The 115,343-nt window shown below is 33.9% G+C and carries 101 protein-coding genes, 7 tRNA genes, 6 rRNA genes and 1 pseudogene (2 of these 115 cut by a window edge); 79 read left to right on the top strand and 36 right to left on the bottom strand.

The features are described from left to right. From rocD to pdxA, 6 genes are all read right to left on the bottom strand, one after another. Positions 1–328, bottom strand: partial view of an ornithine--oxo-acid transaminase gene (gene rocD / locus KKQ79_RS09620; RefSeq protein WP_213189935.1) — the start only. 911 nt of this gene lie to the left of the window's left edge; only the first 328 of its 1,239 coding nucleotides appear in the window; its start codon is at positions 326–328; the stop codon falls past the left edge of the window. A gap of 103 nt (positions 329–431) precedes the next feature. After that, complete coding sequence (accC, locus tag KKQ79_RS09615; protein WP_213189933.1) at positions 432–1,790, bottom strand: acetyl-CoA carboxylase biotin carboxylase subunit; 1,359 nt, start codon at positions 1,788–1,790, stop codon at positions 432–434. Positions 1,791–1,886: 96 nt separating this feature from the next. Further along, positions 1,887–2,363 carry an acetyl-CoA carboxylase biotin carboxyl carrier protein gene (gene accB, locus KKQ79_RS09610; protein ID WP_213189932.1) on the bottom strand — a complete coding sequence of 159 codons (477 nt, stop codon included), beginning with the start codon at positions 2,361–2,363 and terminating at the stop codon, positions 1,887–1,889. Between the two features lie 116 nt (positions 2,364–2,479). Further along, entirely contained in the window at positions 2,480–2,680 is a 201-nt protein-coding gene (gene rpmF / locus KKQ79_RS09605; RefSeq protein WP_069797844.1) for a 50S ribosomal protein L32, read from the bottom strand. 31 nt (positions 2,681–2,711) lie between these two features. Next, on the bottom strand, positions 2,712–3,236 hold the full coding sequence (locus KKQ79_RS09600) for a YceD family protein (RefSeq protein ID WP_213189931.1): 525 nt from the start codon (positions 3,234–3,236) through the stop codon (positions 2,712–2,714). 48 nt (positions 3,237–3,284) lie between these two features. Continuing rightward, the gene (gene pdxA / locus KKQ79_RS09595; protein ID WP_213189930.1) at positions 3,285–4,373 is read right to left on the bottom strand and encodes a 4-hydroxythreonine-4-phosphate dehydrogenase PdxA; all 1,089 of its coding nucleotides are present in this window, start codon (positions 4,371–4,373) and stop codon (positions 3,285–3,287) included. Positions 4,374–4,480: 107 nt separating this feature from the next. Here pdxA and KKQ79_RS09590 point away from each other — a divergent pair, with 107 nt between their 5' ends. Genes KKQ79_RS09590 through KKQ79_RS09580 form a run of 3 tightly spaced genes read left to right on the top strand, consistent with a single transcriptional unit; the run spans position 4,481 to position 7,252 of the window. Further along, a complete protein-coding gene (locus KKQ79_RS09590) occupies positions 4,481–5,065 on the top strand; it encodes a riboflavin synthase (protein ID WP_213189928.1) in 585 nt (194 codons plus the stop codon). A 3-nt stretch (positions 5,066–5,068) separates the two neighbouring features. Continuing rightward, positions 5,069–6,520, top strand: a complete 1,452-nt coding sequence (locus KKQ79_RS09585; RefSeq protein ID WP_213189926.1) for a sensor histidine kinase — start codon at positions 5,069–5,071, stop codon at positions 6,518–6,520. Between the two features lie 36 nt (positions 6,521–6,556). Next, a complete protein-coding gene (locus KKQ79_RS09580) occupies positions 6,557–7,252 on the top strand; it encodes a tRNA1(Val) (adenine(37)-N6)-methyltransferase (protein WP_213189925.1) in 696 nt (231 codons plus the stop codon). A 3-nt stretch (positions 7,253–7,255) separates the two neighbouring features. Here the strand turns inward: KKQ79_RS09580 and KKQ79_RS09575 are convergent, their stop codons facing one another. Both KKQ79_RS09575 and rpmH read right to left on the bottom strand, forming a co-directional pair. Continuing rightward, complete coding sequence (locus KKQ79_RS09575) at positions 7,256–7,966, bottom strand: cell division ATP-binding protein FtsE (protein ID WP_069797856.1); 711 nt, start codon at positions 7,964–7,966, stop codon at positions 7,256–7,258. Positions 7,967–8,145: 179 nt separating this feature from the next. After that, positions 8,146–8,301, bottom strand: coding sequence for a 50S ribosomal protein L34 (rpmH, locus tag KKQ79_RS09570; protein ID WP_069797858.1), 156 nt, complete (start codon positions 8,299–8,301; stop codon positions 8,146–8,148). 290 nt (positions 8,302–8,591) lie between these two features. Here rpmH and KKQ79_RS09565 point away from each other — a divergent pair, with 290 nt between their 5' ends. Both KKQ79_RS09565 and KKQ79_RS09560 read left to right on the top strand, forming a co-directional pair. Continuing rightward, positions 8,592–9,596 carry a DHH family phosphoesterase gene (locus KKQ79_RS09565; protein WP_213189923.1) on the top strand — a complete coding sequence of 335 codons (1,005 nt, stop codon included), beginning with the start codon at positions 8,592–8,594 and terminating at the stop codon, positions 9,594–9,596. Positions 9,597–9,941: 345 nt separating this feature from the next. Continuing rightward, positions 9,942–10,475, top strand: coding sequence for a hypothetical protein (locus KKQ79_RS09560; protein ID WP_213189922.1), 534 nt, complete (start codon positions 9,942–9,944; stop codon positions 10,473–10,475). A 58-nt stretch (positions 10,476–10,533) separates the two neighbouring features. Here the strand turns inward: KKQ79_RS09560 and hypE are convergent, their stop codons facing one another. From hypE to hypA, 5 genes are all read right to left on the bottom strand, one after another. Then, positions 10,534–11,535 (bottom strand): hydrogenase expression/formation protein HypE, encoded by a 1,002-nt coding sequence (gene hypE / locus KKQ79_RS09555; RefSeq protein ID WP_213189921.1) that lies wholly within the window; start codon positions 11,533–11,535, stop codon positions 10,534–10,536. A 23-nt stretch (positions 11,536–11,558) separates the two neighbouring features. Further along, positions 11,559–12,317 carry a nicotinamide mononucleotide transporter gene (locus KKQ79_RS09550; RefSeq protein ID WP_213189919.1) on the bottom strand — a complete coding sequence of 253 codons (759 nt, stop codon included), beginning with the start codon at positions 12,315–12,317 and terminating at the stop codon, positions 11,559–11,561. A 64-nt stretch (positions 12,318–12,381) separates the two neighbouring features. Beyond that, positions 12,382–12,636, bottom strand: a complete 255-nt coding sequence (locus KKQ79_RS09545) for a HypC/HybG/HupF family hydrogenase formation chaperone (protein WP_104793918.1) — start codon at positions 12,634–12,636, stop codon at positions 12,382–12,384. Between the two features lie 65 nt (positions 12,637–12,701). Continuing rightward, positions 12,702–13,586, bottom strand: a complete 885-nt coding sequence (gene hypB / locus KKQ79_RS09540; RefSeq protein ID WP_213189918.1) for a hydrogenase nickel incorporation protein HypB — start codon at positions 13,584–13,586, stop codon at positions 12,702–12,704. 11 nt (positions 13,587–13,597) lie between these two features. Continuing rightward, positions 13,598–13,939 carry a hydrogenase maturation nickel metallochaperone HypA gene (gene hypA / locus KKQ79_RS09535; protein WP_104793920.1) on the bottom strand — a complete coding sequence of 114 codons (342 nt, stop codon included), beginning with the start codon at positions 13,937–13,939 and terminating at the stop codon, positions 13,598–13,600. A 242-nt stretch (positions 13,940–14,181) separates the two neighbouring features. Between hypA and KKQ79_RS09530 the strand changes: the two genes are divergently transcribed. The 11 genes from KKQ79_RS09530 to KKQ79_RS09480 all read left to right on the top strand — a co-directional run bounded on the left by KKQ79_RS09530 (position 14,182) and on the right by KKQ79_RS09480 (position 27,022). Beyond that, a complete protein-coding gene (locus tag KKQ79_RS09530; RefSeq protein WP_104793977.1) occupies positions 14,182–15,318 on the top strand; it encodes a hydrogenase small subunit in 1,137 nt (378 codons plus the stop codon). A gap of 11 nt (positions 15,319–15,329) precedes the next feature. Next, on the top strand, positions 15,330–17,066 hold the full coding sequence (locus KKQ79_RS09525; RefSeq protein ID WP_213189917.1) for a nickel-dependent hydrogenase large subunit: 1,737 nt from the start codon (positions 15,330–15,332) through the stop codon (positions 17,064–17,066). 17 nt (positions 17,067–17,083) lie between these two features. Then, positions 17,084–17,836, top strand: coding sequence for a Ni/Fe-hydrogenase, b-type cytochrome subunit (gene cybH, locus KKQ79_RS09520; protein ID WP_213189916.1), 753 nt, complete (start codon positions 17,084–17,086; stop codon positions 17,834–17,836). A gap of 72 nt (positions 17,837–17,908) precedes the next feature. Next, complete coding sequence (locus tag KKQ79_RS09515) at positions 17,909–18,424, top strand: HyaD/HybD family hydrogenase maturation endopeptidase (protein WP_250131227.1); 516 nt, start codon at positions 17,909–17,911, stop codon at positions 18,422–18,424. Positions 18,425–18,505: 81 nt separating this feature from the next. Continuing rightward, entirely contained in the window at positions 18,506–20,785 is a 2,280-nt protein-coding gene (gene hypF, locus KKQ79_RS09510) for a carbamoyltransferase HypF (protein WP_213189915.1), read from the top strand. A gap of 121 nt (positions 20,786–20,906) precedes the next feature. Further along, the gene (locus KKQ79_RS09505) at positions 20,907–21,533 is read left to right on the top strand and encodes an FKBP-type peptidyl-prolyl cis-trans isomerase (protein ID WP_213189913.1); all 627 of its coding nucleotides are present in this window, start codon (positions 20,907–20,909) and stop codon (positions 21,531–21,533) included. A 65-nt stretch (positions 21,534–21,598) separates the two neighbouring features. Continuing rightward, positions 21,599–22,000, top strand: coding sequence for a nickel-responsive transcriptional regulator NikR (gene nikR / locus KKQ79_RS09500; RefSeq protein ID WP_213189912.1), 402 nt, complete (start codon positions 21,599–21,601; stop codon positions 21,998–22,000). Between the two features lie 82 nt (positions 22,001–22,082). Further along, complete coding sequence (locus KKQ79_RS09495) at positions 22,083–24,338, top strand: TonB-dependent receptor (RefSeq protein WP_213189910.1); 2,256 nt, start codon at positions 22,083–22,085, stop codon at positions 24,336–24,338. 36 nt (positions 24,339–24,374) lie between these two features. Beyond that, entirely contained in the window at positions 24,375–25,220 is an 846-nt protein-coding gene (locus tag KKQ79_RS09490; RefSeq protein ID WP_213189909.1) for a BRO-N domain-containing protein, read from the top strand. A gap of 13 nt (positions 25,221–25,233) precedes the next feature. After that, positions 25,234–26,310, top strand: coding sequence for a hydrogenase formation protein HypD (gene hypD / locus KKQ79_RS09485; RefSeq protein ID WP_213189908.1), 1,077 nt, complete (start codon positions 25,234–25,236; stop codon positions 26,308–26,310). 106 nt (positions 26,311–26,416) lie between these two features. Continuing rightward, complete coding sequence (locus KKQ79_RS09480) at positions 26,417–27,022, top strand: HoxN/HupN/NixA family nickel/cobalt transporter (protein WP_213189906.1); 606 nt, start codon at positions 26,417–26,419, stop codon at positions 27,020–27,022. A 3-nt stretch (positions 27,023–27,025) separates the two neighbouring features. On the opposite strand, the gene KKQ79_RS09475 is transcribed toward KKQ79_RS09480, so the two are convergent. From KKQ79_RS09475 to KKQ79_RS09465, 3 genes are all read right to left on the bottom strand, one after another. Then, positions 27,026–27,808 carry an alpha/beta fold hydrolase gene (locus tag KKQ79_RS09475; protein WP_213189905.1) on the bottom strand — a complete coding sequence of 261 codons (783 nt, stop codon included), beginning with the start codon at positions 27,806–27,808 and terminating at the stop codon, positions 27,026–27,028. Between the two features lie 114 nt (positions 27,809–27,922). After that, positions 27,923–28,426, bottom strand: a complete 504-nt coding sequence (locus KKQ79_RS09470; protein ID WP_213189904.1) for a hypothetical protein — start codon at positions 28,424–28,426, stop codon at positions 27,923–27,925. A 65-nt stretch (positions 28,427–28,491) separates the two neighbouring features. Next, positions 28,492–29,418, bottom strand: coding sequence for a YeiH family protein (locus tag KKQ79_RS09465; protein WP_213189902.1), 927 nt, complete (start codon positions 29,416–29,418; stop codon positions 28,492–28,494). 112 nt (positions 29,419–29,530) lie between these two features. On the opposite strand from KKQ79_RS09465, the gene KKQ79_RS09460 reads away from it, so the two are divergent. Next, the gene (locus tag KKQ79_RS09460; RefSeq protein ID WP_213189900.1) at positions 29,531–29,917 is read left to right on the top strand and encodes a rhodanese-like domain-containing protein; all 387 of its coding nucleotides are present in this window, start codon (positions 29,531–29,533) and stop codon (positions 29,915–29,917) included. An 85-nt stretch (positions 29,918–30,002) separates the two neighbouring features. On the opposite strand, the gene KKQ79_RS09455 is transcribed toward KKQ79_RS09460, so the two are convergent. Both KKQ79_RS09455 and tilS read right to left on the bottom strand, forming a co-directional pair. After that, the gene (locus tag KKQ79_RS09455; protein WP_213189899.1) at positions 30,003–32,051 is read right to left on the bottom strand and encodes a protein-disulfide reductase DsbD family protein; all 2,049 of its coding nucleotides are present in this window, start codon (positions 32,049–32,051) and stop codon (positions 30,003–30,005) included. A 108-nt stretch (positions 32,052–32,159) separates the two neighbouring features. Then, a complete protein-coding gene (tilS, locus tag KKQ79_RS09450; protein ID WP_213189898.1) occupies positions 32,160–33,110 on the bottom strand; it encodes a tRNA lysidine(34) synthetase TilS in 951 nt (316 codons plus the stop codon). Positions 33,111–33,198: 88 nt separating this feature from the next. Here tilS and KKQ79_RS09445 point away from each other — a divergent pair, with 88 nt between their 5' ends. The 7 genes from KKQ79_RS09445 to KKQ79_RS09415 all read left to right on the top strand — a co-directional run bounded on the left by KKQ79_RS09445 (position 33,199) and on the right by KKQ79_RS09415 (position 38,995). Then, positions 33,199–34,035 carry an OmpA/MotB family protein gene (locus KKQ79_RS09445; RefSeq protein WP_069797888.1) on the top strand — a complete coding sequence of 279 codons (837 nt, stop codon included), beginning with the start codon at positions 33,199–33,201 and terminating at the stop codon, positions 34,033–34,035. Positions 34,036–34,150: 115 nt separating this feature from the next. Continuing rightward, the gene (locus KKQ79_RS09440) at positions 34,151–34,795 is read left to right on the top strand and encodes an O-methyltransferase (RefSeq protein WP_213189895.1); all 645 of its coding nucleotides are present in this window, start codon (positions 34,151–34,153) and stop codon (positions 34,793–34,795) included. Between the two features lie 543 nt (positions 34,796–35,338). Then, complete coding sequence (locus KKQ79_RS09435) at positions 35,339–35,722, top strand: GxxExxY protein (protein WP_213189893.1); 384 nt, start codon at positions 35,339–35,341, stop codon at positions 35,720–35,722. Positions 35,723–35,761: 39 nt separating this feature from the next. Then, positions 35,762–36,466, top strand: coding sequence for a C40 family peptidase (locus KKQ79_RS09430; RefSeq protein ID WP_213189892.1), 705 nt, complete (start codon positions 35,762–35,764; stop codon positions 36,464–36,466). Between the two features lie 56 nt (positions 36,467–36,522). Next, positions 36,523–36,987 carry a DUF1648 domain-containing protein gene (locus KKQ79_RS09425; RefSeq protein WP_069797894.1) on the top strand — a complete coding sequence of 155 codons (465 nt, stop codon included), beginning with the start codon at positions 36,523–36,525 and terminating at the stop codon, positions 36,985–36,987. Positions 36,988–37,002: 15 nt separating this feature from the next. Next, positions 37,003–38,229, top strand: coding sequence for a 3-deoxy-D-manno-octulosonic acid transferase (locus KKQ79_RS09420; RefSeq protein WP_213189891.1), 1,227 nt, complete (start codon positions 37,003–37,005; stop codon positions 38,227–38,229). Positions 38,230–38,305: 76 nt separating this feature from the next. After that, positions 38,306–38,995, top strand: coding sequence for a carbonic anhydrase (locus tag KKQ79_RS09415; RefSeq protein WP_213189889.1), 690 nt, complete (start codon positions 38,306–38,308; stop codon positions 38,993–38,995). Here the strand turns inward: KKQ79_RS09415 and KKQ79_RS09410 are convergent. Further along, positions 38,988–39,194: pseudogene (locus tag KKQ79_RS09410) on the bottom strand (glycosyltransferase family 2 protein); the annotation flags it as partial. The gene KKQ79_RS09415 and the pseudogene KKQ79_RS09410 overlap by 8 nt on opposite strands. Before the next feature lie 246 nt (positions 39,195–39,440). Between KKQ79_RS09410 and leuS the strand changes: the two are divergent. The 9 genes from leuS (at position 39,441) to KKQ79_RS09365 (ending at position 49,293) form a co-directional block, all read left to right on the top strand. After that, entirely contained in the window at positions 39,441–42,254 is a 2,814-nt protein-coding gene (gene leuS, locus KKQ79_RS09405) for a leucine--tRNA ligase (protein WP_213189888.1), read from the top strand. Positions 42,255–42,521: 267 nt separating this feature from the next. Continuing rightward, complete coding sequence (locus tag KKQ79_RS09400) at positions 42,522–43,382, top strand: MotA/TolQ/ExbB proton channel family protein (RefSeq protein WP_213189886.1); 861 nt, start codon at positions 42,522–42,524, stop codon at positions 43,380–43,382. 85 nt (positions 43,383–43,467) lie between these two features. Continuing rightward, complete coding sequence (locus tag KKQ79_RS09395) at positions 43,468–44,067, top strand: ExbD/TolR family protein (protein WP_213189885.1); 600 nt, start codon at positions 43,468–43,470, stop codon at positions 44,065–44,067. Positions 44,068–44,074: 7 nt separating this feature from the next. Next, positions 44,075–44,638, top strand: a complete 564-nt coding sequence (locus tag KKQ79_RS09390) for an ExbD/TolR family protein (RefSeq protein ID WP_213189884.1) — start codon at positions 44,075–44,077, stop codon at positions 44,636–44,638. 25 nt (positions 44,639–44,663) lie between these two features. Next, positions 44,664–45,494 carry an energy transducer TonB gene (locus tag KKQ79_RS09385; RefSeq protein ID WP_213189883.1) on the top strand — a complete coding sequence of 277 codons (831 nt, stop codon included), beginning with the start codon at positions 44,664–44,666 and terminating at the stop codon, positions 45,492–45,494. A gap of 261 nt (positions 45,495–45,755) precedes the next feature. Then, complete coding sequence (locus KKQ79_RS09380) at positions 45,756–46,625, top strand: PstS family phosphate ABC transporter substrate-binding protein (RefSeq protein WP_213189882.1); 870 nt, start codon at positions 45,756–45,758, stop codon at positions 46,623–46,625. A 94-nt stretch (positions 46,626–46,719) separates the two neighbouring features. Beyond that, on the top strand, positions 46,720–48,381 hold the full coding sequence (locus KKQ79_RS09375; RefSeq protein WP_213189881.1) for a tetratricopeptide repeat protein: 1,662 nt from the start codon (positions 46,720–46,722) through the stop codon (positions 48,379–48,381). A 78-nt stretch (positions 48,382–48,459) separates the two neighbouring features. After that, positions 48,460–49,179, top strand: coding sequence for a bacillithiol biosynthesis deacetylase BshB1 (gene bshB1 / locus KKQ79_RS09370; protein WP_069797920.1), 720 nt, complete (start codon positions 48,460–48,462; stop codon positions 49,177–49,179). Positions 49,180–49,217: 38 nt separating this feature from the next. Next, positions 49,218–49,293: transfer RNA gene (locus tag KKQ79_RS09365), tRNA-His, on the top strand. Positions 49,294–49,347: 54 nt separating this feature from the next. On the opposite strand, the gene dtd is transcribed toward KKQ79_RS09365, so the two are convergent. Both dtd and KKQ79_RS09355 read right to left on the bottom strand, forming a co-directional pair. Further along, complete coding sequence (gene dtd, locus KKQ79_RS09360; protein ID WP_213189880.1) at positions 49,348–49,797, bottom strand: D-aminoacyl-tRNA deacylase; 450 nt, start codon at positions 49,795–49,797, stop codon at positions 49,348–49,350. Between the two features lie 9 nt (positions 49,798–49,806). Further along, positions 49,807–50,274, bottom strand: a complete 468-nt coding sequence (locus tag KKQ79_RS09355) for a hypothetical protein (protein ID WP_250131225.1) — start codon at positions 50,272–50,274, stop codon at positions 49,807–49,809. 99 nt (positions 50,275–50,373) lie between these two features. On the opposite strand from KKQ79_RS09355, the gene greA reads away from it, so the two are divergent. The 7 genes from greA to KKQ79_RS09320 all read left to right on the top strand — a co-directional run bounded on the left by greA (position 50,374) and on the right by KKQ79_RS09320 (position 56,308). Then, positions 50,374–50,841 carry a transcription elongation factor GreA gene (greA, locus tag KKQ79_RS09350; protein ID WP_213190719.1) on the top strand — a complete coding sequence of 156 codons (468 nt, stop codon included), beginning with the start codon at positions 50,374–50,376 and terminating at the stop codon, positions 50,839–50,841. Between the two features lie 25 nt (positions 50,842–50,866). Continuing rightward, positions 50,867–51,256 carry an HIT family protein gene (locus KKQ79_RS09345; RefSeq protein WP_213189879.1) on the top strand — a complete coding sequence of 130 codons (390 nt, stop codon included), beginning with the start codon at positions 50,867–50,869 and terminating at the stop codon, positions 51,254–51,256. Positions 51,257–51,311: 55 nt separating this feature from the next. Then, complete coding sequence (clpX, locus tag KKQ79_RS09340) at positions 51,312–52,493, top strand: ATP-dependent Clp protease ATP-binding subunit ClpX (RefSeq protein WP_213189878.1); 1,182 nt, start codon at positions 51,312–51,314, stop codon at positions 52,491–52,493. Between the two features lie 84 nt (positions 52,494–52,577). Then, positions 52,578–54,614, top strand: coding sequence for a hypothetical protein (locus tag KKQ79_RS09335; RefSeq protein ID WP_213189877.1), 2,037 nt, complete (start codon positions 52,578–52,580; stop codon positions 54,612–54,614). A gap of 13 nt (positions 54,615–54,627) precedes the next feature. Further along, complete coding sequence (locus tag KKQ79_RS09330; RefSeq protein WP_213189876.1) at positions 54,628–54,855, top strand: hypothetical protein; 228 nt, start codon at positions 54,628–54,630, stop codon at positions 54,853–54,855. Positions 54,856–54,900: 45 nt separating this feature from the next. Next, complete coding sequence (locus tag KKQ79_RS09325; RefSeq protein WP_213189874.1) at positions 54,901–56,190, top strand: TlpA family protein disulfide reductase; 1,290 nt, start codon at positions 54,901–54,903, stop codon at positions 56,188–56,190. A gap of 44 nt (positions 56,191–56,234) precedes the next feature. Further along, positions 56,235–56,308, top strand: a tRNA-Met gene (locus tag KKQ79_RS09320). Between the two features lie 309 nt (positions 56,309–56,617). Here KKQ79_RS09320 and KKQ79_RS09315 read toward each other — a convergent pair. The 5 genes from KKQ79_RS09315 to KKQ79_RS09295 all read right to left on the bottom strand — a co-directional run bounded on the left by KKQ79_RS09315 (position 56,618) and on the right by KKQ79_RS09295 (position 61,152). After that, the gene (locus tag KKQ79_RS09315; RefSeq protein WP_213189873.1) at positions 56,618–57,655 is read right to left on the bottom strand and encodes a DUF3810 domain-containing protein; all 1,038 of its coding nucleotides are present in this window, start codon (positions 57,653–57,655) and stop codon (positions 56,618–56,620) included. Next, complete coding sequence (locus KKQ79_RS09310; RefSeq protein WP_213189871.1) at positions 57,649–58,602, bottom strand: ROK family protein; 954 nt, start codon at positions 58,600–58,602, stop codon at positions 57,649–57,651. Before KKQ79_RS09310 ends, KKQ79_RS09315 begins: the two co-directional genes overlap by 7 nt. Position 58,603: 1 nt before the next feature. Beyond that, complete coding sequence (locus KKQ79_RS09305; RefSeq protein WP_213189870.1) at positions 58,604–59,875, bottom strand: MFS transporter; 1,272 nt, start codon at positions 59,873–59,875, stop codon at positions 58,604–58,606. A 91-nt stretch (positions 59,876–59,966) separates the two neighbouring features. Next, entirely contained in the window at positions 59,967–60,689 is a 723-nt protein-coding gene (locus KKQ79_RS09300; protein WP_213189869.1) for a lysophospholipid acyltransferase family protein, read from the bottom strand. Positions 60,690–60,693: 4 nt separating this feature from the next. Continuing rightward, a complete protein-coding gene (locus KKQ79_RS09295) occupies positions 60,694–61,152 on the bottom strand; it encodes a GtrA family protein (protein WP_104793958.1) in 459 nt (152 codons plus the stop codon). Positions 61,153–61,369: 217 nt separating this feature from the next. On the opposite strand from KKQ79_RS09295, the gene KKQ79_RS09290 reads away from it, so the two are divergent. The 5 genes from KKQ79_RS09290 (at position 61,370) to KKQ79_RS09270 (ending at position 68,034) form a co-directional block, all read left to right on the top strand. Beyond that, on the top strand, positions 61,370–61,624 hold the full coding sequence (locus KKQ79_RS09290) for a hypothetical protein (RefSeq protein ID WP_213189868.1): 255 nt from the start codon (positions 61,370–61,372) through the stop codon (positions 61,622–61,624). Positions 61,625–61,663: 39 nt separating this feature from the next. After that, on the top strand, positions 61,664–62,527 hold the full coding sequence (locus tag KKQ79_RS09285) for a BadF/BadG/BcrA/BcrD ATPase family protein (RefSeq protein ID WP_213189867.1): 864 nt from the start codon (positions 61,664–61,666) through the stop codon (positions 62,525–62,527). Positions 62,528–62,589: 62 nt separating this feature from the next. After that, positions 62,590–64,875 carry an NADP-dependent malic enzyme gene (locus KKQ79_RS09280; RefSeq protein WP_213189866.1) on the top strand — a complete coding sequence of 762 codons (2,286 nt, stop codon included), beginning with the start codon at positions 62,590–62,592 and terminating at the stop codon, positions 64,873–64,875. 89 nt (positions 64,876–64,964) lie between these two features. Next, entirely contained in the window at positions 64,965–67,301 is a 2,337-nt protein-coding gene (bglX, locus tag KKQ79_RS09275; RefSeq protein WP_213189865.1) for a beta-glucosidase BglX, read from the top strand. Positions 67,302–67,329: 28 nt separating this feature from the next. After that, positions 67,330–68,034, top strand: a complete 705-nt coding sequence (locus tag KKQ79_RS09270; RefSeq protein WP_213189864.1) for a carboxylesterase family protein — start codon at positions 67,330–67,332, stop codon at positions 68,032–68,034. Between the two features lie 61 nt (positions 68,035–68,095). On the opposite strand, the gene KKQ79_RS09265 is transcribed toward KKQ79_RS09270, so the two are convergent. Beyond that, complete coding sequence (locus KKQ79_RS09265) at positions 68,096–68,557, bottom strand: hypothetical protein (RefSeq protein WP_213189862.1); 462 nt, start codon at positions 68,555–68,557, stop codon at positions 68,096–68,098. Positions 68,558–68,608: 51 nt separating this feature from the next. Continuing rightward, complete coding sequence (locus KKQ79_RS09260; RefSeq protein ID WP_213189861.1) at positions 68,609–70,381, bottom strand: AMP-dependent synthetase/ligase; 1,773 nt, start codon at positions 70,379–70,381, stop codon at positions 68,609–68,611. A 119-nt stretch (positions 70,382–70,500) separates the two neighbouring features. On the opposite strand from KKQ79_RS09260, the gene ruvA reads away from it, so the two are divergent. The 14 genes from ruvA (at position 70,501) to rrf (KKQ79_RS09190) (ending at position 90,797) form a co-directional block, all read left to right on the top strand. Next, the gene (ruvA, locus tag KKQ79_RS09255) at positions 70,501–71,085 is read left to right on the top strand and encodes a Holliday junction branch migration protein RuvA (protein ID WP_104793969.1); all 585 of its coding nucleotides are present in this window, start codon (positions 70,501–70,503) and stop codon (positions 71,083–71,085) included. Positions 71,086–71,091: 6 nt separating this feature from the next. Next, a complete protein-coding gene (gene sov, locus KKQ79_RS09250) occupies positions 71,092–78,111 on the top strand; it encodes a T9SS outer membrane translocon Sov/SprA (RefSeq protein WP_213189860.1) in 7,020 nt (2,339 codons plus the stop codon). A gap of 130 nt (positions 78,112–78,241) precedes the next feature. After that, positions 78,242–78,619, top strand: a complete 378-nt coding sequence (gcvH, locus tag KKQ79_RS09245; RefSeq protein ID WP_213189859.1) for a glycine cleavage system protein GcvH — start codon at positions 78,242–78,244, stop codon at positions 78,617–78,619. Positions 78,620–78,677: 58 nt separating this feature from the next. Further along, complete coding sequence (locus KKQ79_RS09240) at positions 78,678–78,974, top strand: VanZ family protein (RefSeq protein ID WP_250131224.1); 297 nt, start codon at positions 78,678–78,680, stop codon at positions 78,972–78,974. Positions 78,975–79,569: 595 nt separating this feature from the next. Further along, a 16S ribosomal RNA gene (locus tag KKQ79_RS09235) occupies positions 79,570–81,086 on the top strand. A 120-nt stretch (positions 81,087–81,206) separates the two neighbouring features. Further along, positions 81,207–81,280: transfer RNA gene (locus KKQ79_RS09230), tRNA-Ile, on the top strand. A 13-nt stretch (positions 81,281–81,293) separates the two neighbouring features. Beyond that, positions 81,294–81,367: transfer RNA gene (locus KKQ79_RS09225), tRNA-Ala, on the top strand. Between the two features lie 170 nt (positions 81,368–81,537). Beyond that, positions 81,538–84,318: ribosomal RNA gene (locus KKQ79_RS09220) — 23S ribosomal RNA — on the top strand. Between the two features lie 140 nt (positions 84,319–84,458). Further along, a 5S ribosomal RNA gene (gene rrf, locus KKQ79_RS09215) occupies positions 84,459–84,566 on the top strand. A 1,234-nt stretch (positions 84,567–85,800) separates the two neighbouring features. Beyond that, positions 85,801–87,317: ribosomal RNA gene (locus KKQ79_RS09210) — 16S ribosomal RNA — on the top strand. A gap of 120 nt (positions 87,318–87,437) precedes the next feature. After that, positions 87,438–87,511: transfer RNA gene (locus KKQ79_RS09205), tRNA-Ile, on the top strand. A gap of 13 nt (positions 87,512–87,524) precedes the next feature. Further along, positions 87,525–87,598, top strand: a tRNA-Ala gene (locus KKQ79_RS09200). Positions 87,599–87,768: 170 nt separating this feature from the next. Continuing rightward, positions 87,769–90,549, top strand: a 23S ribosomal RNA gene (locus tag KKQ79_RS09195). A 140-nt stretch (positions 90,550–90,689) separates the two neighbouring features. After that, positions 90,690–90,797: ribosomal RNA gene (gene rrf / locus KKQ79_RS09190) — 5S ribosomal RNA — on the top strand. Together the 16S, 23S and 5S rRNA genes with 4 tRNA genes alongside form the textbook arrangement of a ribosomal RNA operon. A 509-nt stretch (positions 90,798–91,306) precedes the next feature. Here the strand turns inward: rrf (KKQ79_RS09190) and KKQ79_RS09185 are convergent. The 4 genes from KKQ79_RS09185 to KKQ79_RS09170 all read right to left on the bottom strand — a co-directional run bounded on the left by KKQ79_RS09185 (position 91,307) and on the right by KKQ79_RS09170 (position 95,764). Further along, a protein-coding gene (locus KKQ79_RS09185; RefSeq protein ID WP_095072675.1) for an IS3 family transposase occupies positions 91,307–92,661 on the bottom strand; the annotation gives its coding sequence in 2 pieces (ribosomal slippage) (positions 91,307–92,187 and positions 92,187–92,661; 1,356 coding nt in all). An 84-nt stretch (positions 92,662–92,745) separates the two neighbouring features. Continuing rightward, complete coding sequence (gene sucC / locus KKQ79_RS09180) at positions 92,746–93,936, bottom strand: ADP-forming succinate--CoA ligase subunit beta (RefSeq protein WP_213189856.1); 1,191 nt, start codon at positions 93,934–93,936, stop codon at positions 92,746–92,748. A 113-nt stretch (positions 93,937–94,049) separates the two neighbouring features. Further along, positions 94,050–94,436, bottom strand: a complete 387-nt coding sequence (locus KKQ79_RS09175) for a DUF423 domain-containing protein (protein ID WP_213189855.1) — start codon at positions 94,434–94,436, stop codon at positions 94,050–94,052. Beyond that, complete coding sequence (locus KKQ79_RS09170; protein WP_213189853.1) at positions 94,436–95,764, bottom strand: hydroxymethylglutaryl-CoA reductase, degradative; 1,329 nt, start codon at positions 95,762–95,764, stop codon at positions 94,436–94,438. The genes KKQ79_RS09175 and KKQ79_RS09170 overlap by 1 nt, the downstream gene beginning before the upstream one ends. 199 nt (positions 95,765–95,963) lie before the next feature. On the opposite strand from KKQ79_RS09170, the gene KKQ79_RS09165 reads away from it, so the two are divergent. From KKQ79_RS09165 to KKQ79_RS09100, 14 genes are all read left to right on the top strand, one after another. Beyond that, positions 95,964–96,034: transfer RNA gene (locus KKQ79_RS09165), tRNA-Gln, on the top strand. 137 nt (positions 96,035–96,171) lie between these two features. Next, positions 96,172–96,333, top strand: a complete 162-nt coding sequence (locus KKQ79_RS09160; RefSeq protein ID WP_213189852.1) for a hypothetical protein — start codon at positions 96,172–96,174, stop codon at positions 96,331–96,333. Between the two features lie 16 nt (positions 96,334–96,349). Continuing rightward, entirely contained in the window at positions 96,350–96,610 is a 261-nt protein-coding gene (locus KKQ79_RS09155; RefSeq protein ID WP_213189851.1) for a hypothetical protein, read from the top strand. 14 nt (positions 96,611–96,624) lie between these two features. Continuing rightward, positions 96,625–96,882 carry a hypothetical protein gene (locus tag KKQ79_RS09150; RefSeq protein WP_069797254.1) on the top strand — a complete coding sequence of 86 codons (258 nt, stop codon included), beginning with the start codon at positions 96,625–96,627 and terminating at the stop codon, positions 96,880–96,882. A 114-nt stretch (positions 96,883–96,996) separates the two neighbouring features. Then, positions 96,997–97,560, top strand: a complete 564-nt coding sequence (locus KKQ79_RS09145) for a hypothetical protein (protein WP_213189850.1) — start codon at positions 96,997–96,999, stop codon at positions 97,558–97,560. A 176-nt stretch (positions 97,561–97,736) separates the two neighbouring features. After that, positions 97,737–98,294 (top strand): helix-turn-helix domain-containing protein, encoded by a 558-nt coding sequence (locus KKQ79_RS09140; protein ID WP_213189849.1) that lies wholly within the window; start codon positions 97,737–97,739, stop codon positions 98,292–98,294. Positions 98,295–98,311: 17 nt separating this feature from the next. Further along, positions 98,312–98,758, top strand: coding sequence for a response regulator (locus KKQ79_RS09135; protein ID WP_213189847.1), 447 nt, complete (start codon positions 98,312–98,314; stop codon positions 98,756–98,758). Between the two features lie 6 nt (positions 98,759–98,764). Then, positions 98,765–101,794 (top strand): PAS domain-containing protein, encoded by a 3,030-nt coding sequence (locus KKQ79_RS09130; protein WP_213189846.1) that lies wholly within the window; start codon positions 98,765–98,767, stop codon positions 101,792–101,794. Between the two features lie 433 nt (positions 101,795–102,227). Continuing rightward, a complete protein-coding gene (locus KKQ79_RS13980) occupies positions 102,228–102,389 on the top strand; it encodes a lmo0937 family membrane protein (protein WP_104794433.1) in 162 nt (53 codons plus the stop codon). A 4-nt stretch (positions 102,390–102,393) separates the two neighbouring features. Beyond that, positions 102,394–102,696, top strand: coding sequence for a YtxH domain-containing protein (locus tag KKQ79_RS09120; protein ID WP_213189845.1), 303 nt, complete (start codon positions 102,394–102,396; stop codon positions 102,694–102,696). Between the two features lie 49 nt (positions 102,697–102,745). Next, positions 102,746–103,009, top strand: coding sequence for a GlsB/YeaQ/YmgE family stress response membrane protein (locus KKQ79_RS09115; protein ID WP_246501373.1), 264 nt, complete (start codon positions 102,746–102,748; stop codon positions 103,007–103,009). A 41-nt stretch (positions 103,010–103,050) separates the two neighbouring features. Further along, complete coding sequence (locus KKQ79_RS09110) at positions 103,051–103,566, top strand: hypothetical protein (RefSeq protein WP_069797248.1); 516 nt, start codon at positions 103,051–103,053, stop codon at positions 103,564–103,566. Between the two features lie 37 nt (positions 103,567–103,603). After that, the gene (locus KKQ79_RS09105) at positions 103,604–103,843 is read left to right on the top strand and encodes a hypothetical protein (protein ID WP_213189844.1); all 240 of its coding nucleotides are present in this window, start codon (positions 103,604–103,606) and stop codon (positions 103,841–103,843) included. A gap of 120 nt (positions 103,844–103,963) precedes the next feature. After that, positions 103,964–105,901 (top strand): ABC-F family ATP-binding cassette domain-containing protein, encoded by a 1,938-nt coding sequence (locus KKQ79_RS09100; protein ID WP_213189843.1) that lies wholly within the window; start codon positions 103,964–103,966, stop codon positions 105,899–105,901. Here KKQ79_RS09100 and KKQ79_RS09095 read toward each other — a convergent pair. From KKQ79_RS09095 to KKQ79_RS09085, 3 genes are all read right to left on the bottom strand, one after another. Continuing rightward, positions 105,898–106,443 carry a mechanosensitive ion channel family protein gene (locus tag KKQ79_RS09095; protein ID WP_213189842.1) on the bottom strand — a complete coding sequence of 182 codons (546 nt, stop codon included), beginning with the start codon at positions 106,441–106,443 and terminating at the stop codon, positions 105,898–105,900. The genes KKQ79_RS09100 and KKQ79_RS09095 overlap by 4 nt on opposite strands. A gap of 262 nt (positions 106,444–106,705) precedes the next feature. Continuing rightward, positions 106,706–107,191 carry a hypothetical protein gene (locus KKQ79_RS09090; RefSeq protein ID WP_250131223.1) on the bottom strand — a complete coding sequence of 162 codons (486 nt, stop codon included), beginning with the start codon at positions 107,189–107,191 and terminating at the stop codon, positions 106,706–106,708. 109 nt (positions 107,192–107,300) lie between these two features. Then, on the bottom strand, positions 107,301–109,553 hold the full coding sequence (locus KKQ79_RS09085; RefSeq protein ID WP_213189840.1) for a TonB-dependent siderophore receptor: 2,253 nt from the start codon (positions 109,551–109,553) through the stop codon (positions 107,301–107,303). Between the two features lie 212 nt (positions 109,554–109,765). Here KKQ79_RS09085 and lnt point away from each other — a divergent pair, with 212 nt between their 5' ends. The 5 genes from lnt to ftsY all read left to right on the top strand — a co-directional run bounded on the left by lnt (position 109,766) and on the right by ftsY (position 113,264). Beyond that, a complete protein-coding gene (lnt, locus tag KKQ79_RS09080) occupies positions 109,766–111,391 on the top strand; it encodes an apolipoprotein N-acyltransferase (protein WP_213189839.1) in 1,626 nt (541 codons plus the stop codon). 130 nt (positions 111,392–111,521) lie between these two features. Continuing rightward, positions 111,522–111,758 carry a 50S ribosomal protein L28 gene (rpmB, locus tag KKQ79_RS09075; protein ID WP_069797241.1) on the top strand — a complete coding sequence of 79 codons (237 nt, stop codon included), beginning with the start codon at positions 111,522–111,524 and terminating at the stop codon, positions 111,756–111,758. A 6-nt stretch (positions 111,759–111,764) separates the two neighbouring features. Continuing rightward, positions 111,765–111,947, top strand: coding sequence for a 50S ribosomal protein L33 (gene rpmG / locus KKQ79_RS09070; RefSeq protein WP_039341297.1), 183 nt, complete (start codon positions 111,765–111,767; stop codon positions 111,945–111,947). Between the two features lie 19 nt (positions 111,948–111,966). Next, positions 111,967–112,119 carry a DUF4295 domain-containing protein gene (locus KKQ79_RS09065; protein ID WP_069797240.1) on the top strand — a complete coding sequence of 51 codons (153 nt, stop codon included), beginning with the start codon at positions 111,967–111,969 and terminating at the stop codon, positions 112,117–112,119. Between the two features lie 188 nt (positions 112,120–112,307). Beyond that, positions 112,308–113,264, top strand: coding sequence for a signal recognition particle-docking protein FtsY (gene ftsY / locus KKQ79_RS09060; RefSeq protein WP_213189838.1), 957 nt, complete (start codon positions 112,308–112,310; stop codon positions 113,262–113,264). 83 nt (positions 113,265–113,347) lie between these two features. Here ftsY and sppA read toward each other — a convergent pair whose 3' ends face one another. Continuing rightward, positions 113,348–115,099, bottom strand: a complete 1,752-nt coding sequence (gene sppA, locus KKQ79_RS09055) for a signal peptide peptidase SppA (protein ID WP_213189837.1) — start codon at positions 115,097–115,099, stop codon at positions 113,348–113,350. Between the two features lie 32 nt (positions 115,100–115,131). Here sppA and folK point away from each other — a divergent pair, with 32 nt between their 5' ends. Further along, on the top strand, positions 115,132–115,343 hold the 5' end (the start) of the coding sequence (folK, locus tag KKQ79_RS09050; protein ID WP_213189836.1) for a 2-amino-4-hydroxy-6-hydroxymethyldihydropteridine diphosphokinase. 214 nt of this gene lie beyond the right edge of the window; the window shows 212 of its 426 coding nt (coding positions 1–212); its start codon is at positions 115,132–115,134; its stop codon lies off the right edge, out of view.

Here is a 115,343-nt window from a genome sequence, read left to right as displayed (position 1 = left end):
CTGCACCAGAATTCATCGGGAGAACTTTGTCAAATCCGAAAAGCGAAGTGATTTTTTTCTCGTATTCTCCTAAGTTTGAATTGTAGAACGCTCTAGAAGTAAGAGAAAGTTTCTGAGCTTGGTCTGTAAGTGCTTTTACAATTTTTGGGTGAGAATGTCCTTGATTTACAGCAGAATATGCCGATAGAAAATCAAAATATTGTTTCCCTTCCACATCCCAAACATATACACCTTCTCCTTTATCTAATACAACAGGAAGCGGATGATAGTTGTGAGCACCATGTTTATCTTCTAAATCTATATAATATTGAGCGTTTTTTGTAGACATAAATGTATTATTGAATTTTTACAAATGTACATTTTAATTTTAGAATTTTTCAATAAAAAAAGTTGCCTTTTTCAAGACAACTTTTTCATTTATTTAAAATGTTTTAAATAATGTTTTCGTAAGATTTATCCATTACAAAATCTTCCATAAATTTAGTGGTGTAGTTTCCTGCAAGATAATCAGGATGCTCCATCAATTGTCTATGGAAAGGAATGGTTGTTTTAATTCCTGCAATGTAGAATTCTTCTAAAGCACGTTTCATTTTTGCAATTGCTTCTTCTCTAGTTTGCGCTGTAGTAATAATTTTAGCAATCATAGAGTCATAGTTAGAAGGAATGGTATATCCTTTGTAAACGTGAGTATCTACTCTTACTCCGTGACCTCCAGGAATGTTCAATTCAGTAATTTTTCCTGGACTCGGACGGAAATCATTAAAAGGATCTTCCGCATTAATTCTACATTCTATAGAGTGTAATTTTGGATAGTAATTTTTACCAGAAATTGGTTGACCAGCCGCCAATAAAATTTGCTCTCTAATCAAGTCAAAATCAACTACTTGTTCAGTAATAGGGTGCTCTACTTGAATTCTGGTATTCATTTCCATGAAATAGAAATTTCTATGTTTGTCTACTAAGAATTCTATAGTTCCTACACCTTCATAACCAATATATTCTGCAGCTTTTACAGCAGCTTCTCCCATTTTTTCTCTCAATTCTTCGGTCATGAATGGAGATGGAGTTTCTTCAGTTAGTTTTTGATTTCTTCTCTGAACAGAGCAATCTCTTTCTGAAAGGTGACATGCTTTACCATATTGGTCTCCAGCAATTTGAATTTCAATATGTCTTGGTTCTTCAATAAGTTTTTCCATATACATACCTCCATTTCCGAAAGCTGCAGTAGCTTCTTGTACAGCAGAATCCCATAAATCTCTTAGGTTTTCTGCCTTCCAAACAGCACGCATTCCTTTTCCTCCACCACCAGCTGTAGCTTTAATCATTACAGGATAGCCAATTTCTTCGGCTAATTTAGCAGCGGTTTCATAGTTAGGAACTAAGCCATCAGAACCAGGAACGCAAGGAACACCAGCTTCTTTCATGGTAGATTTAGCCGTAGCTTTGTCTCCCATTTTTTCTATTTGTTCTGGAGTGGCACCAATGAATTTTATTCCATTTTTTTCACAAATTCTTGAGAAATTTGCATTCTCTGATAAGAATCCGTAACCAGGATGGATAGCATCTGCATTGGTAATTTCTGCAGCAGCAATGATATTAGAAATTTTAAGATAAGAATCTTTACTTACAGGAGGTCCTATACAAACAGCTTCGTCTGCGAATCTCACATGCAAGCTGTCTTTGTCTGCAGTAGAATAAACTGCTACTGTTTTGATTCCCATTTCTTTACAAGTACGAAGAATCCTCATAGCAATCTCTCCACGATTGGCAATTAATATTTTTTTGAACATCTTTTTAGAAATTTTAAATTTTAAATTTTTGAATTTTAAATTATTTTAAAATGAAAAAGATTCACTTAAAATCTATAATTTATAATTTAAAATTACTTATGATGGGTCTACTAAGAATAACGGTTGGTCATATTCTACAGGAGAAGCGTCATCTACCAAAATTTTAACAATTTTTCCAGAAACTTCTGCTTCAATCTGGTTGAATAATTTCATTGCTTCGATTACACAAACCACTGTGTCATTTTTTACTTCACTACCTACATTTACGAATACATCTTTGTCTGGAGATGGTTTTCTGTAGAAAGTACCAATCATAGGAGACTTGATAGTGATATATTTGCTGTCGTCAGAAGTTGATTCAGCGTTTGTTTCGGTAGCTGGAGCGGCAGCAGGTGCGGCAACTGGAGCTGCAGGAGCTTGATAAGCTACAGGTTGAGGTACATAACTTACTGCTTCACTACCAGCAAGTGGAGTTTTTATGTTGATTTCGAAATCTTTTGTTTTGTATTTCACTTCAGAAACACCAGCTTTTGCTACGAATCTTATAAGATTTAATAATTCTTTAGAGTCCATATATATAATTTTTTACGGCTTCAAATATAGTAATAAAACAACAAAAAACCATTCAATTTTTCATAAAAAGAGAATGGTTTTTTTATCGAAAAGAAAAAAGCTACGCTTTTTCTTAATTAGTCTTCAGTAGTTTCTACTTGTTTCTCTAATACTACTTTTCCTCTGTAGTATAGTTTTCCTTCATGCCAATGTGCTCTGTGATACAAGTGTAATTCACCTGTAGTTGCATCTTTTGCTAATTGAGGAACCACAGCTTTGTAGTGAGTTCTTCTTTTATCTCTTCTAGTAGATGACTGTCTTCTTTTAGGATGTGCCATTTTGTAATTCTTTAAACTTTATGTAAGATTTCTATTTTTTGTCTTTTAATTTTTTCAAAGCTTCCCAACGAGGGTCTATTTCGAGGGTTTCTTCTTCTTCAATTTCTTTGGGACTGAATTTTTCGATGAGTTCAAAATCTTCTTCTTTTACATTAGGAGAGATTTTTTTCATAGGAATAGATAATATTACTGCTTCGTAAATTGCCTGAGAAATGTTAAAAGCACTATCTCCTTGTGGGATGGTAATTACTTCTTCATTACTATCATCATATTCTTCTCCGAATTTTACCAAGAATTTTATTTCGTTTTCTATAGGATGAGTAAATGTTTCGCTGGTGATGTCACAAACTAAATTTACTATTCCATGGATTTTAATCAGGAAATCTAAAAATGTAGAGTGCTTTTCTAATAGTGCATCTACGTCTATTTTAGCGCCTGAAAACTCTTGTTCAGTCTCGAATAAATCAAAGAACGCTTGTTCTACTTCAAATTTAAATTCGTGCTTTCCAGTCTTAAGCCCTGAAAATGCTACGTCATAATTTCTAAATTTGTCCATAAAAAATGGTGTGCAAAAATAAGTTAATTTTTTTAAATAACAAAAGTTTTATTCATTTTCTTCTGGTAAATCTTCATCTATACCATTGTCGTGAGCTAAAACTCTTGGTTTCAAGCGGTTTTCTATGAGGTCTTGATACTCGTTTCTATTTTTAAAAATTTTAATCGCTGTAAAAATAGCCTCAGAAAAAGATTGCTCATCTGCTAAATTTTTACCTGCAATGTCATACGCTACTCCATGATCTGGCGAAGTTCTTATGAAAGGCAATCCAGCAGTGTAATTTACGCCTTCTTCATAAGCTAATGTTTTAAAAGGAGCTAATCCTTGGTCATGATACATTGCTAGAACAGCATCAAATGAACTGTATTTCTCTGGTTGGAAGAAGCTGTCTGCAGGGAAAGAGCCAAAAGCTAAAATTCCTTCATTAAATAATTCTTTAATAGCAGGTTCTATAATTTCTATTTCTTCTTTGCCAATTGCACCGCCGTCTCCAGCATGAGGATTAAGGCCTAGAATAGCAATTTTGGGTTTTTGAATGCAGAAATCTTCAATCAATGATTGGTTGAGAACTCTTACTTGTTCCTTTATTTTTTGTTTAGAAATATTTTTAGAAATTTCTGAAACAGGAATATGATGGGTAGAAACGGCAACTTTTAATCCTTCTGTAACGAGAAACATAAGTCCTTTTTTGCCAAATTTTTCTTCAAAATAACCAGTGTGACCGGCATGTTTGAAGCCTTGCTTCATCATCTCGTCTTTATTGATAGGAGCGGTTACCAAAACATCTATTTCACCTTTCATTAAAGCATCTGTAGCTGCTTCTAAAGAATCTATAGCCATTTTAGTTGATTCTTCAGTAGGTGTCCCGAAGTCTACATTTACATTGTCTTTCCAGAGATTGACAATGTTGAGTTTTCCATTAGCGGCTTCTTTGGCACTTTGTACATAATTAAAAGTGGTGTTAATCTTAAACACATTTTTTTGGTAAGAAAATAATTTTCCAGAACCGAAAATTACTGGAGTGAAAAAGTCAGTAATATTTTTGTCTTTCAGTGCTTTTAGGATGATTTCTACGCCTATTCCGTTAAAATCTCCCACTGAAATTCCTACCTTAATTTTATGGTGTTTAGAATTCATTTTTAATTATCTTTGAATTTTAAAAAAAGATTGTTACAAATTTAGTGATTTTTAATTTATAAATCTTTAATCTAATATTTTAAAACTTTAACTTATATAAACAAAATATGTTTACAGGAATAATTGAAGCGACAGGAAAGGTAGAAAAATTGGAAAAACAAGGGACTAATGTTGTCTTTACTTTTAGCGGTCCTTTTACACAAGAACTTAAAGTAGACCAGAGTTTAGCGCATAATGGTTGTTGTCTTACTGTGGAATCAATAGATGGTGATTTGTACACGGTTACGGCAATAAATGAAACGCTAGAAAAAACCAATTTGGGCGAATTGAAAGTAGGTAGCATAGTAAACTTAGAGCGTTGTATGAAAATGGATGGCAGGTTAGATGGTCATATTGTACAAGGTCATGTAGATAAAACTGGCTCAATTGTTGCTATCGAAAATATTAACGGAAGTTATTATTTAACATTTACTTACGAAGAAGATGGTTCTTTTACCACAGTTCCGCAAGGTTCTATTACTGTAAATGGAATTAGTTTGACTGTTGCTGATAGCAAAGAAAATCAGTTTTCTGTGGCGATAATTCCGTACACTTGGGAACATACCAATATGAATACTTTAAAAGTGGGAGACCGTGTAAATTTAGAATTCGATATTATTGGAAAATATGTAGCCAAGCTTATGAAGAGATAAAACATGGCATTACATAGCTATAGCTTAAGAACTAAAATTTTTATAGGATTTATGGTAGTCTGTTTTTTCAGTATCATAGGTTCTACAGCTATGTCTTATCTTATCATCAAAAAATCTACAGATGAACAGAGCGTTACAGAAATGCAAAATAAGTTTGAAGCATTAATGAAAACGCTAGATTACGCAGTAAGCCATACTAATATTACTCAAGACAAAGATTTAGTCAATATTCTCCAAAACGAAATTTACGAGATTTCAGATATTAATAAACATGATGTAATTCTTTATGATTTACAAGGTAATTATTTGGTTTCCAATAAGGAACTGAATCTTGTAGCGCAGAAAAAAATTCCTCATGAAACGTTAATGAATGTTTTGGAGTCTGACAAAAGAGTAGATGTACAAGAATACGATCAAAAAGTGGGCAGTAATGTCACCTCTTCTTATATGATTCTTAGGAATAACATGTTAGAGCCTATTGCGATTGTGTATTTTCCTTTTTATCACAATGATAATATTTATGCAGGTGCATTTAATAAATATGTTCAGTACATTATTTTGGTCAATCTTTTCCTCATTTTGTTGAGTATTTGGCTAAGTTGGGTGATTTCTAAAAATTTGACCAAAACGATTACAAGGATTTCTGAGCTCATTACCAGAACTACGCTTTTTGGTAGAGAAATGAAACCGATTAAGTATTTTCAAAATGATGAATTAAGTGGTTTGGTAAAATCTTATAACAAAATGATTTACCAAATTGAAGACCAAAAAATGCTTTTGGCTAATAAAGAAAGAGAAGAAGCGTGGAGAGAAATGGCGAAACAAGTTGCCCACGAAGTGAAAAATCCGCTCACGCCAATGAAGTTGCTCATTCAGAATTTTGAGAGGAAATTTGATAAAAATGACCCAGAAATTGACCAAAAAGTTAGAAATCTAAGTCGAAGTTTGGTTGATCAAATCGATTTAGTAGCTACTGTAGCAAGTGCTTTTTCAGAATTTGCCAAGTTGCCACCAAAAAATGATGAATCTTTTAACTTAAAAGAAGAATTAGAAAATTTGGTAAGAGTTTTCAATGATGATGGTAATATTTATTTCCATGCGAATAAAGATATGATGCCTGTGAGAATGGATAGAATTTATCTTTCTAGGATTTTCACCAATATGATTACCAATGCAAAACAAGCGGTTTCTGAACAAAGAAAATCCATCATCAATATAGATGCAGAACTTTTCAATAAGAAAATCATCATCGTTATAGAAGACAACGGAATTGGTATTCCTAAAGATAAATTAGAGCAAATCTTCGAGCCTAATTTTACGACCAAAAATTCTGGAATGGGACTCGGTTTAACCATGGTCAAAAAAATGATAGAAGAGTATAAAGGCGATATTTCTGTGAAATCCGAAGAAGGAAAAGGAACCAAATTCACCATCATTCTTCCAACAAACGTTTAACCTTTTTACTTTTCTCATTTACTATATTCCTTTACAATGAAACCTTTTCGATTTCAAAAATTTGATATTTTACAGCATAAAAATGTTTTCCGAGTAGGGACAGACGGTGTTTTGCTTGGAGCTTTGTGTCAAGTTGAAAACGCTCAGAAAATCTTGGAAGTAGGAACGGGAACAGGTTTGATTTCTCTAATGCTAGCTCAGCGAAATCCAAATGCTGAGATTACTGCTTTAGACTTAAATGAAGATGCGGTGAAATTGGCACAAGAAAATTTTAAAAATTCTCCGTTTTCAGAAAGATTACAAGTTTTTCATCAAGATTTTAAAACTTTTGCATCACAAAAAGAATATGATTTTGTGGTTTGTAATCCACCTTTTTTTGAGGAAAATAATTCTGTGAAAGATATTTTAGCGAGACAACAAGTAGAACTTACTTTTAGAAGTTTAATAGAAAAAGCTTCGAAAATTTTATCTTCAGAAGGAATTTTTTCGGTAATTATTCCATCGGAATCTGCACAAGAATTTGAAAACTTAGCTGAAGATTTTGATTTATATTTGGTAAGAAAAGTAAATATTTTCGGTATTGAAAACGGTGTTTTAAAACGAAATGTTTTAGAATTTTCTAAGAAAAAATCAGCATTGGAAACTCTTGATTTTACGATAGAAAAAAGTCCGAGAAAATACTCGGACCAATATTTAGAACTCACCAAAGAGTTTCACGTTTTTGGAAAATAAGATTTATTCAAAAAGTTCTACGGTATTCATTACCTTAACTCCGCCATCTTCGCATTTAATCGCTTCTCCAGGGAAATTTTGAATCATGTGATAATCGTGAGTTGCCATCAGAACTGCACAGTTTCTTTCTAAAGATACTTTTTTCAATAAATTCATAATATCGTTAGAAGTTTCTGGGTCTAGGTTTCCAGTAGGTTCGTCTGCAAGAATCAATTCTGGATGATTTAGTAAAGCTCTTGCAATAGCAATACGCTGCTGTTCACCACCAGAAAGTTCGTGAGGCATTTTGTGCTTTTTCGTTTTCATGTCTACACTGTCTAGAACCTCGTTTATTCTGTCGTCCATCAGATTTTTATCCTTCCAACCAGTAGCTTCTAGTACGAAGCGTAGGTTTCTTTCTACACTTCTATCCGTCAATAATTGAAAATCTTGAAAAACAATGCCTAATCTTCTTCTAAGGTTAGGAATATCTGATGCTCTTAATTTCTGTAAATCAAATCCTACTACTTCTCCGTTTCCTTCTTTTAGAGGCAAGTGTCCGTACAAAACTTTTAACAATGAACTCTTTCCAGAGCCTGTTTTACCAATAAGGTAACAGAAAGTACCTCTCTTAATGTGTAAATTCACATGAGATAAAACGGTAAAGTTTTTTTGTACAATTTTCGCGTCTTGCAGAGTAATAATGTCTTCTCCGTAGGTGTTATGATGTGGCATAATGATTATAAATGATGGTTGATTTTTTCTGGTTGATAATAAAGCCTACTTTTTTATCAACTTTCAAAAATAAGGAAAACCTTTTTTTTATCCTAAATTTTAAGGAAATTTTAACAACAAAAAATGCTCGGAAAGTAAATTTCCAAGCATGTCTTTTATAATAAAATCAAAAGAAATTATTATCTCTTAGCTCTTGCGTCGCTAATAGTTAATCTCTTTCTGCCTTTTGCTCTTCTAGCAGCTAATACTCTTCTACCATTTGGAGTAGACATTCTTTCTCTGAAACCGTGTTTGTTTCTTTTCTTTCTTTCTGATGGCTGGAATGTTCTTTTCATTACTTCAATTTATAATGGGTCCGTAATTATTCTTCTTTTTGAGGTTGCAAAGATATGTTTTTTTTTATTTTCTGCAAATTAATTTTAGAAATAATTAAGTTTTTTTTGAATCTATGAGATAAAACTTTTATCAATGACTATTTTCAAGCGATTTTAATGATTGAACTTCTTTAAATTCTGTTTAATATGATTCTGAAAATCATTTTATAAATGTTGAGCGTTCAAACATCATCTTTGAGGTTTCGGGATTTTGGAGTAAAAAAATTATCTTTGCACCATAAATTTTTACAATGTTTACAGAAAACCAACTAACAGAAATCAAAAGCCTTTTGCAACCGAATAAAAATGTAGTGATTATCACGCATTACAATCCAGATGGTGATGCAATTGGGAGTAGTCTTGGTTTAAAACATTTTCTTAAAAATTTAGGAGTAGATGCTACGGTAATTGTTCCAAATGATTTTCCGAAATTTCTAAAATGGATGCCCGAAGCGAAAAAAATAGTCATCGCAGAGTACAAACGTAAAATTGCTGGCGAAGCAATTTATTATGCAGATGTAATTTTTTGTTTAGATTTTAATGCTCCTTCTAGAATTGGAATGTTAGGAGATTGGCTCTCAAAATCTTGGGCGAAAAAAATCTTGATAGACCATCATCAGCAACCTGAGCATTTTGATTATGTGTATTCTAATACCAGTATTCCTGCAACTTGTCAAATGGTGTATCATTTCATTGAAGCTTTGGGAAAAGAAGATTTGGTAAATCAAGACGTGGCAGAATGTCTTTATACGGGAATTATGACCGATACGGGAGGTTTTCGTTTTCGTTCTACTTCTGCAGATACGCACAGAATTGTTGCGAATTTGATAGAAAAAGGCGCTGATCCGTCTATGATTACGTCTAATACTTGGGATACCAATACCGTTTCTAGATTGCATCTTCTGTCATTGATTTTAGGAAGAATAGAATTGGTAAAAGATGGAAAAGTGGCGATTCTTTATTTAAAACGTGACGAGCTGAAAGAATTTGGCTTCGAAAAAGGCGATACAGAAGGGTTTGTAAACTACGGATTGAGTATTGCAGGAACTAAAATGTCTGCTTTTTTCATGGAAGATTTATATGAAGATTTTATCAAAATTTCTTTCCGAAGCAAAGACGATGTAGATACCAATGCATTTGCGAGAGCTCATTTCCACGGAGGTGGACATATCAATGCATCTGGTGGTAAATATTTCAAAAATATCTACGAAACCATCGAAGATTTTAAATCGAAGATTGAGAATGAAGATTTTTAATCAATTTTTCGCAGAGTTAAAAGAATATTTACAACAATGGTTTAGTGCGGAAAGGGAACTTTGGTTAGCTAGAGTTGCTGGATTTGTAAGTTTTATTTTAATTTTTATTTTCTTAATTTTTGTTTGGAAAGATCATCAACCAAGTTTTATTAAAAATTTGCCTAAAACGATCAATAGATTGATACGATATCTTGTTTTAGTTCTAGTCTTTTTATTGAACTTTTATATTGTTTTTTGGATTTTGAATTTTTTTTCTTGAGGAAAAAATGAAAAAAGTTGATTAATTATTTGTTTGTTTGTTTGTTTGTTTGTTATATTTGTAATTAATCAACAAAAACAATAATTATGAAATTCATTAAAATTTCTCTTCTTTTATTTTCCTCTTTTCTATTTTCTCAATCTAAAGATTTAAACCAGAAATTTAAAATTGAAATAGGGTTTCAAGGCTTAAATTTTGGCTATGAGAAACCTGTTTCTAATAAACTTTTGTTAGATTTTAATGCTGGAGTTGGAGGCGTAGTAGAAATTCCTGAAGGTAGTAGTATTAATTATCAAATGGGAGTTACGGCATCAGAAACTTATCTTTCGCCTTTTTTAAGAGCACAACTGCGTTATTATTTTAATAGAGATAAGAGAGAAGAAAGAGGACATTCACTACTGAATAATACAGGTTCTTTTGTAGGGTTTCAATCGAAAATGGTTTTTAACAAAAATGTGGATGATGTTTTAACTAATGACATTTATTTTGGACAACAACTGCCTTTAGGGAAACATTGGATTTACAGATATCATGTTGGTTTGGGATTAGGATTTAATCTGGCACAAGGATTTGGAGTAATTTATCCTACTATCGGTAGTAGTTTTGGATATAGCTTCTAAAAATTTCATCACGAATGCACAAATATTTTTAATTGAATTCGTGCATTCGTGGCATATTTTAGCAAATCCTCGGCAATTGTTCCCCAATCAAAGGATTTACCACGCGTTTTCCACCAAAAGCACTTTCCATAATGACTTTTCCAGCGTGTTCTTCGGTGATGTAACCGATTTTCGAAGCGTGATGGTTTACTCTTTGTAAAATTTCTAAAACTTCATCGGCAATTTCATCGTCGCAAACACAAAGAAATGTTCCTTCATTCGCAACGTACATTGGGTCTAAACCTAGCAATTCGCAAGCGCTTTTTACTTGTCTTTGTACTAGAATTTTTTCTTCAAAAAGATGAATTCCGAGGTTGCTTTCCGAGGTAATTTCATTGAGAACAGAAGCTAAACCGCCTCTTGTTGCGTCTCGTAGGAAATGAATTTTTGCGCCAAAATTTTCGATGAGTTTTTTAATTTCAAAGTTGAGATTTTTAGTATCGCTCAAGATTTCAGAATCAAATTTTAAACCTTCTCTTTCGCTCATAATCGCCATTCCGTGAGAAGCTATATCTCTATTGATGATGATGGATTGGTTAGGTTTTATGTATTCAATTCCGATTTTTGCATTGTCATAAATTACACCAATTCCGGAGGTGTTGATGTAGATTTTGTCGCCTTTTCCGCGTTCTACCACCTTAGTGTCGCCTGTTACAATTTGTACACCTGCTTTTTCGGTGGCTAATTTTATAGAATGAATGATTTTTTCAAAATCTTCCATTGCAAAACCTTCTTCAATAATAAACGAAAGCGATAAATATTTGGGTTCTGCACCACACATCGAAATATCATTTACCGTTCCGAAAACTGCCAATTCGCCAATATTTCCCCCTTTGAAAAAAATAGGAGAAACCACGAAACTGTCGCTAGAAAATGCTAACCTTCCAGATAATTCTAGAAAAGCACCATCATGTTTTTTGTTTAAGATTTCGTTTCCTAAATTTTTAAAAATAAGGTTATTGAGAAGTTCGGTCATTTTTTCGCCACCGCTTCCGTGTTGAAGGTTAATGCTTTCTGGCATGATGCTTAATTTTTAAATTTTAATTAAGATAATGCTGCTTTTTTTCTAACATCTCTGTTCCAAATCCAGTCTCCCAAAGTGATGGCAGCGTTTATCATATAGAAAATATATTTGGCAATATTTGCAATATTCAGTTGTAAAAATGCTTTAATCAGCTGTACAACGTTATAAATGGTCCAACTTAAAAACGTGGTTTCATATTTAAGCGCCGAACTGAAATTGGCTCCTAAAGAAAGTCCGAAAGTGATAGAAACAATGTTGAAAAACAATAAATCGTCTCTTCCTCCGAAGATTTCTGTTCCTATGTAAACCAATAAGTATCCTAAAACTAAGCCTACGCTATTGATGAGGTAATAGTTGAAGTCTATTTTTCTAATTTTTTCACCTTTTTTCCATTTAATCACTGCGAAATAAGTGATGATAAATGTTAAAGGATAGGTAATTGCTGCGGAATGATTTCCTAAAAAGTAATCAATAGTTCCCGAATTTATAGTAGTAAAAACGCTAATAATATTGCCCACATTATTTTGTTTGCCTACAAATCTGGTAGAAAGTAAAGAAAAAACGGCTCCAATTGTGGAGAAAATTCCTAGAGGAAAAGCGCCTTGTTTTATGAGTGCGATTTGCTCTGAAAAAGGAACTTCGAACTTTACATTTCCTTGAAAATAATAAGTGAGATGATATTGATTATAAATGCTGATAACGAGGACTAATGCTGCTCCGAATAGGTCTAAATATTTAGATTGCACAAAGGAACGAACTGCTTTTTTTAGGTGAATCATTTTTAAGTTTTATCACAAAATTCTTATAAAGTTTTAACAAAAATAAGAAAATCATGATGATTACCTAGTTTTCCGGCTCTAATTCTAAATCTTCTCCCATTAATTTCAGGGCATCCATCGTTTTTTTGGCTTCATCTTCATCGATTATTCCGATAGCGGCACCTACGTGAACCAAAACATAATCGCCAACTTTCGCTTCTGGAACCAAAGCGAGATTTACCTCTTTTCTGATGCCTTCAAAATCTACACTTCCTATTCTAAAGACTTCGTCTAGCTGAGAAGTAATGTTTTCTAATTTTCCTGGAATGGCTAAACACATAATTTTCTTTGTTAAGTTGATGATTTGTAAAGTTGTAAAACTGTAAAAATAGTTCTTTCGAGGTTTTACGATTTTACAATTTTGCTTCTTAAAAACTCATACCAAGCTTCCATTCCTTCTCCTGAAGTAGCTGAAACTTCAAAAAATTGGGTATTTGGATTTACTTTTTTGGTATTTTCTTTCAGTTTTTCTACATCAAATTTTAAGTATGGCAATAAATCAATTTTATTGATGATACAGATGTTAGAACTGAAAAACATATCTGGATATTTCAGAGGTTTATCTTCTCCTTCAGTGGTAGAAATAATGACTACTCTTTGGTTTTCTCCTAAATCAAACATGGCAGGACAAACTAAGTTTCCTACATTTTCTATCATGAGTGTAGAATTTTGCTTCGGTTTTAGTTCTTTTAAAGATTTGGCAATCATTTCTGAATCGAGGTGACAACCTTTTCCAGTGTTGATTTGAAGAACAGGAACGTTTAACGCGTGAATTCTGGCTGCGTCATTGGTAGTTTGTTGGTCACCTTCAATTACAGAAAATTCTATTTCACCTTTTAAGTCAGCGATGGTTCTTTCTAAAAGCGAAGTTTTCCCAGAACCAGGTGAAGAAACCAAATTCATTGCGAAAATATTCAACGCTTCAAAAAATCCACGGTTTCTTTCTGCACCCAATTGATTTTGATGAAGAATATCTTTTTCTAATTCTACGATATTTACATCATGATGGTGGTGATGACCATGATTGTGGTCGTGATGATGATGTTCGTGGTTATGATTGTGTTCATGTCCATGTTCGTGATGGTGTTCATGACTGTGAGAGTGATCTCCATGATGGTGTTCGTGGGAATGAGTATGACCGTCGTGATGATGGTGTGTATGATGGTTTTCTCCCATTTTTGTTAAAGTAATTCCGTTTTCGTTGGAGCTACATCCGCAAGTTGAGCACATATGTTTAAATTTTAGCTGATAATTAATTTTTTTATTTTCATTTCTTGTCCTGTAATAATTTCCTTAAAAGGACTTCCGCAGCGTTCACAGGAATCATAAATTTTAGAAATCTCGAATTCATGATTGCACTCTGCGCATCTCGCAAAACCATCGGGTTCTGTAATGTGAACTTTGGCGTTTTCTAAAACACTATCCTTCATGCATTGTTCCCACGCAAATTCTAAAGAAGGAATTTCAATACCAGAAATTTTGCCAATTTCTAGGTAAATTTCTTCTACTTTTTTGCCGTTAATTTTCTCAACTTCTTGAGTGGCAGTTTTTAAAATAGAGGTTGCAATAGAAAGTTCGTGCATTTTTTTGTTAAATGATATGTAACAAATCTACACTTTTCTGATTAATTTTTTAAATGATTTTTGTGTTTTTAATAGGACTTTTATATGATTTTAATCAGTAACAAAAGTGACATGTGTTTAATGAAGTCACTGTTTATGGGATGTTTTGTTTAAAATAAATTTAAAATAATTATAAATAACGTAATTCTTTTCGGTTGTATTTCAAAATTTTTCTAATTTTAGAAGGATTAATAAAAAATAATATGGGGACTAAAACTTCAACCAATGAAACTTATCTTCAGAGTATTGAGAGACAAGGATATTCTAGAAGAGATTTCATGAAATTTGTTGCTTTCATTGGCGCATACATGGGTATCGAAAGTTCAGCTCTTGGTCAAGTAGCCAAAGCATTAGCTACTACACCAAGATTACCTGTAATATGGGAACATTTCCAAGAATGTACCTGTTGCAGTGAGTCTTTTATCCGTTCAGACCATCCTATCGTAGCGGATATAATTCTTGATAAGATTTCATTAGATTACACTTTAACATTGATGGCGGCAAGTGGTCATCAAGCAGAAGCTGCGAAAAAATCTACGATGGAGAAATACAAAGGAAAATATATTCTTTGTGTAGAAGGTTCTGTTCCACTAGGAGATGATGGTAATTATTGTGTAATTGCAGGAAGAACAGCTATAGATATTCTAAAAGAGTCTGCTAAAGACGCTGCTGCTATCATAGCATGGGGAAGCTGTGCAACTACAGGTTGTGTACAAGCAGCAAAACCTAATCCTACTGGTGCGGTTCCTATTAATAAAATTATTACAGATAAACCAATTATCAATGTTCCAGGATGTCCGCCAATTGGTGAGGTAATGGCTGGAGTGATTGTACATTATGTAGCATTTGGTAAATTACCAGAATTAGATGCTGCAGGAAGACCAAAAGCTTTCTATTCTAAACGTGTACACGATAGTTGCTACAGAAGACCTTATTTTGATGCAGGTCTATTCGTAGAAAGTTTCGATGACGAAAATGCTAAAAAAGGATATTGTCTATATAAAGTAGGCTGTAAAGGACCATCTACTTATAATACCTGTGGTAATATGAAATGGAATGGTGGTATCTCTTACCCAATTCAGTCTGGTCACGGATGTCTAGGTTGTAGTGCAGATAAATTCTGGGATGCAGCAGATAGTTTCTATTCTAGAGACATTTCTGCAATAGGCGGTTTCGCAGAGAGCAATGCTGATACTGTTGGTAAAGTTGCTCTTGGTGGTGTAGTTGCCGGAGCTGCAATACATGCCGTAGCTTCTAATATTTCTAAGAGAAAAGATTTAGAAAGAAGAATAAAAGAAGCAGAAGAAAGTGAAAAAAAATTAGCTAAAGACAAGATTTAAAAATTTAAAAAATGGCAAATAGAATAGTAGTAGATCCTATTACAAGGATTGAAGGTCATTTAAGAGCAGAGGTAGAAATCACAGACGGAACCATCAGAGACGCATTCCTTTCATCAACAATGGTGCGTGGTTTAGAAAATATTGTAAAAGGCAGAAACCCAAAAGATGTTTGGGCTTTTGTACAAAGAACTTGTGGAGTATGTACTACTACCCACGCTATTGCTTCTATTAGAGCAGTAGAAAACGCATTAGGAATTAATGTACCACCTAATGCAGAAATGGTAAGAAATATAATGCTGGGTTCATTATATTTACATGACCATATTGTACACTTCTATCATCTTCATGCATTTGACTGGGTAGATGTAGTCAATGGTTTAAGTGCAGACCCTATAAAAACATCACAATTAGCACAATCCATCTCTAATTGGCCAAAATCTTCACCAGGATATTTTGCTGATTTACAAAAACGTTTGAAAAAATTTGTAGACAGCGGACAATTAGGAATCTTCGCAAACGGATATTGGGGACACCCAGCTATGAAACTTCCACCAGAAGCGAATTTAATGGCAACAGCTCACTACCTTGAAGCTTTAGAATGGCAAAAAGAAATCGTAAAAATTCACGCTATCTTCGGAGGTAAAAATCCACACCCTAATTTCTTAGTAGGAGGAATGGCTTGTGCAATTAATGTAGATGACGCAAGTGGTATTAACGCAGAGAGACTTGCTCTAGTTCAGAAATTATTAATTCAAGGAAAAGAATTTGTAGAACAAGTTTATCTTCCAGATTTATTAACGATTGCTAGTTTCTACAAAGATTGGGGCGCAATTGGTGGTTTCCATAATTTTATGGCTTTCGGAGATTTCCCAATGGCTGGTTACGGAAATAAAGACATGAGTACCTACAAATTCCCAGCAGGTGTAATTCTTAATAAAGATTTATCTAAAGTACATGATGTAGATTTAGAAAATCTGAAAACAGTAGAAGAGCATGTGAATAACTCTTGGTACGATTATACAGGTGATCCAAATGCTGGAAAACAACCATGGAGTGGAGAAACGAATATCAATTATACAGGTCCGAAACCTCCTTATGAATTCTTAGATGTAGAAAATAAATACAGCTTTATCAAAACTCCTCGTTGGAAAGGTCAAGCGATGGAAGTAGGCCCATTAGCGAGAATGTTATTAGGTTATGCTTCAGGAAGAGAAGATTTCAAAGAAGTAGTAGATTCTGCATTAACGAAATTAGATGTTCCTGCAGAAGCATTATTCTCTACTTTAGGTAGAACAGCAGCTAGAGGTTTAGAAACTCAATTAGTAGCTCAGTGGAATTTAGAATTCTATGATAAATTAATTGAAAACATCAAAGGAGGAGACGAAAGAATGGCAAATATGGAGAAATGGGAAGTTTCTACATGGCCAGCCGAAGCCAAAGGTGTAGGTAGAGTAGAGGCTCCAAGAGGAGGATTAAGCCACTGGATTGTAATAAAAGACGGTAAAACAGAAAATTACCAACAAATTGTACCTTCTACTTGGAATGCATCACCACGTGATCCAAAAGGACAACGCTCTCCTTACGAGAGTACATTGATTAATACTCCAGTTGCAGACACAGAACTTCCATTAGAAATCATTAGAACGATTCACTCTTTTGACCCTTGTATTGCTTGTGCAGTGCATTTGTATGACGAAAAAGGAAATATCATCAAAGAAATTAATGACGTTTCTGTTTGTACCGTTTAATCTAAAAATATTTTAAAATGGAAAACACAACTCAAATTCAAGAAGGCGTTCCTATTAAAACGGTCACCTTCAGACGAGCGTACATTTGGCAATTGCCCGTTCGTTTTTTCCATTGGATTAATGGTTTTGCAATTACTTTTCTCATTATTACAGGGTTTTTAATCGCAAATCCTCCTGCAATTATGACCGCAAAAGAAGCGTCAGGACAATTCTGGATGGGACTAATCAGACAAGTACATTTCATAAGTGCTTATGCAATGGTTGCTGTAATGTTTATGAGAGTTTATTGGGCTTTTGTAGGAAACAGATTTGCCAATTGGAGACAATTTGTACCTTTTGATAAAAAAGGAAGAGAAAAAATGTGGCACGTAATCAAGTATGATATCTTTTTATTCAACGAAAAAGAATATAAATTTACCAATATTCCTATTGGTCATAATGCAGTTGCTGCAGCATCTTATTTGGTAATGTTCATTCTAGCAGTAGTAATGGTGTTTACCGGATTTGCATTGTATGCGCCTACATCTACATGGTTTTTCCCTAAGTTTTTTGCTTGGGCTACCTCGTTGATTACTACAGATGAATTTTTAATCAGAAGAATTCACCATATTGTAATGTGGGCATTTATATTGTTCATTGCAGTACATTTTTACCTAGTCTTATTCCACGATTGGTTAGAAGGTCGTGGTGAATCTTCAGCGATGGTAAGTGGTTATAAATTCTGTCGTACAGAAAGATTTGAAGATTATAAAGAAGAGGAGAAACATTAATATTAAACTAAACCGAATTCCCTGAAATAATGATCATTTTCGGGGAATTTTTTGCCTCAAAAATTTAAAATTTTGAAAAATAATACAGAAACTTTCCAATATACCGTAGACGAATTTCATTCTGACGGAAATGATATTCTCGTTTTGGGAATAGGGAATTATTTGATGGGAGACGAAGGAATTGGTGTTCAATTTGTTAAAAATTTAGACACTTCTAGATTTCCAAAAAATATCAGTTTTTTAGATGGAGGAACTGGCGGATTTTCACTTGTTCCCTACATAGAAAGTCATGAGCATGTCATCATTGTAGATGCTACGATGGACGGAAAAGAAGAAGGAACCATTACACTTCTTACCCCTAAATTTTCAGACGATTTCCCCGTTTCGTTGAGCGGTCATAATTTTGGATTAAAAGACATGGTAGATATTCTTACTTTTATGGATAAAATGCCTAATATTTATCTTTTTACGGTTACCATTTCTAAAATGGAGCCTATGTATCTTGAGCTTTCACCAAAAGTAGCGGCTGCTATTCCAAAAGTAACCGAAATGGCTCTAGAATTAGTTCAAAAAATTAGAAATAATTAGAATTCCGCTGATTTTACAAAAGTTTATTTCAAATTGATAAAAAAATCTGCTTAATCGGCGCAATCAGCGAGAAATAATTTAATGATATCATACGAAATACATATTTCAGGGCGAGTTCAAGGAGTGGGTTTTCGTCCTTTTATTTTCAATTTGGCTGAAGAATTCGGACTAAAAGGCTACGTTTCGAATGACGAGTTGGGCGTAATTATTGTTTGTCAAGGTGAAAATTCTGAGCAATTTTTTAATGATATTCATCACAGAAAACCGAAATCTTCTGAAATCATTTTTTCTGAAATCAAAGAAATTGAAACAGCAGAAATTTTTGATAGATTTTTCATCAAACCTACCGAAAAAAACATTGTGGTAGATATTCCGTTAACGCCTGATTTTGCAACTTGCGAATCTTGTGAAACTGAACTTTTTGATGAGAAAAATCCTCGTTATTTTTACCCTTTTACCACTTGCACACAATGCGGACCGAGATATTCTATAACCAAAAAATTCCCTTTCGAAAGGGAAAATACAGCGATTGAAGTTTTCAAAATGTGCCCGAATTGTTTAGCAGAATATAAAAATCCAGATGATGTAAGATTTCATTCTCAAACCAATTCTTGTCCGAATTGTGGTATTCAAATTTGGTTAAAAGGCAACCAAGGAAACAAATTCAAAGGCTCCAACAAAGAAATTTTTGAAAAATTAGCCAAAGAATTATCCAAAGGAAAAATCGTAGCGCTCAAAAATACAGCAGGTTATTTATTGATGTGTGATGCCACCAATTCAGCAGCCGTTTCAGAGTTGAGAAAAAGAAAACGCAGACCTACGAAACCTTTCGCCGTTTTATTTTCTGGAATCTCAACAATGCAGGAATATTTAGAGGTGTCAGAACTGCAAATTCAGCATTTTAAATCCTCTGAAAGTCCTATAATTGTTACTAAAATTAAGGAGGTAAAAGATTTGGCAATTGAAGAGATTTCACCGAATATGAATTCTGTTGGCGCGATGTTTCCCTATTCTGGCACGTTGAAATTGATTTCGAAAACTTTCGGAAAACCGCTCATCGCAACCAGTGGAAATTTCCATGGTTCGCCAATTTGTTCTACTACAGAAGAAGCTGAGCAAATTTTAGGTAAAATTGCAGATTATTTTTTGCATAATACATTAGAAATTCAGCATCCTCAAGACGATTCTGTGATTAAATTTTCTCCAAAACATCAGCAGAAAATTGTTTTTCGTCGTTCCAGAGGTTTTGCTCCCAATTATTTCTTTGCCGAAGAACTTTCGGAACTCAATAAAGAAAAAAACAAGATTCTGTGTTTAGGCGGAGATCTTAAAAATACTTTCGCCGTTGTTCCAAACAATCACGTTTACATTTCAGAATTTATCGGTGATTTAGCCAATTTTGAAACCTACGAAAGATTTGAAAATACTGTAAAATCGTATCAAAAAATCTTCAATTTTGAACCCAATTTAATTCTTTCCGATTTACATCCTAAATACGAAAACCAAAAAATTATAAAAAATCTGTGGAAATCTGCGGAATCTGTGGGAAATAATAAAATCCAGCATCATAAAGCACATTTCGCCTCCATTTTAGGAGAAAAAAAACTCTGGAAAAAAGATAAAGTTTTGGGCATTATTTGGGACGGAATTGGTTTCGGAACTTCTACAGAAATTTGGGGCGGAGAATTTTTCCTTTTTGAAAATCAAAAAATGGAAAGAGTGGCTCAACTCGAAAATTTCGCTTGGATTTTAGGCAATAAAATGTCGAAATCTCCCAAAATTTCAGCACTTTCTATTTCGGAAAATAATGAAGATTTGAAATTTGCTTTTGATGAAAACGAATGGAAAATCTACACCAATCTTATAGAGAAGTCAGAAGTGAAAACTTCATCTATGGGAAGGTTTTTCGATGCGGTTGCTTTTGTTTTAGGTTATGAAAAAAACATTTTTTTTGAGGGAGAATCTGCTATGTGGTTGGAGAAAATTTCTCAGGAAAAGTTTCCCACAGATTTCACAGATTTTCACAGATTGAAAGATTATTTGAAAAATGATGAATTTGAAAATATCCCTACAAAAAAACTGTTTTCTAAAATTCTGGAAGAAAAAAAATCAGGAAAAAGCGCTGGCGAAATCGGACTGAATTTTCATTTTACTTTAATTAAAGCGATTGAAAAAATAGCACAGCGTTTTGCGGTGAAAGAAATCACTTTTTCTGGTGGAGTTTGGCAAAATGCTTTGTTAGTAGATTTGGCAATAGAATTTTTGGGAGATAAATTTGAACTTCATTTCCACGAAATACTTTCTCCAAATGATGAGAACATCAGTTTCGGGCAATTGAATTATTACTTAAACTTAAAATAATAAAATGAATACTGTCATTCTGAACGAAATGAAATGTAGTGAAGAATCTAATGGTAAAAGATTCTTCATTTCGCTTTGCTGCATTCAGAATGACATTAAAAAAATCTAAAATTTAAAATAAATGGACATTTACGATTTATTAGGAAAAATAGACCACACCGAAGACGAAGACAAAGTTTCTTATTCTGCTGGTGTGGTAATGGCGATGAGCTTGAAAGATATGGGCTTTGAAGATATTAAATATGATGATTTTACGGAGGGAATGAAAACTGTTTTCAATAATGAGATGGGAAAAATTTCGCCAAAAAAATCTATTGATATCTTCAACAATTATGTGCTGTTGCTTCGTGGCGAAATGTTGCAAAAAAATGCAGATGAAGGACAAGCTTTTCTCGAAAAAAATAAAGAAAATCCTAAAATTACAGAATTAGAAAGCGGTTTGCAATACGAAATTTTGGTAGAAGGAAACGGAGAAATTCCAAAAATAACCGATGAGGTAGAAGTAGAATATGAAGGTTATTTGCTAGATAAGCAGGTTTTTGATTCTACTAGAGATGTAGGTGCGCAAGTTTTTAGAATTTCAGAAATGATAGAAGGATGGAAAGAAGTGTTGACTAAAATGCAAGAAGGTTCTCGTTGGAAAGTGTATATTCCGCCACATTTAGCTTACGGAGAAAACGGAGCGCCACCAATGATTCAACCGAATGCAACTTTGGTTTTTGTGATAGAACTGAATAAAATCATGTAAAATAATTTATTCACTCTCTGGAATTTAATTATTTTAGTAACAAGAAATATTTAAAAAGTAACACGATGGCGCAAGTAAGATTTGGCGTAAGTTTAGACGAAGAAGTTTTGAAAGAATTAGACCAATTCGTTCTGGATAATCATTTGCCAAACCGTTCACAAGCGATTCGACATTTGGTAGAAAACCGAATTGTAGAAAAGAAATGGAAAGAAAATGATGTGGTTTCTGGTGCTATCGTGTTGCTTTTTGATCATCATAAAGGTGATGTAGGAGTAAAGATGAATGATATTCAGCATGAATTTTACAAAGAAATTCTTTCAGCACAACATTTTCATCTGGATCATGATAATTGCTTAGAAATTATTGCAGTAAAAGGAAACGCAAATCGTTTAACCGATTTAGCCAATAAATTAATTGGTTTAAAAGGGATTATTCATGGGAAATTGGTAACCAGTAAAATGATATAAACTAACCCTTTCAGAGTTTCAAACTCTGAAAGGGTTTTTAATTTGCAAAAAGTAACACGAAAATATAAAAAAGTAATACGGTATGAGGTTAAAAATCTTTCTTTTTTTATTAATTTTAATTTCAATTAATGAATTTTTTGCACAAAATTTAAAAGGAATTTATGTTTTAATTGAAATTACAAAAAAGCCAATTTCATCAGTATTAATAAGTGATTTTAATGATGGTTTTCAAGAAGTTTCAGACGAAAATGGTTTTGTGAGTCTTCAAAATTTCAATTCGGAAAATCAAAAAATTTATGTTTCTGGAATTGGTTATGAGAAAGAAGAGTTTAACTTAGATTCCATTAAAAAAGAAAAAGATTTTGGCTACATTTTTCTCAACCCAAAAGTGGTAAGTATTGCGGAAGTTCAATTGAAAAATTCTGTAAGAAATAATATTTTTCAAACCATATCAGAATTAGATATTCATCTTCGTCCGATTAACAATTCGCAAGAAATTTTGCGTTCTGTTCCAGGGCTTTTCATCGGTCAACACGCTGGAGGCGGAAAAGCGGAGCAGCTTTTTATTCGTGGTTTTGATGTAGATCACGGAACGGATGTAAGCATTTCTGTGGACGGAATTCCCGTGAATATGGTTTCTCACGCTCACGGACAAGGTTATGCAGATTTGCATTTCGTGATTCCTGAATTTATTGATAAAGTAAATTTTGATAAAGGTCCTTATTTTGCGGAAAAAGGAAATTTTACCACCGCAGGTTTTGTAGATTTCAAAACCAAAGATTTTCTGGAAAATAATTTTGCCAAATTAGAAGTTGGGCAATTCAAAACGTACCGTGGTGTTTTGGGTTTAAACCTTTTGAAAAACAATAAAGAAATAAAAGACCATAGCTTATTTTTAGCTACAGAAGCTTATTTTACAGATGGATATTTTGACAGCCCTCAAGATTTTAACCGTTTTAATGGAATGCTGAAATATCATGGAAAGTTGAATGATAATAATTTCTTAACCGCTTATTTATCTGGACTTTCCAGTAAATGGAACGCTTCGGGTCAAATACCTGATAGAGCGATAGAAGATGGAACAATTGGTTGGTTTGGTGCAATTGATGACAATGAAGGTGGCAAAACTTCTCGATATAATTTCACTGCCAACATGAAATCTTATCTCAATAATGGAGGAAAATTCACCAATCAGATTTTTTATTCTAAATATCAGTTTGAGTTGTATTCTAATTTTACATTTTTCTTAAATGACCCAATTAACGGCGACCAAATTCGCCAAAAAGAAGATAGAAATTTGTACGGTTTTAATTCTACTTACGAAAAATCTACAAAAATTTTTGGTTTTAAATCAGAGACTATTGCAGGAATTCAATTGCGTTATGATGATGTAAATGATTTAGAACTTTCCAGAACCAAAGACAGAACCATCACTACAGAAGCTTTAAAATTTGGTGACGTAAATGAAATGAATTTCGGTGCTTTTTGGAGTCAAAAAATTGCTTTAAATCAAAATTTTGATATTACGCCTTCTATCAGATTTGATTATTTTGATAATCAGTATAATGACAAACTTCTTCAGCAAAAACTAAAATCAAATTCCAATATTTTCAGTCCAAAATTAAGAATGAATTATCGTTTCAATGAAAATGTGCAATTGTATTCTTATTTTGGAAAAGGTTTCCACAGCAATGACACCAGAGTTGCAGTTGTAGAAAACGGTAAAAAAGTTTTGCCTCCTGCTTTAGGAGCAGATTTTGGTGGAGTTTTTAAAATTGGCAAAAAACTCATTCTTCAATCGGCGGTTTGGTATCTTTGGTTAGACCAAGAATTCGTTTATGTAGGCGATGAAGCGGTGGTAGAAGAAGGTGGGAAAACCGAAAGAATGGGAATTGACATCACTGCTCGCTACGAAATTTACCAAAATTGGTTTGCAGATTTTAATTTAAGTATAGCGAAACCAAGAAGTTTAAATTTTCCTGCTGATGAAAATTTCATTCCTCTAGCTCCAAAATTAGTAAGCACAGGAGGAATTACCTACAGAAAACAAATGGGTTTCAACGGAAGTTTGCGTTACCGATTGATGGGAGATAGACCTGCAAATGAAGATAATTCTGTGGTGGCAAAAGGATACTTTGTTTGGGATGGAACGGTAAATTATACCACTAAAAAATGGGAATTGGGAGTTTCTGTTCAGAACATTTTTAATGTGAAATGGAAAGAAACCCAATTTGATACAGAAAGTAGATTGTATAACGAAATTCAGCCTGTTTCAGAGATTCACTTTACGCCAGGAACTCCGTTTTTTGGTAAATTAAGTTACACTTATTTCTTTTAGAAATGAGTATATTTGGTTTATAAATTTTGAAAACTAATGACACAGCAAAACGCTTTACAAATTTTTGAATCCAAAAAAATTCGCACTATTTGGGATGATGAACAAGAAAAATGGTATTTTTCTATTGTAGATGTAATAGAAGTTTTGACGGAATCTCCAAATGCTAGAAAGTATTGGAGTGTTCTAAAAACTCGACTTAAAAAAGAAGGAAGTGAGTTGGCTACAAATTGTAGTCAACTGAAAATGCAATCTTCGGATGGTAAATTTTATAAAACCGATGTTACTGATACCGAACAACTTTTCCGTTTAATTCAGTCTATTCCATCACCAAAAGCAGAACCTTTTAAACTTTGGTTGGCGAAAATCGCTAATGAAAGATTAGATGAAATGCAAAATCCTGAGCTCACCGTAGAACGTGCTATGCAAGAATATTTGCAATTAGGATATTCTGAAAATTGGATTAATCAAAGATTAAAAAGTATTGAAATTCGTAAAGAATTAACAGATGAATGGAAGAAGCGAGGAATGAAAGAAGGACTTCAATTTGCTGTTTTAACGGATATTATTACCAAAACTTGGTCAGGAAAATCAACCAAAGAATATAAAAAGTTGAAAGATTTAAAAAAGGAAAATCTTCGTGATCATATGACGAATACAGAATTGATTTTGAATATGTTAGCGGAAGCGTCCACGAAAGATATTTCTCAGTCATTTAATCCACAAAATTTTGAAGAAAATGTAGAGGTTGCCAAAAAAGGTGGGGATGTTGCAAAAGTTGCAAGAGAAAAATTAGAAGAATCTACAGGCAAAAAAGTAGTAACTTCTCAAAATGCAAAAGCTCTTTTAAATAAGAATAAACCACCAAAAAATCTTGAATCTTAAATCTTGACTTAAAATGAAATTTCTCACAGAATACCGCAATCCAGAACTCGTAAAGTTTTATTTAAACGAAATCGAAAAAATCGTCACAAAACCTTGGAATATCATGGAAATTTGTGGCGGACAAACCCATTCTTTAGTAAAAAATGGTTTGCTAGAACTGCTTCCAGACAAAGTGAGAATGATTCACGGTCCTGGTTGTCCAGTTTGTGTTACCCCGATTTCGTTGATTGATAAAGCAGTAGCTTTAATGGAAAAAGGCGCAGTTTTGTGTTCTTTTGGAGATATGGTAAGAGTTCCGGGAAGTAAAAAATCCTTACTTCAAGCCAAAGCTGATGGTGGCGATTTGCGAATTTTGTATTCTCCGTTAGAAGCGGTTCAAATTGCAGAGCAAAATCCAAATAAAGAAGTGGTGTTTTTCGCAGTAGGTTTTGAAACTACAGCTCCAAGTAATGCTTTAAGCGTGGTTCATGCCCAAAAATTAGGTCTTAAAAATTTCTCCCTTTTGGTTTCCCACGTTTTGGTTCCGCCTGCAATGGAAGCCATTTTAGATGACGAATTTTGTAATATTGATGCGTTTCTCGGAGCGGGTCATGTTTGTACCATTATGGGAACTTCAGAATATTTTCCTTTGGCAGAAAAATATAAAATCCCGATTGTGATTTCTGGATTTGAACCTGCAGATTTACTTCAAGCCATTTATCACGCTGTGTTGCAATTAGAAAAAGGCGAACATAAAGTAGAAAATTGCTACGAACGTTTGGTAAAAGATGAAGGAAATGTTCCTGCTCAAAAAGTGGTAAACGAAATTTTTGAAATTGGAACTCAAGAATGGCGCGGAATTGGCGAAATTCCAAATTCTGGTTTAGTCATGAAAGAAAAGTACAAAGATTTTGATGCTTCTAAGAAATTTGACATCGAAAATTTAGATAAAAAAGAAGAAAATCTTTGTGTTGCTGGTGAAATCCTGAAAGGAATAAAAAAACCAGTTGAATGTCCGCATTTTGGGAAACTTTGCAATCCTGGGAATCCTTTAGGAGCACCAATGGTTTCTTCAGAGGGAGCTTGTGCAGCGTATTATCATTACAGTTAATAGAAGTGAGATTCAAGAAGTGAGATTTCAGATTTTTCTTTAAAAAAATTACATCTCATTTAATGATTATCTCATATCTAAAGTCTCATATCTCAAATCTTAAAAAATGTTTAAAATATTTCTTACCATCTATTCAGGTTTAGAACACGCTTTTGAAGCCGACCATTTATTGGCGGTGAATACGCTCGTTTCTCACCGCGAAAATCTGAAACAATCCATGAAAGATGGAATTTATTGGGGAATTGGTCATACCGCAACTATTTTTTTTATTGGAATTTTAATGATTGGGTTTAAGTTCAATATTGGGGAAGAAGTTTTTAAAAATTTTGAAGCTGGAGTTGGCGTTATGCTTATTATTTTGGGGCTTTATAGAGTTTTCAAACTCTATTTTCCGAAAGAACATACCCATACTCATAACACTTCTAGAGCAGCTTTTGGTGTGGGATTAATTCACGGTTTGGCTGGGAGTGGAGCATTGGTTGTTTTGGTAATTTCTCAGATGAAAACACCTTTAGAAGGATTGATGTACATTCTTATTTTCGGGTTAGGCTCTATTTTTGGGATGTTTTTAGCGGCGTACTTGTTCAGTATTCCTTACACTAAAAGTCTCTTGAAATCTAAAAAATTACAAGCCAGTTTGGTGATTATTTCCTCTATACTTTGTATCGTTTACGGTGGAAAAGTGGTGGTTGAAAATTTAGGGTTGCTTTAGAATTTAGAGTAAAAAATGCTTCGGTAAGTTATGCAACAATTCCGTGTTAATAATTTCTGCGCAAATGGTTGGTTTTTCCCAATGACCATTGTGCCCGCAATCGAGAACATACGTTTTGATGTTGGTCTTTTCTGGAATAATTTTGAGAAGATTTTCGGTTTTTACAGCATTGTCATATTTCCCAGCAATGATGAGGATTTTTGCATCTAAATTTTCTAAAATTTCAGTTCGGTCTGGTCTTTCTGCCATTCCTAATTGAGCTGCTTTTACGCCTTCTTTATCAGTAGATTTTGCAATGTTTTTCGCCAATTCTATTTTGCCTTCTAAAATATCTTTTTCATTATTGCTAAAAAGATTGGGGATAGAAGTTTTGACGAAAGTTTCAAAATTTTCATCAATTACTGCGATACTTCTTTTACGGATTTGCTTTTTCTCTTCATCATCTGCCACTGTAGTCGAGAAAAATAAAGTCATGCTTTCTAAAATTTCAGGAAAATTTTCTGCAAAAGCCAAAGAAACATAACCTCCCAAAGAATGTCCTAGCAAATTGATTTTCTCTAATTTTAGAGCATCAATTACTTCTTTTACTTTTTCTGCCATCAATTCTACGGTGTGAATTTCTTGATAAACTTTAGATTTTCCATGTCCAGGTAAATCTATTTTAATCAACGTAAAATCTTTAGAAAGATGAGCTTCCATTTCGTTCCAAATGGTAGTATTTTCCATAAAACCATGAAGTAAAACCAATGGTTTTTTGCCGTTTCCTGAAATTTCGTGATGTAGCATAATTTTTAATTTTTTAGATGAGAGATGAGAGATGCGAGATACGAGATACGAGATTTGAGATACGAGATTAAAGATTTCAAATTTTTCAACCTTTACCTTTACCTTTACCTCAATTTATTTCCAAATATCAATGTAATCTACAAAACCTTGAGCGTTTATTTTCTGTTGAAGTCTAAAGAACTCTCCTTTTCCTTCATCTCTGAACGTATTGCTGTTGCTCTTAGATTCCGTTTTACCATTGATAGTTTGTGTGATTTTTCCGTAAAAATTAATGTGTTTTGGCGATACTCTATCAGCTTTTCCGTCAATGATGAGGATGTTTTTTCCAGATTTTGCATTTCCTTTTACTTCGTAACCATCACTCATAATTTTTTTGAAATTCACGGTTCCAGTTAATGAAACGCCATCGTCAGATACGAAAGTAAGTTTATGTTTTCCGCTTAAATCACTGTAATTATTTTTGTTGTTCAATGCTCTGATGCTGTCATTGTACTTCATTCTCACCGCATTGATGGAATCAATAATCTTAGTGCTGTCTACATCTTTAGAATTATTTTCTCCGGTTTTGTTGCACGAGAAAGCGATGAGCATCAAAGGAATAAAAAATATTTTTTTCATGGTTATCAAATTAATTTGTATTGTTTGAATACAAATTTAAACCAAACTTTTTATTCTACCGATACTTACTTCAAAAATTCTAAAACAGCGTAAAGTGAAATACTAGAAATGAAAATCCAAAGAATAATTCCTAAAAGAAGAGGCTTAATACCTATATTTTTGAGATTTTGTAAAGATAATCCTGCTCCAATTAAGAAAAGAGCAACCTTGAGTGTGTCTCTGGAAATTTCAGAAATGATAGAATTGAAATTTTGTAAAAAAGGAAGATAAGTTCCTGCTAAAATCGCTAAAACAAAGAAACCAATGAAATAAGGAATCTTAATTTTCCCTTCACTTTTGGTGAAAATAGAAATAAGAAAAGCCAACGGAATAATCCATAAAGCTCGTGCTAATTTTACGGTAGTGGCAATTTGTAAAGCTTCGTTACCGTATTTACTTGCAGCGCCAACTACAGAACTTGTATCGTGAATGGCGATAGCGCTCCAAATTCCAAATTGATTTTGACTTAAATTAAAAAAATGCCCAATTTCTGGGAAAATAAACAGTGCAACAGCATTCAAGACAAAAACAATTCCTAAAGCCACAGAAGTTTGTTTGCTATTGGCTTTTAAAATAGGTGCAACTGCTGCGATGGCGCTTCCTCCACAGATTGCGGTTCCTGCAGAAATGAGTTGAGCAATGGTTTTGTCAATTTTTAAAATTTTGGCTAATAATAAACCGAAAATCATGACCAAAGCAATCGTAGAAACAGTAAAAAGAAAACCTTGGCTTCCTGCTTCTATTGCGGTATTCAGGTTAATTCCGAAACCTAATCCTATAATAGAATACTGCAATAATTTTTTAACAAAAGTATCTGTCTCGAGAACTTTTCCGAATATATTCACAAAAAGAATTCCGAATAATAAAGCAATTGGCGGAGAAACAAGTGGTGAAAAAGATAATACAGCGAGTGCTAAAAAGAGGAGTTGAAGAAGTAATTTTTTTTGAAGCATGTTCTTTCTGAATTATCGATTGCGAAATTATTCAAAACCAAAATTTACTATTGTAACTTTTGTTACATAAGAACTCTCGCTAATGAAATAGTTTTGTAAAAAATAGAAAAAAATGAAAAAGTTAATATCAATATTGAGCTTAGGAGTTTTAGTAATCTTAGGAACACAGTGTTCTTCTCCTAAACCTGCAGAAAGTAATGCTCAAACTGAAGCCCAAAAAGAAGTTTCGATTAAAGAACAAGTTGCAAACGGAGCATTTTTGGTAGATGTAAGAACGCCACAAGAATTTGCAGAAGGAAGCGTAAAAGGAGCCGTGAATATTCCGCTTGATGAAGTAGAAAGTAGATTGAATGAATTCAAAGGAAAACCTTCTGTAATTGTTTTTTGTAGAACAGGAAACAGAAGCGGACAAGCGAAAGCGATTCTAGAATATAATGGAATAAAAAATGTAACCAACGGAATCAATACCAAAACGGTAAACGAAGAATTGGCAAAATAAAAATTCGTTTTAATATTCTCTTGACTAAAATAAAAAAGCTTTCAAAATTTTGAAAGCTTTCTTTTTTATCCATGAAATGATGATTTTATTTCTGTTTTTTATAAAACTCGATTCCACATTCTAAGAATTTTTTGAAATCTTCTTTCGGCATATAACCAGAAACAGGAGTGTTAATCACTTTTCCTTCTGGAGTTACCAAAACGTAATGTGGTTGAGAATTATTATTAAAATTCACTTGTTGGAACATGCTCCATTTATCACCAATGGTTTTAATACGTTTCATTTGTCCGTTTCCTAAATCTACTTTGGTCTGTTCAGCTTCTGGCAATTCTTCTTTGTCGTCTACATAAAGAGAAGCGAGAATGACTTCGTTTTGTAAAGTCGGTAAAATATCAGGTTCGCTCCACACAAATTCTTCCATTTTTCTACAGTTTTCGCAACCATAACCTGTGAAATCTATTAAAACGGGCTTGTTTTCTTTCTTCGCCAGTGCTATCGCTTTGAAATAATCATGTTCTGGATGCATTCCTAGAATTCCGTCTTTTTCATCATGAAGATAGCTTACATTAATTGGAGGCAAAATTCCTGAAAGCATCTGTAATTTTGGTCTTTCTGCAGGAACTAATCCTTGAACTAAATATACTAAAAATCCAATTCCTAAAACTCCAAAGATTTTTCGAGTGACAGAAATTTTTTGGTTTTTATCATCGTGTGGAAATCTGATTTTTCCAAATAAATAAAGCACTAAACCGATGGTGATGATAATCCAAATTGCGATAAAAAGTTCACGTTTTAATAAGAATGTTTTGGAAACCAAATCTGCTTTTGATAAAAATTTCAATGCTAAAGCCAATTCTACGAATCCTAGAACTACTTTTACAGTATTCATCCAGCCACCAGATTTTGGTAAACTTTGTAACGCTTGCGGAAATAATGCCAATAATCCGAAAACGATTGCCCAACTTAAACCAAATCCTGCTAAAGCGAAGGTTAATAGCATCGGAACGTTTGCAGAACCTGTAACAGCGCTTCCTAATAAACTTCCTAAAATTGGTCCAGTACAAGAAAATGAAACAATGACCAAGGTTAAAGCCATAAAGAAAATCCCGATGATTCCTCCTGCTTCTTCTGCTTTTGAAGATTTATTGGCGATAGAACTTGGCAATGTAATATCATAATATCCGAAGAAACTTCCTGCGAAGAATAAGAATATCAAGAAAAATGCAATATTTAAGCTAACTGATGTAGAAATTTGATTGAAAATGTTTCCCGCAATTCCATCAATAATGTGAAACGGAACGCTCAATAAAACGAAGATTAATAGAATGAAAAACCCGTAAATGAAAGCGTCTCTTTTTCCTTTTGCTTTGTCTTTTTGTCCTTTGGTAAAAAACGAAACGGTTAAAGGAATCATTGGGAAAACGCAAGGCGTTAACAAAGCGATTAATCCTCCTAAAAACCCTAAAAATAAATAAGTAAGGTAGTTTTCAGATTTTTTCTCTTTAGCTACGCCACAGTCTGTTAAAGGATTTTCGAAATCCAATGAAGAAACCTTTAAACCTTCTTGTTGAGGAGCGATTTCTGTATTTTCAGTTGTTACAGGAATAGTTGCAGCTACAGATTGTAAAGAATCTACATTTTGTACCGCTTCTTTGTTTTCCTCAGTTTTTACAACTGCTGAACCAGCTATTGTTTTTTCAAATTCTAAAGATTCAGGAGCTAGACAAACTCTGTCATCACAAGTTTGATATGTAAACTCAGCGATTACATTGGTTGGTTTTTCAGGATTTTTGAGTTTAAATTTTTGCTTAATCGTCACATTTCCAGACAAGAAAATTAAATCTGTACCGAAAGCTTCAGAAAATTCAGTTTTTCTACTGCCTGTTTCTACAGGTTTTCCAATCAGTTCAATGTCTTTAGAATTTAGTTTTAGTTCTGTGGGAATCGCTCCAGATTCTGGGTCGATGTCTTTAGAATAAATATGCCATCCTTTGTCAATATTAGCCGTAATTACTGCTTCGTATTCGTTATTTGGGAGTGATTTTACATCGTATTTTATCGTGACGTGTTTCTGAATTTGAGCAGAGAACAATGATGTAACAGCGATAAAAAGTAAAAGCAAAAACTTCTTCATTATTTAATTTTTAGAGGTACAAAAATATAAAATTGTAGGTCTTAAAAGATATAAACAGTCTGATTTAACTTATTTTAAGAATTAATTTTATCAATTTCTTGTGAAATTTCATTTTTTTCTTTTGGTGCAAACGATTTCTTTTCTTTTGATAGAAATTTCATAAGTGTTGCTTCGGAAAAATTTACCGTTTTCAGCATTCATGATTTTTTCGATTTCAATTCCAGTGAAACCGAGTTTTCTAATGATTTCAATGATGAGAACTTTCGGTTTTCGGAATAAAATTTCTTTGTTCAAGGTAAATCCTTCTTCATTTTCTTCTGTTAAAATTTCTTGAAAGGTCTTTTCGATTTCGTTTTGATAAAAATCGTTTACTGAACTTAAATAAGACAAACTTTCACCGAATTGTTCTAGAAACTGTGGAAAAATTTCTACAATTTTTGGAGTGAGTTGATTTCGGATTTTATTTCTAAGATAATCGTTTTTTTCATTGGATTTATCTTCTCTGAAATCGATGTGGTTTTCTTCTGCGAAAGCATAAATTTCTGCTTTGGTGAACTTCAGAAGTGGACGAAGAATGCTGTTTTCGTTTTTCGGAATTCCGCTTAATCCTTTAATTCCAGAACCACGAGAAAGATTGATGAAAAAGGTTTCCAACTCATCATTGAGATGGTGTGCCGTAACAATATAATCAAGATTTTCTTGCTCTAAAATTTTAAAAAAGAAATCATACCTCAATTCTCTAGCCCAATTTTGAAGGGATTTCATTTGAGTTTTTTCTTCTTCGGAAACATCTTTTAGATGAAATTTGATTTTATTTTTTCTACAAAAATCTTCAACAATTTTTTGATCAAGATTAGAATCTTCTCCTCTGAAATGATAGTTCACATGAGCTACTTGAAACTCTAGACCTTTGTCATTTTGAGCGGAGTCGAAAAATCTAAACAAGTGCGAAAGCACCATAGAATCTGCACCACCCGAAACAGCCAAAAGAAATTTTTTAGAAAAAATATCTTCTCCTAAAACTTCTAAATTTTCCTTAAAATTGTTAAAGTCTAACAAAACTGCCTTTTTTTAGGCAAATATAATTCTTCTTTTGGAATGATTTTTGTAATTTTGGTAACAATAATTTTAAAAAAATAAAAGCTTTATGAAAATTTTAAAAATTTTTGCTGTTGGAGCAATCGCACTTACGCTTACTTCTTGTGTAAGCAAAAAACAATACGAAGCGCTAAATCTTAATTACAAACAATGTATTGAGAATGCAGGAGAGAGACAAAGACAAATTCAAGATTTACAAGCAGCAAATGCAGGTTTGACCAGTGAAAACAATTTATTAAGAGACCAAAATGGTGCACTTAAATCTTCACTAGACGCTTGTTTGTCTAACGCAGGAAAAGGTTCTGCTAATATTGATAAATTAATCGGAGAGATTAATGCTTCTAACTCTTACATTAAGCGTTTGATTTCTACCAATTCCAAAAATGACAGTTTAAATTTAGCTTTATCTAATAAATTAAAAAGAAGTTTAGATAATGTAGCAGATGCAGATGTAGATGTAAAAGTTCTAAAAGGAGTAGTGATGATTTCACTTTCTGACAAAATGCTTTACAAAACAGGAGATTACAACATTTTACCAGCTGCTCAAGAAGTGCTAGGAAAAGTGGCTAAAGTGATTAATGATTATGATACTTACAGCGTTCTTATCGAAGGAAATACGGATAATGTTCCTTTAGCAAGTGCTAATTTACCAAAAGACAACTGGGATTTATCAGCGCTTAGAGCTACTTCTGTTGCGAAAATTTTACAAACACAATTTGGGGTAAATCCTAACAGAATTACAGCGGGAGGTAGAAGTGAGTACAATCCTAAAACGACTAATGCTTCCGTTTCTGGACGTGCAGAAAACCGTAGAACAGAAATCATCATCATGCCTAAGCTAGATGAATTCATGAAACTAATGGACATCGCTCCAGTAAAAAAATAAATTTGCTTTTTAGCAATGAACCAAACCTTCAAGGATTTAGAATCCTTGAAGGTTTTTTATTTTCAAAAAATCATTAGAAATTCTGTAATTTTGTAAAAAATCATCACATCAATCCATGAGTTATTTCGAAGAATTGCATCCAGAAATGGATAGATATTTAGAAGATACCGCTTCTGCAGAACCAGAAATTTTGAAAAGATTGCGCAAAGAAACTTTTCAGAAAACTACACAACCACACATGATTTCGGGATATCTTCAAGGTAGATTGCTTTCTTTGATTTCAAAAATGATTTCTCCGAAAAATATTTTAGAAATTGGCACTTTCACAGGTTATGCAGCGCTTTGTTTGGCTGAAGGTTTACAGAAAGACGGGAAATTAACCACTTTAGATGTTAATGAAGATTTGGCTTATTTACCTCAAAAATATTTTGCCCAAAGTGAATTTGCTTCTCAAATAGACTTTAAATTACAAGATGCTAAAGAATTTTTGAAAAATTCTAGCGAAACCTTTGATTTGATTTTCATTGATGCAGACAAAGAAAACTATCCTGAATATTTACAATTGGTAAAACCCAGAATGAAATCAGGAAGTGTTTTGATGATTGATAATGTACTTTGGTACGGAAAAGTGCTCGATGAAAAGGGAAATAAGCAAACCGAACAGATAAAACTCGTGAATAAATTGGTTGCTGAAAATGCGGATTTTGAAAATGTAATTTTACCTTTGCGAGACGGAATTCATTTAGTTCGTAAAAAATAAACTCTCGCAGATTGAGCAGATTTTGCTGATTTAAAAATTATAATAGAAATAAATCTGTTTTCACATTATGAGTTAAATTAAAAACTCTTGCAGATTCAGTGGATTTGGCAGGTTTTGAAAGTTGTAGTAGAAATAAATCTGCTTTATCAGCAAAATCAGCGAGAGAAAAAATTGAAATTCTCGCAGATTGAGCAGATTTTGCTGATTTAAAAATTATAATAGAAATAAATCTGTTTTCACATTATGAGTTAAATTAAAAACTCTTGCAGATTCAGCAGATTTTGAAAGTCGTAGTAGAAATAAATCTGCTTTATCAGTATAATCAGCGAGAGAAAAAATTGAAATTCTCGCAGATTGAACAGATTTTGCTGATTTAAAAATTATAATAGAAATAAATCTGTTTTCACATTATGAGTTAAATTAAAAACTCTTGCAGATTCAGTAGATTTGGCAGGTTTTGATAGTTGTAGTAGAAATAAATCTGCTTTATCAGCAAAATCAGCGAGAAATAAGTTTAAAAAGCGAATTAATATAATAAAAACTATGACCGAAAATGAAATTTCTTATTTAATAAGAAAAGCAATATTTAATGTTTATAACGGATTAGGTCCGGGTTTACTAGAATCTGCTTATCAAAAAGTTCTAGTATATGAGCTTGAAGATTTAGGTTTAGAAGTGAAATGTGAAGTTCCTATTCCAATTGTATATAATGATATAGTTTTTGATTGTAACTTTAGAATTGATATTTTAGTAGAAGATTTGGTTATCATTGAATTAAAATCTGTAAAAGAATTAGAAGATGTACACTATAAGCAAGTTTCAACTTATTTAAAACTTTCGAATAAGAAACTGGGAATTTTAGTGAATTTTAATACTGATAAGATTTTAAATTCTATTAAAAGAATTGTCAATAAATTTGAAGATTAGAATCTGCCCAATCAGCAAAATCAGCGAGAGATAAGAGTTATGGAAAAATACTACTGCAGCGTATCTGTTTCACCGATGAGAGCCGAAGTTTCAGAAAAATCTGAAATGATTTCTCAGATTTTATATGGTGAAACCTGTGAAATTTTAGAAACGGAAGGGAATTTCAGTAAAATCAAAATGGATTTTGATGGCTATGAAGGTTGGATAAATACTTCAGTTTTGAAAAAACAAAATGCTGAAATTTCTAAAAATGTGATTAAGCAGTCTTTTGGTGAATTTAATTTGCCAGAAGGTAAAAGTTTGCTTTCCATAGGAAGTGAAGTCGGTTTTGCAACAGAAAATACTATTGATACAAATAACCTGCGAGAAAGTTTAGTAGCAACTGCCAAAAAATTCTTGAATGTCCCTTTTTTATGGGGAGGAAGAAGCTTTTTTGGAATAGATGATAGCGGATTTGTGCAGTTATTATACAAAGTTCACGGAATTGCTTTACCGAGAGACCCAGAACAACAGGCTTTACAAGGAACAGCTCGTGATTTTGTAGAAGAAAGCGAAGCAGGAGATTTAGCGTTTTTTGAAGATGCAGAAGGAAAAATTGTTCATGTAGGTTTGGTATTGTCACCTTTTGAAATCATTCATGCAAGCGGAAAAGTGAGAATAGATTCTTTAGATTTTTCTGGAATTTATAATGCAGAACAAAATAAGCACACGCACAAATTGAGGTTTGTGAAAACAATGATTTAATTAAAAATTGGAAGTTGTGAAATAATGACTAAGTTTTAAAAAAAAATTTTTATTAAATGATAAACTACAAAAACATTAATAAACTACTGTTAATTATTCAAGTTCTATTGTTTTTATTTTTATGGATTTTCACAATAATTCATTTTTCTGAACTTCCCGAAATAATTCCTCAACATTATGGATTTGATGGAAAACCAAATGTTTATGGAAATAAAAGCATGATTTGGACTTTGCCTATTATAGGGAGTTTACTTTTTCTTTTGCTCAATCATGTCTCAAAAAATACAGATTCAGAATTACTAAATATATCTCCAAAAATAAAAGCAAAGCCCGAATTAGCAAGAACTTTTGTAAATGCACTATTAGTTTTTATTCTATTCTTGTTTTCCAGAATTTTATTTGAAGAAATAAAAATTATTAAAGGATTTCAAGAAAGTTTATCTTTTTTTGTCCCTACAATAATTATTGTTATGTTGGTTTCTATTGTTGGTTTTAATACCTATTATCATTACAAAAAATAAAATTACATTCTCACATTGAAATTTATCTACAACATATCCATTTTTCATCTTGAATTAGCGTTCAAGGTTTTGTCGTGGTTTAATGATAAAATTAAACGCGGTTTAGAAGGTAGAAGAAAGTCTTTGGAAATTGTAAAATCTAAAATAAAAAATGAGGACAAAGTCCTTTGGATGCACGCTGCAAGTTTGGGAGAATACGAACAAGGTTTGCCTGTTTTAGAAAAACTGAAAGAAAAATATCCGACTCATAAAGTTTTAATTACTTTTTTCTCGCCTTCTGGCTATGAAAACGTGGAGAAAAAGAATAAAGAAGATATTTTGTGTTATCTCCCTTTTGATAAAAAATCTACGATTTCAGAATTTGTAAAAGCGGTAAATCCTGAAATTTTCTTTACCGTAAAATATGATTTTTGGTATCATCTTTTAGAAGAATTAAAGAAGCAAAACACCAAAGTTTTTGTGATTTCAGCATTGTTTTATGAAAATCAAGTTTACTTTAAACCACAAGGAAAATGGTTTGTGAATGAACTGAAAAAAAATGTGGATTGGATTTTTCATCAAACCGAAAAGTCTCTTTCTTTGGCTCAAAAAGTAGGTTTAACCAAAGGTTCGGTTTCTGGAGATACCAGATTTGATAGAGTGAAACAAATTAAAAACCGAGATAATTTTGTAGAATTTATTTCTGAATTTAAAGCAGATAAGAAACTGTTGGTTTTCGGAAGTTCTTGGGAAGCCGAAGAAAAAATGGCTCAAATTCTTTCTCAAAAATTAGAAAATTTTAAAATTCTCATTGCTCCACACGATTTGAAAAGAGTTCAAAATCTCAAACAAATTTTTCCAAGCGCAATTTTGTATTCAGAATTAAAGTCTAATTACCAATTACCAAATACCAACATACTCATAATCGACTGTATCGGTTTGCTTTCCAAACTCTATTCTTATTCAGATATTGCAATTGTGGGTGGTGGTTTTCACGATAAAGGTTTGCACAATATTTTAGAAGCGGCAACTTTCGGTGTTCCTGTAATTTTTGGAAATCAATACAAGAAAAATCCAGAAGCAGATGCTTTAATTGCACAAAATGGAGGTAAATCTTTCGATAATGAAGAATTGGCAGTTGATTTTGTCCTTGAATTGTCAAAAAATTCAAATCTGTTACAAGAAATGAGTGAAAACGCAGGAAATTTCGTTCATTCTCAACCGAATTCTTCTGAGATTATTCTAGAGAAAATTTTAGCATAATTTATTCTGAGCATAATACCTGATAACAATCATCTCGAAGCGATTTATAATCTTCATAATTTTGCAAAAAATTATCATGAAGAAAGTAATTGTAGGCGTTTTAATGTTGGTAGGCGCAATGTGGAGTTTTACGGGTTGTACTTCTAACCAAATTTCTCAAAAAGAAACCCATATCCAAGAAAATCTTAATCCAAATAAAATTTTAGAAGTTTTAAAAACTGGAAATGAACATTTTGTACATCACAAAAATGCTTTTCCGCATTTAGATGAAGCCAGAATGAAGGAAGAAGTTTCTGGGCAACATCCTATCGCGACTGTTGTGAGTTGTTCTGATTCTAGAGTGCCTGTAGAATTGGTTTTTGATCGAGGAATTGGCGACTTGTTTGTGATAAGAACTGCAGGGAATTCATTAGATGATGATATGACGATGGGAAGTCTGGAGTATGCGGTGAATCATTTACACACTAAATTAATTATTGTAGTAGGTCACGAAAAATGTGGCGGAATAACTGCTGCGATTTCTCAACACAGTGAAGGAAAAGAACCCAAAGAAATTTCTAATCTTATTGAAACGCTCAGAAGAGGAGTGGAGCCTTTCGTAGGAAAGTCTGAAAAATTAGATGACGCAATTCATTATAACGTAGACCAACAAATTCGGAAAATTCTTCAAAATCAAGAATTGAAAGATTTAATTGATAAAGGAGAACTGAAAGTAATTGGTGGTTATTACCATCTTAGTGACGGCAAAGTAGATTTTCTTAATTAAAAAATTTAGAATATTTCTTAAATCCATTGAAAGCCCAATTGGCGGTATAATACAAAGACTTGAGCGTGGAAAAATTCATGTGTTCTTTGTAAACCAAATATTGGTCTTTCATGATATTGGTTTTATTTCGGGAAACACTTCCTTCTCGCATTCTGTATTTAGCCAAAGTTTTTTTAAGAGGCTTTCCGTAAGGGATTTTTTAAGATGGAGCTGTGAAAAAAGTAGAAGTAGTTTCTTTCACCGCTCAAAAACTCATTGTAAAAGGGGGAAAAAGAAATTGGCGGAGAAAATGTATATTGTAAAAGTGATCAATATTAAGATTAATTAATTTGTAAACGAGATATTTTATAATCCTTATTCATAACGATAGGGATTTTTCTTTTAAAAATCATAAATTTGTAAATTCTTAGAAATCAAGTTTAACAATACTTTAAAATATTACAGCGTGTTTTACGATCACAAGCAGATAGAGCAAAAATGGCAGAAGTTTTGGGAAGAAAACCAAACTTATAAAACTGAAAATAATTCTACAAAACCTAAATTCTACGTTCTAGATATGTTTCCGTATCCTTCTGGAGCAGGTTTACACGTAGGTCATCCTCTGGGTTATATTGCCTCGGATATTTATGCAAGGTTCAAGAGACATCAAGGTTTTAACGTTTTGCATCCTATTGGTTATGATTCTTTCGGTTTGCCAGCAGAACAATATGCGATTCAAACTGGGCAACATCCTGCGATTACTACAGAGCAAAATATTACCAGATACGAAGAGCAATTGCGTAAAATTGGCTTCTCTTTCGATTGGAGCAGAGAAGTAAGAACTTCTGATGCTTCATATTATAAATGGACGCAATGGATTTTTATAGAATTGTTTCATTCTTGGTACAATAAAACTTCTGATAAAGCAGAATCTATCGAAACTTTGGTAGAACATTTTTCAAAATTCGGGACTGAAAATTTAAATGCAGTTCAGAATGATGAATTAAACTTCACCGCAGAAGAATGGAATGCTGCTGATGAAAACGAAAAACAAGATATTTTACTCAATTACAGATTAGCTTACAGAGCCGAAACTACTGTAAACTGGTGTCCAGCTTTGGGAACGGTTCTAGCTAATGATGAGGTAAAAGACGGAAAATCTGAACGTGGTGGTTATCCTGTTTTTCAGAAAAAAATGATGCAGTGGAGTATGAGAATTACTGCTTATTCTGAAAGATTGTTGCAAGGTTTACAAAAACTAGATTGGCCACAACCTTTGAAGGATTCTCAAGAATATTGGATTGGAAAATCTCAAGGAGCTGCAGTAAAATTCAATGTTTCTGGAATAGATGAGCAAATTGAAGTTTTCACTACTCGTCCTGATACTATTTTTGGAGCAACTTTTATGGTTTTAGCACCAGAAAATCCTTTGGTTTCAACATTAACAACGGCAGAGCAAAAATCTGAAGTTGAAAACTATATCGAAGAAACTTCTAAAAAAACGGAACGTGATAGAATGGCAGACGTGAAAAACGTTTCTGGAGCTTTCACAGGAAGTTTTGCCATCAATCCTTTTACAGGGAAAAATATCCCAATTTATATTTCAGATTACGTTTTGATGGGTTATGGAACGGGTGCTGTAATGGCGGTTCCTGCGCATGATGAGCGCGACCATCGTTTTGCTAAAAAATTTGGGTTAGAAATCATTAATGTCATCGAAAATGATAAAGATATTCAAGAAGAATCTTATGATTCTAAAGATTCAGTTTGTGTAAATTCTGAATTTTTGAACGGACTGAATTATAACGACGCAAAAGCAAAAATTATTTCAGAAATCGAAAAAATGGGAATCGGTCACGGAACTACCAATTACAGACAGCGTGATGCGATTTTCTCTCGTCAAAGATATTGGGGAGAACCCGTTCCTGTGTATTATAAAGAAGGAATGCCATATACTTTGCCAGTTTCTGCATTGCCTTTAGAATTGCCAGAAGTAGAGAAATATTTGCCAACTGAAGATGGTGATCCGCCATTAGGAAACGCTAAAAATTTCGCTTGGGACGAAGCGAATCAAAAAGTAGTTTCTGTAGATTTAATTGATGAAAAAACCGTTTTCCCGATGGAACTTTCTACAATGCCAGGTTGGGCAGGAAGTTCTTGGTATTTCTTGAGATATATGGATCCGAAAAATGATGGAGAATTTTGTGCAAAAGATTTATCAGATTATTGGGGACAAGTAGATTTATACATTGGCGGAAGCGAACACGCAACTGGTCACTTATTGTATTCTAGATTTTGGAATATGTTTTTGAAAGACAGAGGTTACATTAACCAAGATGAACCTTTCCAAAAATTGATTAATCAAGGAATGATTTTGGGGATGAGTGCGTTTGTTTATAGAGCGGTTGGAACAAACCAATTTGTTTCTAAAAGTCTTATTAATGATTATATAACACAAAAAATTCACGTTGATATCTCTTTATTAAAGGGAACTTCGGACGAATTAGACATTGAAGCTTTTAAAAATTGGAGAGCGGAATTTAAAGATGCAGAATTTATTTTAGAAGACGGAAAATACATCACCGAACGTGAAGTAGAAAAAATGTCAAAATCGAAATACAACGTTGTAAATCCAGATGATATTGCAGAGGAATATGGTGCAGATTGTTTGCGTTTGTATGAAATGTTCCTTGGACCTTTAGAACAATCAAAACCTTGGAATACACAAGGTTTAAGCGGTGTATACGGATTTTTGAAGAAATTCTATAACCTTTATTTTGATGGAGATAACTTCTCAGTTTCAGATGAGGAACCAACCAAAGCAGAATTAAAAGTACTGCATACTTTGATTAAGAAATTTACGTTTGATATTCAGAATTTCTCATTCAATACATCGGTTTCTCAGTTTATGATTGCTGTAAACGAGTTGCAAAAAATGAAATGCAATAAAAGAGCAATTTTAGAACCTTTAGCGGTTATTGTTTCGCCTTATGCGCCACATATTTGCGAAGAATTATGGGAAAAATTAGGTAAAAATACATCAATAGAATTCGAAAAATTGCCAGAATTAAATGAAGCTTATTTGGTAGAAGATGAGATTAATTATCCGGTAAGTTTCAATGGTAAAATGAAGTTTACCTTGGCTTTAGCAGCGGATTTAGATGCTAAACAAATTGAAGAAATAGCGATGAGTAATGAAAAGGTTCAGGAAATTTTAGCGGGTGCAACTCCTAAAAAAATAATTATTGTGCCAAAGAAGATTATCAATATCGTTTTTTAAGGAATTGTTAAATATTTTTTAAAAATTTATAAAAATTTCTTTGAATATTTGAAAAAAAATAAGGCTAAAAATTTTGTAGTTTTTATGATTTTAACATCATGTGAAAATATCTCACAAAAAATATAAAATATATTGTTAAATCTGTAATCTACAATGGTTTTCGAGAAACAAGAAATTTGTCATAGTTTGATTTTTTAACTTGCATTTTCCAATAAAATAGCTTTATTTTACAGCCTCAAAAAATTAACAATTATAATTTAGTTTAATATGGAAATGAATGTTTCAACACAAGAGGAGCAAGTAGTTGCTAAAAAAGTAGGAGGTCTTAATCCTGCAGTTGTTTTACCTATTCTATATGTTATAGCGTTAGGTATTTATATTTTTATTTTAGGAAATCCTGGTAACTTTAAGAACGAAGGGGTTACTGGTCTTTCAGTTGCTTTATCTGATGTAGAGAATAAGGACTTACATCCAGATTCTTTCATGGGAATTATTTACATGGGGGGACCAATCGTTCACATTTTGATTTTATTCATGATTACTGTTATTGTTTTCGCTATTGAGCGTTTCTTCGTTCTTAGAAAAGCAGCAGGTACAGGTAACTTAGAAAACTTTGTAATTAAAGTTAGAAATTTACTTGACAAAAATAAAATTGATGAAGCTGTAGAAGAGTGTGATGCTCAAAAAGGTTCTGTAGGTAACGTAGTGAAAGAAGGTCTTACAACTTACAAAGCTTTAGCAAATGATACAACTCTTAACAAAGAGCAAAAAATGGTAGCGCTTACTAAATCAATTGAAGAAGCTACAACTTTAGAAATGCCAATGTTAGAAAAGAACATGATGATTCTTTCTACTCTAGGTACAGTAGCTACGTTAGTTGCACTATTAGGAACGGTAATCGGTATGATTAAGTCTTTCCAAGCTTTAGGTGCTGCTGGAGGTACTCCTGATGCTGCTGCATTATCAATCGGTATTTCTGAAGCACTTATCAACACTGCATTAGGTATTGGTACTTCAGCTATCGCTATTATTCTTTATAACTTCTTTACTTCTAAAATTGATGGACTTACATACAAAATCGACGAGATTGGTATGTCTATCCAACAATCTTTTGCAGAATTTAACTAATTAGTTAATTTTTGGCAAAAAAATTGCACTCTTTAATATATAAAGAATGCATAACTAGAAGTTTAATTTAATAAAAAATAATAAAATGGCGAGAGTCAAACCAAAAAGACACGGTGTTGTAACAGACATGACAGCAATGTGTGATGTTACTTTCTTGCTTCTTACATTCTTTATTATGACTACTCAGTTTAAAAAGCCTGATGTAGAGCAAATTAAACCGCCAACTTCTATTTCTGAAAAATTACTTCCAGATGGGAACTTAATGACAGTTAATGTTACTCCAGACGGTAAGTTTTATTTCGCAGCTGTTGAAAACTTTAATGAAAGATCAGAGTTGCTAGACAAAATGGGAGCTAAATATGGTGTAAAATTTTCAGACGCAGACAAAGTAGCTTTTTTCAAAACTCCTGCAATTGGAGTTCCTATGAATCAGCTAAAGAGTTTTCTTAATATGCCTGAAGATCAAAGAAAGTTTGTAAAAACTGCGGGAGTTCCATTAGACAGTACAAATAAGCAATTAATAGATTGGATTAGTAGCAGTCTTGAAATTAATCCACAATATAAATTGGCTATTAAAGGAGATGCAAACACTAATTACCCTAAAGTAAAAAATTTATTTGAAGGGCTTAGAGATATAGAGTATTATAAGTTTTGGTTAATTACTAGCCAGGAAACTAATAAATAGTAAAGAAATGGCAGAAGTACAAGTACAAGAAAAAGGCGAAAAGGGAGGTAAAGTCCGTTCCAAAAAGCAGAGTACTAAAGTTGATATGACACCAATGGTGGACCTTAACTTTTTGATGCTAATGTTTTTTATGTTTACTACTACATTTAGTAAACCTAACGTAATGGACCTAGGGTTACCAGCTAAACCAAAAGTTGATCAACCAAAACCTAAAGATACTCAGATTGATTTAACGAATTCAATTTCGTTGATTATTGGTAAAAATAATAGAATTTTCTATCACCAGTTAGATCAAGCAGGTCTTAATGAACAGACTTTACAAGAGACTACCTATGATAGAGAAGGGATTACAAAAGTAATCGAGCAAGCAAAACGTAATGCTAAAGATGTTACTAAATTTACAGTAATTATCAAGCCTACAGATGATGCAGTATATAAAAATTTCGTAGATATTTTAGATGAAATGGCGATTACTAAGTCAGAGCAATATGGTGTTACAGACATTAAGCCATGGGAAAAAGTAATCTACGAGAAAAAAGTTGGAGGTTCTACACCGGCACCAGCTCAATAATTAATTCAAAACTTATTTGAATATTATGGAAAATGAAAATTTAAATTACAATCCGTCTTTAGATGAAATTGTATTTGAGCATAGAAATAAAGAATACGGTGCATATGATTTAAGATCAAGTTATAGAAGAATCTTAACAAGATCTATGATCATTGGAACTCTTATTTTCTGTATAGCAGCAATTACTCCTTTTGTAGTAATGAAAATTAAGCAATTAGCTGCTAAAGAAAAGACAGAAGTAGATGCTAACCTTATTGAAATTCTTCCTGAAGAACAAGTGAAAGAAGAGATTGTGGAAAAAGAAGAAACTCCACCACCTCCACCACCTAAAGTAGAAGAAAAAATTGAAATTATACAAAACGTAGTACCTGAACCAGTGAAGGCACCTAAAGTGGAAACTCCACCTCCGCCAATTTCTGAGCAGTTAAAAACTACCACAGGTCTTATTAACCAAGAAGGTGTTAAACAGACGGCACACATACCGCCGCCAGTACAGGCTCCACCAAAAGCTGCTGCAGTAGAGTCTAAAGCTCCAAGTACTACAGAGGTTTATGAATCTGTAGACCAAGAAGCAGAATTCCCAGGAAGTTTAAACTCTTTTAGAAATAAAATTGCTGAAAACTTTGATAACTCTGCAATGGAAGGAGGAGAAGGAACGCTTAAAACTACAGTTACATTTATTGTAGAAAGAGATGGTTCAATTTCTGATGTCAAAGCATCTGGTTCTAACTCAGATTTTAATAGTGAAGCTGTAAGAACAGTGAAAAGTATTAAAACTAAATGGGTTCCTGCGAAAATTAATGGTCAACCAGTAAGACAAAGATTTAGGTTACCATTAACTATGAATTTTGAATAAACTTACCAATTTTCATATAAAAAGAGAAGCGTAAGCTTCTCTTTTTTATGTCATTTATTAATAAAGTTAATTACTTGTATATGTTTAATTACTTATCTATTTTAATCGGTTTATTTTATATTGCATTAGGAGTTTTTGTAATTGTATATCGTTTTTTTCTAGTACAATTAGATGAGATACCATCTTATTTATTAGGTGGATTACTCATTTTATATGGAATTTTTAGAATAGGAAGAGCAATTTATTACATAAGAAGAAAGGATGAAGAAGACGTTTAAGATTTTTATTGTTTTTACTTTAGTTTTTTCAGTTATTTCTTGTTCTCAAAATGAATCAAGCAGACCAAACAAAGGTGAAATAGTCATCGCTGCAGATGAATCTTTTAGAAACGTAACAGAAGCTTTGGCAGAAAGATATGTTGCGCATTATCCTGAAACTAAACTTCATCTCAAATTTCAGAAAGAAGACTATGCCTTAATGGATTTATTGAAGCGAAACGTAAGAGTTATTGTGATGTCTAGAGAACTTACAGCAAAAGAAAAAAAACTCTATGAAGAAATGGTAGATCTTCCTTTAGAGCCTGCAAAATTCGCTGGAGATGCAGTGGTATTTGTAGTTGCTAAAGATTCTCCTAAAAACTCAATTAGTGTTCAAGAAATAAAAAATGAACTACAATCTGATGAAAAAAATATAATTTTTGACGGTGTAAATGCTAGTAATTTTAATTTTGTAGCTCAGAAATTAAATTTACCCACTCAAAAAATAAAATATTCACTAATTAAAGGTAATAAAGGAATTGTAGAGCAAATTAATAAATTCCCTAATAGTATAGGGGTTATTAGTCTTAATACCATCTCGAATCCTTACTCTCGAGAAGCTGAAAATTTAAGGAAACAAATAAAAATTCTCTCTGTTACAGAAAATAATATAGCTTACGAGCCGAACAGAGAAAATGTAAGAAATATGAAATATCCTTTCACCAGGATTCTTTATTTTTTAACTAATGAAGGACATTTTGGGTTAGGAAATGGTTTTATCAGATTCTCTTGCACTCAAAAAGGTCAAATAGTGGTAAGCAAAGAAGGACTTCAACCATATAATATTTATAAGAGAGAAGTAATGATGAGATAAAAAATTTTTAATTTTAAGAGATTTAATTTAATTTTGGAACGGTAATTGTGTATTAGTAATTAACATAATACATTAACAATAAAAAAATAGAAAAATGAAATATAGATTCAGACTTCCTAAAAAAATAGTTTTTGGTGCAGCGGCAACTTTTCTATTAAGTTTTGCAAGCGCACAAACAGTGTCAGAAGGGATTATTAATTTAGATAGCCATAAGTATGCTAAGGCTAAAGAAGTTTTTAATCAAATGATTGCCAAATCACCTACTGCAGAAAACTATTATTATTTAGGATACTCATATTTAAGTCAGTTTGAACCAAATTTTGAACTAGCTAAAGAAAATTTCGAGAAAGGTTTAGCAATTGATTCTAAAAGCTATCTTAATAAAATTGGTCTTGCTACCATTAAATTAGGGAAAGGTCAAAAAGCTTCAGCAATCGCTGAACTTACTCAGGTTGCAAAAGAGTCTAAAGAAAAAGACGCAGAAGTTCTTTATAGAATTGGAGAAGCTCTTACCATGTTCGAAAATAACAATGATCCAGCTTTAGCCATTACTTATATCAATAAAGCAATTGAAAAAGCACAGAAATACGGTGTTCCTGCTTACTATTATTATACTTTAGGAGATGCATACAGATTAACTAGAGATCCAGGAAATGCCATGACTGCTTACGATAGAGCTTCTGAAGTTGCTAAAAATAAAGCTTCTGTTTTCTACAGAATGGCAACATTGTGGATGGCTGCTAAGCAGTATAAAAAAGCAGAAGAAAACATTGTAAAAGCAATCAATACAGATGCTACTTATGCTCCAGCGTACAAAGCACAAGCTCAGTATAATAAAATTTTCCAAAAACATGAGGAAACTACTCAGAGTTTGATTAATTATACGAAGTATGCAGATGAAGATCCAAGTACAGCATTAGAGATTGCTAAGTTATACTTTATTAATAGTGACTTTGCTGAATCTAAAGCGACTTTAGATAAGGTTTTTGACAAAGTAAATGATCCAATTAAGTTTAAGTTAAGAGCTTATTTACAATATAATGAAAATGATTTTGTAAACGCTAAAACTAATCTAGAAACTTATTATGCAAAAGTAGAGCAATCTAGAATCATCCCGAGTGATGCAGGTTTAGAAGCGGTAATTTATGCAGGATTAGCATCTAAAGAAGCAGACGCTGCTGCAAAAGCTGTCTTAATGCAAAAAGCTAATGAGAAATTAGCGGTTGTAAAAGCTGCTAAAGATGATACCTTAGATTGGGATTCAGAATTTGCAAAAGCATCAAGTGGTGCTGCGGAACTTCAAGCAAAAGCAGACGCAGGTCCTTCTAATGACAACATCGTGGCTCTTAAAAAACAAGTAGCTGCAAACAAAGAAGATACTACTGCATTGTTTAATTTAGCAATGGCTTATCAAGAAGTAAGTAACTGGGATGGTGCTGCTCTAGCTTGGCAAAAGATGAATGATCTTCTTCCAACTTGGGAACCGGCTTATTATAGCAAAGGTTATGCATTACAACAAGCTGGTTATAAAGAATTAGCTGCTGTAGCTTTCCAGAAATATATAGATGTAGCATTAACTAAAACTCCAGCAGAACAACAAGCTTTACAAGAAACATTGTTTGGAGCTTACTATTCTGTAGCTTACTTGTTACACACTACGGATAAAGTAAAAGCAAATGAAGCTTTACAAAAAGCACTTGCGATGAAACCAGACGATAAAAACTCACTTCTTTTACAAAAAGAATTAATGAAATAAAAAATGAGCTTCTCAATTGAGAAGCTTTTTTTAATTCTAAATTTGAAAATTTAAATTTAATTTCTGTATTTTTGGCCCATGAAAGTAGATATTTTAGCAATAGGAGCACATCCAGATGACGTAGAGTTAGGCTGTGGAGGAACTATAGCAAAATTAATTTCCGAAGGAAAAAAAGTAGCCATCATAGACCTTACCGAAGGTGAATTAGGAACAAGAGGAACTAATGAAACCAGAGCGCAAGAAGCGGCAACTGCATCTGAAATTTTAGGAATTTCTGCTAGAGAAAATCTTAAAATGAAAGATGGTTTTATTATCAATTCTCAAGAATATCAGTTTAGAATCATTGAAATGATTAGGAAATATCAACCAGAAATCGTGCTTTGTAATGCGATAGATGATAGGCATCCTGATCATGCGAAAGCCGCAAAATTAGTTTCAGATGCGTGTTTTTTATCTGGATTGGTTAAGATAAAAACCGATTATGAAGGTGAATCTCAAAAATTTTGGAGGCCAAAACAAGTTTTTCATTACATTCAGTGGAAAAATATTGAACCGGATTTTGTAATGGATATTTCTGGATTTTTAGACAAAAAAATAGAAGCTTGTTTAGCATATAAAACTCAGTTTTATGACCCAACTTCCACAGAACCAATGACTCCCATCGCTACCAAAGATTTTTTAGAAAGTCTAACTTATAGAGCGCAAGATTTAGGAAGATTGAGTGGAGTAGAATATGCAGAAGGTTTCACAACTGAAAAGTTATTGGCATTTAAAAATTTTGAAGGAATTATTTGTTAATTGTTTTAAAAATTTTATATATTTGCACACGCAAAAACGGTGATTGTAGCTCAGTTGGTTAGAGCGTCGGATTGTGGTTCCGAAGGTCGTGGGTTCGAGACCCATCATTCACCCAAAAAAAAGCATCCAAATTTTGGATGCTTTTTTATTTTATATTTTCATGAGATTTTAAGCTTTGGTGATGCTGTCCAGAACCAGAGTTACAGGACCGTCATTCAGTAAAGATACTTTCATATCAGCCCCGAAAATTCCACTTTCTATTTTTAGGCCAGATTTAGAAATCTCAGATTTAAAATATTCAAATAAAGGAATGGCTTTTTCTGGTTTTGCCGCTTTTATATAAGACGGTCTGTTGCCTTTTTTGTAATCAGAGATTAAAGTAAATTGACTGATGCATAAAATTTCTCCCACTACATCTTTTACAGAAAGATTCATTTTTCCTTCAGAATCAGAAAAAATTCTTAAGTCTACCACTTTTTTAATTAACCAATTGGCATCTTCTTGAGTATCGTTTTCATCTACACCGATGAGAAGGAGTAAGCCTTGCGAAATTTCTCCTACAATTTTTCCTTCTACTGCTACAGATGCTTCTTTTACACGCTGAACTACTATTTTCATGCCTCTAAATTAATTATAAATATTTAAAATGTTGGTAGAAGAATTATAATTATAAAAATATTGTTTCAGAGGATAAGGACTTACAGAAGCAGGCGCTCCAGAATTGAGAAACCATTTTGCATTGTCTTTTTTGCAAATAACCAAACTGCCATTTTCTACTTCTAATGTAGTGTCTGCGGAAGGACAAATATGTGGAGCGTTTCTATCATAAATTTTGAAACCATCATTGGTTCTATAAACGATTAAGCCTCTGGTTCCAGATTGCTGTTCTGAGACATAAATCCAGCCTCCAATATTGTTAAGAGGATAGTAGGAAGGTAGGCTTAAATTGAGCTGAACAGAAATAAATTGATTGGGAAAACAACTGGTAGTTTCTTCTCTGTTAGAACAAGAGTTGAGCGTTTTTAATGCGCTGAAAGCCAGTAAAATTGGGATAATTATTTTTAAAAGGCTTGGTTTCATATTAAAATTAATCATATCTTTGTAACTCGAATTTTTAATGAATATTGTCCGGCAAAGGTCGGATTATTTTTTTATATTAACATTAACGCAAAATAACCAGATATGAGTAAAGTAATGAATTATGTGACCAAAGAAGGTTTGGAAAAAATGAAGACTGAGTTAGAACTACTCGAAAGCATAGAAAGACCTAAAATTACTCAACAAATCGCAGAAGCAAGAGACAAAGGAGATTTATCTGAAAATGCAGAATATGACGCAGCGAAAGAAGCGCAAGGTTTGCTAGAAATGAAAATCTCTAAAATTAAAGATACTATCGCAAACTCTAAAGTGATTGACGAAAGTCAATTAGACACTTCTAAAGTTTCTATTCTTTGTACCGTTCGTCTTAAAAATAATGCGACCAAGCAAGAACAAAAATTTACATTGGTTCCAGATAATGAATCTGATATTAAAGCAGGGAAAATTTCTGTAAATACTCCTATTGCAAAAGGATTGTTAGGTAAAGCTGTAGGCGAAACTGCAGAAATTGTATTGCCAAATGGAAATAAACTTTCTTTTGAAGTTTTAGAAATTTCATTGTAATTTTAATATTTAAAATTTACAAATTATGAGTTCTATATTCACCAAAATTGTAAACGGAGAAATCCCTTGCTATAAAATCGCTGAAGACGAAAATTATTTGGCTTTTTTAGATGTGATGCCATTAGCAAAAGGTCATACTCTTGTGATTCCTAAGAAAGAGGTAGACTTAATCTTTGATTTAGAATCAGAAGATTTTAAAAATCTTTGGGGATTTGCTCAAAAAGTAGCCAAAAAAGTTGGAACAGCGATGCCATGTGTAAGAGTGGGAGTGGCTGTGATAGGATTAGAAGTTCCTCATGCGCACATTCATTTGGTTCCCATGAATACCATGCAAGACCTTAATTTTGGAAACGAAAGGCTGAAACTTTCACCAGAAGAATATCAAGAAATTCAAAATAAAATAATTAACTCTTAAAATATATTAACTCAAATTTCATAGCGAAGTTTGAGTTTTTTCAAAAATAAAAAGAATGAATCCTAATCAATGCTCATTTTGCGGAAGAAAAAAATCTGAAGTTGAAATTTTAATCTCGGGACAAAATGGATTTATCTGTGAGAACTGTGTAGAACAAGCGCATGCTATCGTAAAAGAAAGTGTACATGAAGATGAGTTTTCGCCAGCTACCTCGATTGAAGAACTTAAAAAGCCTAGAGAAATTAAAGAATTTCTAGACGAATATGTTATTGGTCAAGATCAAGCCAAAAAACAATTGTCAATAGCGGTTTATAATCATTATAAAAGACTTCTTCATAATAAAGACGAAAATAAATCTGTAGAGATTGAGAAGTCTAACATTATTATGGTGGGCGAAACAGGAACAGGTAAAACACTTTTAGCAAAAACCATTGCTAAGCAATTGAACGTTCCGTTTTGTATTGTAGATGCTACTATTTTAACAGAAGCAGGTTACGTAGGAGAAGATGTAGAAAGTATTTTGTCTCGACTTTTAATGGTGGCTGATTATGATGTAGAAAAGGCGGAAAAAGGAATTGTTTTTATTGACGAAATAGATAAAATTGCTAGAAAATCAGACAATCCGAGTATTACCAGAGATGTTTCTGGTGAAGGGGTTCAGCAAGGTTTATTGAAGCTTCTAGAAGGAAGTATTGTAAATGTTCCACCGCAAGGAGGAAGAAAGCATCCTGACCAAAAATACATTCAAGTCAATACTCAGAATATTTTATTTATTGCAGGTGGAGCTTTTGATGGGATTAAAGAAATCATTGAGAGAAGACTCAATAAGCAAGCGATAGGTTTTAGTACAGATAAACATTCTAAAGTAGAAGAAGAAAGCTATATTTTAGAAAAATTAAATGCTACAGATTTAAGAAGTTTCGGGCTTATTCCAGAATTGTTAGGTAGATTTCCTATTGTTACTCATTTGGATAAACTGACCAAAGAAACAATGCTTAGAATCCTTACAGAGCCTAAAAATTCTATTATTAATCAATTTGTAGAGCTTTTTAGGTTAGACGGCGTAAAACTTGATTTTACGGATCAAGCCCTTGAAAAAATAGTAGACTATACCATAGACAAAGGTTTAGGAGCAAGAGGTCTTAGAGGTACTACTGAGAAGATTTTAGAAGATTATATGTATAGAATAGATGAGTTAGAAAAAGAACTTAGAATAGAGGGGAATATTGATTTTTAACATACTTTAATATTTGTGTGAGGTTAAAAAAAATCATAATTTTGTGCTATAAAAGATATGTTTATTCTTTAAAACACAAATAAAATGAAAAATAAATTACCAAAAATAGGCTTGTTGGTCTTGTTTTTTGGTATTTCTAATGCACAAGTACTCACATATGTTGGGAGTGAAACTAAATTATATGTAAAAAGCGGTACGTTGTTTTATTCAGGAGGGGATTTTCAACTTAATTCCAATCTTGAAAAAGCTGTTGAAAATAGAGGAAATATCACAATATTAGGTAATTACCAAAAAGGAATTTCCGCAGATGCAGCCTTAGATGGTAAAGAATTCGTAAATGTTTATACATCTTCTAATGATTATGGACAGGTTAAAATTCTTGGCGGAGCTATTGGTACTAATGCGAGAATGACTGTTCAAAGACCTGCAGCTTCGTCCACCTATTTCAATTCTACGTTTCCTATAGCATTTCCCTTTAATGATAGTGTAAGTTACTTAATGAATAGTTTCGGAATGCAGGCTTCTGATTTTAAAGGAAGTTGTGCTATAGGAGTAAATTGTGGTAATTCTATTTACGACATGACCTTAAGAAAATGGAATAATAACCTAGTTGTAAATGATGTAGTTCCTACAGAATCCATTTTTAAGGCAGGGGATTATTATCTTTTAAATTTGAGAGATAATAGTATAAAGGCAAGTATGAATGGAATAATTTCTTACAAAGGAATTCCTTCGCCAGAAATTTATGTATCTACTGCAAAAGGAGTCATCAATGGTTATAGTGAGGCTGATTTTTCTAATTTTGGGTACAATACATGGAAAGAATACTTAAACCAGTACAGAGAAAAATATAAATCTTATCTTGGTGATGTAAATACTACGAATGCTGTTCATGCTAAAAACACCTACAGATTTGGTAATCCTTATACATCTAATTTAGACTTAAGTGCATTTGATGGAGCAAATGCATGGTTAAAAATTAAAAATAATGGTGTCATTAGAACGCTAAAGCAAGCTAGTGATTTTATTATGATAAAAAATTTTTATATCACTAAAAGAACTTCATCATACGGAATTACCTGGAATCCTACCAGAGGTTCGCAGCATAACAATACTTCTAGTACTTCAACTTATTATAAAGCTTTGTTTGATGGTGTACAATGGATAGGTGATGCTCAGGCTTTATTAATAAGACCTTTTGAAACTTTCAATCTTAATTTTCCATTAATTGACAAAACAAAAATGGGAAATACTAGAATTTTGGACGTGGAAGTTAATTTTAATGATGCTCATAAAACATTTAGTTATACTCCAGGTGTTTCGGATGTTCCTGTATCAAGAAAAAATTCTTTATATAGTAGTGCCTCAGAAACATCAAGTAAAGCATCTTTGTCAAATATTTATAACTTTTATCAAGCCGAAATTTTCTTAGTTAATAATGAAACAATACTTGGATCTCCTACTTATTTAGTTGGGGCAAATTATAATACAGAATCAGCAGGAATCAGTGCAAATACGAACGATATATTTGCTTTTGGAATATCTCCTGGAACCGCTAATATTGCTTATGATAGTAAAAAAGATTTTAATACTTTTAATACTGATACTTATATAGGAAAACCTTTGGGAATTGGGTTTAATAATCTTGTTATAGGAAATGAGTATGAGCTAAGGTTTAACCTTTATGAAGGCTCTATTTTTAATGAAGTAAAAGAATTATCTACTGATAAATTTTATTTATTAGATAAAGAAGCTAATAAAGTTACAGAAATCACAGCCGCTGAATCTTATAAATTTGTTGTTTCAAATAACGATTATAATTTAAGGTTCGAAGTGTACTGGAAATCTTATACTCCTCAGAGTACTTTGGCCATAGGTGTTGTTGAGGATCCTAAAAAATCAACTTATATTTATTTTGAAAACGGTTTTAGTAAAATAAGATTTGAAAAATCAGGTAAAGCTAATGTACAAATTTATGAAATGAGTGGTAAGTTAGTAAATGATCTTTCTAATATAACAACAGCTAATGATTACACATTAGAGCTCGAAAGAAATAAAGTTTATGTAATCATAGTTAAATATAATGATGGAACTATAAGAAAGTTAAAAACAATTAAATAAAAATAGCTCTTTTATGAAAAATATAATAAACAATCTTAAATATAAGTTAATATTATTGCTCGTTTTTGGGTTTAATAATCTTCTCTTCAGTCAGCTAGAAGGAGATGATACTCCCCCACCAGACGAAGGAGATGGCGCTCCTCAAGCTGCAATAGATATGTATTTGGTTCATTTGGCTGTTGTTGTAATTTTATTATTATTTTATTATCATAAAAAAATAGTTAGATTAGCTAAAAATTAAATATATAACTCACAATTTTATTGTGAGTTTTTTTATCTTTATCTCATGAAAAAAAGACTTTCACAAATTACTTTTATATTATTTAGCTGTATTGCTTCAGCTCAGTTTACAATTAAGGTAGAATCTCCAGAAGATTTTTCATTCAATGAAGCTTATCTTTATACTGTCAATGGCTCTAAAGACATTCTAATTGACAAAGCCGAGAAAAAAAATAATACATGGCTATTTCAGGTTAAAAATAGCTATTTAGGATTATTAAAAGTTTATTTTCCTCAGGCTAATACTTCTTTAAATCTGGTTTCAGAAAATAAGAATGTAGACCTTAAGTTTTCGGTTAAAAATAATAAAGTACAGCAGATAGATTATTATGACGAAGTCAATAATATATTTTACAGTATTCAAGACCAACAGAAAAAAAGAGAACAAATTCTACCAGCACTCTATCAAATACAAAATTTTTATAAAGAAAACTCAGATTTTGGTCTTGCACTAAAAAATGAAGTTTCTAACTTAAGTGCAGACATTGTTTTTGATTCGGACAAGCATCCTTTCTTAAGTTATTATTTCAAAACCTACCAAAATTTTTTACAAGAATCTGCAGGAAAAAAGAATCCTACAAACGATGAGATCATTTCTTTTTTAAATAATACACAAAACTACTTAGAAACCTCTTCATTGCTCAAGCCAATTTTAATGGTTTTTTTAAGCAATACAAGTAGATCAAGTTTAGGCGATGAAGTAGATAAATTACTTACCACTGTAAAAGTAGAAACACCTCGCGGACAAACTATACTTTCAGAATTAATTGAAGTTTTTAATGTTTACAACATTAAAGATTTAAAAGAAAAATATCTTACAGAAGCCAAAAATTTAAAATGTACCATTAATGATAGATTGGCCAATACTATAAAATCTAATGCAAATACAGAAATTGGAAAGATTATTCCCAATAATACTTTCGTAAATCCTGTAAATACTAAAGTGAAATCTCTACACGATGTGAAAGCAGATAAAAAGATTATCATATTGTGGTCTTCTACTTGTTCTCACTGCGAAAAAGAAATTGGCGAAATGGTGCTTCAGTATAATAAATTGAAAGAAAAAAATATAGAAGTAGTAGGTCTTTCTTTAGATTCTGATGCGAAGTCTTATTCTGATAAAGTAAAAATGCTGCCTTGGATTAATGATACAGAACTCAAAGGTTGGTACAGCAGTTATGTAGATACCTATAATGTGCATGCTACTCCAACTTTCTATATTGTAGATGCTAAAAATAAGATTATAGCTAAGCCAGATAACTTTTCTGAAATTTTAGAATTATTACAGCTAAAATAATTTGTAGACTTTAAAATTATTTATATATTTGCACCACGAAAAACGGCGAGGTAGCTCAGGTGGTTAGAGCGTTGGATTCATAACCCAAAGGTCACGGGTTCAAATCCCGTCTTCGCTACAAGTTAAGCAATAAATATCTAGAATATTTATTGCTTTTTTTTATAATATGATTTCTCATCAAATTTCTATTTTCACAAGAAAAATATTTTTTTTAGATCTTTCTAATTCTATTTTTAATCAATAAAAAATTTATTGTCTCATAGTGAAATAATGATAAAAATTAGTAGAAAAAAGAGATAAAAAATTTTGGTAGTATAAAAGAAATATGTATTTTTACACCGCTTTCAAAGAGCTATTGCTCGAAGGCAATAAATTTTTTTTCATCATTTGTGTTTTTAGAATCGCATCCTAGGATGTGATTCTTTTTTTATGCCTTTCTTCGTTCGTATAACACAAGTAAATCAATGAAATAAGAGTAAGTAACGCTACCTTCTTGTTGGTTTGATTTTAAGAAAATATCATTGGTGAAATAGAATATTTCAGTAATAAAAGAATCGTTTTTTTCTTTGAATAATTGCTCGTTTTTTAAATCACTTTTCACTTCTTTAGAAAGGAATAAAGTTGCTTGAGCAGCAAACTCTGGGTTAGTGTTTCGCAATGCGTTTACCAAACTTTTAGTTGCATATAAATAAGCACTGTATTTGAGTTCAGAATTGTTAGAGTTTTTACAAATGAGGAAGCCTATAAAATTAGCTTCTTGCTCCCTTGCAAAACCTAATTGATGCGCACTTTCATGAGACAAGGTAAAAGGAATGTAAGTGTTAGGTAACTCTGCGTTAAATTGTGCTTCTGTGGTAAATGGATTGTAATAACCAAGTATTCCTGTATAGCTTATTAGTGGATTAAATAAGCTCGCTTTAAAGTTGTCAATATTTGACGTTTTAAATGGATAATACTTTTTTGGTAATCGCTTTTGAGAATGAAGTATGCTTGACTTTAATACTTCAATATTTTTAATTTTGAATACATGCTTTGTTTCAATTTTTTTTCTTTCTTGATTGGTTAATGCAATGTATTTTAAAGTAAGTTTTTCTAATTCTTTGGGGGAGATTTCTACTTTATTTTTGTCATAAAGAGGTTTTTGGAAATACAGCATTCCCCACGAAATTTGATAAATAAAATAAGAAATATTTAGTATAATCAATAGAACGCTAAAGTTTCTATTCTTAATGCTTTTGAAAAGAAAAAGTAAAAGGAAAAAGATGAAAATGATATAAAAAATATCCCCAAAAGAATATTTGAAATGAGAGAAAAGCTCATTTTGAAATTCTTTTTTGAAGTGAAAAAAAGCAGTGAATTGCTGAACGATTATTTCGTTTTTTGAAAAGATATAGAATAAAAGAAATTGGGCAAACAATAAGCCTGCCCAAAATAATGATTTTTTATTTTTTAAAATTTTCACCATACTAAAGCGCTTGCTCCAAGAATTGCAGCATCTGCTTCTTGTAAGTCACTGTACAAAATTTTAACTTTATTTTTGAAAACTTGTAATAAGTTGTCTTCCATAGCTTGTCTGGTTGGCTTCATGATAAGGTCACCAGCTTTGGTTAATCCACCGAAAAGTACAATGGCTTCAGGTGCAGAAAAATGTACGAAAGTAGCTAAAGCTTCTCCTAAAATTTGACCTGTAAATTCGAAAACTTCATTGGCTAGAGAATCTCCTTGTTCTGCACATTTAAATACGGTTTCACTGGTTAATTCATTGATAGGATAATTTTCTAATAAACTAGGAGAGTGCTGGGTTTCTTGTAATAATTCAATAGCGGTATCTCTTACACCTGTTGCAGATGCGTAAGCTTCTAAAGAACCTTTCAGTCCAGTTCCTTTGTGCTCTCTACCACCATTTCTTACAATTACGTGGCCTAATTCTCCTGCAAAACCGTTGTGTCCTAAAACGATTTTTCCATCAATGATAATTCCGCTACCTACACCAGTTCCTAAAGTAATGGTGATGAAGTTTTTCATTCCTTTAGCAGCACCATATTGCATTTCTCCTACAGCAGCAGCATTAGCATCATTGGTTAATTTAGCTGGAATTTTAAATTTCTGTTCTAGAAGTTCAGCCATAGGAATAATGCCTTTCCATTTTAGGTTGGCAGCATATTCTATTGTTCCTTGATAATAATTAGCATTAGGAGCGCCCATTCCTATTCCTACGAATGCTTCTGGACCGCCATATTGCTCAATCATAGGACTTAGTTTTTCTGCTAAATCATCTATAAAAGCTTCTACATTTTCATGTTCATTGGTTTTAATTCTGTCTTGAACTAGAATTTCCCCTTTTTTATTTACGATACCGAATTTGGTGTTGGTACCACCTACATCGATACCAATTGCATATTTTTCTTTCATTTTAGTCAACTTTAATGTCTTTATTTACGTTTTTGCTTCCTACTAATGCATAGAATAGCATATAAGAAATACCAATTACTACTACCCAATAACTCTGTACATATCCGAAGATATCAGCAGCATAACCTTGGATTGCTGGGATAATTCCTCCACCACAAACCATCACCATGAAAATACCAGATGCAGCTGCAGTATATTTTCCTAATCCTTCTGTAGCTAAGTTAAAGATTCCTCCCCACATTACAGAAGTACATAATCCGCATAATACCAATAGCATAATACTTACCGGAACTTGAGCTAATCCGAAAGAAATATCAGATTGAAAAACAGGCATACTTACCATTTGGTCTTTTGGTAAGAAGATTGCTAAAAGTACAAATACCAATCCTAGAACTGCTGCGAAACTTAACATTGATTTACTAGAAAATTTAGAACCTAAAACTCCTCCAGTTAATCTTCCTACTAACATTAAGAACCAATATGTTCCTACTACAGTTCCAGCAGTGGTAGCATTAATTTGTAAATCACCAGTCATATAAAGATTAGCAATATTTGGAATTCCTACTTCTACACCTACATATACGAAAATTGCAATTGCACCTAATACAAAGTGTCTGAATGAAAGAGGACTGTGTGTATTTTTTTCTGTGCTTTTCTCTGCTACAATGTGTGGCTCTGGAATGCTCATAGAATATAATACGATAAATGCCAAAACAAAAATTCCTATTGCTAAGAATAATGCTGGATTAGCATCTGAAATAGTAGCTTTTGCTACATCTCCCATTAAATAACCTACTAATACTGGAACGATGGTAGCTCCCATAGAGTTTAAAGTACCACCGAATTGTAATAATTGGTTACCTCTTTTTCCTTCTCCACCTAAAGTATTCAGCATAGGGTTTACTACAGTATTTAGCATACACATAGAGAAACCACCTACAAATGCTCCGATTAAATAAACGGCAAAACTTTCGATTTTACCAGAGAAGAAAGTAATTGCTACACCAGCAATACCTACCAAAATTGCAGTAAGAGCAGTTTTTTTATAACCAATTTTTTGCAGCATTAACCCTGCAGGAATTCCCATGAAAGCATAGGCGAGAAAATTGGCAAAATTACCTAATTGTGAAAGTAAATTACTTGCCTGAAATTGGTTTTTTACAATTACTCCCATCGGGTTTTGTAAACCTGTAACAAAGGCAATCATAAAAAAGAGTGCAAACATCATTGCAATCGGTAAAGCATAGCTTTGTTTGTTTTGGTTAGTGTCCATATTTTTGTTTTTTAATTTATTTTATAAATCCTGAGCAGAAATTATGCTAACAAATATATTATTATTTTCTCAAAATGATACAATAGATTTTTTAATTATTTTGAAGGGTAAATTTAATAAGATTATGTGAAACTTCTTTCAATTCCTGAATGTTTTTTGTTGGCTCTAAAATCTCATTAAAATAAATTTTAATTTTTCCTGGATAGCCTTTTCCATGGTCAAAAGGAAACATTTCCTTCAATCCTACAATCGTAAAAACAGCAAGTGGAGACTGATGTTTGTTAGATAAAATAAAAGCTCCATCTTTAAATTTGTCTAAAATGACAGACGTGTCATCTGGAACGCCTCCTTCTGGAAAAATCACAATGCTGTCTCCTTCTTCCATACGTTCTGCACATCTTTCATAGACTTCTGCTCTGCTTTTGGGCGAACTTCTGTCTACCATAACACAGATTCTTTTATAAATAGTACCGAAAATAGGAATTTTAACCAATTCTTTTTTACCAACAAAGCAAATAGGATGATGAGGGAATAATAAAACTGGAATAAAAATATCTACAATCGAAGTATGATTGGCAATAATAACGTATTGTTGGTTTCTGTCAATTTTTTTGTTGGTCTTATTAATGAGTTCATATCTAAAACCCATGCCGTAAAAAACACCTTTACACCAAAGTCTCACGAAAAAATAAGCATATTTATAGTGTTCTTTTTTTATGGAGAGCAAATAAACAGGAATAAAGAATAGAATAAGTAAAATTCCAGCGAGTAAAACCATCCAGCCTCGCCAAAGATAATTAAGTGCTCTTTTCATGTTTTTAACCATTAAAAATTACGTTTTTCTTGATTGAATAATTAAGGATAGAAACTAATCCAATGGCAGCGATTTTACTTAAAATCTGTGGACTGAAGGTATAAATAATCAGGTCTAGATTATCTCTAAAGATGGTATTGTAAAATAATTGGAAAAATAATAAACTCAATATGGTAGAGAAAAAAGAAATCACCATAAAATAAGCAAATTCCCTTTTTTTAGAGTGCTTCCCGCGTTCGAAAACAAACCAAATACTTAAAAAATAATTGAAAACGATACCACAAGTAGTAGATAATATGTTGCTCAAAGGAAAATGAATTCCGTGAAAATTAGTCTCACTTGAAAAAAAAATAGGGATATTAACACTGAATAATTTAAAACTCCCAATTTCTACAATCGCACTTAAACCTCCCGCAATAATAAAAAATAGAACTTGCTTTTGTTTTAATAAAAGTTGTTTCATAAAATTTTCTTACTACAAATTTAAACTTAAATGTTAAAGTTTAATAAATTATCATTAATTATTTTTTTATAACAAAAAAATATATAATTTAGTATTATAAAAGATGCCATCAAAACCTGATAAAAAATTCATTTTCAATTATATATGAAAGTGATTTTTTTGTCTTGACACCAGATTGTTCATTGATGTTTACCACACCAAATCAAAAAATAAAAGTATGAAAACACCGAGACCATACAGAAAATTTCAGTTTAAGCAAGAAAAAATTAAGGACTTAGAAGAGCACAATCCACGCTTCAAAAGAATTTTTTCAGAATTCGAAAACCTCACAGACGAAATATGGGACATAGAAACTGGCGATAGAGCTTCTGTGCCAGATGATTTTATGTTTGCCCTTAAATTACAGACTCATTATTTAGAAGATGAAATAGACCATTGGCTAGACCTAAAAGATGAGGAAAGCATAGAATAAAAAAGATTTTCCTAATTTAGCAATTTAAACGCTTTGTGTATGATTGCAATTGTTGACGGTGGTTCTACAAAATGTGACTGGGTAATTCTAGATCATTCTGGTAAGATTTCTCAAAAGACCGAAACGCTCGGTTTTAATCCAAATATTATTAATGCAGATTTGATTCCTCAAGAAATTGAGAAGAATCAGCATCTGTATTTCCTGAAAGAACATTTAAAAGAAATTTATTTTTACGGTTCTGGTTGTGGTACTCCAGAAAATGCGGCTTTGCTAGAAGTTAATTTGCAAAAAGCATTTCCACATGCCAAAGTGATTGTAAAAGAAGACATGACAGCCGCAGCTTATGCAGCTTACAATCGTAAACCAGCAATTGTTTGTATTCTAGGAACGGGTTCTAATTCATGTTTTTTTGATGGAGAAACTGTAAGAAGAGATTTACCATCATTAGGTTTTTTAATTGGTGACGAAGGAAGTGGTTCTGCGCTTGGTAAACAATTGTTGCGCAGGTTTTTCATGAAAAAATTGCCCAAAGATTTACACGAAGATTTCATGGCTACTTATCATCTTACCATAGAAGATGCCATCAGAAATATGTATCACAATCCTAGAGCTAATGCTTATCTCGCAGAATTTAATAAATTTGTAGTCCTCAAAAAATCACATCCATATTTTCAAAATATGATATTTGATGAGATGAAAAATTTCTTTGAATATCAAGTGCTTCCTTATGAAGAAGCCAGAGAAGCAGAGATTAACTTTATTGGTTCTATCGCTTTTGTGTACGAAGATATTTTGAGATCTGCCGCCGCAGAACTTAATCTTACCGTAGGAAAAATTGTACAAAGACCTATAGAAAGCCTAGTAGAGTATCATAAAAAATACATTTTCAACCAAGAGGAATAAAAAAATATTTCCTCTTCTTTTTTTAATATAGAATTTACTTTTAATTAAATTTTTAAAAATTTATGTCAAATAAAACGCATAGAGATCAAGAGCAATTTAGAAACGCAGCACTTGATTATCACAGAAATGAACCTAAAGGAAAAATAGAAGTCATTCCCTCTAAACCTCACTCTTCACAGAGAGATTTATCACTAGCTTATTCACCAGGAGTTGCAGAACCTTGTTTAGAAATCGAAAAAAATCCTTCTACTATATATGAATATACCACCAAAGGAAACTTAGTTGCTGTAATTTCAAACGGAACTGCTGTTTTAGGATTGGGAGACATCGGTGCAGAAGCTTCTAAACCAGTAATGGAAGGGAAAGGATTATTGTTTAAAATCTTTGCAGATATCAATGTTTTTGATATTGAGATTAACGAAAAAGATCCAGACAAATTTATAGAAATCGTTAAAGGAATTTCGCCCACTTTTGGAGGAATCAATTTAGAAGATATCAAAGCGCCAGAAGCTTTCTACATAGAACAAAGACTGAAAGAAGAGCTTAATATTCCTTTGATGCATGATGACCAACACGGAACTGCCATCATTTCTGCAGCAGCATTAATTAATGCTTTAGAATTGGCAGATAAAAAAATAGATGAAGTGAAAATGGTGGTAAATGGAGCAGGAGCAGCTGCAATTGCTTGTACCAAATTATACATTGCGCTAGGTCTTAAAAAAGAAAACGTATTGATGTGCGATTCTAAAGGAGTAATTAATCATAAGAGAGAAAATCTTACTCCAGAAAAATTAGATTTTATAGCAGAAACAGATATTTCTACGTTGGAACAAGCTTTAGAAGGAGCAGATGTTTTTGTTGGTCTATCTAAAGGAGATGTAATGACTGCAAAAATGCTTAGTTCAATGGCGGAAAATCCTGTTGTTTTTGCTTTGGCAAATCCTACTCCAGAGATTGATTATAATCTTGCCATCGCAACGAGACCAGATGTTATTATGGCAACTGGAAGAAGTGATTTTCCTAATCAGGTGAATAACGTTCTTGGTTTCCCATATATTTTCAGAGGTGCATTAGATGTACAAGCTACTGGAATTAATGAAGAAATGAAATTGGCTGCTGTAAAAGCAATCGCAGAATTAGCAAAAGAGCCAGTTCCTGAAATGGTGAAATTGGCTTACAATGTTAAAAATATAGGATTTGGTAGAGAATACTTCATTCCGAAACCATTTGATAATAGATTATTAACCAAAGTTTCCATTGCAGTAGCAAAAGCGGCTATGGAAAGCGGAATTTCTAGAAAACCTATTGCTGATTTCGAAGAATACGAAAATCAGTTGCTAGATAGAATGGGTAGAGACGAAAAACTCATCAGAATGATGCAAAACAGAGCGCGTTCTAACCCAAAACGTGTTACGCTAGGAAATGCTGAAGAATATAACGTATTGAAAGCGGCACAAATTCTTTATGAAGAAGGAATTGCTCACCCTATTTTATTAGGAGAGAAAAAATTCATCAAAGAACAAATGGAAAAATTCGGAATTCATTTAGATGTTCCGATTGTAGATCCGATGGATGATGACCAAGACGAAAATCGTAAAAAATATAGAGAAACGCTTTGGAGACTTCGCAATAGAAAAGGTGTAAATGAATATATTGCCAAAAGATTGGTAAGAAACAGAGATTATTTCGGGCCACTCATGTTGCAACATGGTGACACTGATGCACTCATTGTAGGATATTCTAAAAATTACAGAACTGTTCTGAGACCTGTTTTAGAAATTATAGAAAAAGCAAAAGGAGTAGATAAAATTGCTTCTATGATGATGATTTTATCAGATAAAAAGCCTTATTTCTTTGCTGATACTTCTATCCATGTAAATCCTACACCAGAAGAAATGGCCAACATCGCGAAGATGGCAGAATATGCAATTAAATCTTTCGCTATTCAACCAAGAATTGCTATGCTTTCTTACGAAAATTTCTCGGCCAATTCTGAGACGTCTAAAAAAGTAGCAAAAGCAGTAAATATTCTACATCAAAAATATCCAGATATGATTGTAGATGGAGAGTTTCAGCCAGATTTTGCGATGAGTGCAGACCATCTTCAGGATTATCCTTTCTCAAAATTAGGAAAAACTCCAGCCAATACTTTTATCTTCCCGAATCTAGAAAGTGCTAATCTTTCTTATAAAATTATCAGAGGAATGAAAGTAGCACAAGTAGTAGGGCCAATTTTATTAGGACTAAAACAGCCTGTTCACGTTTTACAAATGCGAGCAAGTGTAGATGAAATTGTGAACTTGGCAACTATAGCCGTTTTAGATGGTCAAATGCGCGAAAATCAATAATATTTAAACCGAGAATTTTCTCGGTTTTTTATTGTTAAATTTTTTTTCCTCAAAAATAATTATCTAACTTTAACCTTAAAATTAAAATTATGTTTAGCATAAAGTCAAAATTCTTATTAGCAGTAGTATTAATTTCTGGTTATGCTCATTCTCAAGAAGTTGTAAATAAACCATACTACAATTACCAAACAAAAGAGTATCAATCTAAAAAGTCTGTTTTCGTAAATTCTTTGTTGAAAAAGATGACATTAGACGAAAAGCTAGGTCAACTTAATCTTCCAGGAGCTGGTGATATTACCACGGGACAAGCTCAAAGTTCTGATATTGCAAAGAAAATTCAAGAAGGAAAAGTAGGAGGTCTCTTTAATATTAAAGGAGTAGAAAAAATTAGAGAAGTTCAAAAAATTGCCGTAGAGAAAAGCCGTTTAAAAATTCCTTTGCTTTTCGGGATGGATGTAATTCATGGTTATGAAACCAATTTTCCTATTCCTCTAGGTTTGGCTTCTTCTTTTGATACTCAATTGGTGCAGCAATCTGCAAGAGTAGCAGCAAATGAAGCAAGTGCAAGTGGTATTAACTGGACTTTCTCGCCAATGGTAGATATTTCTAGAGATCCAAGATGGGGAAGAGTTGCAGAAGGAGCTGGAGAAGATCCTTATTTAGGTTCCGAAATGGCAAAAGCAATGGTTTTTGGATATCAAGGAAAAGATTTATCTCTCAATAATACAATAATGGCTTGTGTAAAACATTTCGCATTGTATGGAGCTCCAGAAGCTGGTAGAGATTATAATACGGTAGACATGAGCCACGTAAGAATGTATAATGAATACTTCCCGCCTTATAAGGCAGCTGTAGATGCAGGTGTAGGTTCTGTGATGGCTTCTTTTAATGAAGTAGACGGAATTCCTGCAACAGGAAACAAATGGTTGATGACAGATGTTTTAAGAAATCAATGGAAATTCAAAGGTTTCGTGGTGACTGATTATACTGGTATTAATGAAATGATAGACCACGGAATGGGAGATTTACAACAAGTTTCGGCTTTGGCAATGAACGCAGGTGTAGATATGGATATGGTAGGCGAAGGTTTTCTTACTACCCTTAAAAAATCTGTACAAGAAGGAAAAGTAAATATCAAACAAATTGATTTAGCAGTAAAAAGAATTCTTGAAGCAAAATATGATTTAGGACTTTTTGAGGATCCATATAAATATTGTGATGCAAACAGAACAAAAAATGAAGTTTACAGTCAGGTAAATAGAGATATTGCCAGAAATATTGCAGCACAATCAATGGTTTTAATGAAAAATACCAATGAAATTCTTCCTTTAAAATCTCAAAAAAATATTGCTGTAATTGGGCCATTAGCAGACAATGCTGAAAATATGCCGGGAACTTGGAGCGTTGCAGCAAAACATAAAGATGCGATTTCACTTTTAGCAGGTCTTAAAAAGACTTTCGGGAATTCTGTGAATTTTACTTATGCTAAAGGTTCTAATATAGATTATGATGCAACTTTCGAACAAAACGCTGCTATGTTTGGCAAAAACACTTACAGAGACAGCAGAAGCAAAGAAGAAATGCTGAAAGAAGCAGTTGAGGTTGCTAATAAAGCAGATGTAATTCTTCTTGCCATTGGTGAAACTGCTGAAATGAGCGGCGAATCTAGTTCTAGAACCAATATTTCTATTCCACAAGCTCAAAAAGATTTATTAAAAGAATTGAAAAAAACAGGTAAGCCAATTGTTTTGGTATTATTTGCAGGTAGAGCAATGGAAATCAATGAAGAAAGTGAATTAGCAGATGCTATTCTTAATGTATGGTTCCCAGGATCAGAAGCTGGTTTAGCAATTTCGGATGTACTTTTTGGTAAAGTAAATCCTTCCGCTAAATTACCGATGACTTTCCCAAGAAGTATAGGTCAAGTTCCTATTTTTTACAATCACAAAAATACAGGAAGACCACTTTCTCAATCGTCTACTGAAAAATGCCAATTTGATAAATTCCGTTCTAATTATCTAGATGAATGTAACACTCCGCTTTATCCTTTCGGTTATGGTTTAAGTTACACTCAGTTTGCTTACAATAATCTAAATGTTAGTTCTAAAAATTTAAAAGGAAATCAAACTTTAAAAGTTTCTGTAGAATTGAAAAATTCAGGAAAATATGATGGTGCCGAAATCGTACAACTTTACATCAGAGACATGGTAGGTAGCAATACAAGACCAGTTAAAGAATTAAAAGGTTTCCAAAAAATATTCTTAAAAGCAGGAGAAGCCAAAACGGTTACCTTTAATATAACTCCAGAAGATTTAAAGTTCTATGATAATAACCTAAAATACGATTGGGAATCTGGCGAATTTGAAATTTTTGTAGGAGGTGATTCTCAAAAGACCGTTTCTCAAAAAATCACTTGGAATAAATAAATCATAGAGATATAATATTAAATAAAAGATGAAATTCATTTTAAAAATCACGGTATTACTAGCTTTTGGCTTTGTCAGTCAAGCAAATGCTCAAGAAATAAAAGCAGAATTCAAGAAAGAAGTAAAAGTAGAAAAAAATATTTCCTACGTTTTTGATTATCCTCAAAACGCTAAAGGAAATGTTCCGTTGATTGTTTTTTTACACGGTTCTGGCGAAAGAGGAACCAATTTAGAAATGGTAAAAGCGCACAGTCCGTTTACTTATAAAAATTTAATGCAGGAACCCGTGGCAATTCTTGCACCGCAATGTCCCGAAAATATGTGGTGGGATACACAAGCCGTGTATTTTTTGATTCAAGAAATCGTGCAGAAATATAAAATAGATGCTTCTAGAATTTACCTCACAGGTTTATCTATGGGAGGTTGGGGAACATTGAAATTGGCAGGAGAACATCCTGAAATGTTTGCAGCAGTAGCTTCTGTTTGTGCACCTACAGACAGAGTAATGTTGGCGAATATTCATAATTATAAAGATATGAACCTTAAAATTTTTCAAGGCGGAATGGATGATGTGGTGTTGCCAGAAAACGCGACTAATTTTTGGATGAAAGTTCACCCGATTAATCCAAAAGCAGAACTCATTATCTTCCCGAATGATAATCACAATTCTTGGGATTCTACTTATTCTAACCCAGAATTTTACAAGTGGCTTCTCTCACAGAAAAAGAAATAACCGTTTTACAAATCAAAAACCCCTCCAAATTTTTTGGAGGGGTTTGTTTATAGGTGAATTTTTAATTTTTTATTCTATTTCCAAAACTGTAAGATAATATCCATTTACCGTTTTTATATTTATAGACATTAAACTCATTTTTATAAAAAGTCTTAAGTTGAATCAAAGCTTCCTGGTTGTCTCTTATAAAAAGCGGCGTTGAAATTTGTAATATGTTATTGTCTTTAATTTCAGTTATTTTGCTTTTAGATTTGTAATTTTTCCAATTTATCTGAGGAGCGTATTTTTTAGCTTTATAATATAAACTAAAATCTTCTTCTTTAACTTCTTTCATTGTGAACTTGAAGTTTTCATCATTTTTTAATGAATCGGTCAATTCTGGAGTAAAACTCCATGCATAAATATTCATTTTTTCATATTCTTGGTCATCCACAATTTCCTTAAAAATTCCTTGCGTATTTTTTTGTTGATGCAAACAAGAAGATAAAGAGAATGTAATAATCAAAATAATTATATTCTTCATTAAAGTTTATTTCAAAAATAAAACCGTTTTTATAATTTAAGTATATAAAGACTACGCATACATTCCTTCAATCAAAGCTTTGAATTTTTCCAGAATAATTTTACGTTTTATTTTTAGTGTTGGAGTAATTTCTCCACGTTCTATGGTAAATTCTTCTGGTAAAAGTTTGAACTTTTTAATTTTTTCAAAACTTGCAAATTCCTTTTGAATATCATTCACTACTTTTTCAAAAGTTTCCTTAATGAAAGGTGTTTCCAGTAATTTTTTCTTCTCTTCTATGTTCAGAGAAAGGTAATTTTTAAATTCTTCGTATTTCTCCATCAAAGTTTCAAAATTCGGAACTATCACCGCAGAAACATAAGGTTTTCCTTCGGCAATTACCATCGCTTGAGCAATGTAAGGATTGCTTTGTAATGGGATTTCTATGCTTTGTGGTGCAATATATTTTCCGTTAGAAGTTTTCATTAAATCCTTAATTCTATCGGTAATGTAGAGATTTCCTTCTTCGTCTATTCTACCAGCATCACCTGTTCTGAAGTAGCCATCTTCTGTGAAAACTTTAGCCGTATCTTCTTCGTTTTTGTAGTAACCTTTCATCACACCTTGGTATTTTACCAAGATTTCATTATCTGCTCCTATTTTAATTTCTACACCTGGTAGAGCTTTTCCTACGCTTCCGTACACATAATTTTTCGGAGGAAGTGCAGTAACGGTAGCAGTAGTTTCGGTAAGTCCGTAACCTACAATCACAGGTAAACCAATGGCTGCAAAAAATTCTGAAATTTCTTTTTTCAGCATCGCTCCACCACAAGGTAAAAACGAAAGATTTCCGCCCAATTCATTTTTAATTTTTCTGAAAACCAATTTGTCAAAGAAACTAAACTGTAATTGTAAACCAAACGGAACTTTAGCACCTGTTCTTTTTTTATCAGCTACTTTAGCGCCCACTTCCAAAGCTTTTTTGAAAAGTTTTTGTTTCGTAGGAGAAGAAGCTTCTATTTTTTTAACTAAAGTTTGATATACTTTTTCGTAGAATCTTGGTACGGCACACATTGCAGTTGGGTGAACATGTTTCAGAGTGTTCAAGATATTTTTTGGGTCTTCTAAAATGGCAACTTCACCACCTTGAGAAAGCACAAAAAGCGTCCAGCTTCTTTCGAAAATATGACTTAATGGTAAAAATGCCAAAGATTTCATGTCGTACAAATTGTCGAAACTGAAAAATTCTTTGTGCGCCGCAACTACCGCTTTGAAACCACCATGTGTAAGCATTACACCTTTCGGGATTCCTGTAGTTCCAGAAGTGTAAAGAATGGTTGCCAAATCTTCATCGGTAATTTCGATGAGGTTTCTTTCCGTAGCAAAATGCTTGATGAAATCTGGGAAATAGGTAATGTTTTCGGCTTCGTCTTTTATCACATGAGACGTGAAAATATGTAATTTTTTGCCTAAATGTTTTTCGGCACTTTTCAGAATTTCAAGTTGAGGCGTGTCTCCCACCAAAATGTGCTGCATTTCGGTTTGCTTGATGATATATTCGGTTTGGTCATAATTATTGGTGGCGTAAATGGGAATGGTAATCGCCCCCAACATTTGCACGGCAACGTCAAAAATAATCCAATCTTTAGAATTTTGAGAAAAAACACCTACACAATCTCCCTTTTTTACGTCTAGAGTATGTAATCCGTTTGCAGTTTGGCAAACCATTGCCCAGAATTTTTTCCAAGTAAGAATCTCTATTTCGTCACCGTTTCTAAAGCTAAGAGCGGTTTTCTGTGGAAATTTTTTGGTGTTTTCTTCTAAAAGCTGAAGTAGGTTTTTCATTATCTGTTTACTATTTATATTATAACTTCCCAAAATTACGAATTATTGCATGTTTTATACCTATAAATTGATTTTTTAATTTTTAGAGATTTGTTATCTTTGAAGATTATTAAAAAACTATGATTTTTTCATTAAAAGGTATTGTTCAAGAACTTACTCCTACCTATGTGGTGATAGAGGTAAATGGAGTGGGTTATTATGTAGGCATTTCTTTGCAAACGTCTCAGCGACTTTCTTTAGGAAAGGAAGTTTTTCTTTTCACCCAACAAATCATCAGAGAAGATGCACATTTGCTTTTTGGGTTTTATACCAAAGAAGAAAAAGAAATGTTTAATCTCTTAATTTCGGTAAACGGAGTGGGTGCAGTTTCTGCGCTTATTTTGCTTTCTTCATTAGATCTTAAAGACATTGCACAAGCGATTCTCAATAAAAATTCTGCCCTGCTCCAAAAAGTAAAAGGAATTGGTGCTAAAACCGCCGAAAGAATTATCGTAGATTTACGAGATAAGGTAGAAAAATTCGGGGTTTCTGCGGAGAACATTTCTGCTTTTGCAGACAATAAAGTGAAAGAAGAATCGTTATCTGCTTTAGAAGTTTTAGGGATTCCTAAAAAGATGAGCGAGAAGATTGCCGATAGAATTTTAAAACAAAATCCAGATTTGCAAACCGAAGAATTGGTGAAGCAAATTCTAAAAATGATATAAACACAAGTGAAGAAAACTTTTCCTCTGCATAAAATCTATTTTTCGATTGTATTTTTATTTTTTTCTGCGCTATTTCTTGCGCAGCAAAAGCCTTCGGATACAGCGAATATTTCTATAAGGAAAGATTATGCCTTGCCCAATCCTACGAGATACGAAGCATTCTATGATGTAAAAACAGGGATGTATTATCTCTACCCCAAAATTGGAAACACCGTAACTGGAGCGCCCATCGTTCTTACTCCAAAAGAATATTCTACTTACACCCTGAATAATAGTCTCAAAGATTATTATCAGCAAAAAGCTTTTGGTGGAAATCTCTACAAAGAAGAAAAAAAAGAAGCCGAAAAGAAAGGCTTAATCCAAAGTGTGACTATCAAAAATAAAATTTTTGAAACTATTTTTGGGAGCAATAAAATAGAATTGATTCCAAATGGTTTTGCGAGTTTTGATTTAGGAGGTTTGCACCAAAAAATTGAAAATCCATTAATTCTTCCACAAAACAGAAGCAATTTTGCGATTAATATTCAGCAGAGAATTCAGCTGGGTGTTTTAGGAAAAGTTGGAGAAAATCTACAACTCAAAGCCAATTACGATACGCAGTCTGGTTTTGCATTCGAAAACAGAATGAATCTCGTTTGGCAAGCCAAGGGAACTTGGAGAGATTTACAAAATCAAGCCATCGGTGAAGCAAAAAATCCACTAAAAGGTGGCGAAGATAAAATTATAAAAAGAGTAGAATTCGGTAATGTGAATATGCCACTTTCTACCAATTTAATCAGAGGTTCTGAATCACTTTTTGGTTTAAAAACCGAATTCCAATTAGGGAAAACGTACGGAACTTTGGTGTTTTCTCAGCAACAAGGTGAAGCCAGAAATATTGTAGTTCAAGGTGGTGGTGTAATGCAAACCTTCAAAATAAACGCTTATGATTACGAAGATAATCAGCACTATTTTTTAGGCCAATATTTCTTAAATAATTATGACAACGCTTTAGCCAATTATCCTTTAATCAATTCTAGAATTTCGATTACCCGATTAGAACTTTGGGTTTTAGACCAAGGTTCTGGTAATTTGCAAGAGCAAAAAAGTATTCTCGGGATTAGAGATTTAGGTGAAGGTGGAAGTTTTCCAGATAATTCTAATTTAGGGGTTTATAATGCAGTAGCCAACCTTGGCGGAATAAGAGATGTAAACCAAACTTATAACGCGATCAATAATCAATCACTTCCGAATACTACAGGTGACCCCAATTATAAAGACGGCGAACATTTTATCTTTAACCGAAAAGCAAAAAGATTAAATCCTGCTGAATATACCTTTAATCCACAAGTGGGTTATATTTCTTTGAATCAAAGATTAAATGATAATCAACTTTTGGCGGCGTCTTTTTCTTATACCGTTTCTGGTGACAGCAAAGTCTATAAAGTAGGGGAATTTTCCGAAGAAAGTCCAGTGGTGATTACCAAATTATTGAAACCGAACGTTTCCGTAAAAACCACTTCACCGATGTGGAATTTAATGATGAAAAACGTGTATTCTTTAAATGCCAATCAAGTAGATCCACAGAATTTCTTGTTAAATGTTTTATATCGTGATAATGACAGCGGTGGAAAAGTAAATTATCTACCAGGAACACCTGTTGCAGACCAAAATTTATTGAAATTATTCAATTGGGATAGACTGAATGTAAATAACGATATTCAAAATAATACGAATGGTCAACAAGGAGACGGTTTGTTTGATTTTGTACAAGGAATTACGGTGGATGCACAAAACGGAAGAGTAATGTTTACCAAAGCTCAACCTTTTGGTAGTTACTTAGAATCTGTTTTAGGAAGCAATGACCCAAAATTTGTTTTCAATGAACTGTATACCCAACAAAAACAAGTCGCTTCTGAAAATAATTTAGCACTTAGATACACCATCGAAGGTAGATATAAAGGTTCACAAGGAACGGGAATTTCTTTAGGAGCGATTAATGTTCCACGTGGTTCTGTAAAAGTAACTGCCAATGGAGTTGTGCTTACAGAAGGCGTAGATTACACCGTAAATTATATGGTAGGTGAAGTAACTATCATCAATGAAATGGTGAAACAATCTGGTCAAGCCATCAATGTGAGTTTGGAAAACCAAATGACCTTTAACACCCAGAGAAAAAGATTTTTAGGATTAAATCTCGAGAGAAAATTTAATGAAAATCTTACCATTGGTGCAACTGTGGTGAATTATTCAGAAACACCACTCACTCAAAAAGTACAAACAGGTTTCGAAGCCGTGAATAACACGATGGCTGGTTTTAACCTAATGTACAATAACCAATCGCAGTTTTTAACCAGACTTACAGATAAAATTCCGTTTGTCAATACAGAAGCACCATCTAATATTAATTTGAAATTAGAAGGAGCGTATCTTATTCCAGGTCAAAATAAAGGAATCAATGATGAATCTTACATTGATGATTTTGAACAAACCACTTCTAAAATTTCATTAAAAGAACCTGCAGTTTGGAGTTTAGCATCTAAACCTGAAATTGGTTTCGGAAATTCTAATAATAATGACCTTCAAAGCGGAAATGGAAGAGGTTTGCTATCTTGGTATAATATAGACCCAAGATTTTATGGAGTTGGAGGAAGAGCACCAAATGGAATTAACGCTGAAGCACTTTCTAATCACGCTTCCAGAAGAGTTCAGATGATAGAACTCTTTAACAATAGAGATTTTGTAGCGGGTGAACAAACCTTCACCAATACTTTTGATATTACGTATTATCCTAAAGAAAGAGGTCCGTATAACTTAAATCAAAATGCAGAAATTCCATCACAAAGATGGGCTGGTTTAATGAGACCGATTACGGTTTCTAACTTCAGAAGCTCGAATATAGAATATGTAGAATTTTGGATGATGGATCCTTATGCAGACGGTAAAATGTTAGGAACTGCTCCTAAATTAATGTTGCAATTAGGAAACGTTTCAGAAGATATTCTGAAAGATGGTAAACTGCAATATGAAAATGGTTTGCCTACACCCAATACTCCAGCGAAAACTTCTTCTACCAATTGGGGAACTCAGCCAGACCAATTCCCAGTTTTGTATGCTTTCGGTACAGAAAACGAAGAGAGAACTGCTCAAGATGTTGGTTTTGATGGATTGGATAACGTAGCGGAAGCTACAGCTTTCAATACCAATTTTATCAATCCAGTAAAAAATGAGCCAGACCCAGCTGCAGATGATTTTGTGTTTTATCTTTCTAATCAGTTTCAGGGTGCGTTAGCTTCATCTATGATTGAGCGTTATAAATATTTCAGAAATCCAGATGGAAACTCTCAGTCGAATTCTTTAGAAGTTTCTTCTCAAACTCCGGATGCAGAAGATGTAAATAAAGATTATAACCTAGACCAAAGCGAAAATTACAATCAGTATGATATTAATTTAGCACAAAGCGAATTGGTTTTAGGAAGAAATAATATTGTAGATGTAAAAGAAGTAGAAGTGAAATTCCAAAACGGACAAACTTCTAAAAATAAATGGTTCTTATTCAGGATTCCAGTTGCCAATTATAATTCTTCTACCGAAACTTCTGGTGCAGACCAAATCTTAAATAATGTGAGATTTGCCAGAATGATGCTTACTGGTTTTGATGAAACCGCTACGATTAGATTCGGAACATTAGACTTGGTAAGAAGCGAATGGAGAAAATATGGAAAAGGAATTGCTTCAAATAGAGTAGATGATCAGAACCAATTTGAAGGAACAGGAACTATAGATAATTCTAAATTTGATGTAGGAAGTGTAAACTTAGAAGAAAATGCATTGGGAACTCCACCTTATGTGTTGCCTCCAGGAATTGAAAGACAAGTTCTCAGCGGAAATGCAGGTGCTCAAAGACAAAACGAAGCTTCTCTTTATATGAAAACCAACCTTCCGAATGGTGAAGCAAGAGGTGTTTTCAAAAATATCGCTTTAGATATGAGAAGATTCCAAAATTTAGAATTATTTGTTCACGCAGAAGATTTAATTGGCAAAGGTTCTAATCTTGATAAATCTGCGAAATTCTTCATCAGATTCGGTAGTGATGCTACAGATAACTATTATGAATATGAAGCTTCGCTGAAATATACCGCTCCGAATGCCACTTCTCCGCTTGATATTTGGCCAAATGAAAACACCGTGAGATTAGCGATTCAGGATTTTGTAGATTTAAAAATCTTGAGAGACAAAAATTCTACGGTAACCAACGAAAGATTTACTTCGGCAGATTTTGGTGATGAAAATAAAGCCTTCTACGTAAAAGGTAGACCAAGTTTAGGAAATATTACCACCATGATGATTGGGGTAAGAAATAATGATGAGGTAGATAAAAATCTTATTCTTTGGGTGAATGAAATTAGACTTTCAGGTATTGAAAATAAAGGTGGTTATGCAGGAAACGCAAATCTTAACTTTAATTTAGGAGACTTTGCTACCGTAAATGCGAGTGGAGCTTATTCTACGATTGGTTTTGGTTTCATTAACCAAAAACCTGCGGAACGTTCACAGACTACCAACTCAGCTTTTGGTATCAATACAATGGTGAATGTAGATAAATTCTTGCCAGAGAAGTTAGGATTGAAGATTCCGATGAATTATTCTTATTCTCAAACCATAGAAGATCCTAAGTACAATCCACTGAATGATGATGTGGAATTTAGCAAAGATCCAAAGAAAGATGAACTGAAAAAAGTAGCAAGAACGTATACGCAACAAAGAAGTATTGGGGTACTCAATATGAGAAAGGATAGAATGAATCCTAATAAAAAACCAAAATTCTATGACGTAGAAAACTTATCCATTTCTTTAATTTATAATGATGATAAGTATAGAGATGTTTATACTAAAGACAATTACAGACAATATTTAAGAGGAAATATAGATTACAGTTTTAATTTTAAACCATGGAATCTTAAACCATTTAATAAAATTGTAAGCGATACCGCGAAGTCTTATCCATATCTGAAATGGGCGAAAGAAATTAACTTTAACATAGTTCCGACAAGAGTTTCTTTCAGAACGGAGTTAGACAGAAATTATAATGAATTAGAATTTAGAAATATTGATGCGTTGCTCAATGGAAATTCTTCTGCGGATTTTGATGTGATTAAAAACCGAAACTTCTTCTTCGGTTGGCAATATAACGTAGGATTTAATTTAACCAAATCCCTAAAATTAGATATTTCATCAGCTACCAGAACGATTAATGACCAATTGGATATTCAAACGTTTGACAGAAGTTCTATTTTCCAAAACGTTTTCCAAAAAGGAAGACCGGTTCTTTATAACCATAGAATTCAGTTGAGTTACAGATTACCATTCGAAAATTTACCTTATTTAGATTTTGTAAATACGGAGATTGGTTACGGCGTACAGTACAATTGGAGCGCTCGTTCTACAGCGATGGTAGATACTAATGGAGTAAAACTGGGGAACTTGGCACAGAATACCAATAATATTAATGTAACTGGAGGTGCAGATTTTAATAGTTTCTTCAATAAGTTTAAATATTTTAGAAAAGTAAATGATAAAATGAATGCCAGAAAATCTGAAATAGATTCTCTGAACAATGTCTATACTCAGAATTTCTTGAAAAAAGGAAGGAAAAAAGCATTCAAATCTTATACTTTTAAAAATAAATTGACGCCTACTCAAGCTTTTGCTTATGCTTTAACAGCGATAAAACAATTAGATTTTAATTATACTGAAAATAACGGAACGGTTTTACCGGGATTATTGTCTTCTCCTAATTTCTATGGATATGGAAAAGGAATTGGCGGGCCAACTTTTGGATTCTTGTTGGGTTCTCAAGCAGACATCAGAAGATATGCCATAGAAAACAGTTGGATTTCTTCTTCGGAATACATGACGGAAGCTTATTCTCAGATGACTACCAGAAATCTTACTGGGAATATTCAGATTCAGCCTATCAATGATTTTAGAATAGATGTGAGTTTTACCAAAAACTACATGAAAAATTTAATGCATGGTAATTTTAATGTAGATGCGATTAGCAGTACACCTCAGTTCGATTTTTCTTTCGCTAGTGAGATGATTACGTTTACCAATTCTAATATTCTCTTGAAGACAAGTTTTGGAAGCGATAATATTTATGAAAAAATCATTGAAAATGCTAAGACGATTTCTCAAATGTATGGAACACCACAAGCTGATGGTTACGCAGAACATTACAGCAAAGCCAATGCTTATGTATTGATTCCAGCTTTCCAAGCAGCGATTGAAGGAAAGTCTCCAACGAAAAATAACAGTTTAGAAAAATCTAAATTTCCAATGCCAAACTGGAGAATTACCTATTCAGGAATTAAAAACATACCTTTTATTAATAGTCAGTTTGCTAAGTTTGATATTCTTCATGCTTATACATCTACTTATACCGCAACAGGAATTCAGAAAAGCGTAGACTATTATAATAAGAATGTAAATCCTGGAGCTCCTCAATATGATATTAATAATGATGTATATAATCCTTATACATTTAATACGATTGGTTACGTAGAAGATTTCTCTCCACTTTTAGGAGCAGATGTTACCATGAGAAATAATATGCAGTTCCGTTTACAATATAATAAGAACAGAATGTATACACTCGGTTTGGTAAATCATACTTTAACCGAAGATTTAGGTTCTGAGTATGTTTTTGGTTTTGGATATATTTTAAAAGATTTAAAAATCAAAGTTAGGTATCAAGGAAAAGAAAAAAATCTGAAAAGTGATTTAAATGTAAGAGCAGATTTTTCATTGAGAGATAATCAAACCAGAATTACCAATATATTATTAGATGATTCACAGATTACCGGAGGTCAAAGATTAATGAGCGTAAAAGTTTCGGCAGATTATAACATCTCTCAGAACTTTAATTTAAGATTCTTTTATGATCAATTAATGACCAAGTATAAAATTTCTACAGCATTTCCACTTTCTACGGTTAGAGCTGGTATTACGGCAACCTTTAATTTTGGAGGAGGTCAAGGTTTCTAAATACACATATAATATATAATAGTATATAATATAGAATAGAATCAAATTTATTTGGTTCTATTTTTTTTAGAAAAAACTTTTTTGCAACCTCCATATAATTTCATTAATTTTGGGAAAAATAAATTTAGAAATGAACACACCATCAGAATTAAAGTACACCAAAGATCACGAATGGGTTAAACTAGAAGGAAACGTAGCTACAGTTGGAATCACTGATTTTGCTCAAAGCGAATTAGGAGACATCGTTTTTGTAGATGTAGATACTGTAGATGATGATTTAAATGCGGGAGAAGTATTCGGTAGCGTAGAAGCTGTAAAAACTGTTTCAGATTTATATTTACCAGTTTCAGGTAAAGTAATAGAGTTTAATGAAGAGTTAGAAGGTGAACCAGAATTGGTAAACACAGACCCATACGGAAAAGGATGGATTGTAAAAGTAGAACTTTCAGAAGGTGCAGACCAATCAGAATTGCTAACTGCTGAACATTACCAAGAACTCATTGGATAAGATAACTCACATATTTAGATATTACGTATTGCCCATTTATTGGGCAATACTCACATATATGCTCCTCAAACCTGGAGTAGAAAACAAAGAATATTGGTTTATGTTCTCTGGAATTGATAAAATACTCCATATATCAATATTCGCCCTATTAGGATTTGTTTTCAGAATTGGTTTTCCTAGAATGCGATTTTTTACCTTTTTCTTAATTATGTTTATATATGGATTAGGTACAGAAATACTACAAAGAGAAATGCATTTAGGCAGAAGTATGGAATTGTTAGACCTTATTGCAGATTTATTAGGAGTGTTGATGGGATATTTTATATATCAAAAAATAAAAAATGATTACTTCTAAATTCATATAATTCTTTGTGATGTTTAGGATTTATAGTATAAATAATACTAAACAAAGCGTATTTTCTTATTGTGGATAACTTTTAAAATGAATGTAAGTTGTTTGTTACCAGAATAATGTTTTCCCCAATTTAAACAGCTGTATAGTTTTTTGTAGAAAAAATTTGCATTGTATTTATTTATAGTCATACTTTTGCATCACCAAAATAACGGAAAGCGCAGGAGCTAATTAAGGAAAAAGATACGAAACGAGAACAAAAAAATATTTAAGAAAATATTTGGAAGTTTGGAAAAAAGAGTTACCTTTGCAGTCCCTTAAATGAGGGAGCGCAGAAGAGTAAAGTTTTTTTGAGAGAGATAAATTAAGTTAAGCTAACATAATAAATAGTGCGACTGACGGTCTTGAAAAAAAATATCAAAAAAGTTTTGTTGATTAAAAAATAATTAATACTTTTGCACTCGCAAATCAGAAACGCAAGATGACAGAAAAGTTTTCTGAGGCGCGAAAGAAAAAGAGATCTTTGAAATACAATATAACAACCAAGTAAAAAAAATAAACCAAAGCGAAGTCAACTTTGAGTAAGTCAGACAAACATACAATGGAGAGTTTGATCCTGGCTCAGGATGAACGCTAGCGGGAGGCCTAACACATGCAAGCCGAGCGGTATTGTTTCTTCGGAAATGAGAGAGCGGCGTACGGGTGCGGAACACGTGTGCAACCTGCCTTTATCTGGGGGATAGCCTTTCGAAAGGAAGATTAATACTCCATAATATATTGAACGGCATCGTTTGATATTGAAAGCTCCGGCGGATAGAGATGGGCACGCGCAAGATTAGCTAGTTGGTGAGGTAACGGCTCACCAAGGCGATGATCTTTAGGGGGCCTGAGAGGGTGATCCCCCACACTGGTACTGAGACACGGACCAGACTCCTACGGGAGGCAGCAGTGAGGAATATTGGTCAATGGGTGCAAGCCTGAACCAGCCATCCCGCGTGAAGGACGACTGCCCTATGGGTTGTAAACTTCTTTTGTATAGGGATAAACCTACTCTCGTGAGGGTAGCTGAAGGTACTATACGAATAAGCACCGGCTAACTCCGTGCCAGCAGCCGCGGTAATACGGAGGGTGCAAGCGTTATCCGGATTTATTGGGTTTAAAGGGTCCGTAGGCGGACTTATAAGTCAGTGGTGAAAGCCTGTCGCTTAACGATAGAACTGCCATTGATACTGTAAGTCTTGAGTATATTTGAGGTAGCTGGAATAAGTAGTGTAGCGGTGAAATGCATAGATATTACTTAGAACACCAATTGCGAAGGCAGGTTACCAAGATATAACTGACGCTGAGGGACGAAAGCGTGGGGAGCGAACAGGATTAGATACCCTGGTAGTCCACGCCGTAAACGATGCTAACTCGTTTTTGGGGCTTCGGCTTCAGAGACCAAGCGAAAGTGATAAGTTAGCCACCTGGGGAGTACGCTCGCAAGAGTGAAACTCAAAGGAATTGACGGGGGCCCGCACAAGCGGTGGATTATGTGGTTTAATTCGATGATACGCGAGGAACCTTACCAAGACTTAAATGGGAATTGACAGCTTTAGAAATAGAGCTTTCTTCGGACAATTTTCAAGGTGCTGCATGGTTGTCGTCAGCTCGTGCCGTGAGGTGTTAGGTTAAGTCCTGCAACGAGCGCAACCCCTGTCACTAGTTGCCATCATTCAGTTGGGGACTCTAGTGAGACTGCCTACGCAAGTAGAGAGGAAGGTGGGGATGACGTCAAATCATCACGGCCCTTACGTCTTGGGCCACACACGTAATACAATGGCCGGTACAGAGGGCAGCTACACAGCGATGTGATGCAAATCTTGAAAGCCGGTCTCAGTTCGGATTGGAGTCTGCAACTCGACTCTATGAAGCTGGAATCGCTAGTAATCGCGCATCAGCCATGGCGCGGTGAATACGTTCCCGGGCCTTGTACACACCGCCCGTCAAGCCATGGAAGCTGGGGGTACCTGAAGTCGGTGACCGTAAAAGGAGCTGCCTAGGGTAAAACTAGTAACTAGGGCTAAGTCGTAACAAGGTAGCCGTACCGGAAGGTGCGGCTGGAACATCTCATTTTAGAGCGTCATTAGACGTAAAACAAAATTAAAATAAGAACTTACTCAGTTCGCTTTGGTTTTTTACTGGTTGATATATAAAAATATACCCCTAATCATTAGTAAGAGGGAAGAGATTTAAAGTCTCGTAGCTCAGCTGGTTAGAGCGCTACACTGATAATGTAGAGGTCGGCAGTTCGAGCCTGCCCGAGACTACTAAAGAATTAGAGGGGAATTAGCTCAGCTGGCTAGAGCGCCTGCCTTGCACGCAGGAGGTCAAGGGTTCGACTCCCTTATTCTCCACAGTTTTAGAGGTCTAATTTAAAAGTGACGAATAGAGCCAAAAACAATATTTGTTTATTAGACATTTAAGAAGAAAAATAGATCATTGACATTAACGATAAAGACATCACAAAGAGATAACCGAGCACTTTCGAGTGCCGAGTATAAAAATATACTAATATAATATTAGGAAAGAAATCGTTAAGGGCGTATGGCGGATGCCTAGGCTTTCAGAGGCGACGAAGGACGTGGTAAGCTGCGAAAAGCTGCGGGGATTGGCACACACGAATTGATCCGCAGATGTCCGAATGGGGCAACCCGGCATGTTGAAGACATGTCACTGCGCAAGCAGAGCAAACCCGGAGAACTGAAACATCTAAGTACCCGGAGGAAAAGAAATCGAAGAGATTCCGTAAGTAGTGGCGAGCGAAAGCGGATTAGCCCAAAAGTCTTTATATGTTTAGAAGAATGTTCTGGAAAGAACAGCCGTAGAGGGTGATAGCCCCGTAATCGAAAGGCATACATAGATGATAAATGAGTAGGGCGGGACACGTGAAATCCTGTCTGAATATGGGGGGACCATCCTCCAAGGCTAAATACTCCTGAAAGACCGATAGTGAACAAGTACTGTGAAGGAAAGGTGAAAAGCACTTCGAATAGAAGGGTGAAATAGAACCTGAAACCGTACGCCTACAAGCGGTCGGAGCACCTATATGGTGTGACGGCGTGCCTTTTGCATAATGAGCCTACGAGTTAATTTTACTAGCGAGGTTAAGGACTTCAGGTCCGGAGCCGGAGCGAAAGCGAGTCTGAATAGGGCGCATAGTTAGTAGGATTAGACGCGAAACCTTGTGATCTACCCATGGGCAGGTTGAAGCTCTGGTAACACAGAGTGGAGGACCGAACCGGTTGACGTTGAAAAGTCTTCGGATGACCTGTGGGTAGGGGTGAAAGGCCAATCAAACTGGGAGATAGCTCGTACTCCCCGAAATGCATTTAGGTGCAGCGTTGCGACAAGTTTATTAGAGGTAGAGCTACTGATTGGATGCGGGGGTTTCATCGCCTACCAATTCCTGACAAACTCCGAATGCTAATAAATGTTTCGCAGCAGTGAGGGCATGGGTGCTAAGGTCCATGTCCGAGAGGGAAAGAACCCAGACCAACAGCTAAGGTCCCCAAATATATGCTAAGTTGAAACAACGCGGTTGGACTGCATTGACAGCTAGGATGTTGGCTTGGAAGCAGCCATTCATTTAAAGAGTGCGTAACAGCTCACTAGTCGAGCGGTCCGGCATGGATAATAATCGGGCATAAGCATATTACCGAAGCTATGGATTTGTACAATAGTACATCTGGTAGGGGAGCATTCTATTTGCGCCGAAGCAGTATCGCGAGGTATTGTGGAGCGGATAGAAAAGAAAATGTAGGCATAAGTAACGATAAAGGGGGCGAGAAACCCCCTCACCGAAAGACTAAGGTTTCCTCAGCCATGCTAATCAGCTGAGGGTTAGTCGGGGCCTAACGCGAACCCGAAAGGGGTAGTGGATGGACAACGGGTTAATATTCCCGTACCTGTATAATAATAAAGTGACGGAGTTGGAAATTAGGTGCGTACTGACGGAATAGTACGTTGAAGTAACTGCGAGGTTACGATAGTACAGCAAGTCTTCGGATGCGCTGATAATCCTAAGGACCCGCTTCCAAGAAAAGCGATTTATACAGCCCGTACCAAAACCGACACAGGTAGTCGAGGAGAGAATCCTAAGGTGCTCGAGTGAGTCGTGGCTAAGGAACTAGGCAAAATAGTCTCGTAACTTCGGAAGAAGAGACGCCAGCAGTAATGCTGGCCGCAGTGAAGAGGCCCAGGCGACTGTTTATCAAAAACACAGGACTCTGCTAAATCGAAAGATGCTGTATAGGGTCTGACACCTGCCCGGTGCTGGAAGGTTAAGGAAGGTGCTTAGAAGTAATTCGAAGGCATTGACTGAAGCCCCAGTAAACGGCGGCCGTAACTATAACGGTCCTAAGGTAGCGAAATTCCTTGTCGGGTAAGTTCCGACCTGCACGAATGGTGTAACGATCTGGGCACTGTCTCAGCCACGAGCTCGGTGAAATTGTAGTATCGGTGAAGATGCCGATTACCCGCAATGGGACGAAAAGACCCTGTGAACCTTTACTATAACTTCGTATTGACTCTGAGTAAATAATGTGTAGGATAGGTGGGAGGCTTTGAAGCAGGCACGCTAGTGTTTGTGGAGCCAACGTTGAAATACCACCCTTTGTTTACTTGGAGCCTAACTTCGAAAGAAGGACATTGCGTGGTGGGTAGTTTGACTGGGGTGGTCGCCTCCAAAAGAGTAACGGAGGCTTTCAAAGGTACCCTCAGCACGCTTGGTAACCGTGCGTAGAGTGTAATGGCATAAGGGTGCTTGACTGTGAGACCTACAAGTCGATCAGGTGCGAAAGCAGGACATAGTGATCCGGTGGTTCCGTATGGAAGGGCCATCGCTCATAGGATAAAAGGTACTCCGGGGATAACAGGCTAGTCTCCCCCAAGAGCTCACATCGACGGGGAGGTTCGGCACCTCGATGTCGGCTCGTCACATCCTGGGGCTGGAGAAGGTCCCAAGGGTTGGGCTGTTCGCCCATTAAAGTGGCACGCGAGCTGGGTTCAGAACGTCGTGAGACAGTTCGGTCTCTATCTATTGCGGGCGTTAGAAGTTTGAGCGGAGTTGACTCTAGTACGAGAGGACCGTGTTGAACAAACCTCTGGTGTATCAGTTGTACCGCCAGGTGCACCGCTGAGTAGCTATGTTTGGAAGAGATAAGCACTGAAAGCATATAAGTGCGAAACTCGCCGCGAGATGAGACTTCTTTTAAGGGTCGTTGGAGATGACGACGTTGATAGGCTACAGGTGTAAAGGCAGTAATGTCATAGCCGAGTAGTACTAATTACCCGTAGATTTATAGCCTAATAGGCACTCGAAAGAGATAAGGTTAGCTCTTTGTGAACGTTTTTATCGATAAAAAAGGAATTAGTCTTGAAAGGGCTAAGGATTTAGATTAAACCTAAGTCCTAAAACCTAACAACTAATCCCTCATATAAAGCCTTTAGGGTGGTTTTAGCAGAGGGGCTCACCTGTTCCCATTCCGAACACAGAAGTTAAGCCCTCTAGCGCCGATGGTACTGCTAACGCGGGAGAGTAGGTCGCCGCCAGTTTTTATTTTTAAATCCTCATCATGTAAATGATGAGGATTTTTTGTTTTATCACTATTCTATCTAATCCAATCTCATCAAGCTATCATTTTGAAAGCATAATACTTTAAATGAGAAAATACTCATGAAAATTGACTTGCATATATAAATTATAAACATGGATTTATATTTGAAGAAGGAATAGCATTAAAAAGCCTCTGTTCTAATGAAGGACAGAGGCTTTTTATTTTATAAGTTTGTTTATGTTTAAATATATTATACTTGGATTACTCCCAAATTAAACTTATCTGTAATAGGAGAATGGTTTGCTGATTCTATTCCTGCAGATATCCATTTTCTGGTGTCTAAGGGATTAATAATAGCATCAACCCATATCCTAGCGTAAAAGTAAAGAGTTTTATAAGTAGTTTTAGTTATGTTACATGGGATTGTTTTACAATAGGGTATAATATAAAGTTTTTTGCTTTGGTAATACTATATCTTTTTCAAAAATCAATAAATATTTGCTCAAATCGGGTTGTAAATATGAGTAAAATTTCTATCAAAAATGGATAAGTTTCAATAAGAATTATTTTATTAAAAGTTCTTTTAACGATTTATGAGAAAATTTAGGAGCCATTTCCCGCTTTCCACTACAATCTTTTTGGCTCGTCAAAGCCTCTCGCCAAAAAAGGATTTCCGTTTCAATCGGGGCTAAATGGAGATTGCAAATTGAAGTTCTCTATTTAACATAAATTAAAATTAAATTTTTCCTATTAGTTTTCAGTAAGTTGTGACTAATGTCATGAAAAAGTTGTAAATAAATTTGGGGATTGTGTAAAAGTTCGTATTTTTGCAATCCCAAACAACGGGAAAGCGCAGGAGGTAATTAAGGAAAAAGATACGAAACGAGAACAAAAAAATATTTGAAAAAATATTTGGAAGTTTGAAAAAAAGAGTTACCTTTGCAGTCCCTTAAATGAGGGAGCGCAGAAGAGTAAAGTTTTTTTTGAGAGAGATACATTAAGTTAAGCTAACATAATAAATAGTGCGACTGACGGTCTTGAAAAAAAATATCAAAAAAAGTTTTGTTGATTAAAAAATAATTAATACTTTTGCACTCGCAAATCAGAAACGCAAGATGACAGAAAAGTTTTCTGAGGCGCGAAAGAAAAAGAGATCTTTGAAATACAATATAACAACCAAGTAAAAAAAATAAACCAAAGCGAAGTCAACTTTGAGTGAGTCAGACAAACATACAATGGAGAGTTTGATCCTGGCTCAGGATGAACGCTAGCGGGAGGCCTAACACATGCAAGCCGAGCGGTATTGTTTCTTCGGAAATGAGAGAGCGGCGTACGGGTGCGGAACACGTGTGCAACCTGCCTTTATCTGGGGGATAGCCTTTCGAAAGGAAGATTAATACTCCATAATATATTGAACGGCATCGTTTGATATTGAAAGCTCCGGCGGATAGAGATGGGCACGCGCAAGATTAGCTAGTTGGTGAGGTAACGGCTCACCAAGGCGATGATCTTTAGGGGGCCTGAGAGGGTGATCCCCCACACTGGTACTGAGACACGGACCAGACTCCTACGGGAGGCAGCAGTGAGGAATATTGGTCAATGGGTGCAAGCCTGAACCAGCCATCCCGCGTGAAGGACGACTGCCCTATGGGTTGTAAACTTCTTTTGTATAGGGATAAACCTACTCTCGTGAGGGTAGCTGAAGGTACTATACGAATAAGCACCGGCTAACTCCGTGCCAGCAGCCGCGGTAATACGGAGGGTGCAAGCGTTATCCGGATTTATTGGGTTTAAAGGGTCCGTAGGCGGACTTATAAGTCAGTGGTGAAAGCCTGTCGCTTAACGATAGAACTGCCATTGATACTGTAAGTCTTGAGTATATTTGAGGTAGCTGGAATAAGTAGTGTAGCGGTGAAATGCATAGATATTACTTAGAACACCAATTGCGAAGGCAGGTTACCAAGATATAACTGACGCTGAGGGACGAAAGCGTGGGGAGCGAACAGGATTAGATACCCTGGTAGTCCACGCCGTAAACGATGCTAACTCGTTTTTGGGGCTTCGGCTTCAGAGACCAAGCGAAAGTGATAAGTTAGCCACCTGGGGAGTACGCTCGCAAGAGTGAAACTCAAAGGAATTGACGGGGGCCCGCACAAGCGGTGGATTATGTGGTTTAATTCGATGATACGCGAGGAACCTTACCAAGACTTAAATGGGAATTGACAGCTTTAGAAATAGAGCTTTCTTCGGACAATTTTCAAGGTGCTGCATGGTTGTCGTCAGCTCGTGCCGTGAGGTGTTAGGTTAAGTCCTGCAACGAGCGCAACCCCTGTCACTAGTTGCCATCATTCAGTTGGGGACTCTAGTGAGACTGCCTACGCAAGTAGAGAGGAAGGTGGGGATGACGTCAAATCATCACGGCCCTTACGTCTTGGGCCACACACGTAATACAATGGCCGGTACAGAGGGCAGCTACACAGCGATGTGATGCAAATCTTGAAAGCCGGTCTCAGTTCGGATTGGAGTCTGCAACTCGACTCTATGAAGCTGGAATCGCTAGTAATCGCGCATCAGCCATGGCGCGGTGAATACGTTCCCGGGCCTTGTACACACCGCCCGTCAAGCCATGGAAGCTGGGGGTACCTGAAGTCGGTGACCGTAAAAGGAGCTGCCTAGGGTAAAACTAGTAACTAGGGCTAAGTCGTAACAAGGTAGCCGTACCGGAAGGTGCGGCTGGAACATCTCATTTTAGAGCGTCATTAGACGTAAAACAAAATTAAAATAAGAACTTACTCAGTTCGCTTTGGTTTTTTACTGGTTGATATATAAAAATATACCCCTAATCATTAGTAAGAGGGAAGAGATTTAAAGTCTCGTAGCTCAGCTGGTTAGAGCGCTACACTGATAATGTAGAGGTCGGCAGTTCGAGCCTGCCCGAGACTACTAAAGAATTAGAGGGGAATTAGCTCAGCTGGCTAGAGCGCCTGCCTTGCACGCAGGAGGTCAAGGGTTCGACTCCCTTATTCTCCACAGTTTTAGAGGTCTAATTTAAAAGTGACGAATAGAGCCAAAAACAATATTTGTTTATTAGACATTTAAGAAGAAAAATAGATCATTGACATTAACGATAAAGACATCACAAAGAGATAACCGAGCACTTTCGAGTGCCGAGTATAAAAATATACTAATATAATATTAGGAAAGAAATCGTTAAGGGCGTATGGCGGATGCCTAGGCTTTCAGAGGCGACGAAGGACGTGGTAAGCTGCGAAAAGCTGCGGGGATTGGCACACACGAATTGATCCGCAGATGTCCGAATGGGGCAACCCGGCATGTTGAAGACATGTCACTGCGCAAGCAGAGCAAACCCGGAGAACTGAAACATCTAAGTACCCGGAGGAAAAGAAATCGAAGAGATTCCGTAAGTAGTGGCGAGCGAAAGCGGATTAGCCCAAAAGTCTTTATATGTTTAGAAGAATGTTCTGGAAAGAACAGCCGTAGAGGGTGATAGCCCCGTAATCGAAAGGCATACATAGATGATAAATGAGTAGGGCGGGACACGTGAAATCCTGTCTGAATATGGGGGGACCATCCTCCAAGGCTAAATACTCCTGAAAGACCGATAGTGAACAAGTACTGTGAAGGAAAGGTGAAAAGCACTTCGAATAGAAGGGTGAAATAGAACCTGAAACCGTACGCCTACAAGCGGTCGGAGCACCTATATGGTGTGACGGCGTGCCTTTTGCATAATGAGCCTACGAGTTAATTTTACTAGCGAGGTTAAGGACTTCAGGTCCGGAGCCGGAGCGAAAGCGAGTCTGAATAGGGCGCATAGTTAGTAGGATTAGACGCGAAACCTTGTGATCTACCCATGGGCAGGTTGAAGCTCTGGTAACACAGAGTGGAGGACCGAACCGGTTGACGTTGAAAAGTCTTCGGATGACCTGTGGGTAGGGGTGAAAGGCCAATCAAACTGGGAGATAGCTCGTACTCCCCGAAATGCATTTAGGTGCAGCGTTGCGACAAGTTTATTAGAGGTAGAGCTACTGATTGGATGCGGGGGTTTCATCGCCTACCAATTCCTGACAAACTCCGAATGCTAATAAATGTTTCGCAGCAGTGAGGGCATGGGTGCTAAGGTCCATGTCCGAGAGGGAAAGAACCCAGACCAACAGCTAAGGTCCCCAAATATATGCTAAGTTGAAACAACGCGGTTGGACTGCATTGACAGCTAGGATGTTGGCTTGGAAGCAGCCATTCATTTAAAGAGTGCGTAACAGCTCACTAGTCGAGCGGTCCGGCATGGATAATAATCGGGCATAAGCATATTACCGAAGCTATGGATTTGTACAATAGTACATCTGGTAGGGGAGCATTCTATTTGCGCCGAAGCAGTATCGCGAGGTATTGTGGAGCGGATAGAAAAGAAAATGTAGGCATAAGTAACGATAAAGGGGGCGAGAAACCCCCTCACCGAAAGACTAAGGTTTCCTCAGCCATGCTAATCAGCTGAGGGTTAGTCGGGGCCTAACGCGAACCCGAAAGGGGTAGTGGATGGACAACGGGTTAATATTCCCGTACCTGTATAATAATAAAGTGACGGAGTTGGAAATTAGGTGCGTACTGACGGAATAGTACGTTGAAGTAACTGCGAGGTTACGATAGTACAGCAAGTCTTCGGATGCGCTGATAATCCTAAGGACCCGCTTCCAAGAAAAGCGATTTATACAGCCCGTACCAAAACCGACACAGGTAGTCGAGGAGAGAATCCTAAGGTGCTCGAGTGAGTCGTGGCTAAGGAACTAGGCAAAATAGTCTCGTAACTTCGGAAGAAGAGACGCCAGCAGTAATGCTGGCCGCAGTGAAGAGGCCCAGGCGACTGTTTATCAAAAACACAGGACTCTGCTAAATCGAAAGATGCTGTATAGGGTCTGACACCTGCCCGGTGCTGGAAGGTTAAGGAAGGTGCTTAGAAGTAATTCGAAGGCATTGACTGAAGCCCCAGTAAACGGCGGCCGTAACTATAACGGTCCTAAGGTAGCGAAATTCCTTGTCGGGTAAGTTCCGACCTGCACGAATGGTGTAACGATCTGGGCACTGTCTCAGCCACGAGCTCGGTGAAATTGTAGTATCGGTGAAGATGCCGATTACCCGCAATGGGACGAAAAGACCCTGTGAACCTTTACTATAACTTCGTATTGACTCTGAGTAAATAATGTGTAGGATAGGTGGGAGGCTTTGAAGCAGGCACGCTAGTGTTTGTGGAGCCAACGTTGAAATACCACCCTTTGTTTACTTGGAGCCTAACTTCGAAAGAAGGACATTGCGTGGTGGGTAGTTTGACTGGGGTGGTCGCCTCCAAAAGAGTAACGGAGGCTTTCAAAGGTACCCTCAGCACGCTTGGTAACCGTGCGTAGAGTGTAATGGCATAAGGGTGCTTGACTGTGAGACCTACAAGTCGATCAGGTGCGAAAGCAGGACATAGTGATCCGGTGGTTCCGTATGGAAGGGCCATCGCTCATAGGATAAAAGGTACTCCGGGGATAACAGGCTAGTCTCCCCCAAGAGCTCACATCGACGGGGAGGTTCGGCACCTCGATGTCGGCTCGTCACATCCTGGGGCTGGAGAAGGTCCCAAGGGTTGGGCTGTTCGCCCATTAAAGTGGCACGCGAGCTGGGTTCAGAACGTCGTGAGACAGTTCGGTCTCTATCTATTGCGGGCGTTAGAAGTTTGAGCGGAGTTGACTCTAGTACGAGAGGACCGTGTTGAACAAACCTCTGGTGTATCAGTTGTACCGCCAGGTGCACCGCTGAGTAGCTATGTTTGGAAGAGATAAGCACTGAAAGCATATAAGTGCGAAACTCGCCGCGAGATGAGACTTCTTTTAAGGGTCGTTGGAGATGACGACGTTGATAGGCTACAGGTGTAAAGGCAGTAATGTCATAGCCGAGTAGTACTAATTACCCGTAGATTTATAGCCTAATAGGCACTCGAAAGAGATAAGGTTAGCTCTTTGTGAACGTTTTTATCGATAAAAAAGGAATTAGTCTTGAAAGGGCTAAGGATTTAGATTAAACCTAAGTCCTAAAACCTAACAACTAATCCCTCATATAAAGCCTTTAGGGTGGTTTTAGCAGAGGGGCTCACCTGTTCCCATTCCGAACACAGAAGTTAAGCCCTCTAGCGCCGATGGTACTGCTAACGCGGGAGAGTAGGTCGCCGCCAGTTTTTATTTTGAAATCCTCATCATGCATATGATGAGGATTTTTTGTTTTATACCTATTCTATCTAATCCAATCTCATCAAGCTATCATTTTGACAGCATAATACATTAAATGAGAAAATACTCATGAAACTTGACTTGCATATATAAATTATAAACATCAATTTATATTTAAAGAAAGAAAAGCATTAAAAAGCCTCTGTCCTTCATTAGAACAGAGGCTTTTTACTTTATAATTTTATGTATGTTTAAATATATTATACTTGGATTACTCCCAAATTAAACTTATCGGTTATAGGAGAATTATTTGCAACTTCTATTCCTGCAGATATCCAAATGAATTGCAATAGGGATAGTAGTGGAAATCCTTTTTTTGCTCTGTATAGCGTTGGCAAAAAAAGATTGTAACGTATAGCCCGCCCGAATATGTGTTGGCTCTTGCTTCGGAATGAGGGATTGCCATAAAATTAAAAATCCGTCCTAAAATAGACTGCACCCAAAAGTTTAGACAAAATTAAACAATATTTTCAAAGGAAAGAGTTCGGTACTGTACCGGACTCTTTCCTTTGAGATTGAGTCTTATTCTATCATTGTTGTAATAGTGAATGTACTTCACTATTTCCATCTTAAGTTCCTGAATGGAACCAAACTTTCTGGTATAAAACATTTCTGATTTTATCGTTCCAAAAAAGTTTTCTATCACCGCATTGTCCAAACAGTTTCCTTTTCGGGACATACTTTGAATAATACCTTTTTCTTTTAACAAGTTTTGGTAATGTTTCATTTGATATTGCCAACCTTGATCAGAATGTAGAATGATGTTTTGTGTAGATTTTACTTTTCTGAATGATTTCTTTAGCATTCTGATGATTTGGCTAAACACAGGTCTTTCAGATAAGTCAAAACTGACAATTTCACCATTAAATAAATCGATGATTGGAGATAGGTAAAGTTTATTACCCGATACATTAAACTCTGTAACATCGGTTGCCCATTTCTGATTAGGAGTGTCCGATTTGAAATTCCTCTGTAGAACATTGGGCGCAATTTTCCCTTGCTCTCCCTTGTAAGATTTATATTTCTTCACTCGGATAATACTCTTTAAACCTAATATTTTCATAAGTCGTAAAACAGTTTTGTGATTAATCAAAATTCCTTTTTCTTTCAAAAGCAAAGTAATTCTTCTATAGCCCAACCTTCCTTTATGACGATGATAAATCTGCTTAATCATTTCTTTTATTTCCGCATATTTATCTTTCATTTGAAAGCGTTTTTGATAGTAATAAAAACTGCTTCTTGCCATCGATGTACAATGCAGCAGTACTGCTAAATCAAAGTCCTGCCTTAACTCTTCGATGGCTTTGGATTTTTCCTTTCCTGAATTAAGGCGTCTAACTTTTTTAAAATGGCGTTCTCGGCTTCTAAATAATAAATCCTCTCCAACAGTTCTTCCTCCCTTGTTAAGGGCTTGCCTGTTTTCTTTTTTTTTCGCTTGTAATTACTCATGGTTTTAGGTCTTCCTCTGGGTCTGTTTTCTAAACCTAAAATACCATTTTTTTTGTAATTTCGCTGCCAACTAAGAATACTGGACTCCGCAGGAATATTAAACCTTCTCGACGCTTCTTTTAAACTTAAATTCTCTTTCTCAATTACTGATAAAATCTTTAATTTAAAATCTTTTGTGTAATGCGTATTGGAAAGCCGAACAAGTCCTGAAACTCCATAAAGTTCATAAAATTTTATCCATTTACGAACCAAGGAACCACAAACTCCAATGCGTTTTCCTAAATCGTCTGTTCCAATATCCCCTTTGTGATATCTCTTTATAGCTTTTAATTTAAAGTCTACTGAATATTTACTTTTCCCCATAAAAAATGCCCCTAAAAAGTGTCTAACTTTTTGGGGGCAGTCCAAAATAGAACGGATTTGTTTATTTGAAGTAAGTTTGTTTTATTATGCTAAAACTTCTGATACTTTGTTTGCAGCTTCTTCTAAAGTAATTGCTGAGTGAATTGGTAAACCAGCATCGTCAATCAATTGCTTCGCTTCTACAGCGTTTGTACCTTGAAGACGTACAATTAAAGGAACAGGAAGGCTTCCCATAGCTTTGTAAGCGTCTACTACACCTTGAGCAACTCTGTCGCAACGTACAATTCCTCCGAAGATGTTAATAAGGATTGCTTTTACATTTGGATCTCTTAAGATAATTCCGAAAGCAGTTTGTACTCTCTGAGCATCTGCAGTACCACCTACATCTAAGAAGTTTGCAGGATTACCACCAGAAAGTTTTATGATATCCATGGTAGCCATTGCAAGACCTGCTCCGTTTACCATACAAGCTACGTTACCGTCTAATTTCACGAAATTAAGACCAGCTTCGCCAGCTTCTACATCCATAGGATCTTCTTCTCTAGTATCTCTTAATGCTGCTAAATCTTTGTGACGGAATAATGAGTTGTCATCTAAAGTTACTTTGGCATCTACTGCTACAATTTTATTGTCTGAAGTTTTAAGAACTGGGTTGATTTCGAATAAAGAAGCGTCAATTCCTACATAAGCTTTGTAAAGTGCATCAATGAATTTTACGAATTCTTTGAAAGACTCACCTGATAAACCTAAGTTGAAAGCGATTTTTCTAGCTTGAAAACCTTGTAAACCTAAAGTAGGGTCGATTACTTCTTTGTGAATTAAATGAGGAGTAACTTCTGCTACGTGCTCAATATCCATACCACCTTCGGTAGAATAAACTACAGTATTTTTACCTAAAGCTCTATCTAAAAGTATAGAAACGTAGAATTCTTTAGTTTCGGTTTCTCCAGGATAATATACATCTTCTGCAACCAAAACAGAGTTTACCAATTTACCTTCTGCTGAAGTTTGAGGCGTAACTAATTTCATCCCGATGATGTTCTGAGCATTTTCTTTTAGTTTATCATAATCTGGTGAGAATTTTACACCGCCACCTTTACCTCTACCACCAGCGTGAACTTGAGCTTTTACTACCCAACCTTCGCTTCCAGTTAATTCTTTTAATTTATCAGCTGCTTCTACAGCTTCCTCTACGTTGTTTGCTACAAAACCACGTTGGATTCTAACGCCGTAAGAAGCTAAAATCTCTTTTGATTGATACTCGTGAAGATTCATAATATTTCTAAAATTTTTATTTAAAAGTTAGTTTTCACAAAAATATAAAAAAAGAGGCAAGTAGAAAGGAAAACCCATCAAGTTTTTTGCCTAATTTTTAATGATAATTTATTTTAAAACTTAGTCTTGGCGAAAACATAGATTAATAAAGCCCAACCTAAAATCATAAACAAACCACCAATTGGAGTGATAGGCCCTAAAAATTTAAGATTCGTCTTTAAAATGTCTTGAAAACTCAAGAAATAAATGCTCACTGAGAATAGAAACGTTCCCAAAATAATGAACCAAGCGGTAGTTTTTTCTATTCCTGTTTCAAATTTTAAGAAAAATCCTATGAGGAGAAGGAGTAAAGCATGATACATTTGGTATTTTACACCGGTTTCAAAACTGGTCAATCTTTCTACAGAAAGAACTTTCTTTAAAGCATGCGCACCGAATGCTCCTAAAATTACAGAAGTTAATCCGTACACTGCGCCGATGATTAAGGTAATGGTTTTCATTATTTATTTCTAAGTTTATTTAATTCTGAAATCACTTCGTGGTGACTTACTGTTTTGTCTTTAAAATAGTTGACAAAATATTGTTTTTCCTCTTCTGTAGCGCCAAATTGATTTAAAATATTGAACAAATGCATTTTCATATGTCCTTTTTGGATTCCTGTAGTTACCAATGAACGAAGAGCAGCAAAATTCTGAGCTAAACCAGAAACTGCCAAAATACTCATTAATTCTTGAGCAGATGGTTTTCCAAGTAATGCTAAAGAAAATTTCACTAAAGGATGAAGATTGGTTAAACCACCTACTACACCAACAGAAATCGGTAAATCTATCCAAAATCTGAAAATTCCGTTGTCTGTAGTACAATGCGTAAGAGATTTGTATTTTCCGTCTTTACTTGCATAAGCATGCGCACAAGCTTCTGTAGCACGGAAATCATTTCCAGTAGCGATTACCACAGCATCAATACCGTTCATCACACCTTTGTTATGGGTAGTTGCTCTGTAAGGTTCTATTTCTGCGATGGTAACGGCTTGTTTAAATTTCCAAGCGAATTCTTCGTTAGAAATTCCGCTGTCGTCTTTTAAATCATCTATTTTACAAGAAACTTCGGCTCTTACAATACAATCCGGAGTGAAGTTAGACAGAATATTCATCACAATCTGAAGTGAGTTTTTCTCATCTTCTGAGAAAGCATCAGATTGAGCTACTTCGTCTTTTAACGTTTTTCCGAACTGTTCCAGACAAGAATTGATAAAATTAGCACCCATAGAATCTACCGTGTTGAAACTAGCCTTGAGTTGATAATAATCTGCTAATTCTGAAGTTTTATCTATGAGTTTAATATCTAAAATTCCGCCACCACGCTTTCTCATGTTTGCGGTAATATCTTCTGTAGCTTCAAAGAGTTTTTTCTTTAAGGTAAAATTGAAAAAATGCAATAATTTATGCGCTTCTACTTTAAAGATAAAGTGTGTGTGTCCTAATTTCTCGGTATTAATAATCGTGGTTTTGAAACCGCCTCTTTCTAACCAGAATTTTGCAGATTTAGACGCTGCCGCAACTACAGAACTTTCTTCTACAGCCATTGGTAAAGCCATCAATTTTCCATCAATAAGGAAATTTGGCGCAATTCCGTAAGGCATGTAAAAGTTGGTAATGGTATTTTCGGAGAATTCTTCGTGGAGTTTTTGTAAGTCTGGATTATCGTTCCAATATTGCTGAAGAATCTGTTGGTATTCTTGGTTTCCTTGTAAATATTCGTTTATTAACCAATCAATTTTGTGTTGTTTCGAAAGTTTAGAAAAGCCTTCAATTGGTTTATGATTCATAGAATTGTTTTTTTACTTTTCAAAGATACAAAATTTGAAGAAGAAGACTAGAGTAGTGTTTTTACAAATAAACTATGAGAGAAAGTGATAAAAAAAACAGTTTGAAATTCAAGTAAATAGAGATTTTTTGTAATTTTTTTTGTTTTAGCTATTGCAAATAGAAAAATTTGTATTAAATTTGCACCACCAAAAACGGTATAGACTCATGGTGTAACGGTAGCACTACGGTTTTTGGTACCGTCTGTCGGGGTTCGAATCCCTGTGAGTCTACACTTATAAAGAAACCTTCTGATTTTTCAGGAGGTTTTTTTGTTTCTAAAAATTCTATAAAATTCCAAAAAAATTCTATAATGCTCTGTTAATGTTATTGTTGAATCTTTGCAATGTAAACATCAAAGATTAAGAAAATGACAACGATAATACATAGTGCAACTACTTCTGGATACAAAATAGTGAATTCTATTTTACAAAATGAATACGTGCAATTATCTGCTCAATATCTTACCGCAGATTTTATGATTATGGCATTAATTATAGAATCTAAGAAAATCCTACATAAAATTATCTAACACCAAAAACTAAACTATGAATAATTTAAAACACATAGAAGATTATTTTATAAAGCTTCACAGGAATTTTGGTATTTCTGAATTGTCTTACCAGAACAGAAGATTAGAACTAGACGAAAGCAATATGAAACAATTGGTTTTCGCTTCTGAAGCTTTTGATGAGGAATTTGAAAATCTCGTAGATCATTGCTCCATGATTTATGATGAATTACAAAAGGGCTTTTCTTTAAAAATAAGAAAAGATGTGAACAATAATTATTTAGTTAACGTAATTTAAAAAATTAGAAAGTCATGAACATTTTATTATTAATACTCGCAGCCATTTTTATTGGATATTCTATAGAAACCTTCCATGAAAGTAGAACCAAACTGAATATTGTAAAAGTTATCTTATTCTCTTTTTTAGTAGCATTTCTCGCTAGTGGAATAAGCGCTTATGTTTTAGATAAAAATCTATTTACAGATTTATTTGACGGGACGCTTCTCTTCAGCGGAATTGTAACGTCTATTATAACTACTTATTTTTTGAAATCTATCGTAAGTGAATAAAAATAAAATTCTGTAACAGTTTCAGAAAATCATATAAAACAAAAGATTTCAGTTCTGTGCAACTTTGCAATAACATAAAAACAATATAAAACTTAACACAAAAAATTTAAAATTATGAAAAACGTAAAAAGAGCTATTTTAGGAATAGGAATTTTATCAGCAGGTTTATTAAGCGCACAAAGTGCAGAAATGACAAACATGATTAAAATTGGAGGAAATGTAGGAATAGCTGCTCCATCTACCAATGCTTCTGCAAATTTAGGTTTAGATATTGCTTATCAACATTTGGTAACTCCAGGATTTGGATTAGGGATTGCTACAGGTTATAATCACTTCTTCGGAAAAGACAATGATGGAATCGAAAATAATGATTTCGGTGTAGTTCCAGTAGCAGGTTTAATCAGAGTTTATCCTAAACAAACAGGATTTTATTTCGGTACAGATTTAGGTTATGCTTTTATCACAGGTGATGAAAACGTAGCAGCTAATGCTCCTGTTGCAAGACCTGATGGTGGTTTTTATCTAAAACCAGAATTAGGATGGCATAACAGACATTGGAATGTAGCATTACAATACACCAAAGTTTTCACAGGTTCTAAAGGAGACTTACCAGGACAAGATTTTAATGCAGCTTCTCTAGGTTTAGGTGTTGCTTATAACATTCCTTTAGGTGAATAATTTCATCCACAAAAACTAAAAGTTAAAAAAGTAGTTTTCTCTTCATATAGTTTATTATTTAGTAAACTCTCACAAGTACGGATTATTTTGTTATTTGTGAGAGTTTTTTAAGATTTTAGACAAAAACAATGAGAGCTTACTTTTTTTACTAACTTTATAAACTAAATAATAACACAATGAAGATATTTACAAAATTCGACTATAACGCAGTTTGTAAAAAAGTATTAGAAGAAAAATTAGACCAATTAGGTGCTAAATATAGAGTAGTCGCTTTTGGTGAAGTAGAATTTTTAGAAAAAATTCCTACCGAAAAGATGAAAGAATTCCGTGCAGAATTAGAAGAGTACGGCATTACCATCATCGAGAATCAAAAGACCGTTTTGATTGAAAAAATTAAAGAAGCAATCTTAGAAATGGTTCATTCTGAAGAGCCTATTAATGTAAAAGCTTCTGTTTATCTTACCGATAAACTTAATCACAGTTATGGTTATCTATCCAATTTATTTTCAGAAGTTACGTTTAGTTCTATAGAGAACTACATTATGATGCAGAAAATAGAAGATGCCAAAAATTTAATCATTAAAGACAATCTTACCTTAACCGAAGTTGCTTATCGATTAAATTACAGCAGTGTAGCACATTTAAGTACACAGTTCAAAAATATTACAGGAATTACTCCATCTCAGTTTCAAAGAATTATTACCAAAAGAAGAGAAATTGCAAATAAAAAATAAATCTAAATAAGAAAACTATGCAAACAGATTACATTCACATCATCTTAGCAGATGACGACGAAGATGACAGATTATTCTTCACCGATGCTTTTTCTGAACTGAAAATAAATACCAAAGTTCACACTTACAATGATGGAGTAGAACTCATGAATTATCTTAATTCAGATGAAGCTATATTGCCGCAAGTCCTATTTTTAGACTTGAACATGCCAAAAAAGAATGGGATAGAATGTCTACACGAAATAAAATCCAATAAAAAATTTGATGATATTGCCATTGCCATTTATTCTACCTCATCTTCAGAAGAGCATATAGAAGAAACCTTCGTAAGTGGCGCGAATATTTACATCAAAAAACCAAATGATTTTGATACCCTTAAAAAAGTTTTGTCAGATGTAGTGGCTATTAATTGGCAATACCATACTTCTGGTCTTAATAAAGATAATTTTTTACTGAGAATGTAATTTTATATGAAATTTACGAACAGACCTCTTTTTCTTAAAATTATTTTTGCTATAACCATAGCAATTATACTTTTTATTTCTTCGGTTTCTTACAAACATATTAGAGCATTGCATGATACTAATGAAATTGTAGAACACACCTATCGTGTACTGATAAAAATAGAGCATTTATTTACTAAAATTAAAAATGTAGAAATAGACAGAAGAAATTACTTATTGACTCATGACAAAAAATTACTCCGTCAAATTGAGTTTGATAAAGTAGAAATTAAACAAAATCTAGAACAACTCAGAGAAATAACTTCGGATAATCCTTACCATTTTCAAACGACTAAAAAATTAGAATCTTTAATAGAAAAAAAACTGAAAGTAGTAGACGAAGTCTTAGATCCAAACTTTGATTTAAATGATAACCAGAAAGTTACAGATAATATCTACAGAGGAAAAGCGGTGATGGATGAAATTTCTGCCATTATTAGAAATCTAAGACAATCTGAGACTCATCTTCTAGAAACCAGGTCTTTAAAAAGTGATCAAGTCAATAAATACACACCACTCGTGAATTTATTGACCTTCTTTGTTACAATTGTTCTCTTAATTCTTGCCATTATCAAAATCAATAGAGATTTAAAAGAAGCGACCATCAATAATGAAAAGCTAATTCTTGCAAATGAAACCGCGAATCTTGCCGAACAAATCGGTAATTACGGAACATGGCAACTTAATGTAGAAACCAAAAAATATACTTTTTCCGAAAATGAATATCGTCTCTTAGGTTATGAGCCTAATTATTTAGAAGATAATCATGAGGGATTTATGAATAGAATTCATCCAGAAGACTTGTATTACGTACAAGGAATTGTCTCTGAGATGATTAATCATGAAACTTTATCACCATTCACTTACAGAATCATTAGAAACGATGGAGAAGTAAGATATCTGCGTACTTCTGGTAAAATGATAAAAAATCTTAAAAACGAAAAAATCTTATTAGGAATTACCAGCGATGTAACAGAAGAGATAGAAAACCAAAAAAATATTTCAGAAAAAAATATTGAATTAGAAAAGAAAAATAGAACTCTTTTCTTGGCTAATGAAACCAATAAAGAAGCAGAAATTGCGGGTAATTACGGTACTGCGCAATGGTTTGTAAAAGATAATAGATTTATATTTTCTGATAATAATTACCGCTTATTTGGTCTAGATCCTAAAGATAAACCAGAGTTTTCTGATTTATTTAAACAAGTGCATCCAGATGATAAAGCAATGGTAGATGCTACATTAGAAGAAATGGCAGAAAAAAAATCTTTTAATCCATATATCATCAGAATTATTAGAGCAGATAACCAAGAAATAAAATATCTGTCTATTAATAATAAGCATATAAAAGATGACAGTAATGAAGAATATGTGCTCATTATTTTTCTAGATGTTACCGAAATTTTCAAAGCACAGAACACCATTTTAGAGAGAAATAAAGAACTCGAAAAAATCAATAACGAAATGTTGCTCTCGAATAATGCATTAAAATTTGGTGAAGAAATTGGTGGGTATGGAAATTGGAGTTGGAACATCAAAGAAAATACTTGGTATTTTTCAGACAATCTTTACAAATTATTAGGAGCAGAACCAAAATCTTTTGAGTCTAATCTAGATAACTATTACAACTATGTGCATCCAGAAGATGTAGAATATTTTAAAACTGTAATGGCAAAAATGGAAGAAGAAGAAAATCTTCCTGCCTTTACTTATAGAATTTTAAGGCCTTCAGGAGAAATTCTTCATGTGAAAGGAGTAGGAACACCTACTTATGACTCTAATGGAAATAAATTTTTAGCAGGAGTAGTGGTTAATATTTCAGAAGAAGTAAAAAACAGCCTAATCCTTCAAAAAGCTTTCGAAGAACTTAAATATTACAATGAAAGTAGTAAAGAGGCAGAAATTATCGGGAAATATGGTTTCTGGAAATGGAATGTAGACAAAACTGAGTTTGAGTTTTCGGATAATATTTTCAGACTTTTTGGAGTGGAAAAAGAAAATTTTGATCCTAAAGTAGATAATTTTATTCCGTATGTATATCCAGAAGATTTAGAGTATGTTCTAGAAAATCTTCAGAAATTACAGAATAAAGATAAAAACGCAAAACCTTACGAGCATAGAATTGTAAAAAAAGATACTGGCGAAATAAGATACATTAGAGTTTCTAATAAGCCGATTGAAGATTCACATGAAGGTTTTTATTATCTGATGATTACGCAAGATATTACCGAAGAAGTCAATAAAAATATAGAAACCAATCAAAAAAACAGAGAACTAGAAGCGTCTAACAAAGAATTACAGGCATTCAACTATGTTGCCAGTCATGATTTGCAAGAGCCGTTAAGAAAAATTGAAACGTTTATCTCTAGGTTGGAAGCCAAAGATTATCAAAATCTTACGGAAACTGGTCAACAGTACTTTGATAGAATAAAAGTTGCTGCTGGAAGAATGAGATTGCTCATCAAAGATTTACTGCAGTTCTCCAGAACCAATAAATCTGAACAAGTTTTCGAAAAAGCAGACCTTAATGATTTGCTGGAAAACGCAAAACACGAAATTGCAGAACCTATAGAAGAGAAAAAAGCAGTGATTCATACCGCTCATCTTCCGAAAATGAAAGTGATTCCTTTCCAGATTCAGCAGTTGTTTATCAATTTATTGGGGAATTCTATTAAATATTCTAAGCCAGACGTTGCTCCAGAAATCAAAATTGATTACGAAAAAGCATCTTTTGAAAAAGTAGGAAATGTAACTTTCACTGCGAAGAGAATTTTCCACAAGTTTACTTTTACAGATAATGGCATTGGTTTCTCACCAGAATATTCGGATAGAATATTTGAGCTTTTTAGCAGATTGCACAATAAAGACGAAATCGCAGGAACCGGAATTGGTTTAGCCATTTGTAAAAAAATTGTAGACAATCACAAAGGCTTCATCTTCGCCGAAGGAAAACCAAATGAAGGAGCCACATTTACCGTCTATTTGCCAGAAGTTTAAATAAAAATCATTAAATATTAAAACACGCTTTTAGAGCGTGTTTTTTTATGCAAATTCTATAACAATAACACAATTTTTTGTAATGAGATTGCTTGGCAATTGTCACATCTTTGTCATGTAGAAAGCGAAGAAAATTCTTCAGAAAAGTTATTCATTTTATTCTACAATATTTTACTTCTGCTTTTTTAAAAAGGATTAAAAATTGAAATTTTATAACATCTTAAAATTCTAAAAATTTTAATTAAAATGATGTAATAAATTGTAAATCAAAAATTTAAATCTTTGTATTGTTAAAATGAAACAACAGATTTTAATTTTCATTGAAACAGAGAAGTAGCAATTATATAACAAAGCATTGAAATTATGTAACGAGAAAAATAGGAAATTTTTAAAATTTTGCAGATTAAAGAGATGATATAAATTATTATGAGTTATGAATAAATTTACCTATTTCACGGTTACATTGTTAATAATAATATGGGCAATTGGATTTTTCTTCTTCGAAACAAGTATACTGATTAACATATTATTTGTCTTAGCGCTTTGTATTATGATTTACGAAATTATAAAAGACGATATTAACAATAAACAGTAAAATTATGAACACCACAGCAAAAAGAACATTAGGAGTATTAGGCGCAACAGCAGTAGGCGCAGTAGCAGGAATTTTATTTGCACCAGCAAAAGGAAAAGACACCAGAGCAAAACTGAGAACACAAGCAAAAAATGCTCAGTCTAAAACCAAAGAAACGATGAATCAATTTTCTGAAAAGGCAAAAAGCAAATACAATACTATTTCAAACCAAATTTCAGAAAAAGTAAAAGCAAACAAAGGGCAGATTTTATCTTCTGCAAAGAGCATGACTAAGGAAGTAGAAACAGAACTAGATGCTCTTAGATAAACACATAAACACACACACCAAATAAATATTAACACTAAATCACAAAATTATGATCAATATTATCGCATGGATTATTTTCGGCTTAATCGCTGGAGCAATCGCAAGATTTTTAAAACCAGGAAATGACGCAGCTGGTTGGATTACTACCATTATCATTGGTATCGTAGGTAGCGTATTAGGAGGTTTTTTAGGAAGAATTTTCTTCGGAGCAGACGTAACAAATGATGTTTTTAGCTTTTATAGCTTAGCCATGTCTGTAGTAGGAGCCATTATCGTACTCTACGCTTATAATGCACTTTCTAGAAAGGCATAAACCACACACACACATCACATAAACACCAAAAACAATAAATTATGAAAAAGTTAGCAACCGCACTATCTATTGGTGCATTCTCACTTGTGTTTTCACAGGGAGTAAATATTTCAAAATTTCACAGAGCTTATATCGCTCAAGACGAAAATAATGTAGCATTTTTAGTAAAAGCTCCAGATGATGAGCCTTCTAAAATGCAAGCGAAAATCAAAGCAATTAAAGCTAAAGAAAATGTAGCTCCGTATTCACAAGTTCCACTTTTACCAGGAACAGAAAGACCAAGTTTCGGACAAAGCAAACAAGATTTTATAGATGCTGTAAATGCTAAAATTGATAAGAACGCAGTTACAGGTTCTGGTACTCAATACACACACGTAAGTTTCTTGGTAACAGAAACGGGTAAAATTTCAGACGTGAAAGCTTCAGGAAATAATGAATCTCTGAACTTAGCAACTATTTTAGCGATTTATGACCTCAACCAAGGATTTGTTCCTGCTAAATACAAGGGAAAAAATATGGCTTCTGTAGTTCATATGAATATCCCAGTAGAACTATAATTTAAAAACACCAAAATAAACATAAAAACATAAAATTATGGAAAGATCTAATATCGCTAGAAGATTGCAAACTTTTGCAATGGCTGTAATGGCTACTCTAATTGGAGGATTAGTTTGGGCGCAAGAAAAAGCAGCACAATTAGACGTAGACGTAGACATGAATAAAGGTACGGATATGTCTGGAAACTGGATGCAGAATCCATTAATTTGGGTAATTGGCGCTCTAGTTCTCATCATTCTAATTGCATTAGTTGCAAGAGGAGGAAATAGTAAATAATTTTTTTATCATCATTTATATTTCTCTTTTTAACCAAAAAAAACTGTATCTTTTTATAAGGTGCAGTTTTTTTTATTTTTAAAGCGTTATTTTTGCAGTCTCAAAAAATAACAAATTATTATGCTTTCAGTTCAAGGTCTTGGTCTTCATCATTCAGGAAATTATCTTTTTAGAGATGTAAATTTTACCATCAAAAAAGATGATAAGATAGGTTTGGTAGGGAAAAATGGTGCAGGAAAATCTACACTTCTCAAAATGATTTCCGGCGATATTAACTTCTACGAAGGAAACATAGTTCCAGACGGAAATATTACCATCGGTTTCTTAAAACAGGATTTAGATTTCGTAAAAGGAAGAACCGTTTGGAATGAGACACTTCAAGCTTTCGAGCAAATTAATGCTTGGAAAAAAGAATTGGAAGAAGTAAATCACCAATTAGCAACTAGAACTGATTATGAATCAGATGTTTATCATGATTTAATCCATAAAATGACAGATCTTAATGATTATCTCCATCATCATGATGCGTATAATCTGGAAGGAGATATAGAAAAAGTTTTGTTAGGTCTTGGCTTCAAAGCTGCAGATTTTCATAGACTTACCGATGAGTTTTCTGGAGGTTGGAGAATGAGAATAGAATTAGCTAAATTATTACTTCAGAATAATGACCTTTTGCTTCTGGATGAACCTACCAATCACTTGGATATGGAATCCATTATTTGGCTAGAAAATTTCTTGAAAGATTATAATGGTGCTATTGTTTTGGTAAGTCACGATAAGCAGTTTATGACTTCGGTTTGCAACAGAACTTTTGATATTAATAATAAAAAAGTTGACGATTATAAAGCCAATTATACCAAATATCTAGAACTTAGAAAAGACAGAAAAGAAAAACTGATTCAAGCGAAGAAAAACCAAGATACAGAAATTAAGCAAATGGAAGATAATATCAATCGCTTCCGTGCTTCTGCTTCTAAGGCTTCTTTCGCACAATCTCTCATTAAAAAATTAGAAAAAATTGAGAGAATTGAAGTAGAGAATGAAGACGTTTCTAAGTTTAATATTCGTTTTGTACAAAGTGTAGTGCCAGGAAAAGTGATTTTCGAAGCACAAAACTTAGGCAAAAAATACGGGAATCATCAGGTTTTTGATCATGTAGATTTCTTTGTTCAACGTGGTGATAGAATTGCGCTTCTCGGACAAAACGGACAAGGAAAAACCACTTTAGCAAAAATTTTAGCAGGTGAAATCAAAGATTATTCTGGTGAATGGAATCTTGGGCATAATGTAAACATAGGATATTTTGCACAGAACCAAGAAGAAGTTCTAAGTCCCGAAAAAACCGTTTTACAAGAAGCAGAAGATGCTGCTACAGAAGAAACCAGAACCAAAGTTCGTGATTTACTAGGAAGTTTTCTTTTTTCTGGTGAAGATGTAACTAAAAAAACGAAAGTGCTTTCTGGAGGCGAAAGAAACAGATTGGCGCTTTGTAAATTATTGCTTCGTCCTTTCAATACTTTGATTATGGACGAACCTACAAACCACTTAGATATTCAGTCGAAGGAGATTATCAAGTTGGCTTTACAGAAATTTGAAGGAACTATTATTGTGATTTCTCACGACAGAGAATTTTTACAAGGATTGTGTGATAAGATTTTCGAGTTCAGAGATGGCAGTATGAAGGAGTTTTTAGGAAATATTAATGAATATCTAGAATACCGTCAAAAAGAATCTTTAAGAGAAATCTCTGCAGAAAAATCTAAATTAAGTCAGGAAGCTGAAATAAAAGCAGAAGAAAAGAAAGAAGCTGCTACAACCGAGGCAAAATCTCAGCAAAACGCTAATGCTTTTGTAAGCAAAGAACAGAAGAATCTTCAAAATAAATTGAAAAAAATTGAAGAAAAAATTGCAGATTACGAAAAAGAAATCGCTCAACTAGAAAGTATTTTCGCCAAGTCTAATCCTTCTGATGCAGAACTGAAAAAATATCAAGATTTGCAAGACGAATTAGCTGCTACCATGCAAGAATGGGAAAATATCGCCAAGAAATTAGGCTAAGATTTTTTACTGTGATTGATAAAAGGAGTGTTGAAAATTAACTGATTAGGAACATAAACGGTTTCGCCGTTTTCTGTTCTCAGTTTGGTAGTGAGCATACTGATGTCTTCTACTGTTCCTTTTATATTACTGATGGTTACTAAATCTCCAATTTGAAAAGTTTTTTCAAAATTTACAGCTGCACCTGCAAAAATTCCAGAAACTACATCTTTTAATGCAACTCCTGCAATTACACCGGCAATTCCTAAACTACCGATAAATTTCACCATGAAACTGCCTAGATGCATAATTTCTAAGGCAATGTAAATTCCTAAAGCATAGAGAATATATTTGGCAAATTTGGCCAAAAGAAGAGGTGTGTTTTTGTTAGCGTTTTCAGGAAAAATGCGGTACAGAATTTTCGTGATAATACTGATGAGGTATTTGCTTAAAAAAGAAAATGCAATAACAAATACGATTAACAAAACGATATTCGGAACTAAGCTTACGATAATATTCCACCATGTGGAAAGTTTTTCTTGGATAACCTCTATATTTTTCATGCTTCAAAAATAAAAAAACGGCGAGACAAAATATAAAATATTTTATCCCGCCTAAAAACACAAATGAAAAAATGTTAATTTATTTAGATTATATCTAATTATTTAATAATTGCCTAACGAACGTTAAGTTGATTTTTTAACAACTTATTATCTTGTAATGACTTTTATATCAATGTTTTACAATTAGTTAAAAAAGCTTTGCAAAGTTACAAATTATTATTTAATACGCAATAAATTTTGTAAAAAAATATTTTTTCTATAATTATGCTAATGTCAAAAATAATGCCAAAGCTAAACCTATTGCAGTGGCAATCATTCCTTTTCTGAAAATTTGAGATTTTGGATTAAACATCCAAAATGATGAAATCACAAAAAAGAATAATGAAATTCCAAAAATCGTATTCAATAAATAAAATTTATGTTTAGAATCTGATTTATGCAATTCTGTCATTTTCTTTAAAACGTAAGGAAGTTCTTTTTTAGTATATTTTGCTTCTCCTGTTTTTACATTATAAGTTCCTTCTTTGAAGAGGATAAGATCTCCTTTTTGTTCCTTTACTTCGAAACCTTTTATTTTAAGTTCTTTTCCTAATTTATCGGTAGGAATATTGGCTTCTATTTTTTTTTCAATTTTCTTTTCTTTTTTAAGGAAATCTGTGTCTCTGTAGATTAATAATACCCCACTAATCGCGTAAACGGCCATAATTCCTGCCATAAAATAACCGATATAGCGGTGTAAAAGTCTCATTGTAGTTCTTGTGCTCTTCATGTTCTAAAAGTATAGTTTATTAAGTTAGTTTAAAAGGTAAAAGTGGAAAACGAGTTCTCCACTTTTTGATTAAATTTGATATGATAGGTTAAAACTTATAATTAAATGTTAAGTAAAAGTTTCTTGGAGTAATAGGATTTACAGAGTAATTTTCGTGCACATTGTAATCTACCACATCGAAAATGTTTCCTAATCTTCCTTGAATATTAAATTTCTTAAATTGGTAACCAATAGTGAAATCTACAGTAGTGAAATCTCCAATTTCATACATTCTGTTGGTTTTTTGGTTTCCGTTAGAATCTTTTAAATTATTCCAACCAGCCAATCTTTCTCCGGTGTAGAATGCGGTGAATCCTAATTTTAATCCTTTTACATATTTTGGTAAGGTATAGAAGATAGAAGCGTTCGCAGTATTTGCAGGTGTTCTTACCAATCTTTCTCCTTCTACGAAACTTCCGTCAGAGTCTGGTGTATCCGTGTAAACCATATTGTTATATGCGTAACCAGCGTTAATTGAAAGATTTGGGGTAGGATTTCCTGTAATATCTAATTCTATACCGCGGCTTCTGGTAGCTCCCGTCATTTCTTTTATGTTAGTATCACCATTTATGTTTCCATTTTTATCAAAAGCAGCTGTTTGTGCTAAGTTGCTGTTTTCAATTTGATAAGCAGTAATATTAAACGCTAAAGTGTTTTTCCATAAATTTTTCTTTAAACCAATTTCATATTGGTCAATCAAAGAAGAAGGCAATGGTAAATTGTTAATATCTCTACCAGAGTTAGGATTGAAAGAGTTGCTATAACTTGCAAATGTGCTGAAGCTATCATCAATCTGATATACTAATCCTACTCTTGGAGAAAATGCACTTTCTTTAGGATTTCCTGAACTTGCTTTATATGTTTTAGTGTTATTCAAATAGTTTTCTACAATGGTACTCTTATTTTCTAAATACGACCATCTTAAACCAGCTAGAACTTTGAATTTATCTGTAATGGAAATTAAATCTTGAGCATAAATACCAACTCTTCTTGTAGGAATTCTGTTAAGGTCTTTTTGTCTTGAATTAAGCATTTCTCCAGATTTCCAAGTGTTTTCGTCTGATAAAAGAATGTTTCCATTGCTGGTATTTCCATTGGTTCCATAAACAAAGTTATTTCCAGCATCTGCGAAAGTACCATCTTGTTTTTGCAATTGATAAGAATAAGTGTCTGCTTGTAAATAATCAGCGTCTGCACCAACTAAAAGTTTGTGGTTTAATTTTCCTGTGTTGAATTGACCATTTAAATTAAACTGAAGGCTTCCGTACTTTTGTTCCTGAAGTTGTTTGTTTAAAGTTCTCTTCCAAACGTAATCTCCATTGGTTTGCAAATTCCACTGAATTCTTTCAGTTCCGTAAAAATCCCTGGTATAATCTTGGAAAAATGCAACCGTATTAAAATTCCAATTAGAATTAATTTCGTGGTTTAATGTTACTGTAGAAGTAAGCATTTCATTGGTTTGATATTGCCAAGTTGCACCAGGGAATTTATTGATTCCAAGAAGTGTGTTGAGTTTTGATTCATTAGTGGTTGTGTTTAATACTAATCCGCCTAAACCAAAATCTGGAGTGAAGTGATGTTTAAGATAATCTGCTTCTATGATAATTTGTGTTTTTTCTGAAATGTTGTAAAGAAAACTTGGATTGAAATAATGCTTTTCTGATTGTACAATATCTCTGAAACTTTCTTTATTTTCATAGCTTCCGTTTACTCTAAAAGCTGAATTTTTGGTCAATCCGCCATAAATGTCAATGGTAGGTTTTATATTGTTCCAACTTCCGTAATTTAAAGCGATATTTCCACCGAAGTTAAAAAGAGGTTTTTTGGTCACCATGTTAACAATTCCACCAGGAGCTACGTTTCCATAAAGAATGGCAGCACTACCTTTCAGGACTTCTACACGTTCTAGACCAGAAACTTCTGGGAAAATACCAGAGTTTACTCTGCTTCCGTTTTTGTAAATATTTTCATTGCCAAAAGTGTAACCTCTAGCTCCAAAACTGTCTTGAGAAGCACCTCTCGCAGATGTAATATAAACACCGTTTACATTTTTTACTACATCCGAAAGTTGTTGTGCTTGTTGCTGTTCTATAACTTCATGAGTTACGATGGCAATCGCTTGTGGAGTTTCCATTACATCTAGTTGAGATTTTATAGTAGAAACTCTAGCGTTATTAGGATTTCCTGTCTTGTGAAGCTTTACATCTTCTATGGTTCTGGTATATAAACTGTCTTTTTTTTGTTGAGCATTTGCAGTAATTGATGCTGCAACTAATAAAAGGGGAAGTATTTGATTTCTCATTTAAGTTTATTTAGAATGATTAAAAATAACCCTGCAAAAATAAAAATGTAAGTTTAAATCACAAAATTTATTTAGAATAATTTTAAATAAGAATAAAAATATTTTAATAGGCTTTGATTTTCAGTTATTTATAAAATATGACTTTTGTCATGTTTCTCTTTTTTACCCCATGTAAAAACCTTAAATTTGCCCTTCACCAATAGGTTTTACTTATGAAATACATTTTTCTATCATTAATATCAGCACTATTATTGTCTATTTCTTGGCCTACTTACGGAATTCCGTTTTTTATATTTTTTGCTTTCGTTCCCTTATTATTAATGGAGCAAGAAATTTCTAAATTTTCAAAAATCAATAAAAAAGGATGGGTGGTTTTTGGTTTGACTTATCTTGCTTTTTTCATTTGGAATGTTGTCACTACAGGTTGGTTGTATCATGCTAAAAATCCAGACGGAAATAACTCTCTTTTGGCAGTTGCAATTCCTGTTATAGTCAATTCTTTATTGATGAGTTTGGTTTTTCAACTGTATTATTGGTATAAGAAAGTAAGAGGAACTTATTTTGGGCTAGTATTTTTTGTAGCAATTTGGTTAAGTTTCGAAAGGTTTCATCTCAATTGGGAATTTACTTGGCCTTGGCTTAATCTAGGAAATTCGTTTTCAGAATATCCTCAATTGATTCAGTGGTACGACACGATTGGCGCAACTGGCGGTAGTTTTTGGATTTTGCTGATTAATGTATTTGCTTTTTATACTTTGAGAATTTGGCAAGCAGGAAGAATAAGAAAAGATTTGGTGAAGAATATTTCTATTTTAACAGTGATTATAGTTCTGCCTCTTCTGATTTCTATTTATAAATACAATTCTTATCAAGAAAAACCAATAGGAGAAGTAACTACGCTTTTGCTTCAGCCAAAATTAGATCCTTATACCGAAAAATACAGTAAAGATTCTTTACAAATATTAGGAGAACTTTTAAGTTTAGCCGAAGAAAATTCTAAAACAAAAGTAGATTTTTTCATTGCGCCCGAAACTGCATTTCCTGGGAACGGAAGTTTGAACGAAAATGGTTTTAATAAAAGTACTTCTATCGCAATTGCCAAAGATTTTTTGGGAAAACACCCACAATCTATATTTTTAACAGGAGCTTCCACGCATAAATTTTTGTTTGACGAAGCGGATACTGAGGATTATTCTACAAAAATTCAAGAAGGAGTTTGGGTAAATTCTTATAATTCTGCATTGCAAATTATTCCAAATCAAGAAGTGGAGGTTTATCACAAAGCGAAATTGGTTCCTGGAGTTGAAATTTTCCCTTACATTAGATATCTGAAGCCTATTTTGGGAGATGCGATGCTGGATTTCGGAGGTGCAAATTCATCTCTTGGAATTGATAAGGAAAGAAAAGTTTTCAGCAATACATTTAACAAGGCTAAAATGGCTCCTATTATCTGTTATGAAAGTATTTATGGAGAATACGTAACCGATTATGTCAAAAATGGTGCAAATCTTTTAGCGATTATGACCAATGATTCTTGGTGGGATAATACGGAAGGTCACAAGCAATTGCTTTCTTATGCTAGACTGAGAGCCATAGAGACCAGAAGAGAGATTGTACGTGCTGCCAATAGCGGAATTTCTGCGCATATTAATGCAAGAGGAGATATTCTACAAGACACCTTTTATGACGATAGAACAGCGCTATTGGTAAAGGCTAATTTGCTCGAAGAAAAATCTATTTACACAAAAATAGGTGATTTAATCTCAAGAATTGCTATATTTGTGCTCGGATTTTTAATTATTTACCACTTCGGAGAAAGAATAGCTTCTAAAAAATAATTTATCAAAATTTAGATTACGTTTTTTTGAAAAAATTACAAATTTATTTGTTTGAAAATTTGTGAGTTCAAAAAAATATCTATAATTTTGCACACTCAAAATACATAGTAGTAAAAAAGAACATCGAGATATGTCAAGAATTTGCCAAATAACAGGTAAGCGTGCAATGGTAGGAAACAACGTTTCTCACGCAAATAACAAAACGAAAAGACGTTTTGAAATTAATTTATTAGAGAAGACATTTTATCTTCCAGAGCAAGAAAAAAGCGTAACATTAAGAGTTTCTGCTCATGGTTTGAGAGTTATCAATAAAATTGGTATCGAGGAGGCGATTGAAAGAGCAACAAGAAACGGATTTTTAAAATAATAAGAAATGGCTAAGAAAGGAAATAGAGTTCAAGTAATTCTTGAGTGCACAGAGCACAAAGAAACAGGTGTGGCTGGAATGTCTAGATACATCACCACAAAAAATAAAAAGAACACTACGGAAAGATTAGAGCTTAAAAAGTACAATCCGGTTCTTAAGAAATATACAGTTCACAAAGAAATCAAGTAATCTTTAAAAATATTAAAAGATGGCAAAGAAAGTTGTTGCAACGCTTCAATCAGGTCAGTCTAAAAAAATGACCAAAGTTGTGAAAATGGTAAAGTCTCCTAAGACTGGAGCTTACGTTTTCGAAGAAAAAGTAATGAATGCAGACGATGTAGAAGCTTATTTGAAAAAATAATTCTACGTCTTGTATAAACATATAAAACTACTCAATTTTTTGGGTAGTTTTTTTGTTATCTTTGTGAATCTAAAATTTTAAAAACAATTTTAACGATTTGGTTTAGAAATCTCAAATCTCAAATGCGGAGCATTCACGAACTCCAAAATTATAATAAAAAATTCGTGAGTAAATCTCAAATCTAATATATGAGTTGGTTTAAAAATATATTTAAAAAAGAGGAAAAAGAATCTTTAGACAAAGGTTTAGAAAAATCAAGTCAAGGTTTTTTTGATAAAATTTCTAGAGCTGTAATCGGAAAATCTAAAGTAGATGATGAGGTTCTAGATGAGCTAGAAGAAGTGCTTATTGCTTCTGATGTAGGTGTAAATACTACTGTAAAAATCATCGAAAGGATAGAAGCGCGAGTAGAAAGAGATAAATATGTAAACACGTCTGAATTGGATAAAATTCTTCGTGAGGAAATTTCTGCTTTGCTTTTAGAAAATCCACATTCTCAAACCAAAAATATAGACGAAACCAAAAAGCCATACGTAATTATGGTAGTTGGAGTAAATGGAGTAGGAAAAACCACTACAATTGGTAAACTAGCTAATCAATTTAAATCTCAAGGTTTGAAAGTGGTTTTAGGAGCTGGAGATACATTTAGAGCTGCAGCTGTAGACCAATTGGTGATTTGGAGTGAAAGAGTAGGCGTTCCTATTGTAAAGCAAAATATGGGTTCTGATCCTGCTTCTGTAGCTTTTGATACAGTTCAAAGTGCTGTAGCACAAAATGCAGATGTAGTCATCATTGATACTGCAGGAAGATTGCACAATAAAATCAACTTGATGAATGAGCTTTCTAAGATTAAACGTGTTATGCAGAAGGTTTTACCAGAAGCGCCACACGAAGTTTTATTGGTTTTAGATGGTTCTACTGGTCAAAACGCTTTTGAGCAGGCAAAACAATTTACGGCAGCTACAGAAGTTACCGCTCTTGCGGTGACAAAGCTAGATGGAACTGCGAAAGGAGGTGTAGTCATTGGAATTTCAGACCAATTTCAGATTCCTGTAAAATACATTGGAGTAGGCGAAAAAATGGAAGATTTGCAATTATTTAATGGTGAAGAATTTGTAGATTCTTTCTTTAAGAGGAGATCATAAGAGATTTTTTATAAAAAATTAAAATCGCCGTTTCAAAAATTTTGAAACGGCGATTTCGTTTTAATATGGATGGAAATGTTTTGCTATTTAATCGTAATCTGATAAGGTAGTGCCATTTGTACTCCATTATTCAGTTTCGGATTGGTGATTTTTTGGAAGAGTTCATAGTTTTCTTTTCCTACTTTTTTAGAAATTACTCTTGCTGCGATTTCATCTTCCTCAGTTTGTTTGAAGAATTCTTCTAGCGGACTAGATTTTCTAGGATAACTATCTAGTGAATAGTCTTTCAATTTTGCTTTGGTAGCAGCGTAATTAATTGCTTGTTGAAGCGAGCCTAACTCATCTACCAAGCCTAATTGCTTTGCTCTGGTTCCGCTCCAAACTCTACCACCGCCAATTGCATCAATCTGTTCAAAAGATTTTTTTCTGTTTTGAGTTACAAAATATACAAATCTTTTATAAGTGCTCTCCACGCTTCTGGTTAAAATAGGAATAGTTCCAGGAGCTGCTCCTGAAAGTGGCGAATAAACTTGCGAATTCGCATTAGTGGAAACAATGTCAGAGCGAATTCCGTTTCTATTGGCTAAATCTTTAAAATTCATAATCATGCCAAAAACGCCGATAGAACCCGTTAAAGTATTAGGTGAAGAATAGATTTTATCAGCAGCCATGGAGATATAATAACCACCAGAAGCTGCATAATCACCAAAAGAAACCACTAGAGGTTTTTTAAGTTTAAGTTGTTGTAATTCAAATAAGATTTCGTCTGAAGCATTTCCGCTTCCACCAGGTGAATTTACGCGTAAAACCACTGCTTTTATGTCATCATCTTCTGCTAAATCTTTGATGTATTTTACATATTTTTCAGAGTGAATATTTTGATATTCATCACCATTGAAAATTTCTCCAGCAGCATAAAGAACAGCAATTTTGTTGTCACTACTTTCCTCTTCATCTAAGGCATTAATGTATTTATTTACAGAAATTCTGTTGATTTTTTCGTCTGACTTTAGCTTAAGTTGTTTTTTAATTAGGTTTTCGTATTCTGATTTCTGTAAGATTTGGTCTGCCAATTTATTTTTCACGACTAATTCTGGCATAAAACCGTATAAACTGTCTACTGCGGTTTTGAAAGTAGCATCATCTAATTTTCTAGAAGCTTTAATTTTAGTAGATATATTTCCCCAAATGTCATTAAGAAGTGTAGAAAGTTGCTCTTTGTTTTCTGGTGAAATATCATTTCTGATAAATGGTTCTACTGCAGCTTTGAATTTTCCGTGTCTGATGACATCTACGCCAATTCCATATTTTGCTGCAAAATCTTTTAAGAATGTTACTTCTGTAGACAATCCTTTTAATTCCACCATTCCCACAGGATTTAGATATAGTTTATCTGCAACAGAAGCAAGATAATATGAACCTTGAGACATATTATTGCCATAAGCATACACAAACTTTCCTGACTTTTTAAAATCTTCGATGGCAGTTCTTATATCATCAATTTGAGTGATTCCTGCAGGTAAATTGTCAACTTCTATGCTAATACCTTTGATTTTTTCATCTTTTTTTGCATTGTTAATGGCATTTACTACGTCTAGAAGGAGTACGTCTTTGTTTTGCCCAAAATCGAAAATGCTTTCTTCTTTTTCGGTGTAAGAGTCTAGAATGTTTCCTTTGAAATTAATAGTAAGAACCGAGTTGTTTTCTACAAAAGGCTTTTGGTCGCCACTCATAGCACTTACTACGAAAATCATGATCATTATTCCTAACAAAACGGCTCCGATTAAAAGAATGGCTACTATATTTGCAAATACATTTTTTATAAAATCTTTCATAATAATTTTTGAAAACTTAATTATTCAATAATATGTCGTTACATTATGTGGTTTTGTTACTCGGTAGCAATTTAGGAAATACCAAGTCTAATTTAAACCGAGCGATTGCAAAAATAGAAAATTGCTTGGGAAATATCATAAAATCATCAGAAATGATAGAAACTCAACCAGTAGAGTTTGAAAGTTCTAATGTTTTTAGGAATATGGCATTAGTTTTAGTTACTTCACATTCTCCATGCGAATT

Origin of the sequence: Cloacibacterium caeni, from assembly GCF_907163125.1 — a bacterium.
In the GTDB taxonomy this organism is placed as follows: Bacteria; Bacteroidota; Bacteroidia; order Flavobacteriales; family Weeksellaceae; genus Cloacibacterium; species Cloacibacterium caeni_B.
The sequence above is the reverse complement of the archived record's forward strand: the minus strand, read 5'-3'. Positions and strand labels throughout refer to the sequence as shown.

Bases quoted from the DNA above. Each gene is read 5' to 3' on its own strand.
- accC (WP_213189933.1), bottom strand. From the start codon at position 1,790: ATGTTCAAAAAAATATTAATTGCCAATCGTGGAGAGATTGCTATGAGG.
- accB (WP_213189932.1), bottom strand. From the start codon at position 2,363: ATGGACTCTAAAGAATTATTAAATCTTATAAGATTCGTAGCAAAAGCT.
- rpmF (WP_069797844.1), bottom strand. From the start codon at position 2,680: ATGGCACATCCTAAAAGAAGACAGTCATCTACTAGAAGAGATAAAAGA.
- KKQ79_RS09600 (WP_213189931.1), bottom strand. From the start codon at position 3,236: ATGGACAAATTTAGAAATTATGACGTAGCATTTTCAGGGCTTAAGACT.
- pdxA (WP_213189930.1), bottom strand. From the start codon at position 4,373: ATGAATTCTAAACACCATAAAATTAAGGTAGGAATTTCAGTGGGAGAT.
- KKQ79_RS09590 (WP_213189928.1), top strand. From the start codon at position 4,481: ATGTTTACAGGAATAATTGAAGCGACAGGAAAGGTAGAAAAATTGGAA.
- KKQ79_RS09585 (WP_213189926.1), top strand. From the start codon at position 5,069: ATGGCATTACATAGCTATAGCTTAAGAACTAAAATTTTTATAGGATTT.
- KKQ79_RS09580 (WP_213189925.1), top strand. From the start codon at position 6,557: ATGAAACCTTTTCGATTTCAAAAATTTGATATTTTACAGCATAAAAAT.
- KKQ79_RS09575 (WP_069797856.1), bottom strand. From the start codon at position 7,966: ATGCCACATCATAACACCTACGGAGAAGACATTATTACTCTGCAAGAC.
- rpmH (WP_069797858.1), bottom strand. From the start codon at position 8,301: ATGAAAAGAACATTCCAGCCATCAGAAAGAAAGAAAAGAAACAAACAC.
- KKQ79_RS09565 (WP_213189923.1), top strand. From the start codon at position 8,592: ATGTTTACAGAAAACCAACTAACAGAAATCAAAAGCCTTTTGCAACCG.
- KKQ79_RS09560 (WP_213189922.1), top strand. From the start codon at position 9,942: ATGAAATTCATTAAAATTTCTCTTCTTTTATTTTCCTCTTTTCTATTT.
- hypE (WP_213189921.1), bottom strand. From the start codon at position 11,535: ATGCCAGAAAGCATTAACCTTCAACACGGAAGCGGTGGCGAAAAAATG.
- KKQ79_RS09550 (WP_213189919.1), bottom strand. From the start codon at position 12,317: ATGATTCACCTAAAAAAAGCAGTTCGTTCCTTTGTGCAATCTAAATAT.
- KKQ79_RS09545 (WP_104793918.1), bottom strand. From the start codon at position 12,636: ATGTGTTTAGCCATTCCAGGAAAATTAGAAAACATTACTTCTCAGCTA.
- hypB (WP_213189918.1), bottom strand. From the start codon at position 13,586: ATGTGCTCAACTTGCGGATGTAGCTCCAACGAAAACGGAATTACTTTA.
- hypA (WP_104793920.1), bottom strand. From the start codon at position 13,939: ATGCACGAACTTTCTATTGCAACCTCTATTTTAAAAACTGCCACTCAA.
- KKQ79_RS09530 (WP_104793977.1), top strand. From the start codon at position 14,182: ATGGGGACTAAAACTTCAACCAATGAAACTTATCTTCAGAGTATTGAG.
- KKQ79_RS09525 (WP_213189917.1), top strand. From the start codon at position 15,330: ATGGCAAATAGAATAGTAGTAGATCCTATTACAAGGATTGAAGGTCAT.
- cybH (WP_213189916.1), top strand. From the start codon at position 17,084: ATGGAAAACACAACTCAAATTCAAGAAGGCGTTCCTATTAAAACGGTC.
- hypF (WP_213189915.1), top strand. From the start codon at position 18,506: ATGATATCATACGAAATACATATTTCAGGGCGAGTTCAAGGAGTGGGT.
- KKQ79_RS09505 (WP_213189913.1), top strand. From the start codon at position 20,907: ATGGACATTTACGATTTATTAGGAAAAATAGACCACACCGAAGACGAA.
- nikR (WP_213189912.1), top strand. From the start codon at position 21,599: ATGGCGCAAGTAAGATTTGGCGTAAGTTTAGACGAAGAAGTTTTGAAA.
- KKQ79_RS09495 (WP_213189910.1), top strand. From the start codon at position 22,083: ATGAGGTTAAAAATCTTTCTTTTTTTATTAATTTTAATTTCAATTAAT.
- KKQ79_RS09490 (WP_213189909.1), top strand. From the start codon at position 24,375: ATGACACAGCAAAACGCTTTACAAATTTTTGAATCCAAAAAAATTCGC.
- hypD (WP_213189908.1), top strand. From the start codon at position 25,234: ATGAAATTTCTCACAGAATACCGCAATCCAGAACTCGTAAAGTTTTAT.
- KKQ79_RS09480 (WP_213189906.1), top strand. From the start codon at position 26,417: ATGTTTAAAATATTTCTTACCATCTATTCAGGTTTAGAACACGCTTTT.
- KKQ79_RS09475 (WP_213189905.1), bottom strand. From the start codon at position 27,808: ATGCTACATCACGAAATTTCAGGAAACGGCAAAAAACCATTGGTTTTA.
- KKQ79_RS09470 (WP_213189904.1), bottom strand. From the start codon at position 28,426: ATGAAAAAAATATTTTTTATTCCTTTGATGCTCATCGCTTTCTCGTGC.
- KKQ79_RS09465 (WP_213189902.1), bottom strand. From the start codon at position 29,418: ATGCTTCAAAAAAAATTACTTCTTCAACTCCTCTTTTTAGCACTCGCT.
- KKQ79_RS09460 (WP_213189900.1), top strand. From the start codon at position 29,531: ATGAAAAAGTTAATATCAATATTGAGCTTAGGAGTTTTAGTAATCTTA.
- KKQ79_RS09455 (WP_213189899.1), bottom strand. From the start codon at position 32,051: ATGAAGAAGTTTTTGCTTTTACTTTTTATCGCTGTTACATCATTGTTC.
- KKQ79_RS09445 (WP_069797888.1), top strand. From the start codon at position 33,199: ATGAAAATTTTAAAAATTTTTGCTGTTGGAGCAATCGCACTTACGCTT.
- KKQ79_RS09440 (WP_213189895.1), top strand. From the start codon at position 34,151: ATGAGTTATTTCGAAGAATTGCATCCAGAAATGGATAGATATTTAGAA.
- KKQ79_RS09435 (WP_213189893.1), top strand. From the start codon at position 35,339: ATGACCGAAAATGAAATTTCTTATTTAATAAGAAAAGCAATATTTAAT.
- KKQ79_RS09430 (WP_213189892.1), top strand. From the start codon at position 35,762: ATGGAAAAATACTACTGCAGCGTATCTGTTTCACCGATGAGAGCCGAA.
- KKQ79_RS09425 (WP_069797894.1), top strand. From the start codon at position 36,523: ATGATAAACTACAAAAACATTAATAAACTACTGTTAATTATTCAAGTT.
- KKQ79_RS09415 (WP_213189889.1), top strand. From the start codon at position 38,306: ATGAAGAAAGTAATTGTAGGCGTTTTAATGTTGGTAGGCGCAATGTGG.
- KKQ79_RS09400 (WP_213189886.1), top strand. From the start codon at position 42,522: ATGGAAATGAATGTTTCAACACAAGAGGAGCAAGTAGTTGCTAAAAAA.
- KKQ79_RS09395 (WP_213189885.1), top strand. From the start codon at position 43,468: ATGGCGAGAGTCAAACCAAAAAGACACGGTGTTGTAACAGACATGACA.
- KKQ79_RS09390 (WP_213189884.1), top strand. From the start codon at position 44,075: ATGGCAGAAGTACAAGTACAAGAAAAAGGCGAAAAGGGAGGTAAAGTC.
- KKQ79_RS09385 (WP_213189883.1), top strand. From the start codon at position 44,664: ATGGAAAATGAAAATTTAAATTACAATCCGTCTTTAGATGAAATTGTA.
- KKQ79_RS09380 (WP_213189882.1), top strand. From the start codon at position 45,756: ATGAAGAAGACGTTTAAGATTTTTATTGTTTTTACTTTAGTTTTTTCA.
- KKQ79_RS09375 (WP_213189881.1), top strand. From the start codon at position 46,720: ATGAAATATAGATTCAGACTTCCTAAAAAAATAGTTTTTGGTGCAGCG.
- bshB1 (WP_069797920.1), top strand. From the start codon at position 48,460: ATGAAAGTAGATATTTTAGCAATAGGAGCACATCCAGATGACGTAGAG.
- dtd (WP_213189880.1), bottom strand. From the start codon at position 49,797: ATGAAAATAGTAGTTCAGCGTGTAAAAGAAGCATCTGTAGCAGTAGAA.
- KKQ79_RS09355 (WP_250131225.1), bottom strand. From the start codon at position 50,274: ATGATTAATTTTAATATGAAACCAAGCCTTTTAAAAATAATTATCCCA.
- greA (WP_213190719.1), top strand. From the start codon at position 50,374: ATGAATTATGTGACCAAAGAAGGTTTGGAAAAAATGAAGACTGAGTTA.
- KKQ79_RS09345 (WP_213189879.1), top strand. From the start codon at position 50,867: ATGAGTTCTATATTCACCAAAATTGTAAACGGAGAAATCCCTTGCTAT.
- clpX (WP_213189878.1), top strand. From the start codon at position 51,312: ATGAATCCTAATCAATGCTCATTTTGCGGAAGAAAAAAATCTGAAGTT.
- KKQ79_RS09335 (WP_213189877.1), top strand. From the start codon at position 52,578: ATGAAAAATAAATTACCAAAAATAGGCTTGTTGGTCTTGTTTTTTGGT.
- KKQ79_RS09330 (WP_213189876.1), top strand. From the start codon at position 54,628: ATGAAAAATATAATAAACAATCTTAAATATAAGTTAATATTATTGCTC.
- KKQ79_RS09325 (WP_213189874.1), top strand. From the start codon at position 54,901: ATGAAAAAAAGACTTTCACAAATTACTTTTATATTATTTAGCTGTATT.
- KKQ79_RS09315 (WP_213189873.1), bottom strand. From the start codon at position 57,655: ATGGTGAAAATTTTAAAAAATAAAAAATCATTATTTTGGGCAGGCTTA.
- KKQ79_RS09310 (WP_213189871.1), bottom strand. From the start codon at position 58,602: ATGAAAGAAAAATATGCAATTGGTATCGATGTAGGTGGTACCAACACC.
- KKQ79_RS09305 (WP_213189870.1), bottom strand. From the start codon at position 59,875: ATGGACACTAACCAAAACAAACAAAGCTATGCTTTACCGATTGCAATG.
- KKQ79_RS09300 (WP_213189869.1), bottom strand. From the start codon at position 60,689: ATGAAAAGAGCACTTAATTATCTTTGGCGAGGCTGGATGGTTTTACTC.
- KKQ79_RS09295 (WP_104793958.1), bottom strand. From the start codon at position 61,152: ATGAAACAACTTTTATTAAAACAAAAGCAAGTTCTATTTTTTATTATT.
- KKQ79_RS09290 (WP_213189868.1), top strand. From the start codon at position 61,370: ATGAAAACACCGAGACCATACAGAAAATTTCAGTTTAAGCAAGAAAAA.
- KKQ79_RS09285 (WP_213189867.1), top strand. From the start codon at position 61,664: ATGATTGCAATTGTTGACGGTGGTTCTACAAAATGTGACTGGGTAATT.
- KKQ79_RS09280 (WP_213189866.1), top strand. From the start codon at position 62,590: ATGTCAAATAAAACGCATAGAGATCAAGAGCAATTTAGAAACGCAGCA.
- bglX (WP_213189865.1), top strand. From the start codon at position 64,965: ATGTTTAGCATAAAGTCAAAATTCTTATTAGCAGTAGTATTAATTTCT.
- KKQ79_RS09270 (WP_213189864.1), top strand. From the start codon at position 67,330: ATGAAATTCATTTTAAAAATCACGGTATTACTAGCTTTTGGCTTTGTC.
- KKQ79_RS09265 (WP_213189862.1), bottom strand. From the start codon at position 68,557: ATGAAGAATATAATTATTTTGATTATTACATTCTCTTTATCTTCTTGT.
- KKQ79_RS09260 (WP_213189861.1), bottom strand. From the start codon at position 70,381: ATGAAAAACCTACTTCAGCTTTTAGAAGAAAACACCAAAAAATTTCCA.
- ruvA (WP_104793969.1), top strand. From the start codon at position 70,501: ATGATTTTTTCATTAAAAGGTATTGTTCAAGAACTTACTCCTACCTAT.
- gcvH (WP_213189859.1), top strand. From the start codon at position 78,242: ATGAACACACCATCAGAATTAAAGTACACCAAAGATCACGAATGGGTT.
- KKQ79_RS09240 (WP_250131224.1), top strand. From the start codon at position 78,678: ATGCTCCTCAAACCTGGAGTAGAAAACAAAGAATATTGGTTTATGTTC.
- sucC (WP_213189856.1), bottom strand. From the start codon at position 93,936: ATGAATCTTCACGAGTATCAATCAAAAGAGATTTTAGCTTCTTACGGC.
- KKQ79_RS09175 (WP_213189855.1), bottom strand. From the start codon at position 94,436: ATGAAAACCATTACCTTAATCATCGGCGCAGTGTACGGATTAACTTCT.
- KKQ79_RS09170 (WP_213189853.1), bottom strand. From the start codon at position 95,764: ATGAATCATAAACCAATTGAAGGCTTTTCTAAACTTTCGAAACAACAC.
- KKQ79_RS09160 (WP_213189852.1), top strand. From the start codon at position 96,172: ATGACAACGATAATACATAGTGCAACTACTTCTGGATACAAAATAGTG.
- KKQ79_RS09155 (WP_213189851.1), top strand. From the start codon at position 96,350: ATGAATAATTTAAAACACATAGAAGATTATTTTATAAAGCTTCACAGG.
- KKQ79_RS09150 (WP_069797254.1), top strand. From the start codon at position 96,625: ATGAACATTTTATTATTAATACTCGCAGCCATTTTTATTGGATATTCT.
- KKQ79_RS09145 (WP_213189850.1), top strand. From the start codon at position 96,997: ATGAAAAACGTAAAAAGAGCTATTTTAGGAATAGGAATTTTATCAGCA.
- KKQ79_RS09140 (WP_213189849.1), top strand. From the start codon at position 97,737: ATGAAGATATTTACAAAATTCGACTATAACGCAGTTTGTAAAAAAGTA.
- KKQ79_RS09135 (WP_213189847.1), top strand. From the start codon at position 98,312: ATGCAAACAGATTACATTCACATCATCTTAGCAGATGACGACGAAGAT.
- KKQ79_RS09130 (WP_213189846.1), top strand. From the start codon at position 98,765: ATGAAATTTACGAACAGACCTCTTTTTCTTAAAATTATTTTTGCTATA.
- KKQ79_RS13980 (WP_104794433.1), top strand. From the start codon at position 102,228: ATGAATAAATTTACCTATTTCACGGTTACATTGTTAATAATAATATGG.
- KKQ79_RS09120 (WP_213189845.1), top strand. From the start codon at position 102,394: ATGAACACCACAGCAAAAAGAACATTAGGAGTATTAGGCGCAACAGCA.
- KKQ79_RS09115 (WP_246501373.1), top strand. From the start codon at position 102,746: ATGATCAATATTATCGCATGGATTATTTTCGGCTTAATCGCTGGAGCA.
- KKQ79_RS09110 (WP_069797248.1), top strand. From the start codon at position 103,051: ATGAAAAAGTTAGCAACCGCACTATCTATTGGTGCATTCTCACTTGTG.
- KKQ79_RS09105 (WP_213189844.1), top strand. From the start codon at position 103,604: ATGGAAAGATCTAATATCGCTAGAAGATTGCAAACTTTTGCAATGGCT.
- KKQ79_RS09100 (WP_213189843.1), top strand. From the start codon at position 103,964: ATGCTTTCAGTTCAAGGTCTTGGTCTTCATCATTCAGGAAATTATCTT.
- KKQ79_RS09095 (WP_213189842.1), bottom strand. From the start codon at position 106,443: ATGAAAAATATAGAGGTTATCCAAGAAAAACTTTCCACATGGTGGAAT.
- KKQ79_RS09090 (WP_250131223.1), bottom strand. From the start codon at position 107,191: ATGAGACTTTTACACCGCTATATCGGTTATTTTATGGCAGGAATTATG.
- KKQ79_RS09085 (WP_213189840.1), bottom strand. From the start codon at position 109,553: ATGAGAAATCAAATACTTCCCCTTTTATTAGTTGCAGCATCAATTACT.
- lnt (WP_213189839.1), top strand. From the start codon at position 109,766: ATGAAATACATTTTTCTATCATTAATATCAGCACTATTATTGTCTATT.
- rpmB (WP_069797241.1), top strand. From the start codon at position 111,522: ATGTCAAGAATTTGCCAAATAACAGGTAAGCGTGCAATGGTAGGAAAC.
- rpmG (WP_039341297.1), top strand. From the start codon at position 111,765: ATGGCTAAGAAAGGAAATAGAGTTCAAGTAATTCTTGAGTGCACAGAG.
- KKQ79_RS09065 (WP_069797240.1), top strand. From the start codon at position 111,967: ATGGCAAAGAAAGTTGTTGCAACGCTTCAATCAGGTCAGTCTAAAAAA.
- ftsY (WP_213189838.1), top strand. From the start codon at position 112,308: ATGAGTTGGTTTAAAAATATATTTAAAAAAGAGGAAAAAGAATCTTTA.
- sppA (WP_213189837.1), bottom strand. From the start codon at position 115,099: ATGAAAGATTTTATAAAAAATGTATTTGCAAATATAGTAGCCATTCTT.